The sequence below is a fragment of the Pantoea sp. LS15 genome (assembly GCF_012241585.1).
Lineage (GTDB): Bacteria > Pseudomonadota > Gammaproteobacteria > Enterobacterales > Enterobacteriaceae > Enterobacter.
Map to the genome: position 1 here is coordinate 811 of NZ_JAAVXA010000008.1, position 115,343 is coordinate 116,153.

The window sequence follows — 115,343 nt, forward strand, 5'->3', positions numbered from 1 at the left end:
GGACTTGATGGTGCCGACTACCGGAATCGAACTGGTGACCTACTGATTACAAGTCAGTTGCTCTACCTACTGAGCTAAGTCGGCATCAAGTAGCGCGCATTCTATGGATACCTGCGCAGTCATGCAACTAAAAATTTGCATAAAACGTTCTTTCGCTCACATTTTATGCGAACAGCGTGCTGAACGCTGTAAAAGTAGTCATTCACGGTCAAATATTCAACATATCACGCTGATTTGTACGGTATACACCGTAGCGTGACGGCTTACGCGTAACGCAGCGCTTTCCATCTTTTTTCTTATTATTCCTGTCATCTGGTGTTAACCTCCTGCCCATTGTCCAAAATTAACTGTGTGATGAGCCATGATCCGGCAGTATTGTGCTGGCTCACTGAAGCATGCTTATGAGCAAAAAAGAGCAAACGTTAATGACACCTTATCTTCACTTTAACCGCAGCCAGTGGGCTGCCCTGCGTGATTCCGTCCCTATGACGCTGACGGAAGGTGAAATCGCACGGTTAAAAGGGATAAACGAAGACCTGTCCCTGGAAGAGGTCGCGGAAATTTATCTCCCCCTCTCTCGCTTGCTTAACTTCTATATAAGCTCCAACCTGCGCCGTCAGGCGGTACTGGAGCAGTTCCTCGGGACGAATGGTCAACGCATTCCTTATATCATTAGCATTGCAGGCAGCGTGGCCGTAGGTAAAAGCACTACCGCACGTGTCCTGCAGGCGCTGCTGAGCCGCTGGCCGGAACACCGTAGCGTGGAGTTGATTACCACCGATGGCTTCCTGCATCCGAACGAAGTACTAAAAGAACGCGGGCTGATGAAGAAGAAGGGCTTCCCGCTCTCTTATGATATGCACCGTCTGGTGAAATTTGTCTCTGACCTGAAATCGGGCGTGCCTCACGTGACTGCGCCGGTCTATTCACACCTGATCTACGATCGCATCCCGGACGGAGATAAAACGGTGGTCCAGCCGGATATCCTGATTCTGGAAGGGCTGAACGTTCTGCAAAGTGGAATGGACTATCCTCACGACCCGCATCATGTGTTTGTCTCCGATTTTGTCGATTTCTCTATTTATGTTGATGCGCCGGAAGATTTACTCCAGAACTGGTATATCAACCGCTTCCTGAAGTTCCGTGAGGGTGCATTCACTGATCCGGACTCCTATTTCCATCACTACGCCCAGCTTTCTGAAGAAGAAGCGGTTAATGTGGCAAGAGGGTTGTGGAATGAGATCAACTACGTGAACCTGAAAGAGAACATCCTGCCAACGCGTGAGCGCGCGAGCTTAATCCTCACCAAGAGCGAGAAGCACGCTGTCGACCAAATTCGCTTACGGAAATAATAAAGCAGAGATAAAAAAACCGGCTTAACGCCGGTTTTTTGTTTTAAGCATGTGGCTTTTCGCCATTTTCATCCTGATCGACCGCAAAGCAGGCGACCAGTTGACCACCATAATCCTTCAGTTGCGGCTGCAACTGGGTGCAAGGACCAAAGCGGCGACTACAGCGGGCGTTGAATGCACATCCCGGAGGCGGATTCAGCGGGCTTGGTAACTCACCCGTCAGCTTAATGCGCTCACGACGTTCATCCGGGTTCAGACGCGGCGTCGCGGACAGCAGCGCCTGGGTATATGGGTGACGAGGATTGTTAAAGATCTGATCTTTCGTCCCCTTCTCCACGCAACGCCCCAGATACATCACCATCACTTCATCAGCAATGTGCTCCACCACTGAAAGGTCGTGCGAGATGAACACGTAAGAGAGCCCCAGTTCCTGCTGCAAGTCCATCATCAGGTTCAGCACCTGCGCGCGGACGGAAACATCGAGTGCCGAAACCGGTTCATCGGCAATCACCACATCCGGGTCGAGCATCAGACCACGAGCAATAGCGATACGCTGGCGCTGACCGCCAGAGAACATATGCGGGTAGCGATCGTAATGCTCGGTTTTCAGGCCGACTTTCGCCATCATCGCCAGCGCTTTTTCCCGACGCTGCTCCTTGCTGAGATTACTGTTAATCAGCAGTGGCTCTTCCAGAATCTGTCCTACTTTCTTGCGCGGGTTCAATGAACCGTACGGGTTCTGGAACACAATCTGGATTTTCTGTCGACGCAGTTTCTGTGCCTGCGGATCGTGCTTGAGCAGATCCTGCCCCTGATAGTAAAGCTCACCACCGGTTGGCGTTTCAATCATCGTCAGCAGACGGCCCAGCGTCGATTTACCGCAGCCCGACTCCCCGACTACCGCCAGCGTTTTACCGCGTTCGAGGGTAAAGGAGACGCCATCCAGCGCTTTGACCAGGCGCTCAGGGGCAAACAACCCCTTTTTCACCGGGTAGTGTTTTTTCAGGTCGATAGCCTGCAACAGCGGTTGTTGCGTGGTGGCCTGTTGCGTACTCATAGTGTTGGCCTCCCGGCATCATCGAGTGGGTAGTGGCATTTCGACTGACGACCGTCAGCAAGCTGATTCAGCTCTGGCTCTTCTGACCGGCATTTATCCGTCGCATACGGACAACGCGGATTCAGCAGACAGCCCTGTGGTCGGTCGTATTTACCCGGCACGACGCCCGGCAGTGACGCCAGCCGCGCTTTGTCCTGGGCAAACTCCGGCAGAGCACGTAGCAGAGCCTGAGTATACGGATGACGCGGCGCGCGGAAGATATCGTGCGAACTTCCGGTCTCCACCACCTGACCTGCATACATCACGATGATTTTGTGCGCCGCTTCGGCCACCAGCGCCAGGTCGTGCGTAATCAGCACCAGCGCCATATTCTCTTTCTGCTGCAGTTCCAGCAGTAGCTCGATGATTTGCGCCTGAATGGTTACATCCAGCGCCGTCGTCGGTTCATCCGCAATTAGCAGTTTTGGCCGACAGGCAATCGCCATTGCGATCATCACGCGCTGGCTCATGCCGCCAGAGAGCTGGTGCGGGTATACGTCCAGACGCGATGCCGGGTCAGGAATACCGACCTGGTTCAGCAGATCGATCGCCCGCTGACGACGGGTTTTCTTATTCCCGCCCTGATGCACCTTAATTGCTTCCATAATCTGGAAACCGACGGTGTAGCACGGGTTCAGGCTGGTCATTGGGTCCTGGAAAATCATCGCCACTTCCGCGCCTACCAACTGGCGGCGCTGTTTTTCGGAAATGCGCTTCAGATCCTGGCCGTTGAACTGCAGGTTTTCCGCCATCACGCGGCCCGGATAATCAATCAGCCCCATAATCGCCAGCGAGCTTACTGACTTACCGGAACCTGACTCCCCTACGATGCCAACCACTTCGCCCTGATTTACGCTGTAGCTGATACGGTCCACGGCGCGAAACGGGGTACCTTCGTCGCCGAAGTGCACCGATAATTTATCTACATTTAATAACGCCATCTCGTGCCTCTTACTGCTTCAGTTTGGGATCAAGTGCATCACGCAGACCATCACCCATCAGGTTAAATGCCAGCACCGTCAGCAGGATTGCCAGACCCGGGAAGGTGACAACCCACCAGGCGCTTTGTGCGAACTGCAACACGTCAGAGAGCATAGTGCCCCACTCCGGTGTTGGCGGTTGAGCACCCATGCCCAGGAAGCCAAGAGCGGCCATATCAAGAATGGCGTTAGAGAAACCGAGCGACGCCTGAACGATCAGCGGCGCAAGGCAGTTAGGGAATATATTGACGAACATCTGACGCATCGCACCTGCACCCGCCACGCGAGAAGCGGTAACGTAGTCGCGATGTACCTCCACCAGCACCGCCGCACGCGTTAAACGCACATAGTGAGGAAGCGCCACGAAGGTCAATGCAAGCGCAGCGTTGCCAATCGACGGGCCGAAGATCGCCACCAGCACCAGGGCCAGCAGCAGGCTTGGCAGTGCCAGCATAATATCGACGATACGCATGATGATGTTATCAACGATACCACCGAAGTAACCGGCAACCAGACCCAGTACTATCCCCATGATCAGGGACAGCACCACCACCAGGCAGCCGACCAGCAGCGACAAACGTGCACCGTACATCAGACGCGACAACACATCGCGCCCCACATCATCAGTACCTAACAGGTGCGCCAGGCTACCACCGTCCTGCCACGCAGGAGGTGCCAGCAGGGCATCACGGAACTGATCCGCTGGGTTATACGGCGCCAGGACGTTCGCAAAAACCGCAATCAGGATCATGATAGAGACATAGACCAGCCCCACCACCGCGCCTTTGTTGCGCTTGAAGTAGTGCCAGAATTCCTGCAGCGGCGTCATTGGAACCGGTGCAGCAACTACTTTATTTTCAGAAACCTGTGACATGATGGCCCCTTACTTCTTATGACGAATACGCGGGTTCACCACGCCGTACAGCAAATCGACCAGCAGGTTAACGAGGATAATCATCGTCGCAACCAGCAGCACACCGCCCTGCACGACCGGATAGTCACGGCGTTGCAGCGCGTCAATCAGCCAACGCCCCAGGCCCGGCCAGGAGAAGATGGTTTCGGTCAGGATCGCACCTGCCAGCAGCGTCCCCACCTGCAGACCGATAACGGTCACCACTGGCAGCATGGCGTTACGCAGCGCATGAACGATGATGACACGCATACGCGTCAGGCCTTTGGCACGCGCGGTGCGGATATAATCCTCACCCAGTACTTCCAGCATGGATGAACGGGTCATACGCACAATCACCGCCAGAGGAATAGTACCGAGCACCATTGCAGGCAGGATCATGTGGGCCACGGCATCAAGGAAGTTACCCGGCTCACCCCAGATGGCCGTATCGATCAGCATAAAGCCGGTCAACGGATTAGAGTCATCAAGGAAGACCATATCGCTGACGCGCCCGGAGACCGGCGTCAGGTTAAGCTGCACCGATACCAGCATAATCAGCATCATGCCCCACCAGAAGATAGGCATGGAGTAACCGGTCAGCGCCAGGCCCACGGCAGTATGGTCAAAAATGGAGCCACGTTTAACCGCAGCCAGGACCCCAACAGGAATACCCACCGCAGTGGCGAAAATCATGGCGCAGACACCAAGTTCGAGTGTCGCTTTGAAACGCGGCACGAACTCGTCCCACACCGGAAGACGGCTTTTCAGCGAAATACCCAAATCACCGTGCAACACTCCCCAGATATAGTTGAGGTACTGCTGCCACAGCGGCTTGTTCAGACCAAGCTCAGCCAGCAACTGTGCATGGCGCTCAGGGGAAATACCACGCTCGCCCGCCATAATCATTACCGGGTCACCGGGGATCATATGGACGAAGGCAAAAGTGAGAAGGGTGATACCGATAAACGTGGGGATAACAAGTCCCAGACGTCGGAGGATGAACTGCAACATAACCCGGATTCTCTCTGATGACGCACGACCAATGGCGTGACGTCTGTATTGCTCACAAATGTAAATTCCCTCTCCCACCGGGAGAGGGTTAGGGTGAGGGGATGCACGCACGTCCCTCACCCCTGCCCTCTCCCGGAGGGAGAGGGAGAACACCCTACTTATTATTCAACCGATACGTTTTCGAAGTGGTGTTTGCCCAGTGGATCAACCACGTAGCCCTTCACTTCTTTACGCACTGGCTCATACACGGTGGAGTGAGCAACAATCAGCGCCGGAGCCTGATCGTGCATAACAACCTGAGCTTGCTTGTACAGTTCGATACGTTTGTTGTGATCGTCGGTCGCACGCGCCGGCTGAATCAGGTCTTCAAACGGCTTGTAGCACCAGCGAGAGTAGTTGGAGCCATCTTTTGCCGCCGCACAGCTGAACAGGGTTGCGAAGAAGTTGTCCGGATCCCCGTTGTCACCGGTCCAGCCCATCATCACAGCCTGGTGTTCACCCGCTTTGGCGCGCTTCAGGTACTCGCCCCACTCGTAGGTCACAATCTTGGCCTGAACGCCAATCTTAGCCCAGTCAGCCTGAACCATTTCTGCCATACGGCGTGCGTTCGGGTTGTACGGACGCTGTACTGGCATCGCCCACAGTTCAACGGTAAAGCCTTTATCCTGGCCTGCTTCTTTCAGCAGCGCTTTCGCTTTCTCAGGATCGTAGGAGTAGTCTTTAACGTCGTCGTTATAGCCCCACATGGTTGGTGGGATCAGGTTCTTGGCAGCAACGCCCGCGCCCTGATAAACCGCTTTGATGATCGCTTCTTTGTTTACCGCGTAAGTCAACGCCTGACGCACTTTCACGTCATCAAACGGTTTCTTCTCGGTGTTAAAGGAGAGATAGCCTACGTTCAGACCAGCCTGCTCCAGCAGATTGATATTCTTATCCTGCTTCATGCGAGCGATATCAGCCGGGTTCGGGTATGGCATAACCTGGCATTCGTTTTTCTGCAGTTTTGCATAACGCACAGACGCATCAGGCGTGATGGAGAACACCAGACGGTCGATCTGAGGTTTCGTACCCCAGTAACCCGGGAACGCTTTGTACAGAATGCGAGAATCTTTCTGGTACTGCAGCAGCTGGAATGGACCGGTACCGATTGGGTTCAGGTCGACTTTCTCCGGTGTACCGGCTTTCAGCATGTTGTCCGCATATTCTTTAGACAGAATAGACGCGAAGTCCATCGCCAGGTCAGCCAGGAATGGTGCTTCCGGGCGAGTCAGCACGAACTGCACGGTTTTATCGTCAACTTTTTTCACTTCAGAGATCAAGTCTGGCAGACCCATCCCTTCGAAGTATTCATAGCTGCCGCCAGACACTTTGTGGTACGGGTTCTGAGCGTTTTTCTGACGGTCAAAGGAGAACACAACGTCATCGGCGTTAAAGTCGCGTGTTGGTTTAAATTCTTTGCTGTCCTGCCACTTCACGCCCTGGCGCAGATGGAAGGTATAGGTTTTGCCGTCTTCGCTGACGTCCCACTTCTCAGCCAGACCTGGAATAACTTCCGTGGTACCGGTTTTGAATTCAACCAGACGGTTATAGATCGGTACGGAGCTTGCGTCGTACGTCGTACCAGAGGTAAAGAGCTGTGGGTTAAAGCCTTCCGGCGAGCCTTCAGAACAGTAAACCAGGGTTTTTGCCTGTACGCTTGCTGCCACGGTCATCGCCACCAGGCTCAAACCAAGCTTCAGCATCCCTGACTTCTTCAAGGAAATACTCATTATTCTGCTCCAATGTGATGTTTTGCTTTGTTGTGTTACGCCGCCTGACCTTTATTTATTTTTTACCCGGTCCGGTCGGTGATGCCCTAAGGCGTTAAAGGGATGGAGAATCCTTTCAGAAGAGCGTTTGAGTTGCAGCGCAGATCGTCCCTGAAATGCCCCTCATGCCCTACAATCTGTCAACAGAATGTGAAAACGTCAATACAGGTGGCGGGGATTTACGCTGAGTGTGAGAAACCGCAAACAAAGATTAAAAAAACTATGCATGCCAGTTTTCAGCAGGGAAATTTATGCTACTCACTATCTTGCAGCACAAATATCTTCATATTTTGCAACAACCAGTGATTAACTTTTATTCAGATTGGGTAAATTTTCTTACAAAATGGTGATTATCTGAGCACTAAATTCCACGAACGTTAAAACGCACAGCGAAATATGCTGGGGTTATCCATAAGCAACGCGAAAAAAGATCAATCTATATATAAAAAAATACAATGGATTATGTCACAAAATCGTTAACAGACAGGGAGAAGCAGGGATAAGAGGTGTTTTGGGGAATCTGACTGGTTAAGGCCATAATGCAAAAAGGGCTAACCTTGCGGTTAGCCCTTTTTTAGAATGTGGTCGGCGAGAGAGGATTCGAACCTCCGACCCACTGGTCCCAAACCAGTTGCGCTACCAAGCTGCGCTACTCGCCGAATGCGGAGCGCATCTTACTGCTGAGGTGCGCCCCCGTCAATCCCTTATTTTCAAAAAGCCATTCAACTGGCGATATTCTCGCCAGACGAGCTACTGCGCGGCTTTGGAGGTGCCGTCAGGGAGTTTGCACCAGTTGTTATTTTCGTTAATACCGCCATCTGGTGAGGTGTAACCCAGACAACCTAAAATGGTGTCGTACAGCTCAACATGACGACGCGGCACCTTCATATCAGCCTCTTTCTTCAGTTGAGCAAACATCTTCGCTTTCTCCGGATCTTCCAGGTACTTGTCAGACATCCATACAATCATTGGCACGCGGAACTGCTCCGGCGGAGCCATCTTACGTGGTGTACCGTGCAGGTGCTCGAATTCATTGATGGATTCACCGTGGTCTGCTGCATAGAAGACAATGGCTTTCTTATCACGGACCTGGTCAATCACCGAATCAATAAAGTGATCCACATAGGTCACTGAGTTGTCGAAGGAGTTGATCAACTGCTCTTTAGAGCAGTCTTTATCCACACCGACGCACTCCGGCGTCCATTTGGCAAAGCTACGCGGGTAGCGCTGGGTGTAGTTAAAGTGCGACCCCTTGGTGTGCAAGATGATCATATGTTTACCATCGGGATTTCCGTTCAGAGACAGTTTCATCTCATCAATCAGCAGCATGTCATCGACAGGCTTACCACGGTTACGCGCCTCCGCACCAATCTGCTCGCGATAAGAAATGTTCTGCGCCATGGTGTTGCTGTAGAACCACATCTCGCTCTGCATCGCATAGAGGTCTGACGTAAACCCAAGCTGATGCAGTACCGAGAAGACATTTTGCTCTTTCAGGGTACGTTGTGGGTTATCGCTCGCCCCACCCTCGCGTACAAACATGCAGCGTAAGGAGAGCTTGGTGGCGGTGTCACAGGAATAACCGCGATAGGCAATCAGGTTTTTCTCCTGCGCCATTTTTGGTGTGGTATCGCGGTCATAGCCAAGAATACCCATATGATCCCAACGCGTGGTTTCCCCAATAATAAAGACGACATAGGTATCGTCGATATCTTTTGGCGCGACATAAGTGAATTTCTTCGCCGGGTTAATCAACGATTTATTATCAGAAGACTCATCCACCTGCGCCCACGCGTACAGCCCCAGCGCGGAGATCCAGTTAGACGGTAAATAAGAGTTGGCGACCACACCGCCGTAGCTTGGCAGATCAACGCCAGAGGTACGCTCATCATATTTCTGCTTCACTTCCAGCAGACGAATGGGACCCCAGACCATCAGACCGGCCAACAGAACTAATGCAACGCTTCTGAAACGTTTTCCAGGCGTGCGGATCTGGTGAACCAGCGTATACCGGCAACGGTTGCTCCAGATAAGGAGCAGCGGCAAGGCACTCACGGCCACCAGCCAGAGTACAAAATGCAGCCCAACAACTTCTTTAGAGAGATCGATGTCCGTGGTCATCACCGAGGCGATAATACCGTAGCCGATGACAACGTTCATAAAGGTCATGTAATAGCTGGCCCCTGCCGAGCACAGCACGATAAATGTCGCCAGCACTCGCCAGACACGGCGGCCAAACAGCGTAAGAATACGGAATAAAAAGAAGGTAACCAGTACAGCAGCGACCAATTCGACAACCGCTGCAATTCCTTTCCAGACGGTAAAATCTTGCGCGTATCCGTCGAACCGACGGAAAAACACTGCGCCATTCATAAACAGGCCGATGTACAACGCCAGCAAAAAGCAGAGCTTTTGTTGCGCCATCGATTTAATGTATTTCATGCAATCTACCCGGAAAAAGGGACAGTACCGCTGCCCACCTCAATATAAAAAGTGGACAGATTAGACATACGCTCAGGGGATCGTTCAGTGAAACGTCTACAAGCGTGGTAAGTAGACCACAGGGAAGGGAAAAAGTGGCAGCAGAGTGTGTGATCGGTACAGTTATTTACAAAAAAGCAGACTCAGAATCCGACAAATGCGTCTAAAGACAGTATTGTGCGATAAGAAAAAGGCCGGATGACCGGCCTTTTTATTCGTTATCAGGCATGCGCTTCTTTAAAGACTTCCCGCTGCGGCTGACGAATCGTCGTAGACAGCGCCAGCGAAATGATCAGCAAGGCGAAGATCACGCAGAAGGTCACATAGAACCCACCGAACAGTGAGGCAATCAGCGAACCGCAGATACTGCCGATCCCGAAGCCAAGATAGATAACACCGTAGTTTTTCGCGAGATTGTTCAGACCAAAGAATTCGCTCACCAGTGACGGGAAGACCGTAATGGTGCCACCGAAGTTGAACGCGACGCAGGCAATCGCCGCGAAGAAGGTTGTTTCATTCAGAGGCGCGAACAGGAGCGCCGCCATGCCCACCAGCGAAACAACCTGGCCAATCGTAATCACACGGATACGGGCAATCTTGTCAGACAGAATACCCAGCACCAGACGCCCGGAAAGGTTGGCAATGGAGATCACAGTCACCGCATTCGCAGCCGTTGCCGCATCCAGTTTCACCATTCCCTGAGCGATATCTTTCGCCACACCGATGACATACAAACCACTCATGCAGGCCGTCAGGAACATCACCGCCAGCATCCAGTACTGTGGTTTACGCATAGATTGCGCCAGGGTGAAGTCATTCTCTACCACACCGTTCACGGATTTCACCTCCTGCTGAGGCGCATCTTTCATCAGCGTAGCACCGAAGAGGATCATGACCAGAACGATAACCCCCCAGATCATGAAGGTTTTTTCGAGCCCGACGGAAGCCAGCAGATGAGAATCGATAAATTTAAAACCGAGGCTGCCCAGGCCATAAGAGCCGATGGCAAACGCAGAGATGAGGCCTTTACGTTCCGGGAACCACTTCACGCAGTTCGAGAGGGTCAACAGGTAGCCTGCACCATCTGCCAGCCCCACCAGCACGCCAGCACTCAACCACAGCATCATCAGGTTGTTGGAATGCGCGGTCAGGAAAAAGCCCACGCCCAGCAGAATGCCGGAGGCCATGGTCACACGCTTAACACCAAAACGCTCCTGCAGCTTGCCCGCGACAGAAGACGAGAGCGCCAGGCCGAGACTCAGCAGGCCAAAAGAGAATGCAACCTGGCTGACAGGTGCGCCGAGTTTATCGGAAAGCGCACTGTTAAACAGGCTCCAGGTATAGACCGAACCCAGCGCAAACTGGGTGACGATGGTGCCAAAGAGCGTTAGCCAGCGCGTACGGTTATAAGTTGATGTGTTCATGGCAGTTGTCCTGCAAGAGAAATTAAGGAAGTTCGCTGAGGACAACGATAAACAAAACCTTAAAAGACCTGGGGTAAAACGGCATGAAATGCAGGAGGAATGGAATGAAATGCCTGGAATCAGGAATGAATGACCTTGTGGGGGAATGAAGTGATAGTGTGTTAGTACCTGCTATCGCTACAACCCCTGTGGTTGTTGTATTTGAGATGTTATCGTAACGTTTAAAAAAGTAACAACTCTAAAAATTCGCGTTCACACCCAGGGTGTACATAAATTCCTCACCTGTGGAGGTGCGTTCCCCCTGGGCGAGCGACGCATAGGCCGCTACATGCGTGTTAAACGGAATATCCGTACCGACGGTGACATCCATCCAGTTCCCGTTTTGCGCCGGGGCTGGCGTTTGTGGCATGCCAAACTGAGATTTCCACTGGTTTTCACCAAACTGCTGGTTATAGCTAATCTGCGCCCAGGGACGAAGATCGCCGTACTGGGTATTCACGCGCCAGCCAAGCGTGCTCACGCTGGCATGCCAGAGCGGGTCAGTGACTGACTGTGTCGACGCGCTATCACCAAATTCATTGACCATCATGGGGGCCGTGCCGTCATAACGCCACGCCACCACCGGGCCGGTGGTTATCTGGGCTGAAACGGGAAAATTCCAGCCCACGCTCATTGCCCCCTCTGTCGTACTGCCAGACGGTACATTCAGGGCAAGACCTGGCGCATTTTGTGAAGTCTGAATACGCTCAGCAAGAATATCCTCGTAACGCGGTTGGTGATCCGCGTCCCATGTATAGCGTTCCGCCGTATTATTTTGGGCGTCTGAAACGATATATTCCTGTTGCCAGGCAGACGCTGTATTACAAAAAAACAGGCAGGCTGAAATTCCCACCAGGCCAGAAGCAGCATGGCGACCACTGATTTTTTTTATCATCATCAACGCGACCCCAGAGAGAGCCGAATTCGGCGATATTTGTCGTTATTCAGGAAGAGCTTATAGGGCATATGGCCCTGTATTAACTATTGTCTTTATAGTAAACACGTCAAGCCAGTCTGGATGAAAATTTTGCGAAATCAGTATCATTAAGGGAGATGACAGATGGAACGTTGCGGTTGGGTAAGCCAGGATCAGCTTTATATCGACTATCACGACCAGGAATGGGGCGTGCCGGAGAAGGATGGTAAAAAACTCTTTGAGATGATCTGCCTGGAGGGCCAGCAGGCGGGGTTATCGTGGATTACGGTGCTCAAGAAACGCGAAAACTACCGCAATGCCTTCCACCAGTTTGATCCTGTCGCCGTCGCCGCCATGACCGATGAGGACGTGGAACGACTGGTGCAGGATGCCGGCATCATCCGCCATCGCGGTAAAATTCAGGCCATCATCGGCAATGCACGCGCCTGGCTGGCGATGGAACAAAACGGCGAATCATTCTCAGACTTTGTCTGGTCGTTTGTGAATAACGATCCGCAAATTACCCACGCTGCCACGCTGGCGGAGATCCCGGCATCGACACCTGAATCAGACGCACTCTCTAAGGCCCTGAAAAAACGCGGTTTTAAATTTGTCGGCTCCACCATCTGCTACGCCTTTATGCAGGCCTGTGGCCTGGTCAACGACCACGTTACCGGCTGCTTCTGTCATCCGGGAGGCCGTCATGATCCGCAAATGGCAAAATGAGAATACCGCGCCACTTCTGAGCCTATGGCTTGAAAGCACCACAGAAGCGCATCCGTTTATCGAGGCGAGTTACTGGAAAGAGAACGAGGCGATGGTGCGGGACGTTTACCTGCCTTCGGCTGAAACATGGGTCTGGGAACAGGATGGCGAACCTTGCGGATTTATCAGCGTGATGCAGTCTAAGTTTGTTGGGGCACTGTTTGTCGCGCCGCCATACATCGGGAAAGGCATCGGGCAAGCGCTGCTGAACCATGTTCAACAGCACTTCCCATATTTAAGCCTGGAGGTGTACCAGAAAAATGTCCGGGCGGTGAATTTCTACCATGCTCAGGGCTTTCGCATTGAAGACAGCGCCTGGCAGGATGACACCCAACATCCGACCTGGATCATGAGCTGGCAGGCGGATCAAACGCCGTTAAGGTAAGCTCGGGTCCCTCATACTTTTCGACCCATGCCAGTGCCGTATTCCCTGCACAACCATTCCCCAGCTTCGAGCTGGGGAGATCTTTGGTCAGCACATTAACCGCCCCGTTTTTACAGATACCGCCCTCGGCTGGCTCAAGATCTGGCCATGCCCCCTGGTGAATGCACAGCACACCCGGTTTAATCCCGTCACTGACCACCGCGCCGGCCAGCACCTGCCCCCGTTGGTTCCAGACGCGCACCACGTCACCGTCTGCAATCCCACGAGCTTGGGCATCAAGGGTATTCAACGTGATCGGTTCTCGCCCGGCGACCGCATACTGTTCGCGCAGCGAGGTATAGTTAAGCTGGCTGTGCAGGCGGTGTGCCGGGTGGGCAGACAACACCTGGAGCTGCTCCGGCTGGGCATTACCGTGCCATTCGTCCGGCTCGAGCCACGTAGGGTGCGGTGGGCAGTCGGCATACCCAAAGCTGGCAATGCGCTCACTGTAGATGACAATCTTTCCGCTCTCGGTTTTCAGCGGGTGGTTCTCCGGGTCGCGGCGGAAGTCCCCGAAACGGACAAACTGCGCGTTCTGTTCGCTCTCTGGCATCTCGAATATCTGGTTCGCTTCCCAGAATTCAGTAAACGGTGGGAGTGTCACTCCCTGAGCGGCACCGCGCTGGCTGGCTATCTGGTAGAACGTCTCAAGCCACTGCAGGTCCGTTTTACCTTCGGTAAAACGCTCGCGGCCACCTGCTTCCCACAACTCGCTCAGTTCAGCAAACACCTCGAAATCATCGCGAGCTTCATCACGCGGGGGGACGACACGCTTCATTGGCACCATATGCTGGTTGCTGTAGTCACCGGTCATAGTGAGATCGTTACGCTCAAACGAGGTTGTCGCTGGCAGCACGATGTCGGCATGCTTAGCCGAGCCTGTCCAGAAGCACTCTGAGATCACCACCAGTTCCGGTTTCTGCCAGGCGCGGATCAGGCGATTGGTATCCTGATGGTGCGTGAAGTTCGACCCGCCCGCCCACCAGACAAATTTAATATCCGGGAAGTGACGGTCCAGACCATTGTGCTGATAAAACCCACCCGGGTTTTCCAGGGCTTCAACAATACGCGCCACCGGGATTTTATCCACGGCATCCACGCCGCCCTGCACCGAGCCTTGCAGAGACGCCAGCACCGCCGCTTTACGCGTTGGGTTACCGCCGTTCGCAAAGTGATAGGAGAGACCAAAACCTCCGCCCGGCGTGCCAATTTGCCCAAGCATTGCGGCAAGCGTCACCAGCATCCAGTGTTTTTGCTCGCCAAACTGCTGGCGCTGCATTCCCCAGCCGGACATTAACATCGTGGTATTTTTATGGAATAACGCCGCCAGTTCGCGGATTTTCTCTGCAGGAACGCCGCAAATATTTGCTGCCCACTCTGCCGTTTTCGCTACCCCATCGGATTGGCCCTTCAGGTAGTCGGCGAATTTATCGAAGCCAGTGGTACAACGCGTCAGGAATTCAACATCGTGCCAGCCGTTTTCGACCAGCGTATGGGCGATACCCAGCATCATCGCCACGTCGGTGCCCATATGCGGGGCAATCCACTCAGCGCTGTCGCCGAAGAAATCCATGGTTTCAGAGCGCATCGGGTCAATACAGATGATGCGCTTGCCGCTTTTGCGCAGCACGTCGAAGTACCCAATACCCTGCTCGTCAGAGGCATTCCAGGCAATTTTCAGCGTATTGAGGGGGTTAGCGCTCCACAACACCACCACATCTGTATGCTCCAGCACCAGCGGCCAGCTGGTCTGTTGCTGATAAACTTCGTTTCCCCCCACCACGTACGGCATGATCGCCTGCGCCGCACCGGTGGAATAGTCGCCAAGATGACCGGTATAGCCTCCCGCCAGGCTCATATAACGCTGCAGCAACGTCGAGGCCTTGTGCAGCACACCGTTAGAACGCCAGCCGTAAGACCCGGCGAAAATGGACGACGGTCCCCAGGTATCACGGATGCGCTTATGCTGGGTGTGAATCAACGCCAGCGCCTCATCCCAGCTCACGCGCGCAAACTCATCCTGACCACGCATTCCCTGAGGCTTATCCGGCGAGGCCAGAAAACCTTTACGCACCATCGGCCAGCGCACGCGCGTTTTGCTATGCACCTGATCGCGAACGGCAGTCTGTAACGAGTTGGGATGTTGGGTTGGCAGTGCCCCGCGGGAGGACAGAACATTTTCGCCATCGGTTTCGACCAGCATCGGCCCCCAGTGGGCGGCGGTCAGAATGGTTTTCGTTGAGGTGCTCAAGCGTGCGCTCCTGGTTGCGTGCAGGTTTACCGCCTTCTGGTTGAGGCAGTTTATGGTTTGTCACAAATTTCAGAGTAATACCCGGAATTTTCTCCGTATCTGGACGTCATAATCAACTGCCACGCTCGCCGTGGCAAAGAATAAAAAGGATTAAGGAAATAAGATGAAAAAACACGTACTCGTTATTGCCGCTCTGGTGAGCGGTGCACTGGCTGTTTCTGGCTGCACAACTAACCCTTACACCGGTGAAAGCGAAGCGGGTAAATCCGGCATCGGTGCGGGTATCGGCTCGCTGGTAGGGGCTGGCGTTGGCGCCCTCTCCTCCTCCAAGAAAGACCGTGGTAAAGGCGCACTGATTGGTGCAGCAGCGGGAGCAGCATTGGGCGGTGGTGTCGGTTATTACATGGACGTGCAGGAAGCGAAACTGCGCGACAAAATGAAGGGAACCGGCGTGAGTGTGACGCGTAGTGGCGACAACATCATTCTGAACATGCCGAACAATGTTACCTTCGACAGCAGCAGCGCGACGCTGAAACCTGCGGGTGCGAACACCCTGACAGGTGTGGCAATGGTACTGAAAGAGTATAACAAGACCGCCGTGAACGTGATTGGCTACACCGACAGCACCGGTAGCCAGGATCTGAACATGCGTCTGTCTCAACAGCGTGCCGATTCCGTGGCCAGCTCGCTGATCACTCAGGGCGTTGAAGCGAACCGCATCCGCACCAGCGGAATGGGTCCTGCCAACCCTATCGCCAGCAACAGCACGGCGGAAGGCAAAGCGCAAAACCGCCGCGTTGAGATTACGTTAAGCCCTGTGCAGTAATCGCATTTCCCCCTCTCCCCGTGGGAGAGGGTCGAAGTGAGGGCATGAACCACTTGCCATCGTTGATTTTCCCGCTAAGGTATTCTCACTAAATTCAGGGAAATCAGCGATGAGCAAACCAGCCCGGGCCACCATCAGCGACGTGGCGAAAGCCGCCAAAACCGGTAAAACCAGCATTTCGCGCTATCTCAACGGCGAAAAGCACCTGTTGTCCGATGCGCTGCTGGCTCGTATTGAACAGGCCATTGCCGATCTCGATTACCGCCCCAGTATCATGGCACGCGGGCTCAAACGGGGACGTACCCGTCTTATTGGGCTTATCATCGCCGATATCACCAACCCCTACTCCGTAAACGTGCTGAGCGGTATTGAAGCCGCCTGTCGCGAGAAAGGTTTTACGCCACTGGTCTGTAACACCAACAACGAAGTCGACCAGGAGCTGCATTATCTCGATCTGCTGCGTAGCTACCAGGTGGAAGGGATTGTGGTTAACGCCGTGGGTATGCGTGAAGAAGGTCTAAACCGCCTTCAACAATCGTCCCTGCCTATGGTCCTGATTGACCGTAAAATTCCTGAATTCGCCTGCGATGTCGTCGGACTGGATAACACCCAGGCCGCCACCACCGCTACCGAGCATCTGATCGAACAGGGTTTCGAAGCCATTCTGTTTCTGAGTGAACCACTGGGGATGGTTAACACGCGTCGCGAGCGTCTGAGCGCATTTCGCGCCACTTTGGAACGTTATCCTGGCGTGATTGCCGAAAATGCCGAAACCCCACTACACGAAGCCGATCGACTCGACAATACCCTGCGCCAGTTCCACACCCGGCATCGTGGGATGCGCAAAGCCGTCATTTCCGCCAACGGGGCTCTGACGCTGCAAGTCGCCCGCTCGCTCAAGCGCATTGGCCTGCACTGGGGCAGCGATATCGGTCTGCTGGGGTTCGATGAACTGGAGTGGGCAGAACTGGCGGGCGTCGGCATTACCACCCTCAAACAACCCACCTGGCAGATTGGCTATGCTGCTGTAGAACAAGTGGTTCGTCGTATTGAAGGCATCAGTGATACCGTACGCGAGCAGGTCTTCTCTGGCGAGCTGATCGTTCGCGGCTCCACCGCGCGTTAATTTTCCCTTGTGATACCGATCATAATTTCGACATCCTGATCTTTTCTTTGGAACCGGTTCCATCTAGCGTAATAACATTGATATGTTGCGATGGAGTCCGAAGATGGGCAGGAAAATCATGGTGGTCACCGCCGCGTACGGCGCGGAACAGGTGCGACAGGCAGGCGGACAACGGGCAATGCTTCCCGTGATTGCGGGGGCAGGTGCCGACGGCGTGGAGATCCGCCGCGAGCTGTTCAACAGCGAAGAGTTACTGTCCCTGCCTGCGCTGGGTGAATCTATTGAACTGTTGGGCCTGCTGGCGTGTTACTCCGCCCCCGCCGCCCTGTTTATGCCCGACGGCACCCTAAACCCGGACCTGCCCCGCTATCTCTCCGAGGCCAGCACCCTGAATGCGCTGTGGCTGAAAGTTTCCCTCGGGTATTTCAGCGACACCCAGCCGCTTGAAGCCCTGCGGAACCTGCTGAATAAAAGCGGCATGGCGCTGGTGGTTGAAAACGACCAGACCGACTGCGGCCAGCTTGCGCCAATGCAGCGCTTTAAAGCTGCCTGCCGGGAGATGGCACTTCCCGTGACACTGACCTTCGATATGGGTAACTGGCTATGGGTCGGCGATTCCCCTGAAGAAGCCGCCCGTCATCTGGCCCCTGCCGTGAGCTACATTCACGTTAAAGCCGCCGTACCCCATAAGGATAATTTCCGCGCTGTGGCACCGGATCGTGCCGATGCACGCTGGATGGATCTGCTCTGCCAGCTGCCCGCCGATGCCCCACGGGGTATCGAGTTTCCGCTGGAAGGGACGGATTTAACCGCCGTCACCCGCCATTACGTCAACCTGCTGCGCGAGGAGTAAACCATGCACAAGACGCTGGATGTCATCACGATCGGCGAGGCCATGGCGATGTTTGTCGCTACTGAAACCGGCGAGCTGAGCGCGGTAGAGCACTTTATCAAGCGCGTCGCAGGCGCAGAGCTGAACGTCGCAACCGGTCTGGCACGCCTTGGCCTGAACGTAGGCTGGGTCAGCCGCGTGGGGGATGATAGCTTTGGTCATTTCGTTCTCAATTCGCTGAAAAAAGAAGGGATTGATTCGGCAGGCGTGACGCGCGACGGACGCTTCGCGACCGGTTTTCAGCTTAAATCTAAAGTCGAAAATGGAACCGATCCCATTGTGGAGTATTTCCGCAAAGGGTCGGCGGCAAGCCATCTCTCAGTGGAAGATTACCACGCTGACTATTTTGCCTCTGCACGCCATCTGCACCTGAGTGGTGTGGCAGCAGCACTCTCAGCCAGCTCATACGCATTGCTGGATCATGCTGCATCTACCATGAAGGCACAGGGCAAAACGATCTCTTTCGATCCTAACCTGCGGCCGGTGCTGTGGAAAAGTGAAGCGGAAATGGTGGAGAAACTTAACCATCTGGCATTCCAGGCTGACTGGGTTCTGCCGGGAGTGAAAGAGGGGATGATCCTCACCGGCGAAAGCACGCCAGAAGGCATCGCCGACTTCTACCTGAATAAAGGCGTAAAAGCAGTGGTGTTGAAGACCGGTGCCGATGGCGCATGGTTTAAAACCGCCGAAGGTGAACAAGGCGCGGTCGCTGCGGTAAAAGTTGAAAACGTGGTCGACACCGTCGGCGCGGGCGATGGCTTTGCCGTGGGAGTCATTAGCGCTCTGCTGGAAGGTAAACCACTGCAGCAAGCCGTCGCGCGGGGCAACAGGATAGGCTCGCTGGCTATTCAGGTGCAAGGCGACAGTGAAGGATTACCAACCCGAGCAGAGCTTAACGAATAAACATACCTTCACCCAACAAAACAAACCACCGTGTACCCTACAGACAACGGCGGTAACAACCTCAACAACAGAGGCAAGCCTATGAACAGTTCGACCAATGCAGTAAAACGCTGGTGGTACATCATGCCAATCGTGTTTATCACGTATAGCCTGGCGTACCTTGATCGTGCCAACTTCAGTTTCGCGTCCGCGGCGGGGATCACCGAAGACCTCGGGATCACCAAAGGTATCTCCTCCCTGCTGGGTGCTCTTTTCTTCCTGGGTTATTTCTTCTTCCAGATCCCCGGCGCTATCTATGCCGAACGCCGCAGCGTGCGTAAGCTGATCTTTATCTGCCTGATCCTGTGGGGTGCCTGCGCGTCACTGACCGGCGTGGTGAACAATATTCCAGCCCTGGCCGCTATTCGCTTTATTCTCGGCGTCGTTGAGGCAGCAGTCATGCCGGCGATGCTGATCTACATCAGCAACTGGTTTACCAAATCAGAGCGCTCGCGGGCGAACACGTTCCTGATCCTCGGTAACCCGGTCACGGTACTGTGGATGTCGGTGGTTTCCGGCTACCTGATCCAGTCCTTCGGCTGGCGCGAAATGTTTATCATCGAAGGGGTACCCGCGGTTATCTGGGCCTTCTGTTGGTGGGTGCTGGTGAAAGATAAACCTGCGCAGGCGAAGTGGCTTTCCGAAGACGAAAAAGCGGCGCTGCAGGCGCAGCTGGATAAAGAGCAACAAGGTCTGAAGGCTGTACGTAACTACGGCGAAGCCTTCCGCTCCCGTAACGTGATCCTGCTTTGTGCACAGTATTTTACCTGGAGCATCGGCGTGTACGGCTTTGTGCTGTGGCTGCCGTCGATTATCCGCAGCGGAGGCGAGAACCTCGGCATGGTAGAAGTGGGCTGGCTTTCTTCTGTACCGTATCTGGCGGCGACCATTGCCATGATCGTCGCGTCCTGGGCGTCGGACAAGCTGCAGAACCGCAAGCTGTTTGTCTGGCCACTGCTGCTGATTGCTGCCTTTGCTTTCATTGGCTCCTGGGCTGTAGGTGCGAATCACTTCTGGGCCTCTTACGCCCTGTTGGTCATTGCCGGTGCCGCCATGTACGCCCCGTACGGTCCGTTCTTTGCCATCATCCCGGAAATGCTACCGCGTAATGTGGCGGGTGGCGCAATGGCGCTGATTAACAGTATGGGCGCGCTGGGTTCGTTCTGCGGCTCCTGGTTTGTCGGATACCTGAATGGTGCCACCGGCAGTCCATCAGCATCGTACATCTTTATGGGGGTAGCGCTTTTCGCCTCCGTGTGGCTTACTCTGATTGTTAAGCCTGCTAACAATCAACAACACCCCGTCGGCGCACGCCACGCCTGAATCCTTAAAAATCAACGGAGATTAGCATGAAGCCGTCCGTCATTTTGTATAAAGCCCTGCCGGAAGATCTGCGGAAACGTCTTGAAGAACACTTCACCGTCACGCAGGTGAAGAACCTGAGCCCCGAGACCGTGGCACAGCACGCCGAAGCGTTCGCCAGCGCTGAAGGTCTGCTGGGTTCAAGCGAAAAAGTGGATGTCACCCTGCTGGAAAAAATGCCGAAGCTTCGTGCTACCTCTACCGTTTCAGTGGGTTATGACAACTTCGATGTGGATGCCCTTAACGCCCGCAAGATCCTGCTGATGCACACGCCACATGCCCTGACAGAAACCGTGGCCGACACGCTGATGGCGCTCATACTGAGCACCGCCCGACGCGTGGTGGAAGTGGCTGAGCGCGTCAAAGCGGGCGAATGGACAAAGAGCATTGGTCCGGACTGGTTCGGTGTGGATGTTCACGGCAAAACGCTGGGTATTGTTGGTATGGGGCGTATCGGGCTGGCACTGGCGCAGCGCGCGCATTTTGGTTTTAACATGCCGATTCTGTACAACGCGCGCCGTCATCACACTGAAGCTGAAGAGCGCTTTAACGCACGCTATTGCGAGCTGGGTACTCTGCTACAGGAAGCCGATTACGTTTGCCTGATCCTGCCGCTGTCGGAAGAAACGCATCATCTGATTGGCAAAGATGAATTCGCGAGGATGAAGAAATCAGCCATTTTCATCAACGCGGGTCGTGGCCCGGTGGTGGATGAGAAGGCGCTGATTGAAGCCCTGCAAAACGGCGAGATCCATGCCGCAGGCCTGGATGTATTTGAACAGGAACCGCTGCCGGTGGATTCTCCACTGCTTTCGCTGCCTAACGTAGTTGCCCTGCCCCACATCGGCTCAGCCACCCATGAGACGCGCTACAATATGGCGGCCACGGCGGTAGATAACCTGATCGCCGCACTCAGCGGAAAAGTGGAGTTAAACTGCGTCAACCCGCAGGTACAACAGTAGAAACAAGCACAACTTTATAGTACGACCGAAAGATCGTATTGCGTGGACATACTTCAAATGTTGCTATCTGATGAGCAAGAATTTTTAGATTATATCACTGAGTATTACAGTGACCGTAAATGTCCAGAAAATAAAGAATGTACCTTCCAGGTACATTTCAATCTCTCATCAGAAGATCTTGAGGATATGCTACCTGATATTTTCACTCGGTATAGAATTGAGTGCAGCAACATTGTTAGGAACCGTTACTTTGGACCAGAGCTTTTTGGTTTCGATTCAGGATAAGAAAAAAATTTTTTGACAGGAAATATAAACTGCCAACGTTTTAAATGGTTATTGAATCGGTCAAAGCCAGGCGTTGGCTGTATGACTAAGGGGCTAAACGCCCCTTAGTATTTTTATGCAGACTGGTGTTCATTTTGCTATGCTTGTTTCTTTTCATTCCAGGCATCAGAATGCAATATATTACCATCTTTATAGAGATGAGTGATTTTTTCATAGCTTAAAGCAACATCTTCCATATGCCCCGTACCTGTTACATTGCGTGTATCATGCATAACTGGACTAACACTAACCACTTTTACTCCTTCTAATGTGATTGTGTAATATTCTTCCTCCTGACCACTATAATTGATTCTATAGAATTTAAATTCAGCACTTTGCAGTGTTTGACCGGTAGCAGCGGCTTTAAATAAGTACGGAGAGGAACTATCAAGCTCTTTAGTAAAGTTAAACGGATAATGCTGACGTGTTCCTGTAACTTTTCCTGTTAAATGATCAGTAGGGATTCTTAAACTATGCTGTAGGCTTCTTAGCTCTATACTGCCATCTCGCCCCTGAACATCACAGGAACCCATGATCTGAGATCCTCCATCATCTTTTAAAATTAAATGTACTGGTACAGCCATTTTGATGCTCCTTGCTATTACTCATATAACCATTTCCCGGCTTTAGCCGATTCAGCAAACATTCTTACAGTTAGAGGTTTAGAAATTTGCTTTACTGGTTTATTCGTAAACCATTTTCTAAAGAACCAGGTTCGAAACCACGGATAGTATTTCTGATAATTCATTACTGAAATATCGACATTAAATACAGTATCGTATTTATCTATACAATAAATTAAATCATCATCAGCAGCATAATCTTGTAAGATATCATCTAACTCTAAAGGAATTAGTTTCCCTGTGAATGTACCCACTACAGGTAATTCATTACGGAAAAACTCTAAGACTTCTTGCTCACTTACCATATACGATCTTTCTCATGCGCAATAGTGTTATAATCACGAACAGTTTTATAAACTATCTGACTGATATCACTCGCTACTATAACCCAACCAACGACAGGCAAACCACGTCCTACAAAAGCACCCAGGTTAGTTACATATTTAGGTTTTAGTGTTGTTATACTCGCTTTTGTAAGGGTAGGAAGTCTTACAGGTAATTCAACATTAAGAAGTTGGCGTAGATATTTTGAAGCTATAGAAGTACCTGCTGTAGTTCCATATGGTTTACCCCTGGTTTTTAATAGTGGTAGACCTAGAATGATACAGCTCATAGACACAATATCTTTAATTCCTCCAAACTGGTCATTAACCTTATCTAGTAATATCCAGAAAAATAATTCACCTGCTGATATATTGCATACTCCATGATAAAAATAAGTTCCATTTAGCTCTTCTACTGTATCCATCAGTAACCCTGTTTTTCATGCATGTACTGATCACTAATCGTACAATGCGTGACAAAAAAGAGGAAGCGTGTTTTACAGGAAAGCACTTAAAATCAAAAGAATGGCTGTCGACCATGAACTATAAGGTTGAATCAACAAACTCAGATAGATTACGGGAGGCTGCCACTATGGCTACGATCCCAACCTCAATTCACCCGTTATTTACCGTTCCCTTCAAACACAAAACCGGCCTCACGGAACTGACGGAACCTGTACCGGAATATTTAAGAGAGAACCAGACGAAGGAAGCAATGAACTGCTCAGCTAACGCAAAAAGCAAAAACCCGCCAGAAGGCGGGTTTTTAAATTCTTTGCTACTGGGTTGGAAGCTTACAGGCTTACAACGTTACCAGCTGCTGGGCCTTTAGCGCCGCTTTCGATGGTGAAGGACACTTTCTGACCTTCGTCCAGAGATTTGTAGCCATCGTTCTGGATAGCAGAGAAGTGTACGAACACGTCTTTAGAGCCATCGTCAGGAGTGATGAAGCCGAAACCTTTATCAGCGTTGAACCATTTTACCAGACCAGTCATTTTAGCAGACATAGAAATTACCTTATTAACAAATATATTGTGCCTTCCGGCTTGATGGATTGCGTTACAGATTTTTAAGCGATGAAGGAAGGGTCACTACGAAGGGTATCTATGGATAACAATCTGGACTGCTTTACTAAACTGCTTTAGGTCTGTGTAACAAACCGACGCGAACAGTTATACCGATGTGCCAGAGGAATGACAAGCGTTATTTTAATCAGGAATAAAAAAACCCCGCCTGAGGCGGGGTTTTTCAGTTTATTCTGTGGCGGTGACCGCTGCAGTCCACGCCTGACTAAAGGCCTGATGCTGGGAGGCCAGCGGCCCAATCAGCGTATTGTACTGACTTGCCTGCTGCGAGGTCGGGAACTGAATACCGTTGGCGACAAAGCTCACCTGCGTATCCTGCTGGGAGATGAAGTCACCCACCTGTACCAACTGCTGCGTGAAAATTTGTGCGGCCGGAATCAACGGCTGCAACGCTTCAGAAGGTTTCGTCACCACTTTCTCATACACTTTGTCGAAAACAGGTTTGAGATCGTCGCCCTGCTTCAGCGCTGAACGTGACGCATCAGCCTGCATTTTCGCATTCTGCAGTTGCTGGCTCAGCACGCCGAGTGCACCGTTGGACTGACGCAGCGGTTCGCGCTGGGTCATATAATCCTGTGGCACGCGGATGGCGTTCACGCTATCCACCACCGGACGAATACCGGAATCCATCGCCTGGCTCACCTGCTGTGAATAACCATAAAGAATGGCGTAATCGGACACGAAGGGACCAAACTGTTTTTTCTGATCCGCAGTCAGCGTCGGCAACCGCTCGCCGCTGCGCATCACTGTATTCTGCAGAAAATCGATAAACGCTTTGCGCTGATCGCCTTCTTTATCAAAACACCCACTCAGGCTAACAACCATCAACAACGCCGCAATAGGCGCAAACCAGCGAGAGCAGGACTTTCCTGTCGCCATTTTATTACTCCTTTCACCCAAAAAAGCGCACACCGGCACACGCGTGCCCGACGCTGACAAGGATAGTCCAGGTCAGCCTTGCAAGATACTCTTTTCATACAAAACGGCTATTGCCGATTTATTTCTTACCCTTTACAAAAAATACCTGACGACGCCGACATATGAGTAATCAGGTAATTAGCATAACTATCCATATCGTTGAGACGGGTAAAGCGATCTTTCCGCACGATTAATCACAACCATGACGATCCCTCGTTTGTATTAGGGACTATCCTTAATTGGCTCTCTGATGTTCTTGATCCCGATGTGTGATTTAAGAGGAGTTCTCAATGGAATATAAAGATCCTGAGTTTGAGCTGCTGAGCAGTCTGGAACAGATTATTTTTAAAGATGTACCGCAGACGATTACCCTGCAACAAAAGTCCAATCCCTTTACAGAATATGAGCAATTGCGCAAAGGGACAGGGCTGAAAACCGAAGAATTCGCCAGAGCAATGGGTGTCAGCGTGGCTATGGTTCAGGAGTGGGAGTCAAAACGTGAAAAACCCACACCAACCGAGTTAAAGCTGATGCGCCTGATTCAGGCCAACCCTGCATTCAGCAAACAGATAGCGTAATAACGTTCGAATGCCCCCGCCTGTGCGGGGGCTTGTGTTTAAAGACTTTCACAGCGCCACCCCTCCTCTTCCCACACCAGTTCATGCGTCAACGTTAACCCCCTTAAAAATGCCTCATCGTGTGACACCACCAGCAGAGCTCCGGGGAAACCCACCAGTGCCGATTCAATTGCCTGGACTGATGCCAGATCCAGATGATTGGTCGGTTCATCCAGCAGCAGGAGCTGCGTGGCCTCCGCACGCCACAATACGCAGGCCAGGGCAGCCTTAAGACGCTCACCGCCGCTCAACTCCACCAGCGGGAGCGTGACCTTGTCGGCACCCAGTTGAAGCTGGGCTAAACGGGTTCGTATAACGCCCTCATCCAGCGGTGTATTAGCCAGATTGAGATGCGTCATGACCGACTGTGAAAGATCAAGCTGAGACAGATGCTGGTCGAGATAAGCACAACTTACAGATACCTTGCAGGCACCCGAACGTGGGGCATTTTCACCGAGGATCGTTTTTAACAGTGTCGACTTTCCGCAGCCGTTCGGTCCCTTTAACGCCACGCGCATCGGCCCGGCCATTCGCCAGTTAAGCGGTGGGATATTCACATGCGGCAACACCAAATCCTCCAGAACCAGCACCTGCTTCCCTTCGGGGATCTGGCTTCCAGGCAAGGTAAACATCACCGGATTATCCGCTTCAACCCGTTCGCGAGCCTTGTTTACCGCCGCATTCAGCGCTTCATTTTGATCGCTGTGCTGTTTTTTCCAAGAACCAATACGCTCTTTTGCCGCCATTTTGTATTTGATGCGTTCAAACGAGGCGATATTGAGAGTATCAACGGTCCGCAATGTCTTTGCTGAACGCCGCTGGCTGTCGTCATGCTCTTTTTGCATGCGCGCTCGGGTGCGTTTTCGCTCCGTCGCTGCATGTTCCAGCGCCGCACGAGCCGCCTGCTGTTCGAAATCTCGCTGATGGGTATAGCCCGCGTAGTTCCCGCCGTAGCTGCGCAAACCAGAAGCGCTCAGTTCAAGAATACGTGGCACCTTATCCAGCAGTTCGCGATCGTGGGAGGCCACCAGCACACCACCCTGATAGCAGGCAAGCTGGTCGTAAAACCACCTCCGGCCTTGTCGATCAAGATGGTTGGTGGGCTCGTCCAGCAACAGATAATCTGCTTGTGCCGTAAATGCGCCGCACAGCAGGGCGCGAATGCGCTCACCGCCACTGAATTCGCTGGCCATTTTATCGGGGTCAAACGGTGGCAGTTTCGCATGGATAAACGCCTCGCTCAGGCGTTCTGCTAAATCCCAGTTCCCGTCGAGCATTTCCAGATCTTCAGACTGATAGTCCCCGCTGTCGATACGCGACCGCGCCGCGAAGATTGCCTCGTATCCGAGCAGCTCAGCCAGAGTAGTGTGCGGCAAAATATCCTGCTGCTGAGCCACATAGACGTGTGTTCCTGTGCGTTCGATATGCCCGCTAGCAGGCTCATCAAGCCCTGCAAGCAAGCGCAGCAGACGCGTTTTCCCGCTGCCGTTCCGGCCAACCAGCGCGCAAAGAGACGGTTCCAGAGAAAAATTCAGCGGACCAAAAAGGGTATCGCCCGTCGCAAACTGACAGGTGACCTGATGCAAAATAAAAGAAGGGGACTGCGCAAAATGAGCCATAAGCACTCCTGAATGAAATCAAAACATCCTCTGCCGACGCGGTGGCGTTTAGCAAGGATCGAAATTCATCAGTCGTGTTTGTTCATTTTAGGGGGGCGCTCCAGCGCGAGAAAGTTAACGGGATAAGAATAGCGGTAATGTGTTGACCATTTCAAGGTTAAATTTTGGACTATTTATACTCCCTCTCCCTTTGGGAGAGGGCTAGGGTGAGGGGGAACATACGGCTGTGGAGGTTATTCCGTTCACTTTATGTTCCTTGCTACTCTGTAACGACATAACCGGTGAACGTGCCAGGGTGGCTCAGTCGCCACCACCCTGGCGACCCGGGCTCCCGGCGGTAAATCGTCGCTACGCGGTACCTTCGGCTTATTCCTTCAGGCTTATCGGGGACGGGCGGAGGTAACATCCCTGTAAAGCCCGCCCTCTCGGCGCATCCATGCGCCTCGCCCCGGCCTACAGGAAACGCCTCAGCGATTTACAGCCGGACCATGGCGTCGCTGTAAGACCTCTGCCCGCAGTATGCTTCTCATTGCGGTAATTTTGCGAGCCTCTTTCCAGAAATGGTAATATCCTCAGCAACATAGCTCAAATCTGTTGCCGCCTGTTTTGATGAGCAGTAAGTTCTCTTTGCACCTGCAAAATCAGGTGCCGGGTTTAGCATCCTGGCTTATCTTATCGGCGGCACATTTTGTGCAGCATGCTTTGCTACATCTCAATGGTGGGCTGAGCAGGGGCATCGAAAGATGCGCCGGTATCCGATAAGGCCGGTAATGCTAACTCTGTTCAGTCCACCACCAGCGAAATTAGCATTTCCCGTGGTGGAAGCTTTATCACTTATCGGAGGCTGCCAATATGGCTACTACCCCAACCCACGCTCATTCTTTATTCACTCTGCCCTTCAACCACGCGACCGACTTCACCGAACTGGCGGATAACTGCGAACGTTTTACCGACGCACTGGTAGATTGCGAAGATCCCGCTCCAAAAATGGCGCTTTACGGCAGACTCTATGCCTGTCTGAATCTTCTGCAACCCACGCTTTTGGATCCTGTTCCGGACGCTTTAAAAGCCAGCCTGACCGTGAAGGAACTCCCGTCACGCGTTCCAGCTTTCGAACCCGAATGCGATCAGCTGGGGCGCTACTGTCAGGAGATTACGCAGTTGCTGATGAACAGCTCACTGCCACGACAATCTGAAATCGTGATAGAAGATTTGCTGTGCGAACTGGTCAGCTACTTTGCCGATACACTGAAGGCACCGCGCTGGCTGCAGACGGACGAAGGCACAGTCGTGATCGGCTAAACCTGCCGGTTGACGCTGCGCTTATCCGGCCTACAAAAGCCCCATAAAAAAACCCGCCGAAGCGGGTTTTTAGCATTTGTAACAACGGGCACATTACTGCAGCAGCGAAATATCCGCCACGCGCAGGAACAGCTCACGCAGTTTTTCGAGCATAGAGAGACGGTTGATACGCAGTTCTTTATCTTCTACGTTCACCATCACTTTCTCGAAGAAGGCGTCGATCACGTCACGCAGTTCCGCCAGTTCTACCAGCGCTTCCTGGTAGCGACCTTCAGCGAAGAACGGCTCGAGCTTGTCACGCAGCACCACAACCTGCATTGCCAGAGCGATCTCTTCCGGCTCTTTCAGGGTCGCGGCATTCACGCGCTCGTTCAGCGTTTCATCAGACTTCGCCAGAATGTTGGATACACGCTTGTTGGCCGCCGCCAGGGCTGATGCCGCTTCCAGCGTACGGAAGTGGGAAACCGCCTTCATACGTGCATCGAAATCTGCCGGACGAGTTGGACGACGCGCCAGTACCGCCTGAATGGTATCGACGGTGTAGCCTTCGTCCTGATACCAGGCGCGGAAACGACCGAGCATAAAGTCGATCACATCATCCACGACTTTCGCGTTGGTCAGCTTGTCACCATACAGACGCACCGCTTCTTCAGTCAGGGTCTGCAGATCCAGGTTCAGGTTCTTCTCAACGATGATACGCAGCACGCCCAGCGCAGCACGACGCAGCGCGAACGGGTCTTTATCGCCTTTCGGATGCTGACCAATGCCGAAGATACCCGCCAGGGTGTCCATCTTATCGGCAATCGCGACAGCACAAGCCACCGGATTAGATGGCAGTTCGTCACCCGCAAAGCGCGGCTGATACTGCTCGTTCAGGGCAACCGCCACATCTTCCGCTTCGCCATCGTGACGCGCGTAGTGCATCCCCATCACACCCTGGGTGTCGGTAAATTCGAACACCATGTTGGTCATCAGGTCACACTTGGACAGCAGGCCAGCACGAGTGGCGTGGTTTACGTCCGCACCAATTTCACGTGCGATCCAGCCAGAAAGCTCCGCGATACGGTCAGTTTTGTCACGCAGCGTACCCAACTGTTGCTGGAACAGCACGGTTTGCAGGCGCGGCAGATTGTCTTCCAGACGCTTTTTACGGTCGGTGTTGAAGAAGAACTCCGCATCCGCCAGACGTGGACGAACCACTTTTTCGTTACCAGAGATAATCTGGATCGGATCTTTGGATTCGATATTGGCAACGAAGATGAAGTTTGGCAGCAGTTTGCCGTCGTTGGCATAAACCGGGAAGTACTTCTGGTCACCCTTCATGGTGTACACCAGTGCTTCAGCCGGAACAGCCAGGAATTTTTCTTCAAACTTCGCGGTCAGTACAACCGGCCATTCTACCAGTGAGGTCACTTCTTCCAGCAGACTGTCGCTCAGATCGGCATTACCGCCAATCTTGCGTGCCGCCTCTTCTGCGTCCGCTTTGATTTTTGCTTTACGCTGTTCGTAGTCAGCAATGACTTTACCGCGTTCCAGCAGGATCTCTGGGTACTGATCGGCGTTGTCGATGGTGAATTCAGCCTCGCCCATAAAGCGGTGGCCACGGATCACACGGTCGGACGCTACACCCAGAATGGTGGCAGGAATAACCGTATCGCCCAGCAGCAGGGTCACTGTGTGCACCGGACGCACGAAGTGTACGTCAGACGCGCCCCAGCGCATCAGCTTAGGAATTGGCAGCTTAGCCAGTGAAGTCGCAATCATCTCCGGCAGCAGCGCTTCCGCGCTTTCGCCTTTCACATGTGCGCGATACAGCAGCCACTCGCCTTTATCGGTGGTCAGACGCTCAGCCTGCTCAACGGTGATACCGCAACCACGTGCCCAGCCTTCAGCCGCTTTACTCGGTTTACCTTCGGCGTCAAACGCCTGGGCAATTGCCGGGCCACGTTTTTCGACTTCGCGATCCGGCTGAGACGCCGCCAGATTTGCCACTTTCAGCGCCAGACGACGCGGTGCAGCAAACCATTCAATTTTACCGTGTGCCAGGCCAGCGTTATCCAGCTCGGCGGTCACGTTCGCAGCAAAAGATTCAGCCAGGCTGCGCAGGGCTTTTGGTGGCAGCTCTTCAGTGCCGATTTCCACCAGGAAAGTTTTCTCAGACATGGCCGCCTCTTATTTGTTTCGATTGCACATCGGGAAGCCAAGGGCTTCACGGGACGCATAGTAAGCTTCTGCAACGGCTTTGGTCAGGGTACGAATACGCAGAATGTAGCGCTGACGTTCAGTCACGGAGATGGCTTTGCGGGCGTCCAGCAGGTTGAAGCTGTGGGCGGCCTTCAGAATACGCTCGTAAGCAGGCAGCGGCAGCGGAGTCTCCAGCGCCAGCAGCTGCTGCGCTTCTTTCTCGTACTGCTCGAAGCAGGTGAACAGGAAGTCCACGTCCGCGTATTCGAAGTTATAGGTGGATTGCTCCACTTCGTTCTGATGGAACACGTCGCCGTAGGTGGTTTTACCCAGCGGGCCGTCGCTCCAGACCAGGTCGTAAACGCTGTCTACGCCCTGAATATACATGGCCAGACGTTCCAGACCGTAAGTGATTTCACCGGTGATCGGCTTACATTCCAGACCACCAACCTGCTGGAAGTAAGTGAACTGGGTCACTTCCATTCCGTTCAGCCACACTTCCCAACCCAGACCCCAGGCACCCAGCGTTGGGTTTTCCCAGTTGTCTTCCACGAAACGAATGTCGTGAATGGTTGGATCCATACCCAGCTCTTTCAGTGACCCGAGGTACAGTTCCTGAATATTGTCTGGTGATGGCTTAATCACCACCTGGAACTGATAGTAATGCTGCAGACGGTTCGGGTTCTCACCGTAGCGACCATCGGTCGGACGACGGGAAGGCTGCACATACGCGGTCGCCATTGGCTCTGGCCCCAACGCGCGTAGGCTGGTCATCGGGTGTGAAGTGCCTGCGCCGACTTCCATGTCCAAAGGTTGAACAATGGTACAGCCCTGACGAGCCCAGTAATCCTGTAAGGTCAGGATCAGGCCCTGGAAGGTCTTGGTATCAAACTTTTGCATAGTATTTCGTGCTGGATACGTGTGGTTTTAAATGGAAGGGACCAGTATACCCGCTGGCTGCAAGATATACAGTATGAAACGGGTTTGTTTAGGGAAAATTGGGAAATAAGACGTCCAGCCAGAGCGCTGATGGCGTCTGGCTGTTGATTATACGAGCAGGCTAACGCATGGAGAGGTGTAAAAACTGGCCGTCCGCATCAAATGAGCAGATAAAGCCTTCTTTACGGGATGTATAACCCCTCAGCTCGTAACTTCCCTGAAAGCGCTCAAACCCGGTGACATCAATTTGCTGAACGTCCGAGTTATAGCGCCGGGCCGCCTGTCCCTTACAGAGCTGTTCCATATTCAGCGAACGTTCCGGGCTTATTTTCCCCTGCTGCGCTTTTTGCACGGGGGCTTCCTGTGGCGCACTGCACCCTGCCAGTATGAACAGCAGAAAGAGTGACGCCACACGCTTCATCATCATTTTTATTACCGCCCTGGTCAGTGGCTGTTATTTTTAGTATCAAAGCTTTTATAGATTATGGTCCGGCATTCTGCGAATCTCGCGGTCTCCCGACAAGTCTGATGAATAAAACTCAGAATTTTCCAGACGAAGACTTTTGGACAATGGTAGTCACACTCAATTTACAGGGAAAACGAGGAACTGATGCAGTCAAAAATTAACTGGATTGATAACCTGAGAGGAATCGCGTGTCTGATGGTCGTCATGATCCACACGACGACCTGGTATGTCACGAATGCCCACAGCATCAGCCCCGTTAACTGGGATATTGCCAATATTCTCAACTCTGCGTCACGCGTCAGTGTGCCGCTGTTTTTTATGATTTCCGGCTTTCTCTTTTTTGGCGAGCGCAGCGCGCAACCGAAGCACTTCATCCGCATCGCTGCCTGTCTGGGGTTCTACAGCGCCGTTGCCTTGCTCTATATCACCCTGTTCACTTCCATTAATGCCGGGTTATCGCTGAAATACGTGCTGCAAAAACCGGTGTTCTACCACCTGTGGTTCTTCTTCGCCATAATCGTTATCTATCTGGTCTCTCCGCTCATTCAGGTGAAAAACGTCAGCGGCAAAATGCTTCTGGCTCTGATGGTGGTGATTGGCATTATCGCGAACCCGAATACAGTCTCCCAGAAAATCGACGGATTTGAGTGGTTACCGGTCAACCTCTATATCAGCGGCGATACTTTTTACTACGTGCTGTACGGCATGCTGGGGCGCGCCATCGGGATGATAGACACGCAAAAACGCGGTCTTAACTGGCTATGTGGGGTGTTGTTTGTCACTGGCGTCATCGTTATTTCGCGCGGGACGCTGCATGAGTTGCAGTGGCGTGGAAATTTTGCCGATACCTGGTACCTGTATTGCGGACCAATGGTCTTTATCTGTGCCGTATCGCTGCTCACGCTAGCCAAAAATACCCTGAATACACGTCCCCTGCCTATGCTGAGCGTTATCTCGCGGCATTCTCTGGGGATTTATGGTTTTCACGCGCTGATCATCCACGCGCTACGGACGAGGGGCGTTGAGCTGAAAAGCTGGCCGGTGCTGGATATTATCTGGATTTTTGCCGCCACGCTGGTTGTCAGCCTGCTGCTGTCGATGCTGCTGCAAAAAATAGACACGCGGCGTTTCGTTAGTTAGCCCCTCGCTGACGGGCACGATGGTACTGGCGCGGGGAGGAAAACCCTGCCGCCAGTGAAGCCTGCTCCACACCGCGCCCCTGCAACAACCACTGCTCCGCCACCGCCAGACGCAACTGCTCCAGATAATCGCGAACGCTAATCCCTAAATGCGACTGAAAAAGCCGGGTTAGATGACGTGGACTGACATGCGCCACGGCGGCGATCTCAGGCAAATTCCATGTTTTTTGCGTCTCGGCGGTGAGTGCATCCTGTGCACGATGGATGGCCGGATGAAGATGATTGCGGTAGCGCAACCACGGGGATAACTGGGGGTCATCTCCGGAACGGCGGAACCAGACCACCATCTCACGTGCCACGGCCAGCGCCTTTTCCGGGCCGCACAGGCGGTTAATCATATGCAGTGCCAGATCGATGCCAGAGGTGATCCCTGCGCTGGTCCAGATATTCTCATCCTGCACAAATATCCGGTTTTCTTTAATCGTCGCCGTGGGAGCCGCAGTGCGTAAACGGTTAATAACATCATGATGGGTTGTACACTGACGGTGATTCAGCAGGCCTGATTTTGCTGCCAGCAACGCCCCTGAACAGACGCACATCACGGTAATATCCTGGCGTTGGATCTGCGGCTGCAGGCGCATCAACCAGTGCTGGATCTGCTGCGCCTGTGGCGTTGAGAATTGACAGCGGGAGTCGCTCACTCCCGGCAGGACCAGCAGGCTGCCTGGAGGCAGGCTTTCCGGCAAGGGCTGAATGCCACTCATCGTCAGACCTATCGACGTCGGCACCTCCGGTTGCGGGCCAATGTAATGCAGGTGAAACGCGTCGCCTGCCAGCACAAAGCTCTCCGCCGGTCCCGTCATATCTAATGACAGCACCCCGGGCAACATCACGAACCAGACGTCGATGTGCATTACAATGACTCCAGCGTCTCCGCTACTGTTTTAATCTTGGCAAAACGCCCGGACAGCACCGTCTCAGTACGATGACGAATTTCCGCTGCGCTAAGGGTAATTCCCTTGTAGGTCATTGGAAATGTAAGCGTTGCCTCGCTAACAATGGTCACAGCATAACCCAGATCGGATGCCACGCGTGCAGTGGTTTCACAGCATTGTTCAGTGCGAATGCCGCAGATAATAAGCTGGTTGATATCACGCTCGCGCAACCAGCGGTCAAGCCCGGTATCCGTGAAAGCATTATGGACATGTTTCTGGAAAACCACATCAGGTTGATGACGTAAAAAGGCCATCGGTTTGACATAGCCGCTCTGTAGGGTGAAAGGGCCATCTTCATCGACATGAAAGATATCAACGACCGAAATATTGCGTGCCTGGCAGCCTTCAATCAGCCCCAGCATCGCCTGCTGAAAGGCAGGAATGTCGTCCTCCTGCCAGTAATTACGATGATGGAATGACTGCTGCGTATCAATGTTGAGTAAGGCAATGCGTGACATGAGAGATCTCCTCGCCAGTGGGTGTATTACCATACTGGCAAGGAAAGTAAGGCACGCACAGACCAAAAAAGGACATCCTCGTGCCTCTGTCGGACAAGCGTATTTACGACATCAGTGGTAGCAACTGCTGATAGATTTTGCGGAACACGTCGCGCCTTTCCGCGTACCGCGCATGGCGCACCGCATCAGGCAGATGCGCCTGTTCAAGCGTAAGCTGTGGTAACAGTTGCGAAAGCGGTTGTTCCGGATGAATGGCTATCTGCGCCAGACGCGCGGCACCAAGCGCGGGGCCGACATCACCACCGGTGCGAAAATCCAGCTGCAATCCACTGATATCCGCCAGCATCTGTCGCCAGTAAGGGCTTCGCGCACCGCCGCCAATCAGGGTGACGCTCGTCGGTTTCAGGCCGCAGTCATGCACCACGTCCATTCCGTCAGCCAGCGCATAACCCACGCCTTCCAGAACCGCACGGGCCAGTTCTGCCGGGCCATGCTGATGGGTTAAACCAAAGAACACCCCTTTCGCTTCCGGGTTGTTGTGCGGCGTACGCTCGCCGGAAAGATACGGTAAAAACCAGACGGTACCCGCAGCGTCATCCGCCTGCTGAGCTGCAGAAATAAGCGCCGGAACGTCAGCCATGCCGGTCAGCTTCGCCGCCCAGTCCAGGCAGGATGCTGCACTGAGCATGACCGACATCAAATGCCATTTCCCCGGAAGGGCATGACAGAAACTGTGTACCGCACTTTCAGGATTGCTGCGATATCCGTCGCTGACGGCAAAATAGACGCCGGAGGTTCCCAGCGACAGCATCGCCTGCCCCGCTTCAACCATGCCGACACCGACAGCGCCAGCCGCGTTATCGCCGCCACCAGCCACCACCGGTACGGCAGGCATATTCCAGCGTTCAGCAACGGTGGGCAGCAGTGTGCCTGTCACCTCACAACCTTCATACAGCGCAGGCATATGTTCACGGGTCAGATGGCAGGCATCCAGCATCGTCTCGCTCCAGTCGCGTTTCGCCACGTCGAGCCACATGGTGCCGGCGGCATCCGACATATCGCTGGCGAAATCGCCCGTCATGCGAAAACGCAGATAGTCTTTCGGCAGCAGGACTTTCGCCACCTGACGGAAAATCTCAGGTTCATGACGCTGTACCCACAGTAATTTGGGCGCAGTAAAACCAGGCATCATCAGGTTGCCGGTAATCTCACGAGAGTCAGGAACACTCGCCTCAAGAAGCGCACACTCTTCTGCACAGCGGCCATCGTTCCAGAGGATCGCAGGACGAAGCACACGATGCTGGCTATCGAGCAGCGTAGCGCCGTGCATTTGTCCGGCAATCCCGAGTGCTTTCACGTCACGAAGACTGTGTTGCTCACCTAAGGCTTTGATTGCGCGATCCGTCGCCTGCCACCACTGCTCCGGATCCTGTTCCGACCACAGCGGATGCGGACGTGAAACCTGCAGCGTTTCCGTCTGCGTTGCTAACACGTCGCCCTGCTCGCTTAACAGGATGGCTTTCACACCCGATGTGCCAAGATCGATCCCGATGTACATATAGTGGATTCCTTAAGTGAAAATGCCCGGTGGCGCTGTGCTTACCGGGCCTGGATGCTGTTATTTATCGAACAGGTAGTGATTGACCAGATTTTCCAGCAACTCCTGGTGTCCACTCTGGTGCTGCGGTGCCAGTTGATGTTGTTCAGCGTACTTCGCGATTTCCGCAAGTGATAACTGACCTTTCAAAATTTGCTGGCCCAGTTCACTGTTCCAGCCGCTGTAACGCTTCGCCACGCGTTTATCCAGCTCACCGTCTTCAATCATACGAGCGGCCACTTTCAGCGCCAGCGCCATCGTGTCCATCGCGCCAATGTGGCCATAGAACAGATCGTATTTATCGGTACTCTGACGACGCACTTTGGCGTCAAAGTTCAGCCCCCCCGTGGTGAAACCACCCGCTTTGATGATTTCATACATCACCAGCGCATTCTCTTCCACGCTGTTCGGGAACTGGTCTGTATCCCAGCCCAGCTGTGCATCGCCCCGGTTAGCATCGACAGAACCGAAGATACCCAGCGCAATAGCAGAGGCAATCTCGTGATGGAAAGAGTGACCCGCCAGGGTGGCATGGTTGGCTTCAATGTTAACTTTAATCTCTTTTTCCAGGCCGAACTGCTTCAGGAAGCCGTACACGGTCGCCACATCGTAGTCATACTGGTGCTTCGTCGGTTCCTGCGGTTTTGGTTCAATCAGCAGCGTGCCGCGGAAACCTATTTTGTGCTTATGCTCGACAACCATCTGCATAAAGCGGCCAATCTGCTCGCGTTCCTGGCGCAGATCGGTGTTGAGCAGGGTTTCATAACCTTCACGACCGCCCCACAGAACATAGTTCTCACCACCCAACTGATGCGTGGCGTTCATTGCCGTCACAACCTGCGTAGCCGCCCAGCTAAACACTTCCGGATCCGGATTGGTTGCCGCGCCCGCACCGTAGCGTGGATTGGTGAAGCAGTTTGCGGTGCCCCACAGTAGCTTCACACCGCTTTGCTGCTGTTTCGCCGCCAGCACATCCACCATCTGCGCAAAATTGTTCAGGTACTCTTTCAGCGACGCGCCTTCCGGCGACACGTCCACGTCATGGAAGCAGTAGTACGGCGCATTTAGCTTGTGGAAGAATTCAAATGCCACATCGGCTTTGCGCTTCGCCAGCTCGATGGCCTCACCAGGCTGCTGCCACGGGCGGTCAAAGGAACCCACACCGAACATATCGGCGCCATTCCAGCAGAAGGTATGCCAGTAACAGGCGGCAAAGCGCAGATGATCTTCCATGCGCTTACCCAGTACCAGCTCATCCGGGTTGTAGTGACGAAATGCTAAAGGATTGGTCGTTTTTGGGCCTTCGTAACGAACACGATCGAGTTGGTCGAAATAAGCTTGCATATTGAGCTCCATAATCAGGGGTATGCGGTGAGTCATAGATACAGGAGTAATAGTGAATAGACATTTTGGGTTGCTCAATTACGTTATTTCACACTGCTATTGAGAGAATGCACAACTGTGCACTGGCTCGCAAAATAATGCGCAAGCAAACTATTTTTCGGTGCGCATTCCAGAATCAAATGCAATTAAGACGTTACGTATTTTAAAATCCGATCGCGGTCATAAATTCAGAAATAAACCAAATATCATAATGAGAAGATAAAAATCTGTAATTGCCAGCCCGCCTTTCCCCGTTAAGAATTTGCTGCGTCTCAGTAGTGAATGTTTCTTTTATCTCAGCAACACATACCCCTACAAAAAGGCCTAATAATTATGAAGATAAAGAACCTGACCCTTACTCTATGCACAACGCTCCTCCTGGCCAGTTTTACCGGACATGCGAAGGAGGTGAAAATCGGTATGGCGATTGACGATCTGCGTCTGGAGCGCTGGCAAAAAGATCGCGATATTTTTGTTAAAAAAGCAGAATCACTCGGTGCAAGCGTGTTTGTTCAGTCGGCTAACGGCAATGAAGAAACGCAAATGTCGCAAATTGAGAATATGATCAACCGTGGCGTTGATGTCCTGGTCATTATCCCCTATAACGGCCAGGTATTAAGTAACGTGGTGAAAGAAGCTAAACAAGAAGGCATAAAAGTCCTGGCTTATGACCGTATGATTAATAATGCGGACATTGATTATTATATTTCTTTCGACAATGAAAAAGTCGGTGAATTACAAGCGCAAAGCCTGATCGACAAGGTACCTCAGGGCAATTATTTCCTGATGGGCGGTTCTCCGGTGGATAACAACGCGAAACTGTTCCGCGAAGGGCAAATGAAAGTCCTTAAGCCGTACATCGACAATGGGAAAATCAAAGTAGTTGGCGATCAATGGGCCGACGGCTGGCTGCCAGAAAACGCGCTGAAAATTATGGAAAACGCACTGACCGCCAACAATAACAAAATTGATGCGGTTGTGGCCTCCAACGATGCCACCGCAGGCGGTGCTATCCAGGCACTGAGCGCCCAGGGGCTGGCCGGTAAAGTCGCGATATCGGGCCAGGATGCCGATCTGGCCGGTGTAAAACGCATTATCGCAGGCACCCAAACGATGACGGTCTACAAACCCATTACCCAGCTTGCCAATACGGCTGCGGAAATCGCCGTAGAACTGGGTAATGGTAAGCAGCCTAAAGCAGACGCGACGCTGAATAACGGGCTGAAAGATGTTCCGGCTCGCCTGCTCACCCCCATTGAAGTCAATAAAGAGAACATTGACGCCACTGTCATTAAAGACGGTTTCCACAAGAAGAGCGAACTGTAATCCGGCGCGGCCCCTGCTCTGCAGGGGCGCATTACGTTGTACTGTTCTTCCCTCGGGTTACGTGGAGCAGTTATGTCTTATTTACTTGAAATGAAAAGCATCACTAAGCGCTTCGGTACGGTGAAAGCCGTCGACAACGTGAGTCTCCGGCTGAACCCCGGCGAAGTAGTTTCGCTGTGTGGTGAAAACGGTTCGGGCAAATCAACATTGATGAAAGTGTTGTGCGGAATCTACCCGTACGGCAGCTACGAAGGTGAAATTGTCTTTGCCGGTGAAGTCATCCAGGCGACACACATTCGCGATACCGAACGTAAAGGCATCGCCATCATCCACCAGGAGCTGGCACTGGTGAAGCATCTCACCGTGCTGGAGAACATTTTCCTTGGGGCTGAGATTTCCCGCCACGGCGTGCTGGACTACGACACCATGACGCTGCGCTGTGAAAAGCTGCTGGCGCAGGTGAGCCTCAGCATTTCACCAAATACTCGCGTGGGCGATCTTGGCCTGGGGCAGCAGCAGTTGGTCGAAATAGCGAAAGCACTGAATAAACAGGTCAGGCTGCTGATCCTTGATGAACCAACGGCGTCGCTCACCGAACAGGAAACGGCGGTACTGCTCGATATCATCCGCGATCTGCAAAACCACGGTATCGCCTGCATCTACATTTCGCACAAGCTGAATGAGGTCAAAGCCATTTCTGACACCATCTGCGTGATCCGCGACGGGCAACACATCGGCACGCACGAAGCGGCTGGCATGAGTGAAGATGACATCATCACCATGATGGTGGGACGCGAGCTGACGGCGCTCTATCCGAGTGAGCCTCACACAAGAGGTGATGAAGTGTTACGGGTGGAAAACCTGACCGCATGGCACCCCGTAAACCGCCACATCAAGCGGGTGAATAACATCTCGTTTTCACTTCATAGCGGCGAAATCCTCGGTATTGCGGGTCTCGTCGGTGCCGGGCGCACCGAAGCCGTCCAGTGTCTGTTTGGCGTGTGGCCAGGACGTTGGGAGGGCACTATTTATATCGACGGTCAGCCGGTGAAAATCGACAACTGCCAACAGGCCATTGCCCGTGGCATTGCCATGGTGCCGGAAGACCGCAAAAAAGACGGTATCGTACCGGTCATGGCAGTGGGTAAAAACATCACCCTTGCAGCTCTTGATCAGTTCTCCGGTGCCCTGAGCAGCCTGGATGATGCCGCTGAGCAGCAGTGTATTCTCCAGTCGCTCGCCCGACTGAAGGTAAAAACATCCTCTCCGGAACTGGCCATTGGTCGTCTGAGCGGGGGAAACCAGCAGAAAGCAATTCTGGCGCGCTGCCTGCTTCTCAATCCACGCATATTAATCCTTGATGAGCCAACGCGCGGGATTGATATCGGTGCCAAATATGAAATCTACAAACTGATTAATCAGCTTGTACAGCAAGGGATTGCCGTCATTGTCATCTCGTCTGAATTACCCGAAGTGCTCGGTCTGAGTGACCGCGTGCTGGTGATGCACGAGGGAAAACTGAAAGCCAACCTGATTAACCAGAACCTGACGCAGGAGCAGGTGATGGAAGCCGCTTTAAGGAGCGAACGTCATGTCGAAAAGCAATCCGTCTGATATCAAAGTCGCGGTTCCGACGCCCGGATCATTTGCGGGGCTAAAAGCGCTGAATCTGCAAGTTTTCGTGATGATCGCGGCGATTATCGTCATCATGTTGTTCTTCACGTGGATGACGGATGGGTCGTACTTAAGTGCGCGTAACGTCTCTAACCTGCTGCGTCAGACGGCCATCACTGGCATTCTGGCTGTGGGCATGGTGTTCGTGATTATCTCAGCGGAGATCGATCTGTCAGTAGGTTCGATGATGGGGTTGCTCGGAGGCGTGGCGGCAATTTTTGACGTCTGGCTTGGCTGGCCGCTGCCATTGACCGTTGCGGTGACGCTGGTGCTGGGACTTGTGCTCGGTGCCTGGAACGGCTGGTGGGTTGCCTACCGTAAAGTCCCGTCGTTCATTGTCACTCTGGCAGGGATGTTGGCCTTCCGTGGGGTCTTAATCGGTATTACCAACGGCACCACCGTCTCCCCCACCAGCGCGGCGATGTCGCAGATTGGTCAGAGTTACCTCTCCGATAGCGTGGGCTTTACGATTGGCGTGGTAGGTTTGCTGGCGTTTGTCGCGTGGCAGTGGCGTGGCCGCATGCGCCGTCAGGCGCTGGGGCTGGCTTCTCCTGCATCAACGTCCGTGGTGGGGCGTCAGGCCCTTACGGCGGTTATTGTGCTGGGTGCAATCTGGCTTCTGAATGACTATCGCGGTGTCCCGACACCTGTATTGCTGCTGGCACTGTTACTGCTGGGTGGCATGTTTATGGCCACGCGTACCGCGTTTGGCCGCCGTATTTATGCCATCGGCGGCAATCTTGAAGCAGCCCGCCTCTCCGGGATCAATGTCGAGCGAACCAAACTCGCGGTCTTCGCCATTAACGGTCTGATGGTTGCTATCGCCGGGTTGATTCTCAGCTCACGTCTGGGGGCTGGTTCTCCCTCCGCCGGTAACATCGCAGAACTGGATGCTATCGCCGCCTGCGTCATTGGTGGTACTAGCCTCGCAGGTGGTATCGGTAGCGTGGCGGGGGCCGTGATGGGCGCATTTATTATGGCTTCGCTGGATAACGGGATGAGTATGATGGACGTCCCGACGTTTTGGCAGTATATCGTCAAGGGAGCCATTCTTTTACTCGCCGTCTGGATGGACTCGGCAACCAAACGACGGGCCTGATAACAGTATTATGACTTAATTGGGAAGAGAGCCATGTTCGAAAAGCGTCACCGCATTACGTTGTTATTCAATGCCAACAAAGCCTACGACCGTCAGGTTGTTGAAGGGGTTGGTGAATATTTGCAGGCGTCGCAATCCGAATGGGATATCTTTATTGAGGAAGATTTTCGTACCCGTCTGGAGAACATCAAAGACTGGCTGGGCGATGGCGTTATCGCGGACTATGACGATCCCGTCATTGAGCAACTGCTGACAGACGTCGACGTCCCGATAGTGGGCGTCGGCGGCTCTTACCATTCCCCCGAACACTATCCGCCGGTTCACTATATTGCCACCGATAACCATGCCCTGGTCGAGGCTGCGTTTCTCCATTTAAAAGAGAAAGGTGTCCATCGCTTCGCGTTTTATGGCTTACCCGCCACCAGCGGCAAGCGCTGGGCCGCTGAACGTGAACACGCGTTTTGCCAGTTGGTCGCGCAGGAGAAGTATCGTGGCGTAGTGTATCAGGGGCTGGAAACCGCCCCTGAAAACTGGCAGCACGCGCAAAACCGTCTGGCTGACTGGCTGCAAACGCTGCCACCGCAAACCGGGATTATTGCCGTCACGGACGCCCGCGCACGCCACGTTTTGCAGGTCTGCGAACATTTGCACATCCCGGTGCCGGAAAAACTGTGCGTGATTGGCATTGATAACGAAGAACTTACCCGCTATCTGTCTCGCGTGGCGCTCTCCTCGGTTGCACAAGGGACGCGTCAGATGGGCTATCAGGCAGCGAAGTTACTGCATCGCCTGCTGGATAAAGAATCCCTGTCGCTTCAGCGGTTGCTCGTGCCTCCTGTCCGCGTCGTAGAACGCCGCTCAACCGACTATCGCTCCTTAAGCGACCCGGCCGTCATTCAGGCCATGCACTATATTCGCAACCACGCCTGCAAAGGGATTAAGGTCGATCAGGTGCTGGACTCCGTGGGTATTTCGCGTTCGAATCTGGAGAAGCGCTTCAAAGAAGAAGTGGGTGAAACCATTCATGCTGTCATCCATGCGGAGAAGCTGGAGAAAGCACGCAGCCTGCTCATCTCCACATCACTGTCGATCAACGAAATCTCGCAGATGTGCGGCTACCCGTCGCTGCAATATTTCTATTCAGTGTTTCGCAAAGAGTATGACACCACGCCAAAAGAGTACCGGGATCGCTACAGTGAGGTGCTGATATAGAAAAGAAAACGCCTTCCAGTGGAAGGCGTTTTTTTGAGATTACATATGGGCGGCGATTAAGCGCTGGTTATCCTGGTACATGGCGAACAGATAGTTGTTATAGCTCTGTCCCTTCGTCGAATAACCTTTCAGCTTGTGGATCATCGTCGTGGCCGTCACTTCCTGATCCGCTTTACGCAGCTGTGCGCGTGATTTACGGAACGATGAGTAGGCCGGATGCGTGTTCAGATTCACCACGTAGGCACTCACGGAATCCTTCACGGATTCAAACTGCGAATAGCCTTTCACCTTACCAGGTGCATTGTTACAACGACCTTTCACACATTTCATGCCGAAAAGGTTGTTGTTGCTACGCGCCAGCTTTGACGTGCCCCAGCCGCTTTCGGCTGCCGCCATGGTCGCAACCATGCTATTCGGGATGATATCCACGCGCTCCAGCAGAGAATTCCACGGCACACGACGCGTGTTACCGTTCCAGCTCAGCTTGTAGCGCTTCGTGATATCTTTCAGACGCGCGCGTTCAGACGGCGACCAGCGGCTATCGTACTGTTTGGAAATCAGCCAGTTACGATCCGCAGTAATCGCGGCATTTTGACTCGTGATGTAAGGCATTACCGTCCGGAGAAACGCTTTTTTCCTTGGTGTTCCGGAAGGGTATTTTCGCAAATCAGGAAGTGAACTACTCTTTGCACTATTGCGAGAATACTCTTGTTTACTGCTAACCTTACTACTTGTCGTCTTTATAACGTGGGCTTTCTTACTCGTTGTATCCGTGTGCGTCTTCGCAAGCACCTCACCCGAAAATGCCGTGGTGAGTAACATGAGTATCGCAGCCCCATATCGTCGAATGGGAGTCGATATCATTAGGTCTCCTGGTCGGATGTAATCATCCTAACACCTTATTTTTTTCACAAATTTGAGAGCGGAATCTCAAATCATATCAAAAATAGACTTCAAGAGCACGTATAGAAATAGTCCAATTCCGAAACTATGTCATCTAAAACTTGCTCACAAAAACACCATTCCCGAAAAAATGTGTGCGGTATCGCAGATAACTGCTTAATTTTGCGCGAGATCACTCATCCTCTCGCGTCCTCCTGGCAGAAAGCGATAAGGGATGAGTTTTTACCCACAACCTGATGGCACACTGGTCAAAAATGCCGCGACAGGAAAATGGAATGAAACGCACCGCAATAGCCTTTCTGATGTTACCCGCACTGGCACATGCAGGCTGGTCATCACCGGGGTTTACTGCATTTAACACCGAAGGCACCGGGATTTTCACCAGCCAGACAAAGCTCGCGAAGGGTACGCGTCCTCTTACACTAAGTTTTGACAAGACGTGCTGGCAGCCAACCGATGCGATAAAACTCAACGAGATGCTGTCGCTCAAACCCTGTGACGGCACGCCGCCGCAGTGGCGTCTTTTCCGCGACGGTGAATACCAGATGCGGATTGATACTCGATCCGGCACGCCCACCCTGCTGCTAACCATCCAGAGTGCCACAGAACAGCCAGTTACCAATGTTATCCGCCAGTGCCCGAAGTGGGACGGTAAACCGCTGACACTCGAGGTCAGCCATACCTTCCCGGAAGGTTCCGTCGTGCGCGACTACTACAGTAAACAGACAGCGACGGTACAAAATGGAAAAATCACTCTGCAACCGGCCGCTAACAGCAACGGTCTGCTGCTGCTTGAGCGCGCCGAAACCGACAAACCTGCGCCGTTTAGCTGGCAAAATGCCACCGTCTATTTCGTGCTCACTGACCGTTTTGTGAATGGTGACCCGAGCAACGACAACAGCTATGGCCGTCACAAAGACGGCATGCAGGAGATTGGTACTTTCCACGGTGGAGATCTCAAGGGGCTCGCCAGCAAGCTCGATTATTTACAGCAACTGGGTGTGAATGCGCTCTGGATAAGTTCCCCGCTTGAGCAGATCCACGGTTGGGTCGGCGGTGGCACCAAAGGTGATTTCCCTCATTATGCCTATCACGGCTATTACACTCAGGACTGGACGAAGCTCGACGCCAACATGGGTACCGAAGATGATTTACGTCATCTGGTCGATGAAGCGCATAAACGTGGCATTCGTATCCTGTTCGATATCGTCATGAACCACACGGGCTACGCGACGCTTGCGGACATGCAGGAGTATCAGTTTGGTGCCTTGTATCTGCAGGGTGATGAGCTGAAAAAGACGCTGGGAGAACGCTGGACGGACTGGAAGCCGGGCGCAGGCCAAAGCTGGCACAGCTTTAACGACTACATCAACTTTAGCGACAAAGCCGCGTGGGAAAAATGGTGGGGGAAAAAGTGGATCCGCACTGATATCGGTGATTACGACAACCCCGGCTTCGATGATTTAACCATGTCACTGGCGTTCTTACCCGACCTGAAAACGGAATCCACCACACCTTCCGGGTTGCCTAATTTCTATCAACACAAGCCTGATACCCATGCGAAAGCCATACCCGGGTATACCCCGCGTAATTATCTGACCCACTGGCTCAGCCAATGGGTGCGTGACTACGGCATTGATGGTTTCCGGGTTGATACAGCCAAACACGTTGAGCTGGCGGCCTGGCAACAGCTGAAAGACCAGGCCAGCCAGGCGCTGGCTGCCTGGAAAGGTGCTCACCCGGATAAAAAGCTCGACAATGCACCATTCTGGATGACCGGGGAATCCTGGGGCCACGGCGTCATGCAGAGCGATTATTACCGCCATGGTTTCGATGCGATGATTAACTTTGATTATCAGGAGCAAGCGGCAAAAGCAGTGAACTGTCTGGCAGATATCGACCTCACCTGGCAGCAGATGGCGGAAAAATTGCAAAGTTTCAACGTCCTGAGCTATCTCTCTTCGCATGACACGCGCCTGTTCCGCGAAGGAGGTCAACGCGCAGCTGAACTGCTCTTGTTAGCGCCGGGTAGCGTACAAATCTATTATGGGGATGAATCTGAACGTCCATTCGGGCCGACAGGCTCCGACCCGCTGCAGGGCACCCGGTCAGATATGAACTGGCAGGACGTCACGGGCAAGCAGGCTTTAACCGTCACCCACTGGCAAACGCTGGGTCAGTTCCGCGCGCGCCATCCGGCGATTGGTGAAGGCAAACAAACCACGCTGTCGCTGAAAGAGGGATATGGCTTCGTGCGCGAGCATAATGGCGATAAGGTGATGGTAGTATGGGCAGGTAATTAATAACGGTTCACTCCTGTTCCCTCTCCCGTTGGGAGAGGGTTAGGGTGAGGGGAAAATCAACAGAACTATTCACTACACAAATCAATTCCCGCCACATAAAACAACAAATCCGACCACACCACCCGATTTGCACCAGCACGGTGCTAGCGTTATGGTTACCCACTTTCAAAATAAGCTCGACAGATCACCTGCTATGACGTTTTCACTTTTCGGCGACAAATTCACCCGCCATTCAGGCATTACTCGCCTGATGGAGGATCTCAACGACGGGCTGCGCACACCGGGCGCAATCATGCTCGGCGGCGGAAACCCGGCTCAAATACCGGAGATGAATACCTATTTCCAGACGCTGCTCGCTCAGATGCTGGAAAGCGGCAAAGCAACCGATGCGCTTTGCAACTACGACGGCCCGCAGGGTAAAACCGAACTGCTGGCACTCCTCGCCGAAATGCTGCGTGAAGAGCTAGGCTGGGATATCGAACCACAGAATATTGCACTGACAAACGGCAGCCAGAGCGCGTTTTTCTACTTGTTTAACCTGTTCGCAGGACGTCGCGCCGACGGCACCACCAAAAAGGTGTTGTTCCCGCTGGCACCGGAGTATATCGGCTACGCCGATTCCGGCCTGGAAGAGGATCTGTTCGTCTCCGCGCGCCCGAATATCGAGCTGCTGCCGGAAGGCCAGTTCAAATATCACGTCGATTTTGAACACCTGCATATTGGTGAAGAGACGGGCATGATCTGCGTATCACGTCCGACGAACCCGACGGGCAACGTGATCACCGATGACGAACTGATGAAACTGGATGCGCTGGCGAATCAACACGGCATTCCGCTGGTGATCGATAACGCCTACGGCGTACCGTTCCCGGGCATTATCTTCAGCGAAGCACGTCCGCTGTGGAACCCGAACATTGTCCTGTGCATGAGCCTCTCTAAGCTGGGCCTGCCGGGTAGCCGCTGCGGCATTATCATCGCGAATGAAAAAATCATCACCGCCATTACCAACATGAACGGCATTATCAGCCTTTCACCGGGCGGTATCGGCCCGGCGATGATGTGCGAAATGATTAAGCGCAACGACCTGCTGCGTCTGTCCAATGAGGTGATTAAGCCGTTCTATTACCAGCGTGTTCAGGAGACAATTGCGACACTTCGCCGCTATTTACCGGAAGAACGCTGCCTGATCCACAAACCTGAAGGGGCGATTTTCCTGTGGCTGTGGTTTAAGGATCTGCCCATCACCACCGAACTGCTCTATCAACGCCTGAAGAAGCGCGGCGTGTTAATGGTACCGGGCGATTACTTCTTCCCAGGCCTGGATAAACCGTGGCCGCATACACACCAGTGCATGCGCATGAACTATGTGCCCGATCCGGAAAAAATCGAAGCGGGTGTCAAAATTCTGGCCGAAGAAATCGAAAAAGCCTGGCGCGAAGAGGGTTAAGGTTTTACGCCAGATGATGCTGTCGTTCCGTACGTAATCTGGCGGGATCAACACAGCGCAACGCGTGGGTTGGACAGGCCTCCACACAGGCAGGTCCGCCTTCGCGATGCATGCACAAATCACACTTCAGCGCGTGCGCCTTATTTCCCTCCAGCCGAACCTGCATCGCCCCAAACGGGCACGCCAGCATACAGCTTTTGCATCCAATACAGCGCGTCTGCTCCACGAGCCAGGCTCCCGCAGTGCGGCGAATGGCATGGGTTGGGCAGACATTGGCGCAGGGTGCATCTTCGCACTGGTGGCAGCCAACAGCCGTGGTATATGACCCTCCTTTAACCACACGAATGCGTGGCGTAAAGGCATGTGCGGATACGGAATCCTGATGCGACACCGCGCAAGCTGCTTCACAGGTACGACACCCAATGCATTTTGCCGAATCCGCCATGATAAATTGGTTCATCTGTTACGCCTCGCGTACGTTAAAACCCAGTTCTTTTGAAATAGCCTCTGCCGTTTCACGCAGTGGTTTAAGCAAGTTTTTCTCGCCCACCTGCTTCATGCGTGATGTCGATAGCGATATGGAGATCGCATACGGCACGCGACCATGAATATCAAACACCGGCACGGCGATACAGGAGACACCCAGCTCGTTCTCTTCTTTGTCCATCGCCATGCTGCGATCGCGAATTTCCGCCAGCTCATCATACATGGCACTCAATTCTGTGATGGTGTTGCGGGTCAAAGGTTGGATCTGTTCCTGATGGCTTTCCCAGTAGCTCGCCACATAGTCCTGGTGACCAAACGCCATGTAGATCTTGCCCATCGCTGAGCAGTAGAGCGGCATATGCTGACCGATATAAGCACGCGTGCGCAGCATACCGGTTGTCGGCTCGAGTTTATAAATCAGGATCGCGTGGTCGTCTTCCCGGCTGGAAAAGTTCACCGTCTCACCGGTAGCAATATTCAGCGCTTCAAGGTGTGGCGCCGCCACGTGGATGATATTAAGCGACGACAGCGCCTTTTGCCCGACGGCGATAAATTTGGTGGTCAGACGGTAACTGCCCGCCGCAGGCGCCGGGGTAACGTACCCGCAAGACTGTAACCCCTGAAGTAACCGGTGCACGGTGCTCTTATTCAAACCTGCCAGTTCCGATAAATGCGCAAGCGGGCACCCGTTCGGATAGTTGCTGAGGATCTCAATCAGCATCAGGCCGCGAAACAAGCTCTGGCTACCTGCTGGCCTCTCTTTTTCTTGCGTCATTTCGCTCTCTTTCATGCTCATTAAATGGCTCCTTTTTATCGCGCTCCTGATGGTAGCGCAAAGTGTGGTTTAGTTCACGATCTCAACAGAAAAAACACAACCAATTGATTTTAATGATTTTTGAAAAACATAAATGTCGTTGATCTGACAAATTTTGATCGTTATATTTGAAATCAGATTTCGCATAGTGAAATTTAACGATAAAAAAGCACTCGCACTGACCCCTAAAATGAACAGGAGAACAGGGATGAAAGTGACCTTTGAAGAGTTGAAAGCGGCGTTTAATCGGGTCCTGCTCGATCGCGGCGTAAAAGCTGACGCCGCAGATGCCTGTGCGGAGATGTTTGCCCGCACCACAGAATCCGGCGTCTATTCACACGGCGTGAACCGTTTCCCGCGTTTTATTCAGCAACTTGAAGCTGGTGACATCATTCCTGACGCTCTGCCAAAACGAGTAACGTCATTAGGCGCCATTGAGCAATGGGATGCTCAGCGCTCCATCGGCAACCTGACAGCGAAGAAAATGATGGATCGCGCCACGGAGCTGGCATCCGATCACGGTATCGGCCTGGTGGCTCTGCGTAACGCTAACCACTGGATGCGCGGCGGTAGCTACGGCTGGCAGGCGGCGGAGAAGGGTTATATTGGAATTTGCTGGACCAACTCCATTGCCGTGATGCCCGCGTGGGGATCAAAAGAATGCTGCATCGGCACCAACCCGCTAATCGTTGCGATTCCCTCCAACCCAATCACCATGGTCGACATGTCAATGTCGATGTTCTCCTACGGCATGCTGGAAGTGAATCGCCTGGCCGGGCGCGAATTGCCGGTTGATGGCGGGTTTGACGACGAGGGTAATCTCACCCGTGAACCCGGCGTCATTGAGAAAAACCGCCGCATTTTGCCAATGGGCTACTGGAAAGGATCAGGTCTGTCTATCGTACTGGATATGATCGCTACCCTGCTTTCCAATGGTTCTTCCGTAGCGGAAGTGACGCAGGACAACAGCGACGAGTATGGTGTATCGCAGATCTTTATCGCCATCGAGGTCGACCGCCTGATCGACGGCCCGACCCGTGATGCCAAACTGCAGCGTATCATGGACTTCATCACCAACGCTGAGCGGTCCGATGAAAACGTCGCCATTCGTCTGCCGGGACATGAATTCACCCGCCTGCAGGAAGAGAACCGCCGTAATGGCATCACGGTCGATGACAGCGTGTGGGCGAAAATCCAGGCCCTGTAAGGAGTGGACGATGATATTCGGACATATTTCACAGCCAAATCCGTGCCGTCTCCCACAGGCGATTGAAAAGGCGCTCGATTTTCTGCGCACCACGGACTTCACGGCACTGGAGCCGGGCGTTGTTGAAATTGAGGGACGCAACATCTTTGCCCAGGTGATCGATCTCACCACCAAAGCGTGGCATGAGAATCGCCCGGAAGTACACCGTCGTTATCTGGATATACAGTTTCTGGCATGGGGTGAAGAGAAAATCGGTATCGCTATAGATACCGGCACCAACAAAATAAGCGAATCATTACTGGAACAGCGGGATATTGTTTTTTATCACGCCAGCGAAAATGAATCCTTTATCGAAATGATACCTGGCAGTTATGCCATATTTTTCCCGCAGGATGTCCACCGTCCTGCCTGTATTAAGAACAAAGAATCCACAATTCGTAAAATTGTGGTGAAAGTGGCAATCAGTGAATTGAATTAATTTTCTGATAAATACAGGAATGCGAAATGACCAACACCGGTTTTATTATTGGTGCGTACCCCTGCGCACCTTCGTTTCACCAGAAAGGGGAACAAGAAGAACAAACCTTCTGGCGGGAACTTTCCGACACACCCAACATCCGTGGGCTGGAACAACCTTGCCTTGAAAACCTGCATCCGTTTGGTGATGAATGGCTGTTCCGTCATACGCCAGGGGACTGGCAAATCGTGGTGACGGCAGTGATGGAAACCATGCGCCGCCGTGGTACCAACGGCGCGTTCGGTCTGGCCTCCGCCGACGAGCAACAGCGTAAGGCCTGCGTCGAATTCTATCGCCATCTACACCAGAAAATTGACGCCGTGAATGCCCGTTATCCCGGGAAAGTGATCGCCCTGGAGATGCAGGCAGCACCGCAGGCGGGTAATGCCTCTGTCGAACAAGCCACTGAGGCATTCTCTCGCTCCATTCGTGAAATAGCAGGTTGGAACTGGTCATGCGATCTGGTTCTTGAGCACTGCGATGCCATGACCGGCCCCGCACCGCGTAAGGGTTTTTTACCCCTGAAACAGGTACTGGAGGTGGTAAAAGAAACGGATATCAGCGTGTGCATTAACTGGGCGCGCTCGGCCATCGAAGGTCGTAACACTGCCCTTCCGCTTGAGCATGTTCAAACCGCACTCAACGCCGAAAAACTCAGCGCGCTGATGTTCTCCGGGACAACAGCAACCGGTGAATACGGTGACTGGCAGGATCTCCATGCACCGTTTTCTTCGTTCTGCGCCGACAGTTTAATGACCACTGAACACGCAAAAACACTCTTTACTGCGGCGAGCGCCGCAACATTGAAATTCTCCGGTATTAAATTACTGGAAATAAATGTTAATGCTGACGTCAGCCATCGCATTGCCATTTTGCGCGACGGCATTAGCGCCATGAATAAAGCGACACAATAAAAATAAAAATCTTATTCCGGTTACATTTACTGAGATATTAAATATGAACACGACCTCTCATGCTCTACATGCTGATATTCCGCGCCAGCGCTGGTTAAGAATCATTCCCCCTATTCTTATCGCCTGCATTATTTCTTATATGGACCGAGTGAATATTGCGTTTGCGATGCCAGGTGGTATGGATGAAGAATTAGGTATATCCGCCACAATGGCTGGCCTGGCGGGCGGTATCTTCTTTATCGGCTATCTGTTCCTGCAAGTTCCCGGCGGCAAGATTGCTGTTCATGGCAGTGGTAAGAAGTTTATCGGCTGGTCTTTGGTCGCCTGGGCGGTGATTTCAGTCCTGACCGGCCTTGTTACCCACCAGTATCAGCTGTTGGTGTTGCGCTTCTTACTGGGTGTGGCGGAAGGCGGGATGCTACCCGTTGTGCTGACGATGATCAGTAACTGGTTCCCGGATGCCGAACGTGGCCGTGCCAACGCGATTGTGATTATGTTTGTGCCCATCGCCGGGATCATCACAGCACCGTTGTCGGGTTGGATCATCACCGCGCTCGACTGGCGCTGGCTGTTCATCATTGAAGGGCTGATGTCCATTGTTGTTCTGGTGCTCTGGGCCTTCACCGTGTATGACCGTCCACAAGAAGCCCGCTGGATATCGGAAGCCGAGAAAAACTACCTGGTGAAAACGCTCGCGGCGGAACAGCAGGCGATTGCCGGTAAAGAGGTGAAAAACGCCTCACTGAGCGCAGTACTGTCCGACAAAACCATGTGGCAGTTGATCGCCCTGAACTTCTTCTACCAGACCGGAATTTACGGTTACACCCTCTGGCTGCCAACCATCCTGAAAGAGCTGACACACACCAGCATCGGCCAGGTAGGGATGCTCGCCATTCTGCCTTACATCGGCGCCATTGCGGGCATGTTCTTGTTCTCGTCTCTCTCTGACCGTACCGGCAAGCGCAAGTTGTTTGTCTCTCTCCCCTTGATTGGCTTTGCACTCTGCATGTTCCTTTCCGTCGCGCTAAAGGCGAACACCTGGCTGGCCTATGCCGCGCTGGTAGGTTGCGGGTTCTTCCTGCAGTCCGCTGCGGGCGTGTTCTGGACTATTCCGGCGCGTCTGTTTAGCGCCGAAATGGCGGGCGGTGCACGCGGTGTCATTAACGCGCTGGGTAACCTCGGTGGCTTCTGCGGCCCGTATGCGGTGGGTGTACTGATCACGCTGTACAGCAAAGACGCAGGGGTTTACTGCCTGGCGGTGTCTCTGGCACTGGCCTCGCTGCTGGCTCTGCTGTTACCGGCGAAATGCGATGCCGGAGCTGAGCCGAATCCCTCGGTGAATTCACATAAACGTGCGGCCTGATGCCCTCACCCTAGCCCTCTCCCACGGGGAGAGGGAGCAACACAAGAGAATCAAAGATGAGTGAAAAAGAGCCCTTCTGGCTGGGTATCGATTGTGGCGGTACTTATCTTAAAGCTGGTTTGTACACCCGTCAGGGAAAAGAGGTCTGTATTGAGCGCCGTTCGGTTGCCACTCTCAGCCCACGCCCTGGCTATGCTGAACGGGATATGCACCAGCTCTGGCAGCACTGCCACACAACCGTCGCACTACTGCTCAAAAACGCCAGAGTCGATGGCGAGCAGATCAAAGGTGTCGGTATTTCGGCCCAGGGCAAAGGGCTGTTTCTGCTTGATAAACAGGATCAACCGCTGGGCAACGCCATGCTCTCCTCTGACCGTCGGGCACTGGAGATTGTACAGCGCTGGCAGCAGGACGGCATTCCCGAGAAACTCTACCCGCACACGCGCCAGACGCTGTGGACCGGGCATCCGGCTTCGCTCCTGCGCTGGGTTAAAGAGAACGAACCGCAGCGTTATCAGCAAATTGGCTGCGTGATGATGGCGCACGACTACCTGCGCTGGTGTTTGACGGGGAAAAAAGGCTGCGAAGAGAGCAATATCTCGGAGTCCAATCTCTACAACATGAGCACCGGTCAGTACGATCCACTGCTGACACGCTGGCTCGGAATCAGCGAAATAGAAGGCGCACTGCCGCCGATTGTCGGCTCAGCAGAAATTTGCGGGGAAATCACCGCTCAGGCAGCCGCACTTACCGGTCTCGCGGCGGGCACGCCCGTCGTTGGTGGACTGTTTGATGTGGTTTCCACCGCGATCTGCGCCGGGCTGCAGGACGAAAATACGCTTAACGCCGTGATGGGTACCTGGGCCGTGACCAGCGGGATTGCCAATGCGCTTCGTGACAACGAGCCGTTCCCCTATGTGTATGGCCGTTACGTCCACCCGCAGCAGTACATCGTTCATGAAGCCAGCCCGACTTCATCCGGCAATCTTGAGTGGCTCACTGCCCAATGGGGCGATATGTCATTCGATGAAATCAACCATGCCGTCGCCAGCCTGCCGAAAGCGGAAAGCGATCTGTTCTTCCTGCCGTTCCTCTACGGCAGCAACGCCGGGCTGGAGATGACCAGCGGTTTTTACGGCATGCAGGCGCTACATACCCGCGCGCATCTTCTGCAGGCCGTTTACGAGGGCGTGGTGTTCAGCCACATGACCCACCTCAACCGCATGCTTGAGCGCTTTACCCAGGTGCAGGCGCTGCGCGTCACGGGTGGCCCGACCCATTCGGACGTGTGGATGCAAATGCTCGCCGACGTCAGCGGCCTGGCGATTGAGCTGCCGCAGGTGGAAGAGACCGGCTGCTCCGGCGCGGCGCTGGCGGCGCTGGTAGGCACCGGCGTCTACCCCGATTTCCACGCTGCGCAGCTCACCCTCAAACACGACATCAGGGTGATTGAACCCGACATGCACGCCCATGCGGCCTACCAGCGCAAATATCACCGTTACCAGTTACTGATTTCAGCACTTCAGGGCTATCACGCCCGTATTAAGGAGTACGACCTATGAGCCGACCATTACTGCAGCTGGCGCTCGACCATACCTCACTTCAGGCCGCCCAGCGCGATGTGGCTTTGCTTGCGGATCACGTTGATATCGTCGAGGCGGGCACCATTCTGTGTCTTACTGAGGGTTTACCGGCCGTACGTACCCTTCGCGAGCAGTGCCCGGACAAAATCATCGTGGCGGACTGGAAAGTCGCCGATGCCGGAGAAACGCTGGCTGAGCAGGCATTTGGCGCGGGCGCAAACTGGATGACCATCATCTGCGCCGCCCCGCTGGCAACCGTTGAGCGAGGCCACGAGGTCGCACTGCGCTGCGGGGGAGAAATCCAGATGGAGCTGTTTGGCAACTGGACGCTGGACGATGCCCGCGCATGGCATCACATCGGGGTGAAACAGGCTATCTATCACCGCGGGCGCGACGCGCAGGCGAGTGGTCAGCAGTGGGGCGAAGCGGATCTCGCGAAAATGAAAGCGCTCTCTGACATCGGGTTGCAGCTTTCGATTACCGGCGGGATCACTCCTGCCGACCTGCCGCTGTTTAAGCAGATCAACGTCAAAGCCTTTATTGCCGGGCGAGCACTGGCAGGGGCAGAACACCCATCACAGGTGGCACAGGCATTTCATTCACAAATCCGCGACATCTGGGGAGAGTAACCATGCGTCAGCATCCGTTAGGTATTTACGAAAAAGCGCTGTCGAAAGATCTCACCTGGCCGGAACGTCTGGTGCTGGCGAAAAGCTGCGGGTTTGATTTTGTCGAAATGTCGGTTGATGAAACTGACGAACGTCTGTCACGTCTTGAGTGGAGCACCACGCAGCGTGCATCGCTGGTTGAAGCCATGCTGGAAACCGGCGTAGCGATTCCATCCATGTGCTTATCTGCCCACCGTCGTTTCCCGTTTGGCAGCCGCGATGAAGCCGTGCGCGAGCGCGCGCGCGAAATCATGACCAAAGCCATCAGGCTGGCGCGTGATTTAGGTATCCGCACCATTCAGCTTGCAGGTTATGACGTCTATTACGAAGAACATGATGAAGGCACTCAACAACGCTTCGCAGAAGGGCTGGCGTGGGCGGTGGAACAAGCCGCTGCAGCACAGGTGATGCTGGCAGTGGAGATCATGGACACCGACTTTATGAATTCCATCAGCAAATGGAAAAAGTGGGACGACATGCTCGCTTCGCCGTGGTTTAGCGTTTACCCGGATGTCGGCAACCTGAGCGCGTGGGGCAACGATGTCACCGCCGAGCTGACGCTGGGCATTGACCGTATTGCCGCAATCCACCTGAAAGATACCCAACCTGTCACTGAACACAGCCCGGGACAGTTCCGCGATGTGCCGTTTGGCGAAGGCTGCGTTGATTTTGTTGGCGTCTTTAACACGCTTAACCAACTGAACTATCGCGGCGCGTTTCTGATTGAAATGTGGACTGAAAAAGCAAAAGAGCCCGTACTGGAAATCATCCAGGCGCGTCGCTGGATTGAAGCCCGTATGCAGGAAGGAGGCATGACATGTTAGAACAACTCAAAGCTGAAGTGCTGGCAGCAAACCTGGCGCTTCCCGCCCACCAGCTGGTGACATTTACCTGGGGTAATGTGAGCGCGGTCGATCGCGAAAGCGGGCTGATGGTGATCAAACCCTCCGGCGTAGAGTATGACGTGATGACCGCAAACGATATGGTGGTAGTTGATATTGCCACGGGTGCGGTAGTCGAAGGCAGCAAAAAACCGTCATCCGACACGCCAACGCATCTTGCGTTGTATCGTCGTTACCCTGAGATTGGCGGCATCGTCCATACGCATTCCCGCCACGCCACAATCTGGTCGCAGGCGGGTTTGGATTTACCTGCCTGGGGCACCACGCATGCCGACTACTTTTATGGTGCGATCCCCTGCACACGGCTGATGACCAAAGCTGAAATAGCCGGGGAATACGAATATCAGACGGGTGAAGTGATCATCAAAACATTCGAGGAGCGCGACTTAAACCCGATGCAAATTCCGGCAGTGCTGGTCCATTCTCACGGTCCGTTTGCCTGGGGAAAAAATGCGGCTGATGCAGTACACAACGCGGTGGTGCTGGAAGAGTGCGCCTGTATGGGCCTGTTTTCACGCCAGCTGGCACCGCAGCTCCCGGTGATGCAACAGGAGTTGCTGGATAAGCACTATCTGCGCAAGCACGGGGCGAATGCCTATTACGGGCAGTAATCACCCAATAACGACAGTCGATGATATCTATTCCTTTGCAGATATCCTGAAAGCAACAGCAGCTCTGTATAATTAATTTTTACCGGGGCAGCACGCGACGTGCTGCCTCAGCCAGAAATGCGCTTCGGTTGCTAAACTGAGGATGTTCACTGACAAAGGAATCAATCTTTACCAGTAAACGACGGGGCATGGTGATGTTGATACGCTCTGCCCTGCCATCAAACTGTTTCATATCAATGTCCACCAGCAGCCATTGCCCACCAATGAAGTCATCAGGACGACTTTCCAGATGTGTTTCAACATTACCCGGAAGAGGCAATGCTTCCTCCACTTCAAACAACGCTTCGAAGTGTGCTGTGAGAGCATCACGAGCATCCTGAAAAGCCTCATCCAGGGAAACACCTGCAAAAAAACAACCTGGAACGTCAGGGAAAAAACCGCTGGCACTTCCGTCTGAGTCAGAATGAATGTAAGCCGGATAAAACATAACTACTCCTGATATCAGTGTTTAATCCCCGCCTGCCGCCAGATCTGCGCGAGAGTGCCCGGTTTAATATCCTTCTTAGGATGTGGGACAGTAACCAGCCCTTTCTGTTCGGGATGGCGAAACTGATGATGGCTTCCTTTCGTTCTGACACATTTCCAGCCATGGCCGATCAGAACAGTAATCACATCCGCACTTTTCACATCCCAATCCTTCCATGATTATACACATGACACACACCATCGCTACCGGGTCGAATCACATTAGCGTATTGAGAAATATCAGTGCAGCCGCTTTTGTCGGAACAGGAAGAAGCATCGGGAAAAGAAAAGAGGATTACAGTCGATTGCAGATAAAAATGCAGGGGCTATCGTAAGCCGGGTAAGGCGAAGCCGCCACCCGGCTTTATCGCATCAGAAACGCCAGGTCAGGCCGGTCATCAGCGCAAAGCTGTCGTCACGGTCGATCATTGGGCTGTTCTTCACGTCATCAGGTAACACGGTATAAACCGCGCTGGCGTTAAGGAACAGTTTCTGGGTTAACTGATATTTAGCCGCCAGACCAACGTATGGCGTCCAGCTGTCACCCGCGGTGTATTCGTCCAGACCTGAACGACGAGACTCACTGCCGGATACCCCGTAGTAGTAGTCGTTATAGCTCTCATCGCTATAGAAAATACCGACAGATGGCGTCAGTGTCAGGCGTTCCATACGGATTGGACGGAAGTAGGATACCTCACCGATCACGCCGCCGCTTTCATCCGTGGCATCACCAGAGACCGCCACTTTCAGCGAACCCCAGCTTTCATGGCGGTAGTATGCACCACCGAGGAAGGCAGAGGCTTTTCGCTCATCAAGCTTTTTCATCTGATGGTCGTCGTTGTCATCAGGATCAAAGTGGAGCGGCATCCAGGATGCAGTCAGGCTGAATTCATTTTTTTCATCTTTCCACAGGATCCACCCTCCTGTGGTCTGGCGCACGTAGAAACGATCGCCTTCGTAGCTAATTAACGGTACTGCGGTAGTATTTTCGTTATATCCTTTGTAAGGAGACTCATTAAATACAGCCCCCGCTCCAAGTGAAAAGTCACCGGCCATTGCAGATGATGTTGCAAATAACGTGGCAGCGATGAGTAAATTGTATTTAATAGTCATTACATGTAATCCATTTAAACGCCAAACAAGCGAGGCGAATAATAATGGTTACAAATTTGTCAATGCAACGCTGCACTTTATATAATATTATATATAAAAGCATATAGATTGGTGTGCATGATGAGTAAATTACAACTAAAGCCACGCGAATTAAAAATTATATCCGTCATCGCAGCAACCCACAGCATTGGTGATGCCGCCGCCCTGCTGGGTATGGCGCAGGCCAACGTCAGTAAATATCTGTCTGATTTTGAAACACGGGTTGGACTCAAGGTTTTTGAGCGCACCACTCGCCAACTGGCCCTAACCCAGTTTGGTGAAGCATTACTCCCTTACATTAACGCTTCGCTGGACAAAAACAGCCAACTTGTTAATTTTATTGCCGATTATAAGCATGAAAAACGTGGGAAAGTCACAATCTATGCCCCAACGGGCATTGTGACCTACCTCGCGCGACACGTGATCCACAAGATAGAGGACATCGGTGATATCCGCATCTCCCTGAAAACGTACAACCTGGATCGTAATGAATATTCAGAAGGTGTTTCCTTTCCGGATGACTGCGATATTTTAATTACCTATGCGCAACCAAAAGACGAAAGTCTGGTTGCGAGTGTTTTAACAAAATATTCGGTTACAGCATTTGCAACCAAAGAGTATTTAAATAAACACCCCTTAACGGGACCTGAAGATTTAATTAACCACTCCTGTATTCTTATAGACTCCATGCTGGTTGATGATGCAAACATCTGGCGTTTCCGCGTGCATGGTAGCGATGAGGTCCATGATTACAGAGTGACCGGAAACTATATTTGCGACAATACCCAGACGGCTCTGGAACTGGCGAGAAATAATCTTGGAATTGTTTTTGCTCCCAAAGAGAGTCTGAAAAAAGAATTAACGCAGGGCATGTTAGTCCCTTGCTTCCCGCATCAGGAGGAGTGGTGGCTCGACCTGACGACGATATTCCGCAAGCGTGAATATCAGCCCTGGCGTGTGCAATACGTCCTGGATGGCGTACTAAACTGCCTGCGCCAGCAAATTGCTCAGGCCGCCCATGGACGACCTGAGCTGAGTGATTAGAACAGTCCCAGAGGTTTATCGGAATAACTGACCAGTAGACATTTTGTCTGCTGGTAATGCTCCAGCATCATCTTATGCGTTTCACGCCCGATGCCAGATTGCTTATAACCACCAAATGCCGCATGCGCCGGATAGGCATGGTAGCAGTTAGTCCATACGCGCCCGGCCTGAATGCCTCTTCCCATTTTATAAGCCAGATTTCCATTGCGGCTCCAGACACCCGCCCCCAGGCCATACGGTGTGTCATTCGCAATTTCCAGTGCCTCCTCCATCGTTTTGAAGGTCGTCACTGCCAGAACCGGTCCGAAAATTTCCTCCTGGAAGACTCGCATATTGTTCTTACCGAACAGGATCGTCGGCTCAAGATAATACCCTTCCTGCAGATCCCCACCGAGCACTTTACGGCGGCCACCAGTCAGAATATCTGCCCCTTCTTTCTTGCCGATATCAATATAGTTGAGGATCGTTTCCAGTTGCCCATGAGAGACCTGCGCGCCCATCTGGGTGACACTATCAAGCGGGTTACCGCTGCGGATAGACTCCACACGACGGATCGCGCGCTCCATAAAGCGCTCGTAAATAGATTCCTGAACCAGCGCCCGGCTCGGGCAAGTGCACACTTCCCCCTGATTGAAGGCAAACAGAGCAAACCCTTCCAGGGCTTTATCGAAGAAGGCATCTTCTTCATCCATCACGTCCGCAAAGAAGATATTCGGGGATTTCCCCCCCAGTTCCAGCGTTACCGGAATGATGTTCTGCGTGGCGTACTGCATGATCTGCTGACCCACTTCCGTCGACCCGGTAAATGCCACTTTGGCGATACGTTTTGAGGTTGCCAGATATTCACCAATTTCACCTCCGGCACCGTTCACCACGTTGACCACCCCCGGTGGCAACAGATCGCCAATCACCTCCATCAATAACAGGACCGACAGCGGGGTCAGGCGCGCTGGTTTTAGCACAATACAGTTCCCGGCAGCCAGCGCAGGTGCCATTTTCCAGCTCGCCATCAGCAGCGGGAAGTTCCACGGAATGATTTGCCCCACCACGCCCAAAGGTTCGTGGAAGTGATACGCCACGGTATCGCTGTCGACCTCACTAATTCCGCCCTCCTGAGCACGAATACAGGAAGCAAAATAGCGGAAGTGGTCAATGGCCAGCGGCACATCTGCCGCCATTGTTTCCCGGATAGGCTTGCCGTTATCCCAGGTTTCTGCCGTCGCCAGCAGCTCCAGATTTTGCTCCATCCGGTCGGCGATTTTGAACAAGAGGGCCGCCCGGTCCTGGACGGAAGTATGGCCCCATTTATCTTTCGCTTTATGCGCCGCATCCAGCGCCAGATCGATATCACGCTTACCGGAGCTGGCTATTTCACACAGCGGTTGGCCGGTAACGGGAGTCAGGTTGGAATAGTATTCGCCGTCGACGGGAGCCACCCAGGCGCCGCCAATAAAGTTGTCATAACGGGGTTTCAGCTTGAGGGGAAAACCATACTCGCCAGGCTGGATACGCGATGAGGGAGGATTGTTTGTCATGACCGTCTCCTTGCTGTTGGTGTACAACAAGGGTAGTCCCGGCTGACGATTTTCTCGCCAGCCGGTGACGGGTTTACGACAAGGGTCACATCGCGGCGCGATAAATTTCCATTATCTCTTCATGGGTCGCCTGAACCGGGTTAGTGAACCCACAGGCATCCTTCAGCGCATTGATTGCCAGGACCGGAATATCTTCCTCTTTGACGTTCAGTTCGCGAAGGCCCGCCGGGATATTGACCTTGCGGGCAAGCGCACGGATCTCAACGATGCAGGCCTGCGCCCCCTGCATGTCGGTCATCCCACTCACATCCACGCCCATGGCTTTTGCACAGTCGCGCAGACGCCCCGCCGCCGCCTTGCTGTTAAACACCTGAACGTGCGGAAGCAGTACAGCATTACAGACGCCATGCGGCAGATCGTAGAAACCACCCAACTGATGTGCCATCGCGTGTACATAGCCTAGTGAAGCATTGTTAAACGCCATGCCAGCGAGGAATTGTGCATAGGCCATCGCTTCACGCGCCTGTGCGTTACTGCCATCTTCAACGGCATGTACCAGGTTTTCACTAATCATCGTCACCGCTTTCAGCGCACAGGCATCAGTAATAGGTGTGGCCGCCACAGACACATACGCTTCAATCGCATGCGTCAGGGCATCCATACCGGTTGCCGCTGTCAGTGAGGGTGGCATTCCTGACATGAGCGAGGAATCGTTAACGGACAGTACTGGCGTAACGTGCTTATCCACTATCGCCATTTTAATATGACGCGTCTCATCAGTAATAATACAGAAACGCGTCATTTCCGACGCCGTACCCGCGGTAGTATTAATCGCAATCATCGGCAATTGTGGTTTTGCAGAGCGATCGACACCTTCATAATCACGAATATCACCGCCGTTCACTGCCACCAGCGCAATACCTTTTGCACAATCGTGAGGCGAACCGCCACCCAGTGAAATAATACAGTCACACTGATTTGCTTTTAATATTTCCAGACCTGCCGCCACATTTGCTGTCGTCGGATTAGGGTGCGTGCCGTCATACACAACGCTGGAAATATCACGTTCTTTCAGAGCATGTTGAATACTGGCGACCATACCCAGCTTGCTCAGCATGGTATCGGTGACAATCAGCGCGCGGCGCCAGCCGTAGTCGCGCATGGTATCCATTGCGGTGTCTAATGAATCAGAACCAATAATATTCACGGAAGGAATATAAAATACGGATGCAGCCATGATATTTCCTCAAAGAGATAAAAATTGTCGGCAGCATAAGGTAAAGATTACGCAAAAAACATGATCAAAAATATGATTTTGCGAAGACCTTCGCAGGTTGAATAAATTTAATCCTACGAAGGTGTGAATTAATATTTAAATCTCTTTCTATCTATTCTATTTTTGTATTAATTCCTGCTTTATGTTTGCGGAAATAATAGTGAATCGCGTAATAAATGATCATTCCCACGACGACGGGTAAACCCGATACGATTGAAATATTCCAGGATCTGGATCGCCAGCTTGCGGCCAACATTCAACCGGTCGCGGAAATCGGCTGCACAGGTAGAGCCTCGTTCCTGATCCAGCTCGCGGATCAAGTTAGCAAACGCAACAATGCGATCGTTACGGTAATAACGATCTTTCACGATCGCGACGATAAGCCCCTGCTGAGCCGCATGGCGCAATACCTGGCGCATCACTTGCTCGTCAGTGTTCGTTTGGCGGGCCAGGTCGCGAACCCACCATGGCTCATCGCCAAACAGTGATGCCACTTTTTGCCATACTGCCTCTTGCTCAGCGGTAAACCCGGCTTTGTGATCCGGCAGATGCAGCCAACCGTGGTGACTTTTAATCACCCCCGTTTCGCGCATATTTTCAATCAACAGCAGCACCAGCGCATCGTCTTCCATCGGCAGCGCCATGCGTCGCAGACGCTCGCGGCCGGGGCCCGGTTCATCCTGATGCTGTTCATGGTAAGTCGCAAGCGTGTTCAATATTTTACGCTGCCAGTGTGCCGCCACCGGAGCGTTCAGCAGACTGTTGCCAGCCTGAATAAATCCCGGCTCCTGGGTCAGCTGACGTAAACCTTCTTCACTCAACTGGCGAGCCCATGCAAAATCAGCAAGATTCACCGCACCACGTTCAAGATGAACCAGCAGCGCTGTTTTATCATCCGTCGTCTGCGCCAGCGCAGCCAGCCAATGCAGATACTCAGGTTTACGCTTGCCACGTCGCGGTGAGTGGAGTGTCACCACCCGCGCCCCGGCCAGCGTTTCCCGCGCTGAAATATCACGCAGAACCAGACGGTCATTATCTGCAAGCCAGAGTGGCGAATCGAAAACCAGCTCGGCAAGGTCGTTTTCCAGCAGCGAGATGCGTCCGGTAATATGGCTGGCCGCGTGGTGAATATGCAGCGGTTGCCATTGAGTCAGCGGCAAGTGCGTCTGCAGAGAGACGATCACGCGCTCAGACGGTTCTGGAGGGGTGCCAGCCAGCAGCCAGTCACCACGGTTAAGCTGGTCTTTTTCCGCATCACCGACAATATTAAGTGCGATTCGCTGCCCGGCATGAGCATGCTCTACGGGCTGGTTTTGCGCATGTAAACCACGCACACGCATCGGTTTGTTAACGCCCGTCAACCATAAACTGTCACCCACTCTCACTTCGCCGCTTAGCGCCGTACCCGTGACGACCAAACCCGCACCTTTAACAGTAAACGCCCGATCAATCGCCAGACGGAAACGATGATGGCTGGCGTGATCGCGCGATGACAATTGCTGCAAATGGCGGCGAAGATCGTCGATACCGCGACCTTCAGTCGCTACAGTGACAAAAAGCGGCGCATCAGCAAAACCATATTCACGTAAGGTCGCCTGTACCGTTTCGCGCACTTCACTGATGCGCGCCTCATCTACGCGATCGGCTTTGGTCAGCGCAACGGTTAGCTGCGGGTTGCCCGTCAACTGGAGGATCGCCAGATGCTCGCGCGTTTGCGCCATTACACCGTCATCACAGGCCACCACCAGTAGGGCATGATCGATACCCCCCACGCCCGCCAGCATGTTTGAAAGAAACTTTTCATGCCCCGGAACATCAATAAAACCCAGTACACGACCATCAGGCTGAGGCCAGTAGGCATAGCCCAGATCGATGGTCATGCCGCGCTTTTTCTCTTCCGGAAGTCGATCGGCATTTACACCTGTAATCGCCTGTAATAACGTGGTTTTTCCGTGGTCAACGTGACCGGCGGTGGCAATAATCATTTCAACAACATCTCCAGAAATCGCTCTTCATCTTCAAGACAGCGTAGATCCAGCCACATTCTGCCGTCGTAAATCCGCCCGATAACCGGCGTCGGCAACGCGCGCCAGCGCAACGACAGGGTTTCAAGGTGGCTACCGCGCCCGTCACGCGGGGTGAACGTGAGCGCTTCGCTCGGTAGTCTGTCCACTGGCAATGAACCGCTGCCAATCTGCGACTGGCAAGGTTCAATGCGAACGTCAAAATCAGGGTAATGCGGGGCAACGCGGGGTAACAGCAATTCACCCTGAGCACGAATTGAAGCAGCATCCCGGGTTAGCAGACGCAGCGTAGGCAGGCGGTCAGCCAGTTTCTCCGGATGCAGATAGAGCCGCAATGTCGCTTCCAGTGCCGCGAGCGTCATTTTATCCGCGCGCAGGGCTCGCTTGAGCGGATGCTGCTGCAACTGTGCAATCAGCTCGCGCTTACCCACAATGATCCCCGCCTGCGGTCCCCCCAGCAGTTTGTCGCCAGAAAAGCTCACCAGGCTGACACCCGCCGCAATCATCTCTTGTGGCATCGGCTCTTTTGGCAAACCGTACTGGCTGAGATCGACCAGGGAACCACTACCGAGATCGGCAATTACCGGTATATTCAGCTCGCGTCCAATCGCCGCCAGTTCAGCTTCTTCAACGGTTTTGGTGAAACCTTCAATATTGTAATTGCTGGTATGAACCTTCATCAGCAGGGCGGTATTTTCATTCACCGCCGCGCGATAATCTTTCGCATGAGTGCGGTTAGTGGTGCCCACTTCATGCAGCGAACAGCCTGCCTGACGCATCACGTCCGGAATGCGAAACGCACCGCCAATCTCCACCAGCTCGCCACGGGAAACCACCACCTCTTTGCCGCTGGCGGTGGCCGCCAGCATTAACAGCACCGCCGCGGCGTTGTTATTCACAATGCAGGCATCTTCCGCACCGGTCAGCTGGCAGAGAAGGTCCGCCAGTGCGCGATCACGATGTCCGCGCCCTGCACCGTCCAGATCGTACTCCAGCGTCACAGGCATTCGCATGGCCTGCACGACCGCAGCAACCGCCTCTTCCGCCTGTTGCGCGCGCCCCAGGTTGGTGTGCAGTACCGTACCCGTCAGGTTAATCACCGGACGAAGTGCGCTTTGCGTTTTCTCATCCAGACGCTTTTCAACTTCCTGTTCCCACGCCGCGCACCATTCAGGCAATGTGTTTTCTGCCTGAATGTGGTGTCGGGCTTCGTCCTGAAGCAGACGTAACATGTCAACCGTCGCGGTATGGCCGAAACGCTCAACTGCAGCATGAATACGAGGTTCGCGAAGAAGACGGTCGGTAGCAGGAATCTGGCTGTACAGCGAATGATGAGTAGTCATGAAAGCGCCTGGCGAGTAAATATCATCCCCCCTCCCGACGGGAGAGGGAGTTAACATGTGGAGGGATTGTACCGCCTCCGGCAGCGAAGTGTTATAACCCGCATCAAGCCTTTGGCGGTTCGGTGCGGGCAAAACTCTCACGGCTAAAAAGCGTTTCGGCTAGTTTTACCAGCAACGGGCGGTCGACGCACCAGCCAGGGGAAACATGACGGAAGTTGAGATAACCGATGGCACAGGCGATCGCAATCGTCGCCAGATCCACTCTGTCGGGCTGGATTTTTCCCTCCCGGATGAGCTGCTCACACATATCCAGGCTGCGGCTGATTTTTTCACGCTGGCGTAGCAGTTCTGTTTCCGACTGTTGGGCGGCGGGTCTTGCCTGCTCGCGTACGGAAGTTAACGCCGCATCCATAATGCCATCGGCCAGGGCTTCAATTTGCTTCACAGCCAGCGCCGCTTTCGGGTCAGCCGGTAGCATTGCCGGGGCGACGCCCAGCAGCTCGATGTACTCCGCAATAATCGGGGAATCAAACCAGTATTCACCCTCGTTCGTCACCAGTGCCGGGACTTTACCTAGCGGGTTGTACTGCGCGACGCCGTTTTCGGCGTTGTAAGGCTGTTCATTGACGAATTCAAATTCAATCCCTTTCTCCAGCAGGAGAATCGAGATTTTTCGCACGAAGGGACTGGTGTAGCTACCGATGAGTTTCATTGCCTGATCCTTGATGCCGGAAAAAAATCAGTATGGATCAAGCAACGAAAAAAGGGCAGGTATGCATGTCGCATTCCTGCCCTGAAAGGATTAGTGATCGAGGTAGAGATAGTGCATCCAGCTGGTCATACGCAGCAGCACTTTACGCATCACCGAAACATGAGCGAAATGGTCCGAATAAACCGCCACCTGGGCATAAATACCGTCTGGCAGTGCATCTACATCAGCATTCGGGTCAAGCTCGATAGTCCCCAGCACGCCATCCGTACCCGGCGTTACCGTCAGAGACTGCAACGCACCCTGAGCCTGATATGATCCTCCCGGCACCACCGGCAGAATGCTGGTGAGCTTACCTGAGAAGACCTGCCCCGGCAGGGCATTGAACACCACTTCGGCCTCATCACCCGGTTTCAGACGCAGCAATGAGTTCTGACGGAACTGCGCCACAATCTGACGTTTCTGTTCCGGGATAAAGACCATAACCGGACGCAGAGGCAGCGCCGCGGCATAGGTCCCCGGACGAATCAGCACCTGGGTGATATAGCCATTGCTTGGCGCACGCACCACTGTCTGTTCCAGGTTGTATTTGGCTTCGGCAAGCTGAGCACGCAGAGAGGCAACCTGAGATTGCTCACCGTTAACCATGCTGTCTAACTGAGTCTGGATTTGTGTCTGTTCGGCTACAGAGCCTTTAACCAGCGCATCTTGTGCCAGATAGTTCTGACGCGCATTGTCGATATCGCTTTCAGAGAACGGGTTAACCTTTGCCTGGCTGCCTTTCAGGTAGCGCTGATAATCTTTATACAGACGATCGCGTTCCGCAGACACCCGCGTGGTATTGGCGACCGCTTCCGACAGTTGTGCCTTAAGGTTGTCGATATTGTGCGTCGCAGTCACCAGGTCAGCCTGGAGTCTGTCTACACGCGCCTGATAGCGACCTGGATCAAGTTTAAATAACACTTCACCCTTTTTAATGAGCTGATTATTTTTATCAGTCACTTCACTGACCACCCCGGTAACCTGCGGCGTAATCGGAATAGAAATAACCGCCTTTTGAGCCGTAAAGGTATACGGGTGGTTATAGTTCATTAGCAGGATTAGTCCCGCAACAATAAATATCCCGCCTAATGTCGCGGTGGCGAGCGTCCACTGGTTAACGGGAATACGGAATATTTTAAAGATAGCCCAGGCAAATGCCACATAGGTCAGAATAATCAACAGATCCATGATTAGTGCTCCAGCGTGTTCTTATCAGCAGTGGGTTTTACCGCTGCCAGCTTTTGTTCAAGCTCCGCCACGCGTTTGGTCAGTTCATCCATACCGGGAACCTCATCAGGCTTCACGATGTGGTTCTGCATCCCCCAGCCGCGATCTTCACGGTACAGCGTGGCCCAGATCCACAGGAACGGCCAAATGGCATGGAGCGTAAACAGGCTGATCCATCCTGCCGTATGAATCGCATCGGCATGGGGATGGTTACGCTTTTTGGCCATATTATACGGGATGTCATGAATGGCGATGACGCCGTAAAAAAGGACCAGGAAAACAAAAATCAATACGCCCAGCGCAAAATAGTTGAGAAACATATTCTCCTCACTTAAAAAACGTCAACTCATTAAATTAATAAAACAATACGCAGCCTAATTAGTTTTTTATAAAAACAGTAATCACTTGCTATTTTCAGCAGCCGGGGAGTATGGATTTTTATAATATCTCCATGCAAGTTTATAAACGTGTCAAAATATAACCTGAATAATAATAGACTTAACCTTACAATATGAGCGTAATCCACGTTTTAACTTTTCGCCATACCACATATGAAAAGTGGTTTTTTAGCTTTCTGTGTCGCCTCATGCCATCCTGACGCTAAATCACAAGACAGAATTTGTTGAGGATCACAGCCGGAGAAATCTGCATAAAAATATTTTGTGAATGACATCACAATACAGAGACAAACCCGCCACAATCAAATGTGACAAAACTCACAAAAAAGGGTGCTTTCTGCTCCATTTTTCGTCATCGTATTTTTTTTGTCCGCTTATTTTGTGATTTAGATCACTTCATTGATATCCACACCCCCTACCTTTACGTGACACGCATCACACAAATTTTCGTCATCTGGACAGTTGAACGATTCAGTGCCAGATTTCACAGCATGAACAGGGCCCGGCTACCTCTGCCGCCTCACATTAACAATAAACCTCGGGCCGCAAGCCTAAGCGTAAACAGAAGAAGGGGTGTTTTATGTCATCCGATTTCAAGATCAAAGTACAAAGCTTTGGTCGTTTCCTCAGCAACATGGTGATGCCAAATATCGGCGCGTTTATCGCGTGGGGTATCATCACCGCATTATTCATTCCGACAGGGTGGTTGCCTAACGAAACGCTGGCGAAACTTGTTGGCCCAATGATTACTTATCTGCTGCCGCTGCTCATCGGTTTCACCGGTGGTCGTCTGGTGGGCGGTGACCGTGGCGGTGTAGTGGGTGCAATCACCACCATGGGTGTGATTGTCGGTGCAGATATGCCAATGTTCCTTGGCGCAATGATTGCGGGTCCTCTGGGTGGTTGGGCAATCAAACACTTTGATTCCTGGGTAGACGGTAAGATTCGCTCTGGCTTCGAAATGCTGGTGAACAACTTCTCCGCAGGCATCATTGGTATGATCCTGGCGATTCTGGCGTTTCTCGGCATTGGCCCTGCGGTTGAAGTGCTGTCCAAAATTCTGGCAGCAGGCGTTAACTTCATGGTTGCGCACGACATGCTGCCGCTGGCGTCTATCTTTGTTGAACCGGCGAAAATCCTGTTCCTTAACAACGCCATCAACCACGGTATCTTCTCACCGCTGGGTATTCAGCAGTCTCATGACCTCGGCAAATCCATCTTCTTCCTGATTGAAGCGAACCCGGGCCCAGGTATGGGTGTTCTGCTGGCGTACATGTTCTTTGGTCGCGGTAGCGCGAAGCAGTCTGCTGGCGGTGCGGCTATCATTCACTTCCTGGGTGGTATCCACGAAATTTACTTCCCGTACGTGCTGATGAATCCGCGTCTGATCCTGGCCGTTATCCTCGGCGGTATGACCGGTGTGTTCACCCTGAGCGTGCTGGGCGGTGGTCTGGTTTCTCCGGCGTCTCCGGGTTCTATCCTGGCGGTACTGGCGATGACGCCAAAAGGGGCTTACTTCGCAAACATCGCGGCTATCTGTGCAGCAATGGCGGTCTCCTTCGTGGTCTCTTCTATCCTGCTGAAAACCAGCAAAGTGAAAGAAGATGATGATATCGAAGCGGCTACCCGTCGTATGCACGACATGAAAGCGGAATCCAAAGGCGCTACACCGCTGGCGGCTGGTGATGTCTCTAACGACCTGAGCCACGTGCGTAAAATCATCGTTGCCTGTGACGCCGGTATGGGTTCCAGCGCAATGGGTGCAGGTGTGCTGCGTAAGAAAGTGCAGGATGCGGGTCTGACTAACATCTCTGTGACCAACAGTGCCATCAACAGCCTGCCACCAGATGTGGACCTGGTTATCACGCACCGCGATCTGACCGAACGCGCCATGCGTCAGGTTCCACAGGCACAGCATATTTCGCTGACCAACTTCCTCGACAGCGGCCTGTACACCAACCTGACTGAGCGTCTGGTTGCCGCACAGCGTCACGAAGACAACGAAGTGAAAGTGCGTTCCAGCCTGCAGGACAGTTTCGACGAGAGCAACGCCCACCTGTTCAAACTGGGTGCGGAGAACATCTTCCTCGGTCGTACTGCGACCAACAAAGAAGAGGCGATTCGCTTTGCCGGTGAGCAACTGGTGAAAGGTGGCTACGTTCAACCTGAATACGTTGATGCGATGCTGGAACGTGAAAAACTGACGCCAACCTACCTGGGTGAATCCATCGCGGTTCCGCACGGTACGGTTGAAGCGAAAGATCGCGTGCTGAAAACCGGCGTCGTATTCTGTCAGTATCCGCAGGGTGTGCGCTTCGGTGAAGAAGAAGACGACATCGCCCGTCTGGTGATTGGTATCGCCGCTCGCAACAACGAGCACATTCAGGTGATTACCAGTCTGACTAACGCCCTGGATGATGAGTCTGTCATTGAGCGTCTGGCCAGCACCAGCAGCGTGGAAGAAGTACTGGCACTGCTGAACAAGTAAGCGCATTTCCCCCCTCTCCCCACTGGGGAGAGGGCTAGGGTGAGGGGAAAGTTATGCGGTTCCTCACCCCAGCCCTCTCGGGTAAAAACATTGATGAAGGTTAATACTATGAAAGCATTACATTTTGGCGCAGGTAATATCGGTCGTGGCTTTATCGGCAAACTGCTGGCAGACGCGGGCATTACGCTGACATTCGCCGATGTGAACCAGGTGGTGCTAGACGCCCTGAATGCCCGTCATAGCTATCAGGTTCACGTAGTGGGAGAAAACGAGCAGGTTGAAACGGTTTCAGGTGTGAATGCCGTAAGCAGCATTGGCGACGACGTTATCGACCTTATTGCCAGCGTTGACCTGGTTACCACTGCTGTGGGTCCGGTCGTGCTTGAGCGTATCGCTCCTGCGGTGGCGAAAGGCCTCGCAAAACGTAAAGCGCAGGGTATTGATACCCCGCTGAACATCATCGCCTGTGAAAACATGGTGCGCGGCACCACGCAATTGAAAGGCCATGTGCTCACCGCTGTTGCCGACGAAGATAAAGCCTGGGTTGAAGCGCACGTGGGGTTTGTTGATTCCGCCGTTGACCGTATCGTCCCGCCGTCAGAATCCGCTACCCACGATCCGCTGGAAGTAACTGTAGAAACCTTCAGCGAGTGGATCGTCGATAAAACACAGTTTAAAGGTGCGCTGCCAACCATTCCGGGAATGGAATTAACTGATAACCTGATGGCATTTGTCGAACGCAAACTCTTCACGCTGAACACCGGGCATGCTATAACCGCGTACCTCGGAAAATTGGCCGGTCATCAGACCATCCGTGACGCGATTCTCGATGAGAACATCCGCGCTGTGGTAAAAGGGGCAATGGAAGAGAGCGGCGCGGTGCTGATCAAACGCTACGGTTTTGATGCTGATAAACATGCAGCATACATCCAGAAAATCCTCGGTCGTTTTGAAAACCCGTATCTGAAAGATGACGTTGAGCGCGTTGGCCGTCAGCCCCTGCGCAAACTGAGCGCGGGCGATCGCCTGATTAAACCGCTGCTGGGCACGCTGGAATACAGCCTGCCGCACACCAACCTGGTGAAAGGGATTGCCGCCGCAATGCACTACCGCAGCGAGCAGGATCCGCAGGCGCAGGAACTGGCTCAACTGATTGACGATAAAGGCGCGCAGGCTGCGCTGGCGCAGATTTCAGGTCTGGATGCCAACAGCGACGTGGTTGTGGAGGCGGTTAACGCATACAACGCAACCAAATGATGCAGAGTGTGGCGCAGGTAACCCTGCGCCCTGATTACAGATTGTCAGATATGCAGGCAATAATGGAACAAACCCAGGCCTTTGAAAATCGTGTGCTTGAGCGTCTGAATGCTGGCAAAACCGTACGAAGCTTCCTGATTGCCGCCGTCGAGTTGTTAACCGAGGCGGTGAATATCCTGGTGCTTCAGGTGTTTCGCAAAGACGACTACGCGGTAAAATATGCTGTAGAACCGTTACTGGACGGAGACGGCCCGCTGGGCGATCTCTCAGTGCGTCTGAAGCTGATTTATGGTCTTGGTGTGCTAAGCAGACCAGAGTATGAAGACGCTGAGCTGTTGATGGCGCTGCGCGAAGAGTTAAATCATGACGGTAATGAGTACACCTTTACCGATGATGAGATCCTTGGACCTTTCGGCGAGTTGCATTGCGTCACTGCCCTTCCCCCTGCACCTCAGTTTGATAACAGTGATCCTGAACTATACGCGATGCAAAAGCTGCGTTATCAACAGGTTGTTCGCTCCACAATGGTTCTCTCCCTGACTGAGCTGATTTCCCGAATCAGCTTAAAAAAAGCGTTTCAGAAGTAAGCCTGCTCACATTGGTGTATCCTTCCCTGTAAATTCCCCGTTTTCAGAGTTATTTGTCATGAAAGAAGTCGAAAAGAACGAAATTAAACGCCTGAGCGACCGTCTGGATCTGATCCGTCACCAGATGGCTGGCCTGTCACTGGTCGATTCCGCCGAGAAGTACGCTGAGCTGGAAAAAGAAGTCGCCACGCTGGAAACCGAAATCGAGCGCCTGCGCGAAGTCAAAGGCCAGAAGCTGAGCAAAGAAGCGCAGAAGCTGATGAACATGCCGCACCGCCGTGCGATCACCAAAAAAGAGCAGGCCGACATGGGCAAGCTTAAGAAAAGTGTTCGTGGTCTGGTGGTTGTGCACCCAATGACCGAGCTGGGCCGTGAAATGGGCCTGAAAGAGATGACAGGTTTTTGTAAGACCGCGTTCTGATCATTCCCCCTCTCCCGTTGGGAGAGGACTGGGGTGAGGGCAACAGACCTTACCCCACTCAAATTGGCCCAACCAATCCCCCTTTTCTTTCTTCCCCGCTTCACAAATCCATTATTTCTGCTCACAAAACCATTGCCAGCTCATAACATCTGGTTAACCATTTGTTGTCATTACCCCTACAACACAACATTGGCAGGACCACTTTTACACAGACTGTGATGCAGAGATGAGCGGAGACTCACCCGCAGCACAGGCTGTCTGGTCCCCAGGAGACCTGCATGAGCCTCTGGCAACAAAACTACGACCCGGCCGGAAATATCTGGCTGTCGAGCCTGATCGCATCGCTTCCGATCCTGTTCTTCTTCTTTGCGCTGATTAAGCTCAAGTTGAAGGGCTACCTTGCCGCAACCATCACCGTTGCCATTGCGCTGATGGTGGCATTGTTGTTCTACAAAATGCCTGTCGACCGTGCGCTGGCCTCTGTGGTCTACGGTTTCTTCTATGGCCTGTGGCCGATTGCGTGGATCATCATCGCCGCGGTCTTTGTCTATAAAATCTCGGTGAAAACCGGACAGTTCGACATCATCCGTTCGTCGATTCTCTCCATTACCCCTGACCAGCGCCTGCAGATGCTGATTGTCGGCTTCTCCTTTGGGGCGTTCCTGGAAGGGGCAGCAGGTTTTGGCGCACCGGTGGCAATCACCGCCGCGCTGCTGGTCGGTCTGGGCTTTAACCCGCTGTATGCTGCGGGCCTGTGCCTGATTGTGAACACCGCGCCGGTTGCGTTTGGCGCGATGGGCATTCCGATTCTGGTGGCCGGACAGGTGACCGGGCTGGATAGCTTTGAGATTGGCCAGATGGTTGGCCGCCAGTTACCGTTCCTGACCATTATCGTGCTGTTCTGGATCATGGCGATTATGGACGGCTGGCGTGGAGTGAAGGAGACCTGGCCTGCGGTGATGGTGGCGGGTGGTTCGTTCGCCATCGCCCAGTATCTCAGCTCCAACTTCCTCGGCCCTGAACTGCCGGACATTATCTCTTCGCTGGTTTCGCTGGTTTGTCTGACGCTGTTCCTGAAACGCTGGCAGCCGGTACGTATTTTCCGTTTTGCCGATATGGGTGCCTCGCAGGTTGATCAAACCCTGGCGCGTACAGGCTATACGGCAGGACAGGTGATCCGCGCCTGGTCGCCGTTCCTGTTCCTGACTGCAACGGTCACGCTGTGGAGCATCCCACCTTTCAAAGCCCTGTTTGCCCCGGGTGGCGCGCTGTACGACATGGTGATTAACATCTCCGTACCGTTCCTCGACAAGATGGTCGCCCGTATGCCGCCAGTGGTCCACGCCGCAACGCCGTATGCCGCGGTGTACAAATTCGACTGGTTCTCCGCGACCGGTACGGCGATTCTGTTTGCCGCTATCCTTTCTGTTGTCTGGCTGCGCATGAAGCCTGTCGCTGCAGTACAGACCTTTGCGGCGACCATTAAAGAATTGATGCTGCCGATTTACTCCATCGGCATGGTGCTGGCGTTCGCGTTTATCTCAAACTATTCCGGTTTGTCATCAACGCTGGCTCTGGCGCTGGCGCATACCAGCCACGCATTTACCTTCTTCTCGCCGTTCCTCGGCTGGTTAGGGGTGTTCCTGACCGGTTCAGATACCTCGTCTAACGCCCTGTTTGCTGCTCTGCAGGCGACGGCGGCCCAACAGATTGGCGTGTCAGACGTCCTTCTGGTGGCGGCTAACACCACTGGTGGCGTGACCGGGAAAATGATCTCCCCACAATCCATCGCCATTGCCTGTGCGGCGGTGGGACTGGTCGGTAAAGAGTCGGACCTGTTCCGCTTTACCGTGAAACACAGCTTGATATTCACCTGCATGGTCGGGGTGATCACCACCCTGCAGGCCTATGTCTTAACCTGGATGATTCCATGATAGTGATGCCCAGACGCCTGTCCGACGAGATCGCCTCTCGCGTGCGGGCGCTGATTGAAGAACAACAGCTGGAAGCGGGCATGAAATTGCCCGCCGAACGCCAGCTCGCCGCCCAGCTAGGTGTATCACGTAATTCGCTGCGTGAAGCACTGGCGACACTGGTCAGCGAAGGGGTACTGGTGAGCCGCCGTGGTGGTGGCACGTTTGTCCGCTGGCAGCATGATGACTGGTCTGAGCAAAACATCGTTCAGCCGCTGAAAACGCTGATGGAGAACGATCCGGACTACAGCTTCGACATCCTTGAAGCGCGTCACGCCATCGAAACCAGTACCGCCTGGCATGCAGCCATGCGGGCAACCGAAGCCGACAAAGAGAAGCTAAAAGCCTGTTTTGAGGCCACGCAAAGCAGCAACCCGGATATCGCCTCCCAGGCGGACGTGCGTTTTCACCTGGCGATTGCCGAGGCATCACACAACGTAGTTCTGCTGCAGACCATGCGCGGTTTCTTCGACCTGCTGCAATCCTCCGTGAAGCAGAGCCGCCAGCGTATGTATCTGGTCCCGCCAGTGTTTGCCCAGCTAACCGAACAACATGAGGCGGTGCTCAACGCCATTCTGGCCGGTGATGCCGAGGCCGCGCGAAAAGCGATGATGGCGCATCTGGGCTTCGTACACACCACCATTAAACGATTCGATGAAGATCAGGCCCGACAGGCGCGCATTACCCGTCTGCCTGGCGACAGTGATATTTCCAGGGAGAACAAAGCATGATTATTTCAGCAGCCAGTGACTATCGCGCCGCGGCGCAGCGCATTTTGCCACCATTCCTGTTTCACTATATCGACGGCGGGGCCTATGCCGAGCACACCCTGCGTCGTAACGTGGAAGACTTGTCGGAAGTGGCTCTGCGCCAGCGCGTGCTGAAGAATATGTCTGACCTGAGCCTTGAGACGAAATTGTTCAATGAAACGCTCTCAATGCCTGTCGCGCTCGCCCCCGTTGGCCTGTGCGGCATGTACGCTCGTCGTGGCGAAGTACAGGCGGCCGCAGCGGCAGATGCCAAAGGTATTCCGTTTACGCTATCCACCGTTTCCGTCTGCCCGATAGAAGAAGTCGCCCCAACCATTAAGCGCCCGATGTGGTTCCAGCTGTACGTTCTGCGCGATCGCGGGTTTATGCGTAACGCGCTGGAGCGCGCCAAAGCGGCGGGTTGCTCAACGCTGGTCTTTACCGTTGATATGCCAACCCCCGGCGCACGCTACCGTGATGCTCACTCAGGCATGAGCGGCCCGAATGCCGCCCTGCGCCGTTACTGGCAGGCGGTGACGCATCCGCAATGGGCCTGGGATGTCGGTCTGAACGGACGTCCACACGATCTGGGAAACATCTCGGCTTACCTGGGTAAACCTACCGGACTGGAAGATTACATCGGCTGGCTGGCGAATAACTTCGACCCGTCCATCTCCTGGAAAGACCTGGAGTGGATCCGCGAATTCTGGGACGGCCCGATGGTGATCAAAGGGATCCTCGACCCGGAAGATGCCCGTGACGCGGTACGCTTTGGCGCAGACGGGATTGTGGTTTCTAACCACGGCGGACGCCAGCTTGACGGTGTGCTCTCTTCCGCACGAGCCCTGCCTGCGATTGCCGATGCAGTGAAAGGCGACATCGCTATCCTGGCCGACAGCGGTATCCGCAGCGGGCTGGACGTGGTGCGTATGATCGCGCTGGGCGCTGACAGCGTACTGCTGGGGCGTGCGTATCTGTATGCCCTGGCGACGGCTGGCCAGGCCGGCGTGGCAAACCTGCTTAACCTGATCGAAAAAGAGATGAAGGTGGCGATGACGCTGACCGGCGCGAAAACGATCGGTGAAATCAGCAGAGATTCTCTGGTGCAGGAGTTTAATAAATTATCGGCGACGCTGGCTCCCCTTGCTCAGGGAAACGCAGCCTGAGTCTTCCCCCGTTAACACCTCTTTTTCACGCGCCCGATTCCCCCTCGGGCGCTTTTTTATACCGAAAATAACATCCAGATAACATATTAGATAAGAAAATTTGACATCAACCTGCTCCGCGCAATTGTATAGACAAGCAAATACAAGAACACAAAAACAACATCTAATCAGAGGGGAGCGTATGACGTATTCAGGTAAGGTGGACATTCAGCAGGTGATCGATGAGAGTCCCTTTTCAGGGTTTCACTGGCTTCTTATCGTGCTGGGTTTTCTGGTTCTGGCGATCGATGGTTTTGATACAGCGGCGATGGGTTACATCGCTCCTACGTTATCGGCAGAATGGGGGATACACAAACAGGATCTGGGGCCGGTGCTAAGCGCAGCGCTACTGGGGCTTTCGTTGGGTGCGCTGATCGCTGGTCCGGTATCGGACCGGATGGGACGCAAGCGTGTGTTGGTCTTTTCGTGCCTGTTCTTCGGTCTTGCAAGCCTGGGAACGGCCTGGGCGCAAAGCCTGAACACCCTTACGCTGTGGCGCTTTCTTACAGGCCTGGGGCTCGGTGCTGCAATGCCTAACGCCATTACGCTGATCTCCGAGTTTGCCCCTCAGCGGTGCCGCGCAATGGCGATTAACACCATGTACTGTGGCTTCCCTCTGGGTGCGGCAGGCGGTGGTGCGATCTCTTCATGGCTTATCCCCCACCACGGCTGGAGAAGCGTGCTGCTGACCGGCGCAATTGCTCCACTGATTTTAACGCTGCTTCTGGCACTGCTTTTACCTGAGTCTGTGAAGTTTTTGGTACAACGCGGGAAAGACGTCATGCAGGTCCGCCGCATCGCCAGCCGGTTTGCACGCAGCACGCTGGATAGCGTCACGGGCTTTTTCCTGGCGGAAGAAAAGGTGGTCGCTAAAAAAGGGAGCGTGGCGCAACTGTTTGCTATGCCCTGGCTGCCCGGCACCCTGATGCTGTGGGTGACCTACTTTATGGGGCTGGTCATTTACTACGTCCTGCTGAGCTGGATGCCAACGCTGATGCAGGGGATGGGTTATGCTCTGGCGGAATCCGCCTGGCTCACCTCGCTGTTCACCTTCGGTGGTACCGCAGGCATTCTGCTCGCGGGCTGGATGATGGACCGCTGGGAAGCGCACAAGGTGGTCGCAGGGGGATTTGTCCTGACAATGGGACTGATCCTGCTACTCGGCCTTGAGCATAACCATATCGCCCTGTTTGGCGGGTTGATTTTCCTGATGGGGATCGCGATGAACGGCGCGCAATCGGGCATGCAAACCCTGGCCGCTACCTTTTACCCTACCGAGTGCCGCGCGACGGGCATCGCCTGGATGCAGGGGATCGGCCGCTTTGGCGGGGTGGCGGGAACCATGACCAGCGCCCAGCTTCTTTCCATGCAGTGGCAGGCAGACAGTATTTTAATGATCCTCAGCGTGCCTGCCCTGGTGGCCGCTGCGGCAACCGTCTACAAAATGCTGTATAGCCGCTCGCAGGAACCCGGCGTCGCGTAGTTCCTCTCTTTTCTGCTATTCTGCCCCCGCAATTAAGGGGGCATCATGCTTAACATCGTTTTATTCGAACCAGAAATCCCGCCGAATACCGGCAATATCATCCGCTTGTGCGCAAACACCGGTTTTCGACTGCATATCATTGAGCCAATGGGCTTTACGTGGGACGACAAACGTCTGCGGCGTGCGGGGCTCGATTATCATGAATTTACTGCCGTGGTGCGCCATCATGATTACGCCGCGTTTCTGGAAGCCGAAAAGCCGCAGCGCATGTTCGCCCTGACTACCAAAGGCACGCCAGCGCATAGCGCCGTGAGCTATCAGGCAGGTGACTATCTGATGTTTGGCCCGGAAACCCGTGGTCTGCCCGCAACAATCCTGGATGCCCTGCCCGCTGAGCAGAAAATCCGGATTCCAATGATGCCCGACAGCCGCAGCATGAACCTGTCGAATGCGGTATCAGTGGTTGTGTATGAAGCATGGCGCCAGTTGGGATACCCGGGCGCCATTCTCAGAAGTTAAATACCGTCGCCATACTCAAAGGTATGGTGGATACCATTGAAGTGCTGATCCATATCCATTGACGGTTTATCGCTGTCTGGCTTGCCGACAATACGTGCCGGTACGCCAGCGGCGGTGGTGTGTGGCGGAACAGGTTGAAGTACGACTGAACCCGCACCAATCTTCGCCCCGCGCCCCACTTCGATATTCCCGAGGATCTTGGCGCCTGCGCCAATCATCACCCCTTCACGGATCTTCGGATGACGATCGCCGCTGGTTTTTCCCGTACCACCCAGCGTGACCGATTGCAGAATAGACACGTCATCTTCAATCACTGCCGTTTCCCCGACAACAATGCCGGTGGCGTGGTCGAGCATGATCCCGCGGCCAATTTTCGCCGCCGGGTGGATGTCGACCTGAAAGGTTACGGACACCTGGTTTTGCAGGAAGATAGCCAGCGCACGGCGGCCTTCTTTCCACAGCCAGTGGCCAATACGGTAGGCCTGAAGCGCATGGAAACCTTTCAGGTACAGCAGCGGCGTAGAGTATTTATCGACTGCCGGGTCACGCGTGCGCACGGCCTGGATATCACAGGCGGCAGAGGCGATCATTTCCGGGTCTGCGGCGTAGGCCTCTTCCACCACTTCGCGTATGGCGATGGCAGGCATAATTGAGGAAGCCAGTTTGTTGGCAAGCATATAGCTCAGGGCGCTGCCGAGGTTTTCGTGCTTGAGTAGCGTCGCGTGGTAGAAACTGGCCAGCATAGGCTCACAGTCGGCCAACGCCCGGGCTTCGGCTTTAATATTGTTCCAGACGATATCCAGTTCTTCACACGGCATTGCTTACTCCAGACGTAATAGTACGATCGGCCAGTCTTTGCTGGCCGTATCGTTGAGGTGACAACAGTTCCCTGCGACTAGTTGCTGCTGCGCTCGTCCTTGCGCGCACGACCTAATAAGGTCAATGCTGCCTCGCGCGCATTTTTTCCGCAATACAATACCTGATAAATTTCCTCGGTTATTGGCATTTCAACGCCAAACCGATGCGCCAGTTCGCGAACTTCTTTGGTATTGCGGTAGCCTTCAACCACCTGACCAATCTTCTCCTGCGCGCCTTTTACATCGCTGCCCTGTCCGAGCATCATGCCAAAGCGGCGGTTACGCGACTGGTTGTCGGTACAGGTCAGCACCAGGTCACCCAGGCCAGCCATCCCCATAAAGGTCGCCGGATCGGCACCCAGTGCCGCTCCCAGACGGGACATTTCTGTCAAACCACGGGTGATCAACGCCGTACGTGCGTTGGCGCCAAAACCAATGCCGTCGGACATCCCGGCACCAATCGCAATCACGTTCTTCACCGCACCACCCAGTTGCACACCGATAAAATCGGGGTTGCTGTAGACGCGGAAGCTCTTGCCACAGTGCAGCAGGTGCTGAAGATCGTCAGAAAAAGCCTGATCGGTTGAAGCCAGCGAAATCGCCGTTGGCAGGCCAGCGGCCAGCTCTTTGGCAAAGGTCGGCCCGGAAATGACGGCCAGCGGGATGGTATCGCCCAACGCTTCGCGGGCGACATCCTGCAGCAGACGTCCGGTTTCAGCTTCCAGTCCTTTCGTCGCCCATACAATACGTGCATCCGGACGCATCAGCGGCTTGATCTGGCGCAGCACTTCGCCAAATACATGGCTTGGTACCACAATCAGAATGTTGCGGCTGGCTGCCAGCGCGGTCGCAAGATCGCTTTCCAGGTGTAGGGTGTCAGGGAACGGAACGTCAGGGAGAAACGCCACGTTGCAGCGGTCGTGTTGCAACGTCGCGATATGTTTTGGATCGTGGCCCCACAGAACCACATCGTGACCATTTCTTGCCAGTGTGATGGCAAGAGCGGTGCCGTATGAGCCGGCACCGATCACAGTCATTGACGCATTAACAGTGCTCATCAGGCATCCTGATGTTGTTCAGCACCTTCGCCAGCTTGCTGCTGCAGATAGTTCATGAACAGCGCATCAAAGTTTACTGGCGCAAGGTTCAGTTGCGGGAATGTACCGCGAGAAACCAGGCTGGTGATGCATTCACGCGCATACGGGAACAGGATGTTCGGGCAGTATGCACCCAGGCAATGCGCCATCTGGTTGCCTTCAATGCCGCCGATGGAGAAGATGCCGCCCTGCTGAACTTCACACAGGAAAGCCGTTTCTTCGCCCAGAGAAGCGGTAACAGTCACACGCAGTACGACTTCATACACATCATCCGCCAGTTGGGTGGATGCGGTATCCAGATCAAGTTTAACCTCTGGCTGCCAATCTTTCTGGAAAACGTGTGGCGCATTTGGCGCTTCGAAAGAGACATCCTTGGTGTAGATGCGCTGGATCTGGAAAGTCATTTCGGTGTTGTTTTGTTCTGACATGGAAAAACCCTTTTTAATTGTCCTAAAGTCTCTTAGCGCAGCAGGGGATCGAGTCCACCACGTGCGTCGAGCGCATACAAGTCATCACAGCCGCCAATGTGCTGCGCATCAATAAAAATCTGCGGAACCGTCGTGCGACCACTACGTTGAATCATCTCTTCGCGTTTAGTCGCGTCACCGTCGATAGGCATTTCCTGGAACGTGACGCCTTTGCTGTTAAGCAGTGCTTTCGCACGATGGCAGAACGGACAGGTTGCTTTGGTGTAGATCTCAATATTGGCCATCACTGAACTCCTTATTTACCGCGAACCAAAGGAAGGTTTTCCCCGCTCCAGCCGGAAATGCCTTCTTTCAGTACCGTTACGTTTTCGAAACCTGCTTTGTGCAGTGCGTTAGCCGATTCCTGCGCCTGCATGCCAGTACCATCCACGACGATAATTGGCTGGGCTTTATGCTTATCCAGCTCACCAACGTTATTCGCTTTAATTTCAGCAGGCAGCAGGTTGATAGAACCTGCGATGTGGCCTTTGCGGAAATCGTCACGCTGACGGAGATCGACAACCACAGCGTCTTCTTTGTTGATCAGGCGCGTGGCTTCACCACGGGTGATCACCTTAATTTTAGACGTCAGCCCTTTAAAGGTGGTGAACAGCACAGCGGCCAGCAGACCAATCCACGCGATGCTCAGAACCGGGTGGCGGCTAACAAATTGCATAATTTCTTGCATGGGGGGTAACAACTCCCGACTAAGTGATTAAAAAAACCAGGACAGGAGTATACCTGTGCGTTGTGGCAAATACAGCCAGCGACATTAAGCTAATCCATTTTCTGCGGCATGCCACGAAAAAAAAGCCTCAAAATGATCAGAGAAGCGCCTTGCCCCTACGCATTCTTTGATCTTCTGCGGCTATTTGATCGATTCAGCTGTAGTAAAATTACGCAAATTTTTTGTCTCTTGAGCATGAGGTTGTCGCAATGTCGGTTTCTAAAAAACCTATGGTACTGGTGATTCTGGATGGCTATGGCTACCGTGAAGATCAACAGGATAACGCCATTTTCAACGCCAAAACCCCGGTCATGGATGCACTGTGGGCAAAACGTCCCCATACCCTGATTGATGCATCCGGCCTGGAAGTCGGTCTGCCGGATCGCCAGATGGGTAACTCCGAAGTGGGTCACGTTAACCTGGGCGCGGGCCGTATCGTGTATCAGGATCTGACCCGCCTGGACGTTGAAATCAAAGAACGCACCTTCTTCTCCAACCCTGTTCTGTCTGGCGCGGTAGATAAAGCCGTGGCCGCAGGTAAAGCCGTTCACATCATGGGCCTGCTTTCTGCTGGCGGCGTTCACAGCCACGAAGATCACATCATGGCGATGGTTGAACTGGCCGCTGAGCGCGGTGCGGAAAAAATCTATCTGCATGCTTTCCTGGATGGTCGCGATACGCCACCACGCAGCGCGGAAGGTTCGCTGAAAGCCTTCGAAGACAAATTTGCCGCATTAGGCAAAGGCCGCGTGGCATCCATTATTGGTCGTTACTACGCGATGGACCGCGACAATCGCTGGGATCGCGTTGAACAGGCCTATGACCTGATGACCCTGGCGAAAGGTGAATTCCAGTTCGCCACCGCTGTTGAGGGTCTGGAAGCTGCTTACGCGCGTGATGAAAACGACGAATTCGTGAAAGCGACCGTCATTCGTGCTGAAGGCCAGGCTGATGCCGCCATGGAAGATGGCGACGCGCTGATCTTCATGAACTTCCGTGCTGACCGTGCGCGTGAAATCACCCGTGCGTTCGTTAACAGCGATTTCGACGGTTTTGCCCGTAAGAAAGTGGTAAACCTCGATTTCATCCAGCTGACTGAATACGCGGCAGACATCAAAGCCCCATGCGCATATCCACCAGCCTCGCTGGCCAATACTTTTGGTGAGTGGATGGCGAAGAACGACAAAACGCAGCTGCGTATCTCCGAAACTGAAAAATACGCACACGTGACCTTCTTCTTCAACGGCGGTGTGGAAGAGCCATTCAAAGGCGAAGACCGTATTCTGATCAACTCGCCGAAAGTCGCCACCTACGATCTGCAGCCAGAAATGAGCTCTGCGGAACTGACCGAGAAACTGGTTGCGGCTATCGAGAGCGGCAAGTACGACACCATCATCTGTAACTACCCGAATGGCGACATGGTTGGCCATACCGGGGTCATGGAAGCGGCGGTAAAAGCTGTTGAAGCGCTGGATCATTGTGTTGATCAGGTCGCGAAAGCTGTTGAATCTGTTGGCGGTCAGCTCCTGATCACCGCTGACCACGGTAACGCTGAACAGATGCGTGACCCGGCAACCGGCCAGGCACACACTGCCCATACCAACCTGCCTGTTCCACTGATTTATGTCGGTGATAAAGCTCTGAAAGCAGTGGAAGGCGGCAAGCTTTCTGACATCGCGACAACCATGTTGTCGCTGATGGGTATGCCGATCCCTGAAGAGATGACTGGTAAGCCGCTGTTCATCGTGGAATAATCGCTCCCCATGAGGGGAAAGGCGATTTTTTCAATCACATGGGTCGTGAAGCCGCTTAGGTTATCAGTCAGACCTCTGCTTTACGCCAGCGCACTCAGCGCTGGCGTATTGCTGTGCGCCGCATCCGCCCACGCGGATGACCGGGACCAACTCAAATCTATTCAGGCCGATATCGCCGCTAAAGAGCGTGCGGTACGTCAGCAACAACAGCAACGCGCGTCGCTGCTTGCTCAGCTTAAGCAGCAGGAAGAAGCGATCTCCGCTGCCGCACGTAAACTCCGTGAAACACAAAACACCCTCGCCCAGTTGAATAAACAGATCGACGAGATGAACGCGTCGATTGCCAAACTGGAACGTCAGCGTGATGCGCAGGAACGTAACCTTGCGGCGCAGCTTGATGCCGCATTCCGCCAGGGTGAGCACACCGGCCTTCAGCTGATCCTCAGCGGTGAAGAGAGCCAGCGTGGTCAGCGCCTGCAGGCTTACTTTGGCTATCTGAACCAGGCGCGTCAGGAGACTATCGCGCAACTGAAACAGACGCGCGAAGAGGTCACCACACAAAAAGCCGAGCTGGAAGAGAAACAGAGCCAGCAGCAGACGCTGCTCTACGATCAGCAGGCCCAGCAGGCAAAACTCGAGCAGGCACGTAACGAGCGTAAGAAAACCCTTTCCGGCCTGGAATCCTCCATTCAGGAAGGACAGAGCCAGCTGAGCGAAATGCGTGCCAACGAATCAAAACTGCGCAACAGCATCGCCCGTGCAGAAGCCGCAGCGAAAGCACGTGCCGACAAAGAGGCCCGTGAGGCTCAGGCCGTTCGCGACAAACAGCAGGAAGCGTCCCGCAAAGGGACAACCTACAAACCAAGCGAAAGCGAACGTTCCCTGATGTCGCGAACCGGTGGTTTAGGCTCTCCTCGCGGTCAGGCATTCTGGCCCGTACGCGGTTCAATTCTGCATCGTTATGGCGAACAACTGCAGGGTGAGCTACGTTGGAAAGGGATAGTTATCGGTGCGTCTGAAGGTAGTGAAGTGAAAGCCATCGCCGATGGCCGCGTGATCCTGGCTGACTGGCTGCAGGGTTACGGGCTGGTGGTAGTGGTCGAACACGGTAAAGGTGATATGAGTCTTTACGGCTACAACCAGAGCGCGCTGGTCAGCGTCGGCACTCAGGTGCGCGCCGGCCAACCCATCGCCCTTGTGGGCAGTAGTGGCGGTCAGGGCCGCCCGTCACTCTATTTCGAAATTCGTCGCCAGGGTCAGGCGGTCAATCCACAGCCGTGGTTGGGAAGATAAGTTTTGCTTCAATTTCGTCGAATTGTTCTCTCCGTCGCCAGCGTACTGGCGCTGGTCGCACCGGTATACGCCGGTAAACTCGCCATAGTGATTGATGACTTCGGTTATCGTCCGCAAACTGAAAACCAGGTGCTGGCCATGCCGTCAGCCATCTCTGTTGCCGTCCTCCCCAATGCACCGCACGCGCGCGAAATGGCAACCAAGGCCCATAACAGCGGACATCAGGTTCTCATCCACCTGCCGATGGCACCGCTCAGCAAGCAGCCACTGGAAAAAGATACCCTGCGCCCGGATATGAGCAGCGATGAGATCGAGCGCATCATCCGCGACGCATACAACAAAGTGCCGTATGCCGTAGGGCTGAACAACCACATGGGCAGCGCGATGACATCGAGCCTGTATGGGATGCTCAAGGTGATGCAGGCGCTGGAGCGCTACAATCTCTACTTCCTCGATAGCATGACGATTGGCAACAGCCAGGCGATGCGCGCCGCTCAGGGAACGGGTGTGAAGGTGATTAAGCGCAAGGTATTCCTGGATGATACGCAAAATGAAGCGGACATTCGCGTACAGTTCAATCGTGCCGTGCAGTTGGCCAGACGTAATGGCTCAGCTATTGCTATCGGTCACCCACATCCGTCTACCGTCCGTGTCCTGCAACAGATGCTGCCGACATTACCGTCTGACATCACGCTGGTGCGTCCGAGTGACCTGCTGAATGAACCGCAGGTGGACACCTCTACACCGAATTCTGGGCAACCCGCCCCAACAGCTCCGCGTAATCCGTTCCGCGGCGTGAAGCGCTGTGTACCGAAGCAACCGCCTGAACCGGTTTATGCGACCCGGTTCTTCTCTGTCATTGGTGAAAGCGTGAGCCAGAGTACGCTGGTGCAATATTTCCAACATCAGTGGCAGGGTTGGGGTAAGAAATCCTGACATCCTGATACTTATTTCGCAATCTGAGAGTCCGTCTGCTCTTTCGCTACGGGCTCTTTTTTCTCCTGATGCTGGTACCAGGATTTGAAGTACTTCAAAAAGCTGTAAGCGGTGGCATAGAGTCCTGTCACCACGCCGACTTTACCCTGACGCCAGGCGCCGCTAAACAGATACCATTTGAAGAAAGCCCCGATCGCGCTGATGATGCCGCGCCCGATAGAGGGACGGGCAGGCTGATATTTCACCAGACGGGTGGTGTAACTGTTCAGCTTGTTGAACACTTCATGCAGGTTGTAAAACGTGTCGTGACGCACCCGCCCCGGCATTTTTACTGCAATAATCTTGCCCTCAACTTTGTCATCCACCGGACGCTGGTTAAAGCGAGCCTTAGTACGATTAAACAGCCGTACCGGGAAATCGGGAGAGGAGACCGGGTAAATGGTACGCACCTCTTCACCCAGAACATGCCAGTATCGGGCGATACGCCAGGCGTGATCGGCGGAAGGTTCATCCCCCGCTTTCAGCGCCAAAATAAAGTCGACCGTTTCCGCGTCCAGGATCTCATCACTGTCCATACACAACACCCAGTCATTACTAGCCAGATCAATGGCATAATTCATCTGCGCGCCGTGCATTGCATAGAGGTGATGGTGGATTGAAAGCCCATACTCGCGACATATTTCCAGTGTGGTGTCTGTGCTGCCGGAGTCCACAACAACAATTTCATCTGCCACCGTTAACAGTGGAGGAATAACCTCGCGCAGTAAACGAGCAGAATTACAGGTCAATAAACAAACGGTGAGCTTGAACATAGGCACTGTAAACTTAAACGGATAATCAACAAACTTTATAAGTGTGCGGGTAAAAAAGCGAAGGAAAAATCGAAATAATCTGATTGCGGATGTAAGAAACGTGAAGAGGTCGTAAAAAAAGCGCCCGGAGGCGCTTTCTCTGTTAATCCCAGCTCAGGATAACTTTCCCGGACTGGCCTGAACGCATTGCGTCAAAGCCCTGCTGGAATTCATCAATGGAGAAACGATGAGTGATAATTGGCGACAGATCCAAGCCAGACTGGATCAGTGCAGCCATCTTGTACCAGGTCTCAAACATTTCACGGCCATAGATGCCTTTGATGAACAGGCCTTTGAAGATTACCTTGTTCCAGTCGATAGACATGTCTGACGGTGGAATACCCAGCATGGCGATACGACCGCCGTGGTTCATGGTATCCAGCATGGTACGAAACGCCGGTGGCGCACCGGACATCTCCAGGCCTACGTCGAAGCCTTCGGTCATGCCCAGCTCTTCCATTACGTCGCTCAGGCTCTCTTTAGAAACATCCACCGCGCGGGTCACGCCCATTTTGCGTGCCAGTGACAGACGGTACTCATTCACGTCGGTAATCACGACATTACGCGCACCAACGTGCTTCGCCACCGCTGCCGCCATAATCCCGATTGGGCCTGCGCCGGACACCAGCACATCTTCACCGACCAGGTCGAAGGAGAGCGCCGTGTGTACCGCATTGCCGAACGGGTCGAAGATAGAGGCCAGATCGTCAGAAATGTTGTCCGGGATTTTGAACGCGTTAAATGCCGGGATCACCAGGTATTCCGCGAAGCAGCCCGGACGGTTTACGCCCACGCCAATGGTATTACGGCACAGGTGCGTACGCCCACCGCGGCAGTTACGGCAGTGACCGCAGGTAATATGACCTTCACCGGAGACGCGGTCGCCAATTTTGAAACCTTTTACTTCCTGGCCGATACCGACCACTTCGCCAACATATTCGTGGCCAACCACCATCGGTACCGGAATGGTTTTCTGCGACCACTGGTCCCAGTTGTAGATGTGAACGTCAGTACCGCAGATAGCCGTTTTACGAATTTTGATCAGCAGATCGTTATGACCGACTTCCGGCTCCGGCACGTCGGTCATCCAAATCCCTTCTTCCGCTTTCAGTTTGGATAACGCTTTCATCACACGTCCTCAGGCAATTACGCCCAGCTGTTTTCCGATGCGGGTAAAGGCTTCCACCGCACGTTCAATTTGTTCAGGCGTATGCGCCGCAGACATCTGGGTGCGGATACGCGCCTGACCTTTTGGCACCACCGGGAAGAAGAACCCGGTGACGTAAATCCCTTCTTTTTGCAGTTCACGGGCAAAGTTTTGCGCGATGACCGCATCGCCCAGCATGACCGGGATGATCGCGTGGTCAGCACCGGCCAGGGTAAAGCCTGCGGCACTCATTTTTTCACGGAACAGACGGGCGTTAGACCACAGACGGTCGCGCAGCGCAGCGCCTGATTCCACCATCTCCAGCACTTTGATGGAGGCAGAAACAATGGCTGGTGCCAGGGAGTTGGAGAACAGATACGGACGGGAGCGCTGACGCAGCCACTCAACCACCTCTTTGCGCGCAGCGGTATAGCCGCCAGATGCGCCGCCCAGAGCTTTACCGAGCGTACCGGTGATGATGTCCACGCGACCCATCACGTCGCAGTATTCGTGAGAACCACGGCCATTTTCGCCGACAAAACCGACCGCGTGAGAATCATCAACCATCACCAGCGCATCGTATTTATCCGCCAGATCGCACACGCCTTTCAGGTTGGCAATCACGCCGTCCATGGAGAACACGCCGTCGGTGGCGATCAGCACGTGGCGAGCCCCTGCTTCACGCGCCTCTTTCAGGCGCGCTTCCAGCTCAACCATGTCGTTGTTGGCATAACGGAAACGCTTCGCTTTGCACAGACGAACGCCGTCGATGATGGATGCGTGGTTCAGGGCGTCGGAGATAATCGCATCTTCTGCGCCGAGCAGGGTCTCAAACAGACCGCCGTTGGCGTCAAAGCAGGAGGAGTACAGAATGGCGTCTTCCATTCCGAGGAAGCTCGCCAGCTTTTTCTCAAGCTGCTTGTGGCTATCCTGTGTGCCGCAGATAAAGCGCACGGAGGCCATACCGAAACCGTGGGTGTCCATGCCGTTTTTCGCAGCGGCAATCAGCTCAGGGTGATTCGCAAGACCTAAGTAGTTATTCGCACAAAAGTTGATCACATGGCTGCCATCGGCAACGGTGATGTCCGCCTGCTGAGCAGACGTGATAATACGCTCTTCCTTGAACAACCCTTCTGCACGTGCAGTTTCGAGGTCGCTATTTAACTGTTTGTAAAAATCACCACGCATTGCAATTCTCCAGACTCGGCAAATTTCGGGACATATTACCCAAACCTATAGTTCATGACGAGATGACACATTATCTCTTCTCGTTTTTGCAGCATAAATCACGTGTACCCTTGCGCTATGTCGGTGAATGGCTGAAGGGCAGCCATACTAATGATATGATAGGCACATTAGCGTCCGGGATTGTCCCCGGGCCCCACACTTCAAAGGTACAGTTATGATCATCGTTACCGGCGGCGCAGGCTTTATCGGCAGCAATATTGTTAAGGCTCTCAACGACAAAGGCATCACCGACATCCTGGTGGTTGACAACCTGAAAGATGGCACCAAGTTCGTCAACCTGGTGGATCTGAACATCGCTGACTATATGGATAAAGAAGACTTCCTTATCCAGATTATGGCAGGTGAAGAGTTCGGCGAAATCGAAGCTATCTTCCACGAAGGTGCATGCTCTTCCACCACCGAGTGGGACGGCAAGTACATGATGGACAACAACTATCAGTACTCTAAAGAGATCCTGCATTACTGCCTGGAGCGTGAAATTCCGTTCCTGTATGCCTCTTCTGCAGCAACCTACGGTGGTCGCACGTCAGACTTCATCGAATCCCGCGAATATGAGCAGCCGCTGAACGTCTACGGTTACTCTAAGTTCTTGTTCGACGAATACGTTCGTCAGGTTCTGCCTGAAGCGAACTCCCAGATTGTGGGCTTCCGCTACTTCAACGTCTACGGGCCGCGCGAAGGGCACAAAGGCAGCATGGCGAGCGTGGCGTTCCACCTGAACACCCAGTTGAATAATGGCGAAAGTCCAAAACTGTTTGAAGGCAGCGACGGCTTCAAGCGTGACTTCGTTTATGTTGGCGATGTTGCTGCGGTGAACCTGTGGTTCCTCGAAAACGGCGTGTCCGGCATCTTTAACCTGGGTACGGGCCGTGCGGAATCCTTCCAGGCTGTTGCAGACGCGACCCTGGCGTATCACAAAAAAGGCAGCATTGAGTACATTCCGTTCCCGGAAAAACTGAAAGGCCGCTATCAGGCGTTCACTCAGGCTGATCTGACTAACCTGCGCGCAGCAGGCTACGACAAGCCGTTCAAGACCGTTGCCGAAGGCGTAACGGAATATATGGTCTGGCTGAACCGCGACGCGTAAGAAACAAGCATGAAGATACTGGTGATCGGCCCGTCATGGGTGGGCGACATGATGATGTCGCAAAGTCTCTATCGCACGCTCAAGGCGCGCTATCCCCAGGCGATAATCGACGTGATGGCACCTGCATGGTGCCGTCCGTTGTTATCGCGTATGCCGGAAGTTAACGAGGCGATCCCGATGCCGCTCGGCCACGGGGCGCTGGAAATCGGCGAACGCCGCAAGCTCGGCCATAGCCTGCGCGACAAGCGCTACGATCGCGCTTACGTGCTGCCCAACTCCTTCAAATCTGCCCTGGTGCCCTTCTTTGCTGGTGTGCCTCATCGCACCGGCTGGCGCGGTGAAATGCGTTACGGTCTGCTGAACGACGCCCGGGTGCTGGATAAAGAGGCCTGGCCACTGATGGTGGAGCGCTATGTGGCACTGGCCTACGACAAAGGCGTGATGCGCAGTGCGAAAGACCTGCCGCAACCACTGCTGTGGCCACAGTTACAGGTTAATGACGGTGAAAAATCCCAGACCTGCAACGCCTTTGGCATCTCGTCTGAACGTCCGATGATCGGCTTCTGTCCTGGCGCAGAATTCGGTCCGGCAAAACGCTGGCCGCACTATCACTACGCAGAACTGGCAAAACAGCTGATTGACGAAGGCTATCAAATTGTCCTGTTCGGTTCGGCAAAAGATCACGAAGCAGGTAACGAAATCCTCGCCGCGCTCAGCACTGAACAACAGGCCTGGTGTCGTAATCTGGCCGGAGAAACTCAGCTTGAACAGGCTGTTATCCTGATTGCCGCCTGTAAAGCCGTGGTCACTAACGATTCCGGTCTGATGCACGTCGCCGCAGCGCTCAATCGCCCATTGGTTGCCCTGTATGGCCCAAGCAGCCCGGACTTCACACCGCCACTCTCGAATAAAGCGCGCGTTATTCGTCTGATTACCGGCTATCACAAAGTGCGTAAAGGCGATGCAGCGGAAGGCTATCACCAGAGCCTGATCGACATCACGCCACAACGCGTGCTGGAAGAGCTTAACGAACTGCTGTTGAGCGAAGAAGGATAACGGATGCGGGTATTGATCGTTAAAACCTCTTCGATGGGCGATGTTCTGCATACGCTGCCGTCCCTTACGGACGCCATGCAGGCCATTCCCGGCATTCGTTTTGACTGGGTGGTGGAAGAAGGCTTCGCGCAGATCCCCACCTGGCATGAAGCGGTCGACCGCGTGATCCCGGTAGCGATCCGCCGCTGGCGCAAAGCCTGGTTTTCCGCGCCGATCAAAGCCGAACGCAAGGTATTTCGCGAGGCTGTGCAGGCTCAGCATTATGACGCGATCATTGATGCACAAGGGCTGGTCAAAAGCGCCGCGCTGGTAACACGACTGGCACACGGTGTAAAGCACGGCATGGACTGGCACAGCGCCCGTGAACCGCTGGCGAGCCTGTTCTATAACCGTCGCCACGCTATCGCAAAGCAGCAGCACGCGGTGGAACGCACCCGTGAACTGTTTGCCAAAAGCCTGGGCTATACAAAACCTGAAATGCAGGGCGATTACGCCATTTCACAGCACTTTCTTCACAATTCACGGCAAATTAACGCGCCTTATCTGATTTTCCTCCATGCCACTACCCGGGATGACAAACACTGGCCGGAAACCCACTGGCGTGAGCTGATTGGTTTACTGGGCAACGCAGGTTTGCGCATCAAACTGCCGTGGGGGGCACCGCATGAAGAAGCACGCGCCAGACGCCTGGCGGAAGGGTTTGATTACGTGGACGTCTTGCCACGCATGAAGCTCGATGGCGTGGCACAAGAGCTGGCGGGGGCTACGGCAGTGGTATCGGTTGATACTGGCCTGAGCCACCTGACGGCCGCGCTGGATAGACCTAATATTACGCTTTATGGCCCAACGGACCCGGGCCTTATCGGCGGCTACGGAAAAAATCAATATATCTGCCGCCCGGAACATTCATCGCAGCTGAGCGACCTCAGTGCCGCTGCGGTATTTGCGCAATTAGAGCCTTTGCTGGCAGCAGAGAGAGCCTATGTCTGATTTTTTCTCGGCGGAGCGCCCACCAAAGCGCGTGCTGATCATTAAACTGCGTCACCACGGTGACGTGCTGCTTACCTCACCGGTCTTTACCGTGCTGAAAAAGAACTGGCCGAACGTTGAAGTCGACGCGCTGGTCTACGACGACACGCAGGCGATGCTGACCAGCCATCCTCATATCGATCAGGTACATACCATTGGTCGCAACTGGCGCAAAAAGGGCTGGTTCGAGCAATTCCGTCTGTATCGCGCCCTGGTCAATACGCTGAAAGGGCGTCAGTACGATGTGCTGATTAACCTGACCGAACACTGGCATGGCGCGCGTCTGGCGCGTCGACTGAAGCCGCGCGTCTCCGTCGGCTTTAAGCCGGATAAACGCAGTGGCCTGGCACGTCGTCGCTGGGTGAAATCCTTCACCACGCTCTACCCGGCGATTCAGGATAACAGCCGTCATATGGTGGAAGTGAACCTGGACGCTCTGCGCCGGATCGGGATCCACCCGCAGTCTGCTGAAGACAAACATACTCTGTTTGTACCGGGCGATGCGGCGGAAACCTCCGTCGCTGAGAAACTGGCCGGGTTTGGTCTGAAGAGTAAATCCTACATTCTGGTGCACCCGACGTCGCGCTGGATGTTTAAGGCCTGGGATATCAAAAAGCTGGCGGCGACAATCGATAACCTGGCAGCTCGCGGTCTGCCAATCATTCTCTCAGCAGCCCCGTCGAAAGAAGAAACCGCGTATATGGATGAACTGCGCGCTGCGCTTACCCAGCCGGTGTTTGATTTAAGCGGACAGCTGAACCTGAAAGAGCTCGGCGCACTGATGAAGCACGCGCGTATTTACTTCGGCGTTGACTCCATGCCGATGCACCTCGCGAGTGCCGTGGGTACCCCGACCGTGGCTATCTTTGGCCCAACCGGGGCAATCAAGTGGGCGCCGTGGGGGGTAAATTACCGCGTGATCACCGCCGGATTTACCTGTCAGCCTTGCGGTAAGGCGGGCTGCGGTGACGGAGGCGTTTCCGACTGCATCACCGCCATTACCCCGCAACAGGTGCTGAGCGCGATTGATACCCTGCTGCTGGAATATCCTGCATGAAGCTGGCGATCGTCCGACAGACCTACAACCCCAACGGCGGCGCGGAGCGTTTCGTTTCCCGCGCCTTAAACGTGCTGGCCCAGGACACCACCCTGGATGTCACGTTGATTGCTCGCCAGTGGGAAGATGCGTCAGGCTGGAAAACGCTGACGGTAAATCCGCCGTTTCGTAACCGTATCGCCCGTGAATCCGGGTTTGCGGTGGAAGCGGCCTCGCATTTTGCTCAGTTCGATATTGTGCAAAGTCATGAGCGTATTCCCGGGGCAACTATTTTCCGCGCAGGCGACGGCGTACACGCCACCTGGCTTGAGCAGTATGGCCGCATTCTGTCGCCACTGGCGCGCTGGGCGCAGTCATTCAGCCGTTACCATCGCTATATTTTGCAGGCGGAAGCGCAGATGTTTACCCATCCGCAACTGCGCAAGGTGATCTGTAACTCAAAGATGGTGCGCGATGACATTGCCCGCCGCTTCGCGCTGACGGATGACAAGCTAACGGTTATCTATAACGGTGTCGACACCGCCCAGTTTAGCCCTGACGTACGCACACTTTCGCAACGTGATGTGCTGGGGATCCCACACACCGCACCGGTGCTGGCCTATGTCGGGTCCGGTTTCAGCCGTAAAGGTGTTGCGACCGCGCTGCGTGCCATCGTGCCTCATCCTGACGTTTGGCTACTGATCGCCGGACGAGATAAACACGCGCGCAAATTCGAAAAGCTGGCACAGACGCTGGGGGTTTCTTCGCGAGTGAAGTTCCTGGGACCGGTTGCTAACGTGCGTGAAGTGTATGGCACGGCGGACGCACTGATCCTGCCGACGCTCTACGATCCATTCCCGAATGTCTGCGTGGAAGCGCTGGCTTGCGGTCTGCCGCTGCTCACCAGCCACGGCTGCGGCGCGGCAGAGTGGATAACTGAAGGACAGAACGGCTGGGTGCGCGATGCGCTCGACAGTGAAGGCTACCAGCAGGCTATCGCCCACTGGCTGAAAGGCCGTGACCAGGGTGTTGATTATTCAGCGGCTGCGCGCGCTACAGCTGAACCCTACACCCTGGACAGAATGGCAAAAGAGCTACAGGCGCTTTATCGCGATCTGCTGCGCTGAGCCGCTTCAGAGAAGACTTTCTCCATCGCGTCCAGCATACAATCGCGAGTAAAGTGGGTGCTCAGGTAATCATAACCCTGTTGCGCCAGCTTCTCGCGAAGGGCCGCGTCGTCATACAGCTTCACAATGGCATCGTGCAGTGCGTTCTCATCACGCTGTGCGACCAGGATCCCGGTCTGACCATCAATCACCGCATCACCCGTTCCGCCGGCATCGGTCGCGATGGTGGCAATGCGAGATGCCAGCGATTGCAGGACACCCTGGGGTACACCTTCCATATCGTGTGAAGGACTCAGCGCAATATCAAACGCCGGGAACCAACTCTCCGGGTCACTCTGATGTCCCGCCATCACTACACGCTGCTGTAATCCCAACGCGACAATTTCCTGTTCCAGCGTCGCTTTATGCGGACCTTCACCGACAATCGCCAGCTTAATCTGCAGATTGTCGATTTTCGCCAGGGCACGCAGCAGCACGCTATGACCTTTGTTCGGACGCAGATGCGACACCACACCCAGCCAGAAATCATCCTGCGACAAACCACAATGCGCACGGGCTTCGTGCTTATCTCCCGGACGGAAACGCTGCGTATCGACACCGCTTGGCACCGACGTACTCTGTGACATCGGAACACCAATATTCGCCACCTGATGGCGCAGCGCTTCACCGGTTGTCACGATATGTGCGCAGGCCGTTCGAAACAGCCAGCGCGTCGTCCAATTATTACGCGGTACGCCTGAAGCATGGCGGGTACGCACCAGCGGCACAGGATTAGAGAGCGTCAGATTCGCCAGCGCCACCAGCCAGGTATCGGCAGAGTTATGGCTATTGATGACATCAATAGACTGGCGGTTATCCTTCAGCCAGCGACGAAGTAACTGCAGGTTTTTAAGGTTCTTACGCTTCAACGGCATCGTGACAACCGTCAATCCAGCATCACGCGCCAGCGTATGCAGCGGTGCAGTTTCCGGACAAAGAAGGGTCACCTGATGGCCACGCTGAATCATCCCGAGCGATTCGTTAATAATGCGCAGAGGCTGTCCGCCTTTGCCGCCGTCTGCTTCAGTGTGAACAATATGCATACATTTCCTGTCGTTGAGCTGGAACCTGTCCAATCCGCCGATTATATACGTGGATATTACGCTAATGCACAGGCGGATTAATCTTGCTTACAAACATTGCCCTTCTGTAGTTATGGCTTCTGTGGTAATTTTCTCAGGCTTTTATTCCACTCGATATCAGTGGAATTTGCACATAGCATTGTTAACTAACCGGTATTAACGCCGAAATCCTTAACCAGTACCAAAATTATGACAAATACTCGTAACATCCTGACAGGTCTTTTAGTTCTGTCTGTACTGGCTTTATGTTTTATCTGGCCAATCCCAAACGATCAGCTACCTTTTCATCGTAATGGTCTGATTTATCCTAATATTGTGGTAGCACTCGGTCTTTTCTTTAGCTCTTCAGCGGTGAGAAAAGCGCTGGACTTAAACAAAATTAAGTTCGTGCTTATTGTGCTGTGGGCATTAACTTTCTTTATCCTGATTAATGGCTTTTTTGTCGCGCCAGATATTAAAGAAATGGTGTCGACCTGGGATGGTCAGTGGTTACGTCCGGTACTGCTGTTCTGCGCGGGTCTGGTGCTATTACCGGTGATACAGGATCGCTTCCCGTCCCTTTCCGCCACCCGATTCTTCACGCTAATTGTTCTCTTTTTCTGGGGCGTCGTCTGCATCCATTTGATTGATACTGCCTGGCTTTACTGGCGAGACGGCGTGATCCATTGGGGCGAAACGCGGATTGTCTACAACCGCACACGCATGAGCTTCCAGGTCAATATGATCACTGGCTTCTTGCTCGCTGAACTTTTAGCACGCGGACTGCTGCATCAGCGCTTCTTGCGACTGAACACGCCAATACTGGCGTTTATGCTACTGTGCAACCTGGTGTGTACCGCTTTGGTGGACACCCGCTGGGGTACAATTGGTCTTGTCGGTAGCCTCATTTCCTCCTTTATTCTGCTCAGTCTGCATAGTATGCGTCGTAGCCGCCTGTTATTAACGAGTGGGATACTTGTCAGTATCATTGCAGCATCGTTTTTCCTCGGTTATACATCCTGGAAAACAGATCCTCGCTGGCAAAGCCTCGAAGCGGATGCAACCACAGGCTGGAATGTCTCATTCGACAACTTCTGTTATATCAGACCAAACGGTAAAGTCCCTTTGAATGAATTTGGCCGTCCAATGGACAAATCCAACGGTTGTCGTGCCAGTTTCTTCCATCAGGGCTGGAAGTTAGTAGGTGAACATCCAGCAGGAATGGGCCCACGCAAAGAGGCATTCCGTTATGTGTTACGTCGCGATACTCAAGACAATCGCATTAACATTCCGCACAGTCACTATGGCCTGATTGAGTTTGGTATACAGAATGGCATAGCGGGTATTGCAGGCTGGCTGATTCTGCTGGCAGGCTGTTGGTATATCGGCTGGCGCGAGTTCCGCCATGGCAACACGATGGTAGGGATGTTCCTGCTGCTGTTTACGGTTGGTTTCTTCTCCCGAACCATGGTCGACCACAACCTGAAAGATCACTACCTGGAGCAATATATGTTGTTAACTGGGTTGCTTGTGGGAATGTGTGCGTTACGCCCCGCTAAACAGAAAGAAACAAATCCCTGATTGCGTATACAGTGCGCCAAAGGTAATAAGCATTGGCGCATCGTTATCCATCAGAACTCTTTGGCCTGTGGGCTGTCGAAATGCCATCGCACGTTACTGTAAAGCACGTTAGCCGCATCTCACCGCGTTAAATTACGGAGTAAGCATGTCTGGAACGCCTCAATTAAGCCTCGTTGTCGCCGTCTATAATGGCGAAAGTTTCCTGAGTGCTTTTTTTGACAGCATTAAGAAACAGAATCTGCAAAGCCTGGAGCTCATTATTGTGAATGATGGATCCACTGATGGTTCTGCTGAGGTTATCGCCCGCTACGCCAGTGAATTTAGTGATTTTAAGGTTATCGACCAGGCGAATGGCGGGGTTTCTGCGGCCCGCAATACCGGCCTTGCCGTGGCGACGGGCGAATATGTTGCGTTTCCGGATATTGATGACGTTATCTATGAGGGGATGTATCCGCGCTTGCTGGAAATAGCACTTGCAGGGCAACTTGATGTCGCAACCTGCAATGGCACCTATATTTACGATGACGGGCGTCCGTCAAAGAAGATTTTCCCTTCAGATAAACTTCCGTCAACCGAGGTGCTGGACGGCCCGACCTGGTTACAGATGGCACTCGAATCACGCAAATTCCTGCACGTGACCTGGCTGAATATCTACCGACATGCCTTTATCAAAGAGCAGGGTTTTAGCTTCGAACACGGACTGCGCCATCAGGATATCCCCTGGACAACGGAAGTGCTGCTGACCGCCAAACGCGTACAGTATATTGATGAGGTCTATTACGACTACCTTATTCACTCCGCCTCTGTTTCCCATACTCCCGGCACAGACGACACGCGCATGCGTTCCTCGCGCCACTATATGAAGATTCTGGAGATGCTGGACGCCATCAACAGGCGCTATCCAGAACAGGTACAACGCGTCCCGGCCTGCCACTGGCAAATAGCCAAAGAGGGCTTAGGGATCCTGCACAGCATTAGCAACATTGACGATATGGCCAAAAAACGGGAGATCACTCGTGAGCTCTTCGAGCGCGGTATCTGGACCCTGATCTGGCGAAATGCACGCGGCTTCCGCCAACGGTGGCGTCTGGGACGTCGCTACTTCCGTCTTAAAAAAATTCTCGGTTAACGGAAATTATGAGCAAATTTAAACTACACGCGGTTTCCCGCGCGGATTTCATCGCTAAAAACTACGCGGACTTTCAGACTTTGCTGGATAACCGCGTCAATCCGGACGACATTCCGGAGCGTTTTTACTGTGGCGGTCGCGGCGGCTGGACATTCCAGACCACGCTGGCCCTGAAACACTACTACGGTGATGATATCGAGTGTTCATTTGGCTCTGAATGCAGACCTGATGCCATTAACCTGATGCATAATGATGACTTTGGTTCTCGCGTCAAACCCTGGCGCGGAGTGACCGTTGTCGCGCGTGCAGACCGTCCACCGGTTATCGGGGCCGACGTTGTCGTTGATCAAAACCCAGAAGTAGGTAACCACAGCAACCGTACTTTCGTTCCCTACTGGCCGCAGCCGGGTGTAAAGCCTCGCGTACGCACCGACGAAGTCATCAAAACTGTTGCATTCTTTGGCCGCGTGGACAGCTTCCCCGACGAATACCGCGAAGGTAATTTCAGGCAACGTCTTGCTGAACAAGGCATCGAACTCCGCATTTCGTTCGATAACTGGACGAACTACCAGGATGTAGACGTGTGCATCAGCTTCCGTAAATCACACGATCACAAACTGGCCCGTAAGCCTGCCAGCAAGCTGATTAATAACTGGCTGGGTAAAACAGTGATGGTTTGCGACGATGAACCTTCCTACCGCGCTATCCGTGAAAGCGAACTGGACTATCTGATCGCCAAAAACCCGGACGAAGCCTTTGAAGCCATCATGCGGCTGAAAAACTCACCTGAACTGTATCGCCAGATGCGGGAACAGGGTGAAAAACGTTTACAGGTTTACTCACGTGAAGCGGTTGCCGCTCGCTGGTACAGCCTGTTTGAGGATATCTGGCGTAAAGGATTGCATAATCGCCCTACGGTGGTTCGCGCACTGCGCTTTGGTTTTGGTAAAGCCATTCGTCCGCTGACTAAAAAGTTCTGATCGGAATAGAGTTCTTCCATGTTCAAAACATCTTCACCATTTTCACTTGCCTCGCGTCGCAACCTGCTGCGTACACTGGGATTGATGCTGGCATTTTTGCTGCTGTTTTCGCTGTCTGAAATCATCATCCTGATGAAGGATCACGTTTATCAGCCAAAAGCCGGAGATATTTCGCTTTATCTGATTATCTCCCTGCTCGCTGCAGTCAGTGCGCGTTTCTTCCTGACCCGCCTGCTGCTGGCGGTGACGTTTATTGTTCAGATTTCGGAAGCGGTTTATTACCAGTTTTACGGTCAGTTTTATGGCCCGAGTGAAGTCTGGCTGGCATTCGTTGAAACCAAAGACATTGCCAGCGGCATCACTGACAGCCTGGGTTCGCTTGGCATCTACTTCGCCATTATGGTTGTGGCTGTGGTGTTTGCGCTGGTCTTTACCCGCCGTCTGGCACCTCAGTGGCACAAATGGCTGGCGATTCCTTGCCTGCTAGCCATTGTGGTGATGTTTGTTGGCCAGTTCTATAAGGCGGTCGACGGGCAGATGTACAAATTCAACCCGGACCTTCGCCACTCGCTGCTGCGTAACGGCCTGTCCGCAATGAGCTTCAGCGCGATTCGTTTAATCCCGGAAGCCATGTCCGGTGAAAACCAGAATCTGACCCACTACGATCCTTATCAGGTCAAACCGATTGAGGGGACGAAAGTGGGTAAATATTCCATCATTCTGGCCATTGGCGAGAGCCTTAACCCACACCACGTTAGTGCACTGGGCTACGAACGTGATACCACACCTGAACTAAAAGCTCTGTTGCAGCAGTATCATGGAACGGGTCGTCTGATTGTCTCCAACGCGGTATCGACACGTGTTGCCATCCCAATGCTGGTAAACAACCTTCGTGAGCCAGATAACTACGGGGCCTACAAATCCAAATCCACCAATATCTTCGCTAACGCGAAGAAACAGGGTTATCAGACTGCGTTTATCTCCGCACAGGGATTGGAAGGGTTGAGCAACTGGATTGGTATCCACGATATCGATCTGTGGGAAGATACCCAGATCCGCCCTGCGCCGGACGTCGGTGCTGACGTTGTTCTGACCCCCTCCGTTGAGAAAGCAACGCTGGACTGGAACAAACCGTTTCTGATGGTTCTCAACAGCCGCGCTCCTCATATTCCGTACGAGCGTAACATCCCGCAGGGTTTTGCTAAATTCTCTACGCCGCGTCTGAGCGATGACATTGCTCAAAAGAAAAATGAATATGACGATGCCGTCCGTCTGTACGACAAAGAGCTGGCATCCGCCATCCGTACAGCAATGGCAAAATCCAAGCTGCCGGTCCTGGTATTTATCACTTCTGACCACGGTGAACGCGTGGGCGATAACGGTCTGTTTGGTCACTCCGTGGTGGAAATGCCTATTGCACAGGTGCCATTCCTGTACTTCAGTAATGATCCGTCTTACGCCATGAAAGACATCAGCCCGCAAATACCATTGAATCATTACCAGGTGGCAACACTGATCAACAAAATGCTGGGCTATGCGGTCAGCAATCCTAACCAGAAAGATGACAGCTTCTTCATTACTGGCGGCGACATCCGTGGTCTGTCGGAGCGAGTCACCTACCATCTGAACGAGCTTCCTGACGCGGAGCGTTAATCAGCAGGACGATAAACGGGCAAGCAATTGCCCGTTTTTTTATCTGCAAATGAACGTAACGCAGGCAAATGGACACCTAAAAACACCAAAGAGATAGCTTTAGACGGACCAAATGCTTAGAATTTGCCCGCCGAAACTAAAAAAACGGATAATCGCTTGGAATTGTTGTATACCGCCCTGCTCTACATCATTCAGCCACTGGTGTGGCTGAGACTGTTGCTTCGTAGCCGTAAAGCACCTGCGTATCGTAAACGCTGGGCTGAGCGCTATGGCTTCTGCCGCAATAAAGTCGCGCCGGACGGTATTTTGCTGCATTCCGTTTCTGTCGGCGAAACGCTGGCGGCTATTCCGCTGGTACGCGCCCTGCGCCATCGTTATCCCTCTTTGCCGATCACCGTCACCACCATGACCCCAACCGGTTCTGAGCGTGTGATGTCCGCATTTGGCAAAGACGTGCATCACGTCTATCTGCCCTACGACCTGCCCTGCGCCATGAACCGTTTCCTCGAAACTGTTCGCCCAAAGCTTGTGATCGTGATGGAAACCGAGCTGTGGCCAAACATGATTTCCGCCCTGCATGCCCGTAAAATTCCGCTGGTGATTGCCAATGCGCGCCTGTCAGAGCGCTCGGCGAAAGGGTACGGCAAGCTGGGCAAATTTATGCGCCGCCTGCTCAGCCAGATCACGCTGATTGCCGCGCAAAATGAAGAAGACGCCGCACGCTTTGTCTCTCTTGGTCTCAAACGCAACCAGCTTGCGGTAACCGGTAGTCTGAAATTCGATATTTCGGTCACACCTGAACTCGCTGCCCGTGCGGTGACGCTGCGCCGCCAGTGGGCACCGCGTCGTCAGGTCTGGATTGCGACCAGTACTCACGACGGCGAAGAAGCGATCATCCTGCAAGCACACCGTAAACTGCTGGAAAAATTCCCGGATTTACTGCTCATTCTGGTGCCTCGTCATCCGGAACGTTTCAAAGACGCCCGCGAGATGGTGCAGAAAGGCGGTTTCAGTTTCACCCTGCGTAGCAGCGGTGAGATCCCTTCAAGCAGCACCCAGGTGGTGATTGGCGATACGATGGGCGAACTGATGCTGCTGTACGGCATTGCCGACCTCGCCTTTGTTGGCGGTAGTCTGGTCGAGCGCGGTGGTCATAACCCGCTGGAACCGGCGGCACATGCGATTCCGGTGCTGATGGGGCCGCATACATTTAATTTCAAAGATATCTGCGCTAAATTGCAGCAAGCCGATGGTTTAATTACCGTGACCGATGCGGACTCGGTGGTCAAAGAGGTCTCGACCTTACTGACCGACGAAGATTACCGTCTGTGGTACGGTCGCCATGCCGTCGAAGTGCTGCATCAGAACCAGGGCGCACTCACCCGTCTGTTGCAACTTCTTCAACCTTATCTGCCTCAGCGGAGCCACTAATGTCTCAGCGTCTGTCGGTCGTGATGATCGCCAAAAACGCCGCCGACCTGCTTCCCGATTGCCTGGCCTCAGTCGCCTGGGCCGACGAAATTGTCCTCCTAGATTCAGGCAGTGAGGACAACACGGCAGACATAGCCCGTGCTGCAGGTGTTAAGGTGTACATCAATACGGACTGGCAGGGCTATGGCATCCAGCGCCAGCGTGCGCAGGAGTATGCCACCGGCGATTATGTCCTGATGCTCGATACCGACGAGCGCATCACGCCAGAACTTCAGCAGGCGATTCAGAGCGTGCTCTCTGCGCCGCAGCCAGGTGCGGTGTACAGCATCGCACGTCGTAACTACTTTCTCGGCCGGTTTATGCGCCACAGCGGCTGGTACCCTGACCGTGTGATGCGCCTGTACGAGCGCCAGCGTTATCAATACAACGATAACCTGGTGCATGAATCCCTGGCGTGCGATAACGCGACTGTCGTTCCTCTGACGGGCGATCTCTTGCACCTGACCTGCCGCGACTTCTCCAGCTTCCAGCGCAAACAACTCAACTATGCCACTGCATGGGCGCAGGAGCGTCATCAGCGCGGCAAGAAGGCCACGTTGACCGGTATCTTGACCCACACGCTGGGCGCGTTCCTGAAAACGCTCCTGCTACGTGGTGGTGTGCTGGATGGTAAACAGGGCTGGTTACTGGCGGTGGTGAATGCCCAGTATACTTTCAACAAATACACCGAGCTGTGGGCGCTTAGCCGCGGCTACTCAGAGAAAACGTGAGCCATGAGCACAAGAGCGATTTATCCGGGTACCTTTGATCCGATCACTAACGGTCATCTTGATATCATCACCCGTGCGGCGAGTATGTTCGACAAGGTGATTCTGGCGATAGCAGCCAGCCCCAGCAAGAAACCAATGTTTGATCTCAACGAACGTGTGGCGCTCGCCAGCGATGCGGTCTCTCATCTGTCGAACGTTGAGGTGGTGGGCTTCAGTGACCTGATGGCTAATTTCGCCCGCGCCCAGCAGGCTAATATCCTGATCCGCGGCTTACGCGCAGTAGCAGATTTTGAGTACGAGATGCAGCTGGCGCACATGAACCGCCACCTGATGCCGGAGCTGGAAAGCGTGTTTCTGATGCCTTCCAAAGAGTGGTCATTTATCTCTTCCACGCTGGTGAAAGAAGTTGCACGTCATCACGGTGATGTGACCCATTTCCTGCCGGTTAACGTCCATCAGGCGTTGATGGAAAAGTTAAAATAGCCCTATTTCTGGCACTGACGGCAATAAAACGTAGCGCGCTGAGCGTGCTTCGTTGCGATAATCGGCGTTCCGCACACGCGACATGGCTCACCTTTACGGCCATACACCTGTAGTTCCTGAGCAAAATACCCCGGCTTACCGTCACTCTGCAGGAAATCCTTCAGCGTTGTTCCACCCTGCTCAATGGAACGCAGCAATACCGCTTTAATCACCCTCACCAGCAGCTCACACTCTTGCGCCGACAGTGAAGAGGCCAACCGATCAGGATGGATCCCGGCAGCAAACAGTGATTCACTGGCATAGATATTCCCCACGCCAACCACCAGTTTGTTATCCATCAGCCAGGGTTTAATCGGGGTCTTCTTCTTCGCACACTTCTCTTTCAGGTATTCCGCATTAAACGCCTCTGAGAGGGGTTCTGGCCCCAGATGTGCCAGCACACTGTGACCTTCAAGCTCTTTAGCCCACAACCATGCGCCAAAGCGTCTTGGGTCAGTGTAACGCAGCACTTTGCCGTTGCTCATTACCAGATCGACGTGGTCGTGCTTTTCCGCTGGCAGTTCTTCAGTGAGGATACGCAGGCTCCCGGACATTCCCAGATGGATAATGATCCAACCGTCGGGCAGCTCCAGCAGCAAATACTTAGCGCGGCGCTGGACGCTGAGGATCGGTTTGTCGCTTAACGCATGGATCTCATCGGAAACCGGCCAGCGGAGACGCCCATTACGGACAACCGCATGAAGAATAGTCGCACCGACCAGATGCGGCTCAATACCGCGGCGGCTGGTCTCTACCTCTGGTAATTCTGGCATGGTTCCTCCGTTGAGATACAGAATGCAAAAAACCCCGCAGTTGCGGGGTTTTTCAATACAAGGAGACTAAAATTATTTGATTTTAGCTTCTTTGTACAGTACGTGCTGGCGTACAACTGGATCGAATTTTTTCAGTTCCAGTTTTTCCGGCTTAGTACGTTTGTTCTTCGTGGTGGTGTAGAAGTGACCTGTACCAGCAGAAGAAACCAGCTTGATTTTCTCGCGAATACCTTTAGCCATGATTTATTTCCTCTTTAAGTACTTAGTACTTTTCGCCACGGGCACGCAGTTCAGACAGAACTGTATCGATGCCTTTCTTATCAATTACACGCATACCTTTAGCAGATACACGCAGGGTGACAAAACGCTTCTCGCTCTCAACCCAGAAACGGTGAGAGTGCAGGTTCGGCAGGAAACGGCGTTTAGTCGCGTTCAGTGCGTGGGAACGGTTGTTACCGGTCACCGGACGCTTGCCAGTAACTTGGCAGACTCGGGACATGTCTATTCTCCAAAAATCAAATTAGCTCGAGCTTCGTATGGGGTATCGGCGCCTCGTCAGGCTTTACAGCCCGGTCATCGCATAGTTCTAAGTGAACTCTCGATTGCCAGGCCCAAATGCCAAACCCGAGATTCTCAAAGGTGGCGTAGTATACGCTGACTCGGCGGTGTGCTCAAGTCCCGAACAGACAAAGATCCCGATGGATCGCGAGAAATGGCCTAAATCCAGCCATGTTCTGCAAAAGAAATGTACTCTCCGCGGCCAATTATCAGATGGTCCAGCACACGAATGTCCATGAATTGGCAGCATTTGATAATGCGTTCGGTGATTTCTTTGTCAGCTTTGCTCGGTTGTGCACAGCCAGAGGGGTGATTATGCGCGAGGATCACGCCGGCTGCATTCACTTTTATCGCTTCCCGCACAATTTCACGCGGATGTACCTCTACGTGGCTCAATGTGCCCGAAAAGAGGCGGCTATGTTTCAGCACTCGATTTCGGTTGTCGAGAAAGATCACCATAAAGATCTCGCGTTCGACATCTGTTAGCTGGCTTTGCAGGAATTCGCGCGTCATCGCAGGCGTAAGGATCAGGTCTTCCTTCTCCATACGGACATTGTAAAAACGGCGGGCAAGTTCGGCAATGCCCCTCAATTGGGTGTATTTCGCCACGCCGATCCCCTCGACATGCTTAAACTGGGCCAGATCGGCAGTCAACAAGTCATACAGTGAACCAAAATGTCCTATCAGCTCTTTTGCCAGCGTAAACACCGTTTTTCCGGACGTCCCGGTACGTAAAAAGAGCGCCAGGAGTTCATCATCTTTTAACAGGGTCACACCATAGCGCAGCAGTTTTTCGCGCGGCAGCAGCTCATCCTCTTCTTCCATGCTCTTTCTCCCTTTTTCCCCTCATGCTGCCACAAGCCAACCAGGCGCTCGACGGCGACGTTGCAATCTTGCGTAACGCCTCGCAAAGTGTCCGAAGGACAAAATCACCCCGTATTAGGGATTGTGATAAAATGCCCGCTCTCTGGTGAACCCCAACAGGAAAGAATCATGATGAGCCTGGCCGGTAAAAAAATCGTTCTTGGCGTGAGCGGCGGTATTGCTGCTTATAAAGCGCCGGAGCTGGTGCGTCGTCTGCGTGATCGCGGGGCCGATGTGCGGGTCGCGATCACTGAAGGCGGTAAAGCCTTTATCACTCCATTGAGTCTGCAGGCCGTTTCAGGATACCCGGTATCTGACAGCCTGCTTGATCCGGCCGCCGAAGCCGCGATGGGACATATTGAGCTTGGGAAATGGGCTGACCTGGTTATTCTTGCCCCTGCCACAGCGGATTTAATCGCTCGTGTGGCGGCCGGAATGGCAAATGACCTGGTCTCAACCATTTGCCTGGCCACGCCTGCCCCCGTCGCTGTCGTACCCGCGATGAACCAGCAGATGTATCGCAATGCCGCCACCCAGCACAATCTGGAGACGCTGGCCGCTCGTGGCCTGTTAATTTGGGGGCCGGATAGCGGCAGTCAGGCCTGTGGCGATATCGGCCCAGGGCGTATGCTCGACCCACTGACTATCGTTGATATGGCTGCAGCCCATTTTTCCCCTGTCAACGATCTGCAACATCTCAATATCATGATTACCGCGGGCCCAACGCGTGAACCGCTGGATCCGGTGCGTTACATCACTAACCACAGCTCCGGTAAAATGGGCTTTGCGATTGCGGCAGCGGCGGCTAAGCGCGGTGCGAACGTTACGCTGGTGAGCGGCCCGGTCTCATTACCTACACCGCCGTTTGTTCAGCGCATTGATGTGACTACCGCGCTGGAAATGGAAGCCGCAGTACAAGCACATGCGCAAAACCAACAGATTTTTATCGGCTGTGCGGCCGTCGCAGATTATCGCGCCGAGACCATCGCCGAGGCTAAAATCAAAAAGCAAGGTGATGAATTAACAATAAAAATGGTGAAAAACCCGGATATCGTTGCCGGTGTCGCCGCACTAAAAAGCCATCGACCTTACGTTGTTGGGTTTGCCGCAGAAACAAATAATGTGGAAGAATATGCCCGGCAAAAACGTACCCGCAAAAACCTCGATTTGATTTGCGCGAACGACGTATCGCTGGCCACGCAAGGATTTAACAGCGACAGCAACGCACTGCACCTTTTCTGGCAGGATGGAGATAAAGTCTTACCGCTTGAGCGCAAGGAACTCCTGGGCCAACAATTACTGGACGAGATCGTTACCCGTTATGATGAAAAAAATCGACGTTAAGATTCTGGACCCGCGTGTTGGCGAGCAATTTCCGCTGCCAACCTATGCCACCTCCGGCTCTGCCGGACTTGACCTGCGAGCCTGTCTCGATGACGCCGTAGAACTGGCTCCGGGTGCCACTACTCTGATCCCGACGGGTCTGGCGATCCACATTGCTGACCCATCACTCGCCGCAGTGATCCTGCCACGTTCTGGCTTGGGCCATAAGCATGGCGTTGTGCTGGGTAACCTGGTCGGCCTGATCGACTCCGACTACCAGGGTCAGCTGATGGTTTCCGTCTGGAACCGTGGTCAGGACGGCTTCACTATTGAACCTGGTGAGCGTATCGCGCAGATGGTCTTCGTACCTGTGGTACAGGCAGAATTTAACCTGGTGGCAGACTTTGACGCCACCGACCGTGGCGAAGGCGGCTTCGGCCATTCCGGGCGTAAATAATCGCCCAATAAATACGCGTCCCACAGCGCCATAATGCAATAACAAACCGCAAACCTCAGTTTGCGGTCGCTGTGTGGATGCCAGCCTGGCAAGTGCTTATTTTCAGGGGTATTTTGTAACATGGCAGAAAAACAAACCGCGAAAAGGAATCGTCGCGAAGAAATACTTCAATCTCTGGCTCTGATGCTTGAATCCAGCGATGGCAGTCAACGCATCACCACCGCGAAACTGGCCGCTTCTGTAGGCGTGTCTGAGGCGGCGCTGTATCGTCATTTTCCCAGCAAAACCCGAATGTTCGACAGTCTGATCGAGTTTATCGAAGACAGCCTGATCACACGCATCAACCTGATTCTGAAAGACGAAAAAGACACCACCGCGCGTCTGCGTCTGATTGTGCTGTTAATCCTGGGCTTTGGTGAACGCAATCCGGGCTTAACCCGTATCCTGACCGGTCATGCCCTGATGTTTGAGCAGGACAGACTGCAGGGCCGCATTAACCAGCTTTTCGAGCGTATTGAAGCGCAACTGCGCCAGGTTCTGCGCGAGAAGAAAATGCGTGAAGGGGAAGGTTACAACACGGATGAGACGCTGCTGGCAAGCCAGATTCTGGCGTTTTGTGAAGGGATGCTCTCCCGCTTTGTACGTAGCGAATTCAAATACCGTCCAACGGACGATTTTGACGCCCGTTGGCCGTTAGTGGCTGCCCAGTTGCAGTAACGCCGTAGGCCCGGTAAGCGTAGCGCTTCCGGGCAATAACATTACACGCCAAACTCTTCGCGATATGCGCGTACCGCTGCCAGATGGTCCGCCATTTCAGGCTTCTCTTCCAGATACGCAATCAACTCTTTCAGGGTGATAATTGACGTCACTTTACAGTTGTAATCGCGCTCCACCTCCTGAATTGCAGAGATATCACCGCGACCACGTTCCTGACGATCCAGAGAAATCAGCACGCCTGCAAGCGTCGCACCATTGGCCTGGATAATTTCCATAGATTCACGAATTGCTGTACCTGCGGTGATTACATCGTCGACCAGCATCACGCGGCCCTGCAGCGCGCTGCCGACCAGATTCCCACCTTCACCGTGGGTTTTGGCCTCTTTGCGGTTAAAACAGTATGGCACGTCACGGTCATGATGTTCTGCCAGTGCCACCGCGGTGGTGGTCGCAATCGGAATGCCTTTGTAGGCCGGGCCAAACAGCAGGTCAAAATCAATCCCGGAATCCACCAGCGCTTCGGCATAGAAACGGCCTAACAATGCCAGATCGCGCCCGGTATTAAACAGCCCGGCGTTGAAGAAATAGGGACTCTTACGCCCGGATTTCAGCGTAAATTCGCCAAACTTAAGTACCTGCTTGTTAAGCGCAAACTCAATAAACTGGCGCTGATACGATTTCATGGATTCGCTCCTTTGTCTTTTCTGTCTTACAGGCAAAAAAAAGGCGACTCATCAGTCGCCTTTAAAATCAATTTTCTAACGCCGCCTTCTGCGTCGTTACGATAGATTCGATTCCCCCTCGGGCCAGAGCCAGCAAGGTAAGAAGTTCTTCATGGGTGAATGGTTCACCTTCTGCAGTGCCCTGCACTTCAATGATGCGACCGTCTTCGGTCATCACCACGTTCATGTCCGTCTCGGCAGCGGAGTCTTCCACGTATTCCAGATCGCAAAGCGCTTCACCGTTAACGATGCCCACGGAAACGGCTGCAACCATCCCTTTCATTGGGTTGGTTTTCAGCTTACCGGCTGCAACCAGTTTATTCAGGGCATCGGCTAGCGCCACACACGCGCCAGTAATCGACGCCGTACGCGTACCGCCATCTGCCTGAATCACGTCGCAGTCAAGAGTAATGGTGTATTCACCGAGGGTTTTCAGGTCAACGGCAGCGCGCAGCGCACGCGCGATCAGACGCTGAATCTCCATGGTACGGCCACCCTGTTTACCCTTTGCCGCTTCGCGGGCATTACGGGTATGGGTCGCACGCGGCAGCATGCCGTATTCAGCCGTGATCCAGCCCTGACCCTGACCTTTCAGAAAGCGCGGAACACCTTCTTCAATAGATGCAGTACACAGTACTTTGGTGTCACCAAACTCAACCAGCACGGAGCCTTCAGCGTGTTTTGTATAGTTACGGGTCAGGGTGACGGGACGCACCTGATTGGCGCTACGACCTGCTGGACGCATGATGAATTCTCCGGCTTGAAACGAATGTGGCTGCGCATTATACGGATAAAGGACGCTTATTCCTATCCTGAGAAGCCCCCGAAAGCTATAATCCCCCCATCTCTCCTTTAAAAACGGGAATATCTATGATCCGCAGTATGACCGCCTACGCCCGGCGTGAAATCAAGGGTAGCTGGGGTAGCGCTACCTGGGAAATGCGCTCGGTAAACCAGCGCTATCTGGAAACCTATTTCCGTATGCCGGAGCAGTTCCGCAGCCTTGAGCCAGTCGTACGTGAGCGTATTCGTACGCGTCTGACGCGCGGTAAAGTGGAATGTAACCTGCGTTTTGAGCCTGATGCCAGCGCGCAGGGCGAACTGATCCTCAACGAAAAACTGGCAAAACAGCTCGTTAATGCAGCGAACTGGGTCAAAATGCAGAGCGACGAAGGCGAAATCAACCCGGTTGATATTCTGCGCTGGCCAGGCGTCATGGCCGCCGGTGAGCAGGATCTGGATGCGATTGCCGCTGAAATTCTCAGTGCCCTCGACAGCACTCTGGATGACTTTATCGTTGCCCGCGAAACCGAAGGTCAGGCACTGAAGGCGATGATTGAGCAGCGTCTTGAAGGCGTTAGCACTGAAGTGGCGAAAGTGCGCACCCATATGCCAGAAGTGCTGCAATGGCAGCGCGAGCGCCTGGTCGCCAAACTGGAAGAAGCCGAAGTTCAGCTTGAAAATAACCGTCTGGAACAAGAGCTGGTGCTGATGGCACAGCGTGTTGACGTAGCCGAAGAGCTGGATCGTCTTGAAGCGCACGTCAAAGAGACCTACAACATCCTGAAGAAGAAAGAAGCTGTAGGGCGCCGTCTCGACTTTATGATGCAGGAGTTCAACCGCGAGTCGAACACCCTGGCATCTAAGTCAATCAATGCCGAGGTAACCAACTCAGCGATTGAACTTAAGGTTCTGATTGAGCAAATGCGCGAGCAGATCCAGAATATCGAGTAACGAATTTAAAGATATGCTTTCTAATTAATGGCCCCATGCAGGGGCCATTTTTTTAGTTGAATATTCCAGCTACATAAAGAGCTACATATCGCATTAGAACATAAGAATTCACACATTAATTTTGATATACTCCCAGTAGTTTTAAGTAGAACTAATGTTAACGACCAGGAAAAGTGAATGGCAAACATCAACTTAACATTAGAGGAAAGCAAAAGCCTCGTTGTTGACCGTGACTTCCGCCAGGATATCAACCTGCTGCGTGGAATTGCCATTCTCTCCGTAGTGCTTTACCATTTCGCGCCCACTTTACTTCCTGGTGGATTTATTGGTGTAGACGTCTTTTTTGTTATCTCTGGCTTCCTGATGACAAAAATTATTGCTACAAGTCTCGAAAAGCGCTCATTCAATCTAATACAATTTTATGCTGCACGTTCTAAACGTATAATTCCAGCATTACTGATATTGTGCCTTGTATTATCATTGGTTACCTTATTTTGGCTTCCAACCAACGAATATAGAAAACTAGGTAATTATATTGGCTATACTGTTCTTTTTATTTCCAATATAAAACTAAAAAAAGAGTCTGGAGATTATTTTGCTACCGACTCGCATGAAAACTGGTTCTTACATACCTGGTCACTCTCAGTTGAATGGCAGTTTTACCTGGTATTACCCTTCATTATTATGGCGTTATACCCGTTCAGAAAAAAAGTGAACACTGGGTTATGTCTATTATTGCTTACGCTAGGTGCTTTCTGGTTCAGTATGAATACATCGGTTAGTGCGGCTACCCGGTTTTATCTGATGCCATATCGTGCCTGGGAGATGCTTTGCGGCAGCCTCATCTGGTATAGTGCAAATCGTTATGTGCTCTCCCGAACGATGCGCACAATAATGGCCCTGCTGGGATATGGCCTCATCACAGGTTCTATTTTCTTTATCAGTGCTGAACATGACTGGCCAGGCGGAATCACCATACTGCCCATCATAGGTACAATGCTGGTTATTTACAGCAATAATGCTTCATTGATTAGCCTTGCTGACCGCAACCTGCGCTGGATTGGCTTAAGTTCCTATTCAATTTATTTGTGGCACTGGCCAATTGCCGTATATCTAACTTATTCCGAACATCAACACAACGGGCTCTGGGTGGTCAGCGCCATTGCCCTCTCTTTTTTACTGGGATGGGTTTCATGGGTACTCATCGAACAACCAGCCAAAAACTTTTTGAACCAACGTGCGGTTGCTTCATTCTGGATAATACTGTTTACCTGTGTCGGGGGGGCATGGGGATATAGCCATCTGGTCAAGAACGAGATTATTGTCAGCCACCCTAATGCGCAGGTCGACCGGATAGCAGCTGAAGCGAACAATAAAAACTATTCTGCTAACCCAAAAACACATATGAGTTATTACGGTACCGGGGAACCTGCTGTCATCATTATCGGCGACAGCCACGCCGAAGCAACAGCAACAGCACTCGCAGAAGCAGCTAAAGAGCGCGGTTCAGTTGTGGGGATAACCTATTCAGGCTGCCCCACTCTCGCAAATGCCAATCTGCTGGGTAGCAATCACTGTGGAAAATTTAACCGATCTCTGAGTAAAAAATTGCAAGCATACCCGGCGAATGTCCCGGTAGTGATTGTGAACCGCCTGACTCACTATGCTGAAAATAAGCTGGTAACATTCGAAACTGGCCCACAGGACAACAAAGACTATTTGCAGCATTACCAGGCATCCATCGTTGAGATGGCCTGTACGCTTAATCGCGATCACCCAGTGGTTCTGGTCAACCCTGTTCCGGAAATGGAGGTGAATGTTCCCCGCACACTTTCCCATCGCTTAATGACGTCTAAAAAAACGCAAGATATTTCCATCCCTCTGGTAGAGTATCAAAAGCGAAATAGTGCAATTCTGCAAGCGCAATCTCAGGCAGCAAAAAACTGTGGCGTCAGGGTTCTGGATCCCACACCTTACCTGTGCAAAGCTGGACATTGCATAGGCAGTAAGAACCTGGAACCCCAGTATTTCGACGATAACCATCTCAGCGAGACGGGAAATAAAGCGCTTGTGCCAATGTTTAAGCAGATTTTTGCTGACGATGCGCATTCGACATGAGTAAAACTAATGCGAAATATTAACGAATAACACCATAAAATCCGCAATTTCGATATTTATGGATTATATAAAATAAGTCTTACCTACTCAGACAAGAAAAACTAAATCGTGATCGGCGACACAAAACGCTACCCTGTTGCCCTTAATGCTGGGGGGAATAGATGCTGCTACATATCCTTTATCTCATCGGGATCACTGCCGAAGCCATGACAGGCGCACTCGCCGCCGGACGTCGCCGGATGGACACCTTCGGCGTGATCATTATCGCCACTGCGACTGCGTTGGGCGGCGGTTCTGTACGCGATATCCTGCTTGGTCATTATCCACTCGGTTGGGTTAAACACCCTGAGTACGTGATTATCGTGGCGACGGCTGCAGTATTAACTACCATTGTTGCCCCCGTTATGCCTCATCTACGCCGCTTGTTCCTGGTGCTTGATGCGCTGGGGCTGATCGTCTTTTCGATCATCGGTGCACAAATCGCGCTCGATATGGGTGAAGGGCCAGTGATCGCCACCATTGCCGCGGTGGTCACGGGTGTATTCGGAGGTGTGCTGCGCGATATGTTCTGCAAACGTATTCCTCTGGTCTTTCAAAAAGAGCTGTATGCAGGCATATCCTTTGCTGCAGCAGTGCTCTATATCGCCCTGCAGCATTATGTTTCTAATCATGATGTGGTGGTCATCTCCACACTGCTGTTCGGCTTTACAGCGCGAATGCTGGCGCTGCGGCTGAAACTTGGGCTGCCTGTTTTTCACTACAAACACAGCGCTCATTGATGTCAAAATCCCTTGATGTGCTGCTCCGCTAGCCACTTTGCCAGCACATCAACCTGAAGCGCGTGCATCCAGTTAACGATTTGCCGCGCTTTCTCCTCTCCCGTCCCCGGCAAGGACTGCCAGTCCTTTTCGTTACGCGCACTCATCTTCTGCCAGGACATGTCCCCCATAGCCTTCAGCGAAGTCTGTGTCAGCGGCACACCCAACGCCATAAGCCAGCGAATAAAAGGTTGCTCACGTACCAGATTAAAGCGATGCCAGAGCGCTAACCCACGTGCTGCGGAAAACCCCGGCGTAGACTGCAGCTGCGCCTGAGTTAACAACAGCCATGAGAAGAGATGTTCAAAATGATGTGCCTGCCAGAGTGCCCGCCAACCTGACTCTCCCAGCCCTTCAATGTTAAATACCTGCTTTGAACTGAGCCACGTCAACCGGGCAAAGAACTGTTCCATACACTCCGGCGAGGCATAAAAACAGCTCATTGAATGATAACGCGAGGGCGGAGGAACTGGTTTTTGTCGGTCCGCCCCTCGCCAGACGACCTTATCAAAGCGCGGGATACCCTGGCCGGCCAGGCTTACCTGTATCTGATCGCCCGGGGCGATATCCAGCCTCTGCCAACGACCGACCGAGCCCAGGTTCACTCGCTGCACCTGTTTATCATCCAGTTGCACGGGTTCCAGGGCAGCCACGACGGAAATTTTGCCCGTTCGCCCTACGGTAAAACGAATATCACTGACCTCTGTTACTTGTGTTGCAGGAGAATATTTCCATGCGACGACCCAGCTCCCTTCCCCAGGCAACCAATTTTCACCCTGGGGAGAATCTGCGGATCGCACCACAATGCCATCCGTGGCAAAGGGTAATGCCATGTTTTGCCAGGTTGAACGCTGTTTCTCGACGGCTTCTACAGTCTCAACTGGCAAGGTATAGCGTGCCGTAAGAGGAAACCCTGCACTGGAAAGTTCAGACAACATGCTTTGCATATCTTTGGGTCCATCCGGCCAGGCCCAGATAAATATTCCTGTCTGTTTCAGAATCGCGTTGTCCTTTTGCCGTATCATCGCACCCGCCACTTTTGCGCGCGCATTCACTCCCCCCATCTGTTGTTGAATGTGGTTTTCGCGCAACCAAAAAAGCTCCCCTTGCAGAACACTGTTTGCCAGCGCACCCGACACGTCTTTAGGGACTGACGGGATTAAACGCACTTGTGCAGTCCAGTCCTCACCTTTAAGGCCATTACCACGACTGATGGCCTGAGTTAACTTTCCGTCACGATAGACCAGCGTCACCGCCACACCGTCGACTTTTGGCTGCATCCAGAGATTGTGCCGGGCATGCATCCACATGCGAAGCGCCTCTTTACTGGCCACTTTATGAACCCCCGTATGGGCGACAGGATGTTTGATATTTCCCGTCAGGGCAGGAATGGTGGCGTCCAGTGATTCACTGCCAAAACAGTGCTGCCACTGTTTTAACCGGCCGCTAAGCTGGTCGTACACCTCGTCATTGACCTCACTAACGCCCTGTTTCCAGTAGGTATCATCCCAGCGTTTGATTTGCGCACTTAAGGACGCAATTTCTTTCTCTGCTTTTGCCTGCGACCACACCGGGCACACCGCAACCCCATAGCCACACCACAACAGCATTAACCCGCTTATCCATCGCCACATCGCTACCCCTCCTTTGCCTTGCAGGAGGTATACCCGGATGCCTGAAACAACGCTAACGTCAACGTTTCACAATGCGGGACGCTATCCGGTATTTCTTTTGGTTGCTGAAAACCACAGATAAAACCTGAAAATGGCACGCAAAATTCAATATTCGAGGGGAAAAAGTGTGACAAAGGCTACGTCACAGAGCGGTGACGTGTATAATAAGCCCGTATGTAGGACTTCTTCGCTAACACATAC

At 53.3% G+C, this 115,343-nt stretch carries 109 protein-coding genes, 2 tRNA genes and 1 pseudogene; 59 read left to right on the top strand and 53 right to left on the bottom strand.

Annotated features, from left to right (window positions below):
* Positions 1 to 8 precede the first annotated feature (8 nt).
* Positions 9 to 84: transfer RNA gene (locus tag HED65_RS13150), tRNA-Thr, on the bottom strand.
* 317 nt (positions 85 to 401) lie between these two features.
* Between HED65_RS13150 and coaA the strand changes: the two genes are divergently transcribed.
* Positions 402 to 1,352: a type I pantothenate kinase gene (coaA, locus tag HED65_RS13155; RefSeq protein ID WP_114978900.1), complete on the top strand. Its 951-nt coding sequence runs from the start codon at positions 402 to 404 to the stop codon at positions 1,350 to 1,352.
* A 43-nt stretch (positions 1,353 to 1,395) separates the two neighbouring features.
* Here the strand turns inward: coaA and dppF are convergent, their stop codons facing one another.
* The 9 genes from dppF to HED65_RS13200 all read right to left on the bottom strand — a co-directional run bounded on the left by dppF (position 1,396) and on the right by HED65_RS13200 (position 11,981).
* Positions 1,396 to 2,409 (bottom strand): dipeptide ABC transporter ATP-binding subunit DppF, encoded by a 1,014-nt coding sequence (gene dppF / locus HED65_RS13160; protein ID WP_114978901.1) that lies wholly within the window; start codon positions 2,407 to 2,409, stop codon positions 1,396 to 1,398.
* The gene (gene dppD / locus HED65_RS13165; RefSeq protein ID WP_114978902.1) at positions 2,406 to 3,389 is read right to left on the bottom strand and encodes a dipeptide ABC transporter ATP-binding protein; all 984 of its coding nucleotides are present in this window, start codon (positions 3,387 to 3,389) and stop codon (positions 2,406 to 2,408) included. Before dppD ends, dppF begins: the two co-directional genes overlap by 4 nt.
* A 10-nt stretch (positions 3,390 to 3,399) precedes the next feature.
* Entirely contained in the window at positions 3,400 to 4,302 is a 903-nt protein-coding gene (dppC, locus tag HED65_RS13170) for a dipeptide ABC transporter permease DppC (RefSeq protein ID WP_114978903.1), read from the bottom strand.
* A 9-nt stretch (positions 4,303 to 4,311) separates the two neighbouring features.
* On the bottom strand, positions 4,312 to 5,331 hold the full coding sequence (gene dppB / locus HED65_RS13175; protein WP_114978904.1) for a dipeptide ABC transporter permease DppB: 1,020 nt from the start codon (positions 5,329 to 5,331) through the stop codon (positions 4,312 to 4,314).
* A gap of 161 nt (positions 5,332 to 5,492) precedes the next feature.
* Positions 5,493 to 7,100, bottom strand: a complete 1,608-nt coding sequence (gene dppA, locus HED65_RS13180) for a dipeptide ABC transporter periplasmic-binding protein DppA (protein ID WP_114978905.1) — start codon at positions 7,098 to 7,100, stop codon at positions 5,493 to 5,495.
* A gap of 621 nt (positions 7,101 to 7,721) precedes the next feature.
* Positions 7,722 to 7,798, bottom strand: a tRNA-Pro gene (locus tag HED65_RS13185).
* Between the two features lie 91 nt (positions 7,799 to 7,889).
* Positions 7,890 to 9,581 carry a kdo(2)-lipid A phosphoethanolamine 7''-transferase gene (gene eptB, locus HED65_RS13190; RefSeq protein ID WP_114978907.1) on the bottom strand — a complete coding sequence of 564 codons (1,692 nt, stop codon included), beginning with the start codon at positions 9,579 to 9,581 and terminating at the stop codon, positions 7,890 to 7,892.
* 260 nt (positions 9,582 to 9,841) lie between these two features.
* Positions 9,842 to 11,044 carry an L-lactate MFS transporter gene (locus HED65_RS13195; RefSeq protein WP_114978908.1) on the bottom strand — a complete coding sequence of 401 codons (1,203 nt, stop codon included), beginning with the start codon at positions 11,042 to 11,044 and terminating at the stop codon, positions 9,842 to 9,844.
* Between the two features lie 238 nt (positions 11,045 to 11,282).
* Positions 11,283 to 11,981: an autotransporter domain-containing protein gene (locus HED65_RS13200; protein ID WP_114978909.1), complete on the bottom strand. Its 699-nt coding sequence runs from the start codon at positions 11,979 to 11,981 to the stop codon at positions 11,283 to 11,285.
* A gap of 162 nt (positions 11,982 to 12,143) precedes the next feature.
* Between HED65_RS13200 and tag the strand changes: the two genes are divergently transcribed.
* Together tag and HED65_RS13210 are read left to right on the top strand one after the other, a co-directional pair.
* Positions 12,144 to 12,725, top strand: a complete 582-nt coding sequence (gene tag, locus HED65_RS13205) for a DNA-3-methyladenine glycosylase I (protein ID WP_114978910.1) — start codon at positions 12,144 to 12,146, stop codon at positions 12,723 to 12,725.
* Positions 12,703 to 13,149, top strand: coding sequence for an N-acetyltransferase (locus HED65_RS13210; protein WP_114978911.1), 447 nt, complete (start codon positions 12,703 to 12,705; stop codon positions 13,147 to 13,149). The genes tag and HED65_RS13210 overlap by 23 nt, the downstream gene beginning before the upstream one ends.
* Here the strand turns inward: HED65_RS13210 and HED65_RS13215 are convergent.
* Positions 13,112 to 15,391, bottom strand: coding sequence for a molybdopterin guanine dinucleotide-containing S/N-oxide reductase (locus HED65_RS13215; protein ID WP_262983621.1), 2,280 nt, complete (start codon positions 15,389 to 15,391; stop codon positions 13,112 to 13,114). The two genes, HED65_RS13210 and HED65_RS13215, sit on opposite strands and share 38 nt — an antisense overlap.
* Before the next feature lie 211 nt (positions 15,392 to 15,602).
* Between HED65_RS13215 and HED65_RS13220 the strand changes: the two genes are divergently transcribed.
* The 6 genes from HED65_RS13220 (at position 15,603) to ghrB (ending at position 21,549) form a co-directional block, all read left to right on the top strand.
* On the top strand, positions 15,603 to 16,265 hold the full coding sequence (locus tag HED65_RS13220) for an OmpA family lipoprotein (protein WP_114978913.1): 663 nt from the start codon (positions 15,603 to 15,605) through the stop codon (positions 16,263 to 16,265).
* Positions 16,266 to 16,374: 109 nt separating this feature from the next.
* The gene (locus tag HED65_RS13225) at positions 16,375 to 17,391 is read left to right on the top strand and encodes a LacI family DNA-binding transcriptional regulator (RefSeq protein ID WP_114978914.1); all 1,017 of its coding nucleotides are present in this window, start codon (positions 16,375 to 16,377) and stop codon (positions 17,389 to 17,391) included.
* A gap of 103 nt (positions 17,392 to 17,494) precedes the next feature.
* Positions 17,495 to 18,244: a sugar phosphate isomerase/epimerase family protein gene (locus HED65_RS13230; RefSeq protein ID WP_114978915.1), complete on the top strand. Its 750-nt coding sequence runs from the start codon at positions 17,495 to 17,497 to the stop codon at positions 18,242 to 18,244.
* A 3-nt stretch (positions 18,245 to 18,247) separates the two neighbouring features.
* Entirely contained in the window at positions 18,248 to 19,186 is a 939-nt protein-coding gene (locus HED65_RS13235) for a sugar kinase (RefSeq protein ID WP_114978916.1), read from the top strand.
* An 81-nt stretch (positions 19,187 to 19,267) separates the two neighbouring features.
* Entirely contained in the window at positions 19,268 to 20,548 is a 1,281-nt protein-coding gene (locus tag HED65_RS13240) for an MFS transporter (protein WP_028018263.1), read from the top strand.
* A gap of 26 nt (positions 20,549 to 20,574) precedes the next feature.
* A complete protein-coding gene (gene ghrB, locus HED65_RS13245; RefSeq protein WP_114978917.1) occupies positions 20,575 to 21,549 on the top strand; it encodes a glyoxylate/hydroxypyruvate reductase GhrB in 975 nt (324 codons plus the stop codon).
* A gap of 422 nt (positions 21,550 to 21,971) precedes the next feature.
* Here the strand turns inward: ghrB and tssD are convergent, their stop codons facing one another.
* The 3 genes from tssD to HED65_RS13265 are packed head-to-tail and all read right to left on the bottom strand — an operon-like array spanning position 21,972 to position 23,244.
* Positions 21,972 to 22,457, bottom strand: a complete 486-nt coding sequence (tssD, locus tag HED65_RS13255; RefSeq protein WP_114978918.1) for a type VI secretion system tube protein TssD — start codon at positions 22,455 to 22,457, stop codon at positions 21,972 to 21,974.
* Positions 22,458 to 22,474: 17 nt separating this feature from the next.
* On the bottom strand, positions 22,475 to 22,801 hold the full coding sequence (locus tag HED65_RS13260) for a DUF1493 family protein (RefSeq protein WP_114978919.1): 327 nt from the start codon (positions 22,799 to 22,801) through the stop codon (positions 22,475 to 22,477).
* The gene (locus tag HED65_RS13265; protein WP_114978920.1) at positions 22,795 to 23,244 is read right to left on the bottom strand and encodes an STM2901 family protein; all 450 of its coding nucleotides are present in this window, start codon (positions 23,242 to 23,244) and stop codon (positions 22,795 to 22,797) included. Before HED65_RS13265 ends, HED65_RS13260 begins: the two co-directional genes overlap by 7 nt.
* Before the next feature lie 17 nt (positions 23,245 to 23,261).
* On the opposite strand from HED65_RS13265, the gene HED65_RS13270 reads away from it, so the two are divergent.
* Complete coding sequence (locus tag HED65_RS13270) at positions 23,262 to 23,651, top strand: hypothetical protein (RefSeq protein ID WP_168112398.1); 390 nt, start codon at positions 23,262 to 23,264, stop codon at positions 23,649 to 23,651.
* Here HED65_RS13270 and cspE read toward each other — a convergent pair.
* Positions 23,614 to 23,826, bottom strand: coding sequence for a transcription antiterminator/RNA stability regulator CspE (gene cspE, locus HED65_RS13275; RefSeq protein ID WP_003860775.1), 213 nt, complete (start codon positions 23,824 to 23,826; stop codon positions 23,614 to 23,616). The genes HED65_RS13270 and cspE overlap by 38 nt on opposite strands.
* Before the next feature lie 246 nt (positions 23,827 to 24,072).
* Positions 24,073 to 24,783, bottom strand: coding sequence for a DUF3053 domain-containing protein (locus tag HED65_RS13280; RefSeq protein WP_114978921.1), 711 nt, complete (start codon positions 24,781 to 24,783; stop codon positions 24,073 to 24,075).
* A 329-nt stretch (positions 24,784 to 25,112) separates the two neighbouring features.
* Between HED65_RS13280 and HED65_RS13285 the strand changes: the two genes are divergently transcribed.
* Positions 25,113 to 25,400: an HTH-type transcriptional regulator gene (locus HED65_RS13285; RefSeq protein ID WP_114978922.1), complete on the top strand. Its 288-nt coding sequence runs from the start codon at positions 25,113 to 25,115 to the stop codon at positions 25,398 to 25,400.
* Between the two features lie 38 nt (positions 25,401 to 25,438).
* Here the strand turns inward: HED65_RS13285 and HED65_RS13290 are convergent, their stop codons facing one another.
* Positions 25,439 to 27,058 carry an ABC-F family ATP-binding cassette domain-containing protein gene (locus HED65_RS13290; RefSeq protein WP_114978923.1) on the bottom strand — a complete coding sequence of 540 codons (1,620 nt, stop codon included), beginning with the start codon at positions 27,056 to 27,058 and terminating at the stop codon, positions 25,439 to 25,441.
* 739 nt (positions 27,059 to 27,797) lie between these two features.
* Here HED65_RS13290 and HED65_RS22925 point away from each other — a divergent pair.
* A pseudogene (locus tag HED65_RS22925) lies at positions 27,798 to 28,022 on the top strand (hypothetical protein); the annotation flags it as partial.
* Positions 27,983 to 28,360, top strand: a complete 378-nt coding sequence (locus HED65_RS13300; protein WP_353653600.1) for a hypothetical protein — start codon at positions 27,983 to 27,985, stop codon at positions 28,358 to 28,360. The pseudogene HED65_RS22925 and the gene HED65_RS13300, both read left to right, overlap by 40 nt.
* A gap of 93 nt (positions 28,361 to 28,453) precedes the next feature.
* On the opposite strand, the gene glyS is transcribed toward HED65_RS13300, so the two are convergent.
* From glyS to HED65_RS13315, 3 genes are all read right to left on the bottom strand, one after another.
* Positions 28,454 to 30,523: a glycine--tRNA ligase subunit beta gene (gene glyS, locus HED65_RS13305; RefSeq protein WP_114978925.1), complete on the bottom strand. Its 2,070-nt coding sequence runs from the start codon at positions 30,521 to 30,523 to the stop codon at positions 28,454 to 28,456.
* A gap of 9 nt (positions 30,524 to 30,532) precedes the next feature.
* Positions 30,533 to 31,444 carry a glycine--tRNA ligase subunit alpha gene (gene glyQ / locus HED65_RS13310; RefSeq protein WP_003860141.1) on the bottom strand — a complete coding sequence of 304 codons (912 nt, stop codon included), beginning with the start codon at positions 31,442 to 31,444 and terminating at the stop codon, positions 30,533 to 30,535.
* 160 nt (positions 31,445 to 31,604) lie between these two features.
* Positions 31,605 to 31,910: a YsaB family lipoprotein gene (locus tag HED65_RS13315; RefSeq protein WP_114978926.1), complete on the bottom strand. Its 306-nt coding sequence runs from the start codon at positions 31,908 to 31,910 to the stop codon at positions 31,605 to 31,607.
* A 183-nt stretch (positions 31,911 to 32,093) separates the two neighbouring features.
* On the opposite strand from HED65_RS13315, the gene HED65_RS13320 reads away from it, so the two are divergent.
* A complete protein-coding gene (locus tag HED65_RS13320; protein WP_114978927.1) occupies positions 32,094 to 33,089 on the top strand; it encodes an acyltransferase in 996 nt (331 codons plus the stop codon).
* Here the strand turns inward: HED65_RS13320 and HED65_RS13325 are convergent.
* From HED65_RS13325 to xylA, 4 genes are all read right to left on the bottom strand, one after another.
* On the bottom strand, positions 33,082 to 34,002 hold the full coding sequence (locus HED65_RS13325) for a GlxA family transcriptional regulator (protein ID WP_114978928.1): 921 nt from the start codon (positions 34,000 to 34,002) through the stop codon (positions 33,082 to 33,084). The two genes, HED65_RS13320 and HED65_RS13325, sit on opposite strands and share 8 nt — an antisense overlap.
* A complete protein-coding gene (locus HED65_RS13330; protein ID WP_114978929.1) occupies positions 34,002 to 34,541 on the bottom strand; it encodes an isochorismatase family protein in 540 nt (179 codons plus the stop codon). The genes HED65_RS13325 and HED65_RS13330 overlap by 1 nt, the downstream gene beginning before the upstream one ends.
* A gap of 103 nt (positions 34,542 to 34,644) precedes the next feature.
* Positions 34,645 to 36,099, bottom strand: a complete 1,455-nt coding sequence (xylB, locus tag HED65_RS13335; RefSeq protein ID WP_114978930.1) for a xylulokinase — start codon at positions 36,097 to 36,099, stop codon at positions 34,645 to 34,647.
* A gap of 60 nt (positions 36,100 to 36,159) precedes the next feature.
* Entirely contained in the window at positions 36,160 to 37,482 is a 1,323-nt protein-coding gene (xylA, locus tag HED65_RS13340; RefSeq protein WP_114978931.1) for a xylose isomerase, read from the bottom strand.
* 372 nt (positions 37,483 to 37,854) lie between these two features.
* On the opposite strand from xylA, the gene xylF reads away from it, so the two are divergent.
* The 4 genes from xylF to xylR all read left to right on the top strand — a co-directional run bounded on the left by xylF (position 37,855) and on the right by xylR (position 42,832).
* The gene (xylF, locus tag HED65_RS13345; RefSeq protein ID WP_114979056.1) at positions 37,855 to 38,847 is read left to right on the top strand and encodes a D-xylose ABC transporter substrate-binding protein; all 993 of its coding nucleotides are present in this window, start codon (positions 37,855 to 37,857) and stop codon (positions 38,845 to 38,847) included.
* A gap of 72 nt (positions 38,848 to 38,919) precedes the next feature.
* Positions 38,920 to 40,461 carry a xylose ABC transporter ATP-binding protein gene (locus tag HED65_RS13350; protein ID WP_114978932.1) on the top strand — a complete coding sequence of 514 codons (1,542 nt, stop codon included), beginning with the start codon at positions 38,920 to 38,922 and terminating at the stop codon, positions 40,459 to 40,461.
* The gene (gene xylH / locus HED65_RS13355) at positions 40,439 to 41,620 is read left to right on the top strand and encodes a xylose ABC transporter permease XylH (RefSeq protein WP_114978933.1); all 1,182 of its coding nucleotides are present in this window, start codon (positions 40,439 to 40,441) and stop codon (positions 41,618 to 41,620) included. Before HED65_RS13350 ends, xylH begins: the two co-directional genes overlap by 23 nt.
* Before the next feature lie 33 nt (positions 41,621 to 41,653).
* Complete coding sequence (xylR, locus tag HED65_RS13360) at positions 41,654 to 42,832, top strand: D-xylose utilization transcriptional activator XylR (protein WP_114978934.1); 1,179 nt, start codon at positions 41,654 to 41,656, stop codon at positions 42,830 to 42,832.
* A 39-nt stretch (positions 42,833 to 42,871) separates the two neighbouring features.
* On the opposite strand, the gene HED65_RS13365 is transcribed toward xylR, so the two are convergent.
* A complete protein-coding gene (locus HED65_RS13365) occupies positions 42,872 to 43,696 on the bottom strand; it encodes a protein bax (protein ID WP_032666887.1) in 825 nt (274 codons plus the stop codon).
* A 314-nt stretch (positions 43,697 to 44,010) separates the two neighbouring features.
* Here HED65_RS13365 and HED65_RS13370 point away from each other — a divergent pair, with 314 nt between their 5' ends.
* Together HED65_RS13370 and avtA are read left to right on the top strand one after the other, a co-directional pair.
* Positions 44,011 to 46,038, top strand: coding sequence for an alpha-amylase (locus HED65_RS13370; RefSeq protein ID WP_114978935.1), 2,028 nt, complete (start codon positions 44,011 to 44,013; stop codon positions 46,036 to 46,038).
* A gap of 193 nt (positions 46,039 to 46,231) precedes the next feature.
* A complete protein-coding gene (gene avtA / locus HED65_RS13375; protein ID WP_114978936.1) occupies positions 46,232 to 47,485 on the top strand; it encodes a valine--pyruvate transaminase in 1,254 nt (417 codons plus the stop codon).
* Between the two features lie 4 nt (positions 47,486 to 47,489).
* Here the strand turns inward: avtA and HED65_RS13380 are convergent, their stop codons facing one another.
* Positions 47,490 to 47,945, bottom strand: coding sequence for a 4Fe-4S dicluster domain-containing protein (locus HED65_RS13380; RefSeq protein WP_114978937.1), 456 nt, complete (start codon positions 47,943 to 47,945; stop codon positions 47,490 to 47,492).
* 3 nt (positions 47,946 to 47,948) lie between these two features.
* Positions 47,949 to 48,767, bottom strand: coding sequence for an IclR family transcriptional regulator YiaJ (gene yiaJ / locus HED65_RS13385; protein ID WP_021242452.1), 819 nt, complete (start codon positions 48,765 to 48,767; stop codon positions 47,949 to 47,951).
* Between the two features lie 226 nt (positions 48,768 to 48,993).
* Here yiaJ and yiaK point away from each other — a divergent pair, with 226 nt between their 5' ends.
* Genes yiaK through araD form a run of 8 tightly spaced genes read left to right on the top strand, consistent with a single transcriptional unit; the run spans position 48,994 to position 56,550 of the window.
* Positions 48,994 to 49,992 (top strand): 3-dehydro-L-gulonate 2-dehydrogenase, encoded by a 999-nt coding sequence (gene yiaK, locus HED65_RS13390; protein WP_114978938.1) that lies wholly within the window; start codon positions 48,994 to 48,996, stop codon positions 49,990 to 49,992.
* A gap of 10 nt (positions 49,993 to 50,002) precedes the next feature.
* A complete protein-coding gene (locus tag HED65_RS13395) occupies positions 50,003 to 50,470 on the top strand; it encodes a YhcH/YjgK/YiaL family protein (RefSeq protein WP_114978939.1) in 468 nt (155 codons plus the stop codon).
* A 26-nt stretch (positions 50,471 to 50,496) separates the two neighbouring features.
* Positions 50,497 to 51,423, top strand: a complete 927-nt coding sequence (locus tag HED65_RS13400; protein ID WP_114978940.1) for a DUF4862 family protein — start codon at positions 50,497 to 50,499, stop codon at positions 51,421 to 51,423.
* A 43-nt stretch (positions 51,424 to 51,466) separates the two neighbouring features.
* The gene (locus HED65_RS13405; RefSeq protein WP_114978941.1) at positions 51,467 to 52,786 is read left to right on the top strand and encodes an MFS transporter; all 1,320 of its coding nucleotides are present in this window, start codon (positions 51,467 to 51,469) and stop codon (positions 52,784 to 52,786) included.
* 56 nt (positions 52,787 to 52,842) lie between these two features.
* On the top strand, positions 52,843 to 54,348 hold the full coding sequence (locus HED65_RS13410) for an FGGY-family carbohydrate kinase (RefSeq protein ID WP_114978942.1): 1,506 nt from the start codon (positions 52,843 to 52,845) through the stop codon (positions 54,346 to 54,348).
* Positions 54,345 to 54,998: a 3-keto-L-gulonate-6-phosphate decarboxylase UlaD gene (ulaD, locus tag HED65_RS13415; protein ID WP_114978943.1), complete on the top strand. Its 654-nt coding sequence runs from the start codon at positions 54,345 to 54,347 to the stop codon at positions 54,996 to 54,998. The genes HED65_RS13410 and ulaD overlap by 4 nt, the downstream gene beginning before the upstream one ends.
* A gap of 2 nt (positions 54,999 to 55,000) precedes the next feature.
* A complete protein-coding gene (locus tag HED65_RS13420; protein ID WP_114978944.1) occupies positions 55,001 to 55,861 on the top strand; it encodes an L-ribulose-5-phosphate 3-epimerase in 861 nt (286 codons plus the stop codon).
* The gene (gene araD, locus HED65_RS13425) at positions 55,855 to 56,550 is read left to right on the top strand and encodes an L-ribulose-5-phosphate 4-epimerase (protein ID WP_114978945.1); all 696 of its coding nucleotides are present in this window, start codon (positions 55,855 to 55,857) and stop codon (positions 56,548 to 56,550) included. Before HED65_RS13420 ends, araD begins: the two co-directional genes overlap by 7 nt.
* Before the next feature lie 79 nt (positions 56,551 to 56,629).
* Here araD and HED65_RS13430 read toward each other — a convergent pair whose 3' ends face one another.
* From HED65_RS13430 to HED65_RS13440, 3 genes are all read right to left on the bottom strand, one after another.
* Positions 56,630 to 57,037: a type II toxin-antitoxin system HicB family antitoxin gene (locus tag HED65_RS13430; protein WP_114978946.1), complete on the bottom strand. Its 408-nt coding sequence runs from the start codon at positions 57,035 to 57,037 to the stop codon at positions 56,630 to 56,632.
* 14 nt (positions 57,038 to 57,051) lie between these two features.
* The gene (locus tag HED65_RS13435) at positions 57,052 to 57,237 is read right to left on the bottom strand and encodes a type II toxin-antitoxin system HicA family toxin (protein ID WP_041911637.1); all 186 of its coding nucleotides are present in this window, start codon (positions 57,235 to 57,237) and stop codon (positions 57,052 to 57,054) included.
* Between the two features lie 210 nt (positions 57,238 to 57,447).
* The gene (locus HED65_RS13440; protein ID WP_049006241.1) at positions 57,448 to 58,188 is read right to left on the bottom strand and encodes a MipA/OmpV family protein; all 741 of its coding nucleotides are present in this window, start codon (positions 58,186 to 58,188) and stop codon (positions 57,448 to 57,450) included.
* A gap of 117 nt (positions 58,189 to 58,305) precedes the next feature.
* Here HED65_RS13440 and HED65_RS13445 point away from each other — a divergent pair, with 117 nt between their 5' ends.
* The gene (locus HED65_RS13445; RefSeq protein WP_114978947.1) at positions 58,306 to 59,271 is read left to right on the top strand and encodes a LysR family transcriptional regulator; all 966 of its coding nucleotides are present in this window, start codon (positions 58,306 to 58,308) and stop codon (positions 59,269 to 59,271) included.
* On the opposite strand, the gene aldB is transcribed toward HED65_RS13445, so the two are convergent.
* The 7 genes from aldB to HED65_RS13480 all read right to left on the bottom strand — a co-directional run bounded on the left by aldB (position 59,268) and on the right by HED65_RS13480 (position 67,747).
* On the bottom strand, positions 59,268 to 60,806 hold the full coding sequence (aldB, locus tag HED65_RS13450) for an aldehyde dehydrogenase AldB (protein WP_114978948.1): 1,539 nt from the start codon (positions 60,804 to 60,806) through the stop codon (positions 59,268 to 59,270). The genes HED65_RS13445 and aldB overlap by 4 nt on opposite strands.
* 85 nt (positions 60,807 to 60,891) lie before the next feature.
* Positions 60,892 to 62,043 carry an L-threonine dehydrogenase gene (gene yiaY / locus HED65_RS13455; RefSeq protein ID WP_114978949.1) on the bottom strand — a complete coding sequence of 384 codons (1,152 nt, stop codon included), beginning with the start codon at positions 62,041 to 62,043 and terminating at the stop codon, positions 60,892 to 60,894.
* 179 nt (positions 62,044 to 62,222) lie between these two features.
* Entirely contained in the window at positions 62,223 to 64,067 is a 1,845-nt protein-coding gene (selB, locus tag HED65_RS13460; RefSeq protein ID WP_114978950.1) for a selenocysteine-specific translation elongation factor, read from the bottom strand.
* Positions 64,064 to 65,449 (bottom strand): L-seryl-tRNA(Sec) selenium transferase, encoded by a 1,386-nt coding sequence (gene selA / locus HED65_RS13465; protein ID WP_114978951.1) that lies wholly within the window; start codon positions 65,447 to 65,449, stop codon positions 64,064 to 64,066. The genes selB and selA overlap by 4 nt, the downstream gene beginning before the upstream one ends.
* Positions 65,450 to 65,552: 103 nt before the next feature.
* Positions 65,553 to 66,161 carry a glutathione S-transferase gene (locus HED65_RS13470; RefSeq protein ID WP_114978952.1) on the bottom strand — a complete coding sequence of 203 codons (609 nt, stop codon included), beginning with the start codon at positions 66,159 to 66,161 and terminating at the stop codon, positions 65,553 to 65,555.
* Positions 66,162 to 66,251: 90 nt separating this feature from the next.
* A complete protein-coding gene (locus HED65_RS13475; RefSeq protein WP_114978953.1) occupies positions 66,252 to 67,388 on the bottom strand; it encodes an HlyD family secretion protein in 1,137 nt (378 codons plus the stop codon).
* A 2-nt stretch (positions 67,389 to 67,390) separates the two neighbouring features.
* Entirely contained in the window at positions 67,391 to 67,747 is a 357-nt protein-coding gene (locus tag HED65_RS13480; RefSeq protein ID WP_114978954.1) for a DUF3302 domain-containing protein, read from the bottom strand.
* A gap of 658 nt (positions 67,748 to 68,405) precedes the next feature.
* Between HED65_RS13480 and HED65_RS13485 the strand changes: the two genes are divergently transcribed.
* The 9 genes from HED65_RS13485 (at position 68,406) to trmL (ending at position 78,507) form a co-directional block, all read left to right on the top strand.
* Positions 68,406 to 70,313: a PTS mannitol transporter subunit IICBA gene (locus tag HED65_RS13485; RefSeq protein WP_114978955.1), complete on the top strand. Its 1,908-nt coding sequence runs from the start codon at positions 68,406 to 68,408 to the stop codon at positions 70,311 to 70,313.
* A 108-nt stretch (positions 70,314 to 70,421) separates the two neighbouring features.
* Positions 70,422 to 71,570 carry a mannitol-1-phosphate 5-dehydrogenase gene (gene mtlD, locus HED65_RS13490; protein ID WP_114978956.1) on the top strand — a complete coding sequence of 383 codons (1,149 nt, stop codon included), beginning with the start codon at positions 70,422 to 70,424 and terminating at the stop codon, positions 71,568 to 71,570.
* Complete coding sequence (gene mtlR, locus HED65_RS13495; protein ID WP_028018221.1) at positions 71,567 to 72,157, top strand: mannitol operon repressor MtlR; 591 nt, start codon at positions 71,567 to 71,569, stop codon at positions 72,155 to 72,157. Before mtlD ends, mtlR begins: the two co-directional genes overlap by 4 nt.
* A 58-nt stretch (positions 72,158 to 72,215) precedes the next feature.
* Positions 72,216 to 72,578, top strand: coding sequence for a YibL family ribosome-associated protein (locus tag HED65_RS13500; protein ID WP_024906604.1), 363 nt, complete (start codon positions 72,216 to 72,218; stop codon positions 72,576 to 72,578).
* 278 nt (positions 72,579 to 72,856) lie between these two features.
* A complete protein-coding gene (lldP, locus tag HED65_RS13505; protein ID WP_114978957.1) occupies positions 72,857 to 74,512 on the top strand; it encodes an L-lactate permease in 1,656 nt (551 codons plus the stop codon).
* Positions 74,509 to 75,282, top strand: coding sequence for a transcriptional regulator LldR (lldR, locus tag HED65_RS13510; protein WP_114978958.1), 774 nt, complete (start codon positions 74,509 to 74,511; stop codon positions 75,280 to 75,282). Before lldP ends, lldR begins: the two co-directional genes overlap by 4 nt.
* Positions 75,279 to 76,466, top strand: coding sequence for an FMN-dependent L-lactate dehydrogenase LldD (gene lldD / locus HED65_RS13515; protein WP_114978959.1), 1,188 nt, complete (start codon positions 75,279 to 75,281; stop codon positions 76,464 to 76,466). The genes lldR and lldD overlap by 4 nt, the downstream gene beginning before the upstream one ends.
* A gap of 181 nt (positions 76,467 to 76,647) precedes the next feature.
* Entirely contained in the window at positions 76,648 to 77,988 is a 1,341-nt protein-coding gene (locus HED65_RS13520) for an MFS transporter (RefSeq protein WP_114978960.1), read from the top strand.
* 45 nt (positions 77,989 to 78,033) lie between these two features.
* On the top strand, positions 78,034 to 78,507 hold the full coding sequence (trmL, locus tag HED65_RS13525) for a tRNA (uridine(34)/cytosine(34)/5-carboxymethylaminomethyluridine(34)-2'-O)-methyltransferase TrmL (RefSeq protein WP_033147028.1): 474 nt from the start codon (positions 78,034 to 78,036) through the stop codon (positions 78,505 to 78,507).
* Here the strand turns inward: trmL and cysE are convergent.
* From cysE to HED65_RS13550, 5 genes are all read right to left on the bottom strand, one after another.
* Complete coding sequence (gene cysE / locus HED65_RS13530) at positions 78,504 to 79,325, bottom strand: serine O-acetyltransferase (RefSeq protein WP_013094922.1); 822 nt, start codon at positions 79,323 to 79,325, stop codon at positions 78,504 to 78,506. The two genes, trmL and cysE, sit on opposite strands and share 4 nt — an antisense overlap.
* A gap of 77 nt (positions 79,326 to 79,402) precedes the next feature.
* A complete protein-coding gene (gene gpsA / locus HED65_RS13535) occupies positions 79,403 to 80,422 on the bottom strand; it encodes an NAD(P)H-dependent glycerol-3-phosphate dehydrogenase (protein ID WP_114978961.1) in 1,020 nt (339 codons plus the stop codon).
* The gene (gene secB / locus HED65_RS13540) at positions 80,422 to 80,889 is read right to left on the bottom strand and encodes a protein-export chaperone SecB (protein WP_003860835.1); all 468 of its coding nucleotides are present in this window, start codon (positions 80,887 to 80,889) and stop codon (positions 80,422 to 80,424) included. The genes gpsA and secB overlap by 1 nt, the downstream gene beginning before the upstream one ends.
* 32 nt (positions 80,890 to 80,921) lie before the next feature.
* Positions 80,922 to 81,173, bottom strand: coding sequence for a glutaredoxin 3 (grxC, locus tag HED65_RS13545; RefSeq protein ID WP_114978962.1), 252 nt, complete (start codon positions 81,171 to 81,173; stop codon positions 80,922 to 80,924).
* Between the two features lie 11 nt (positions 81,174 to 81,184).
* Positions 81,185 to 81,616 (bottom strand): rhodanese-like domain-containing protein, encoded by a 432-nt coding sequence (locus tag HED65_RS13550; protein WP_114978963.1) that lies wholly within the window; start codon positions 81,614 to 81,616, stop codon positions 81,185 to 81,187.
* Positions 81,617 to 81,864: 248 nt separating this feature from the next.
* On the opposite strand from HED65_RS13550, the gene gpmM reads away from it, so the two are divergent.
* Genes gpmM through HED65_RS13565 form a run of 3 tightly spaced genes read left to right on the top strand, consistent with a single transcriptional unit; the run spans position 81,865 to position 85,638 of the window.
* On the top strand, positions 81,865 to 83,409 hold the full coding sequence (gene gpmM, locus HED65_RS13555; protein WP_114978964.1) for a 2,3-bisphosphoglycerate-independent phosphoglycerate mutase: 1,545 nt from the start codon (positions 81,865 to 81,867) through the stop codon (positions 83,407 to 83,409).
* Between the two features lie 33 nt (positions 83,410 to 83,442).
* Positions 83,443 to 84,702 carry a murein hydrolase activator EnvC gene (envC, locus tag HED65_RS13560; protein ID WP_262983622.1) on the top strand — a complete coding sequence of 420 codons (1,260 nt, stop codon included), beginning with the start codon at positions 83,443 to 83,445 and terminating at the stop codon, positions 84,700 to 84,702.
* Between the two features lie 3 nt (positions 84,703 to 84,705).
* Entirely contained in the window at positions 84,706 to 85,638 is a 933-nt protein-coding gene (locus HED65_RS13565; protein ID WP_114978966.1) for a divergent polysaccharide deacetylase family protein, read from the top strand.
* Between the two features lie 11 nt (positions 85,639 to 85,649).
* Here HED65_RS13565 and HED65_RS13570 read toward each other — a convergent pair whose 3' ends face one another.
* The 3 genes from HED65_RS13570 to kbl form a co-directional block, all read right to left on the bottom strand.
* Positions 85,650 to 86,450 (bottom strand): glycosyltransferase family 2 protein, encoded by an 801-nt coding sequence (locus HED65_RS13570; RefSeq protein WP_114978967.1) that lies wholly within the window; start codon positions 86,448 to 86,450, stop codon positions 85,650 to 85,652.
* 142 nt (positions 86,451 to 86,592) lie between these two features.
* Entirely contained in the window at positions 86,593 to 87,618 is a 1,026-nt protein-coding gene (gene tdh / locus HED65_RS13575) for an L-threonine 3-dehydrogenase (protein ID WP_028017870.1), read from the bottom strand.
* A gap of 9 nt (positions 87,619 to 87,627) precedes the next feature.
* Positions 87,628 to 88,824 (bottom strand): glycine C-acetyltransferase, encoded by a 1,197-nt coding sequence (gene kbl / locus HED65_RS13580; protein ID WP_114978968.1) that lies wholly within the window; start codon positions 88,822 to 88,824, stop codon positions 87,628 to 87,630.
* A gap of 214 nt (positions 88,825 to 89,038) precedes the next feature.
* On the opposite strand from kbl, the gene rfaD reads away from it, so the two are divergent.
* Genes rfaD through HED65_RS13605 form a run of 5 tightly spaced genes read left to right on the top strand, consistent with a single transcriptional unit; the run spans position 89,039 to position 94,219 of the window.
* Positions 89,039 to 89,971 carry an ADP-glyceromanno-heptose 6-epimerase gene (gene rfaD / locus HED65_RS13585; RefSeq protein WP_114978969.1) on the top strand — a complete coding sequence of 311 codons (933 nt, stop codon included), beginning with the start codon at positions 89,039 to 89,041 and terminating at the stop codon, positions 89,969 to 89,971.
* Between the two features lie 9 nt (positions 89,972 to 89,980).
* Positions 89,981 to 91,027 (top strand): ADP-heptose--LPS heptosyltransferase RfaF, encoded by a 1,047-nt coding sequence (rfaF, locus tag HED65_RS13590; protein ID WP_114978970.1) that lies wholly within the window; start codon positions 89,981 to 89,983, stop codon positions 91,025 to 91,027.
* Between the two features lie 3 nt (positions 91,028 to 91,030).
* The gene (gene rfaC / locus HED65_RS13595; RefSeq protein WP_114978971.1) at positions 91,031 to 92,017 is read left to right on the top strand and encodes a lipopolysaccharide heptosyltransferase RfaC; all 987 of its coding nucleotides are present in this window, start codon (positions 91,031 to 91,033) and stop codon (positions 92,015 to 92,017) included.
* Positions 92,010 to 93,113: a putative lipopolysaccharide heptosyltransferase III gene (rfaQ, locus tag HED65_RS13600; RefSeq protein WP_114978972.1), complete on the top strand. Its 1,104-nt coding sequence runs from the start codon at positions 92,010 to 92,012 to the stop codon at positions 93,111 to 93,113. Before rfaC ends, rfaQ begins: the two co-directional genes overlap by 8 nt.
* The gene (locus HED65_RS13605; protein WP_114978973.1) at positions 93,110 to 94,219 is read left to right on the top strand and encodes a glycosyltransferase family 4 protein; all 1,110 of its coding nucleotides are present in this window, start codon (positions 93,110 to 93,112) and stop codon (positions 94,217 to 94,219) included. Before rfaQ ends, HED65_RS13605 begins: the two co-directional genes overlap by 4 nt.
* Here HED65_RS13605 and HED65_RS13610 read toward each other — a convergent pair.
* Positions 94,198 to 95,301, bottom strand: coding sequence for a glycosyltransferase family 4 protein (locus tag HED65_RS13610; RefSeq protein WP_114978974.1), 1,104 nt, complete (start codon positions 95,299 to 95,301; stop codon positions 94,198 to 94,200). The two genes, HED65_RS13605 and HED65_RS13610, sit on opposite strands and share 22 nt — an antisense overlap.
* Before the next feature lie 228 nt (positions 95,302 to 95,529).
* Here HED65_RS13610 and HED65_RS13615 point away from each other — a divergent pair, with 228 nt between their 5' ends.
* The 7 genes from HED65_RS13615 (at position 95,530) to coaD (ending at position 103,346) form a co-directional block, all read left to right on the top strand.
* The gene (locus tag HED65_RS13615) at positions 95,530 to 96,900 is read left to right on the top strand and encodes an O-antigen ligase family protein (RefSeq protein ID WP_114978975.1); all 1,371 of its coding nucleotides are present in this window, start codon (positions 95,530 to 95,532) and stop codon (positions 96,898 to 96,900) included.
* A gap of 145 nt (positions 96,901 to 97,045) precedes the next feature.
* Complete coding sequence (locus HED65_RS13620) at positions 97,046 to 98,029, top strand: glycosyltransferase (protein WP_114978976.1); 984 nt, start codon at positions 97,046 to 97,048, stop codon at positions 98,027 to 98,029.
* Between the two features lie 8 nt (positions 98,030 to 98,037).
* The gene (locus tag HED65_RS13625; protein ID WP_114978977.1) at positions 98,038 to 99,009 is read left to right on the top strand and encodes a glycosyltransferase family protein; all 972 of its coding nucleotides are present in this window, start codon (positions 98,038 to 98,040) and stop codon (positions 99,007 to 99,009) included.
* An 18-nt stretch (positions 99,010 to 99,027) separates the two neighbouring features.
* Entirely contained in the window at positions 99,028 to 100,662 is a 1,635-nt protein-coding gene (locus HED65_RS13630) for a sulfatase-like hydrolase/transferase (RefSeq protein ID WP_114978978.1), read from the top strand.
* A gap of 156 nt (positions 100,663 to 100,818) precedes the next feature.
* Positions 100,819 to 102,093: a lipid IV(A) 3-deoxy-D-manno-octulosonic acid transferase gene (gene waaA / locus HED65_RS13635; RefSeq protein ID WP_028017861.1), complete on the top strand. Its 1,275-nt coding sequence runs from the start codon at positions 100,819 to 100,821 to the stop codon at positions 102,091 to 102,093.
* On the top strand, positions 102,093 to 102,863 hold the full coding sequence (locus HED65_RS13640) for a glycosyltransferase family 2 protein (RefSeq protein ID WP_114978979.1): 771 nt from the start codon (positions 102,093 to 102,095) through the stop codon (positions 102,861 to 102,863). Before waaA ends, HED65_RS13640 begins: the two co-directional genes overlap by 1 nt.
* Positions 102,864 to 102,866: 3 nt before the next feature.
* The gene (gene coaD / locus HED65_RS13645; RefSeq protein ID WP_114978980.1) at positions 102,867 to 103,346 is read left to right on the top strand and encodes a pantetheine-phosphate adenylyltransferase; all 480 of its coding nucleotides are present in this window, start codon (positions 102,867 to 102,869) and stop codon (positions 103,344 to 103,346) included.
* A gap of 2 nt (positions 103,347 to 103,348) precedes the next feature.
* On the opposite strand, the gene mutM is transcribed toward coaD, so the two are convergent.
* The 4 genes from mutM to radC form a co-directional block, all read right to left on the bottom strand.
* Positions 103,349 to 104,158, bottom strand: a complete 810-nt coding sequence (gene mutM, locus HED65_RS13650; protein WP_114978981.1) for a bifunctional DNA-formamidopyrimidine glycosylase/DNA-(apurinic or apyrimidinic site) lyase — start codon at positions 104,156 to 104,158, stop codon at positions 103,349 to 103,351.
* Positions 104,159 to 104,230: 72 nt separating this feature from the next.
* On the bottom strand, positions 104,231 to 104,398 hold the full coding sequence (rpmG, locus tag HED65_RS13655; protein ID WP_003024094.1) for a 50S ribosomal protein L33: 168 nt from the start codon (positions 104,396 to 104,398) through the stop codon (positions 104,231 to 104,233).
* 22 nt (positions 104,399 to 104,420) lie between these two features.
* Complete coding sequence (gene rpmB, locus HED65_RS13660; protein WP_002436699.1) at positions 104,421 to 104,657, bottom strand: 50S ribosomal protein L28; 237 nt, start codon at positions 104,655 to 104,657, stop codon at positions 104,421 to 104,423.
* 218 nt (positions 104,658 to 104,875) lie between these two features.
* Positions 104,876 to 105,541: a RadC family protein gene (gene radC / locus HED65_RS13665; RefSeq protein ID WP_114978982.1), complete on the bottom strand. Its 666-nt coding sequence runs from the start codon at positions 105,539 to 105,541 to the stop codon at positions 104,876 to 104,878.
* Positions 105,542 to 105,712: 171 nt separating this feature from the next.
* Here radC and coaBC point away from each other — a divergent pair, with 171 nt between their 5' ends.
* From coaBC to slmA, 3 genes are all read left to right on the top strand, one after another.
* Positions 105,713 to 106,924 (top strand): bifunctional phosphopantothenoylcysteine decarboxylase/phosphopantothenate--cysteine ligase CoaBC, encoded by a 1,212-nt coding sequence (gene coaBC / locus HED65_RS13670; protein WP_114979057.1) that lies wholly within the window; start codon positions 105,713 to 105,715, stop codon positions 106,922 to 106,924.
* Positions 106,902 to 107,360, top strand: a complete 459-nt coding sequence (gene dut / locus HED65_RS13675) for a dUTP diphosphatase (RefSeq protein WP_168112399.1) — start codon at positions 106,902 to 106,904, stop codon at positions 107,358 to 107,360. Before coaBC ends, dut begins: the two co-directional genes overlap by 23 nt.
* 120 nt (positions 107,361 to 107,480) lie before the next feature.
* Positions 107,481 to 108,077 (top strand): nucleoid occlusion factor SlmA, encoded by a 597-nt coding sequence (gene slmA / locus HED65_RS13680; protein WP_028017855.1) that lies wholly within the window; start codon positions 107,481 to 107,483, stop codon positions 108,075 to 108,077.
* A 41-nt stretch (positions 108,078 to 108,118) separates the two neighbouring features.
* Here slmA and pyrE read toward each other — a convergent pair whose 3' ends face one another.
* Entirely contained in the window at positions 108,119 to 108,760 is a 642-nt protein-coding gene (gene pyrE / locus HED65_RS13685) for an orotate phosphoribosyltransferase (RefSeq protein ID WP_114978984.1), read from the bottom strand.
* A 67-nt stretch (positions 108,761 to 108,827) separates the two neighbouring features.
* Positions 108,828 to 109,544, bottom strand: coding sequence for a ribonuclease PH (gene rph / locus HED65_RS13690; protein ID WP_028017853.1), 717 nt, complete (start codon positions 109,542 to 109,544; stop codon positions 108,828 to 108,830).
* A gap of 125 nt (positions 109,545 to 109,669) precedes the next feature.
* On the opposite strand from rph, the gene HED65_RS13695 reads away from it, so the two are divergent.
* The 3 genes from HED65_RS13695 (at position 109,670) to HED65_RS13705 (ending at position 113,430) form a co-directional block, all read left to right on the top strand.
* On the top strand, positions 109,670 to 110,533 hold the full coding sequence (locus HED65_RS13695; RefSeq protein ID WP_028017852.1) for a YicC/YloC family endoribonuclease: 864 nt from the start codon (positions 109,670 to 109,672) through the stop codon (positions 110,531 to 110,533).
* A gap of 177 nt (positions 110,534 to 110,710) precedes the next feature.
* Complete coding sequence (locus HED65_RS13700) at positions 110,711 to 112,651, top strand: acyltransferase family protein (RefSeq protein WP_114978985.1); 1,941 nt, start codon at positions 110,711 to 110,713, stop codon at positions 112,649 to 112,651.
* A gap of 161 nt (positions 112,652 to 112,812) precedes the next feature.
* The gene (locus tag HED65_RS13705) at positions 112,813 to 113,430 is read left to right on the top strand and encodes a trimeric intracellular cation channel family protein (protein WP_023334014.1); all 618 of its coding nucleotides are present in this window, start codon (positions 112,813 to 112,815) and stop codon (positions 113,428 to 113,430) included.
* Positions 113,431 to 113,432: 2 nt separating this feature from the next.
* Here the strand turns inward: HED65_RS13705 and ligB are convergent, their stop codons facing one another.
* Positions 113,433 to 115,103: an NAD-dependent DNA ligase LigB gene (ligB, locus tag HED65_RS13710; protein WP_114978986.1), complete on the bottom strand. Its 1,671-nt coding sequence runs from the start codon at positions 115,101 to 115,103 to the stop codon at positions 113,433 to 113,435.
* Positions 115,104 to 115,343: the final 240 nt, after the last annotated feature.

Coding starts and splice junctions, on each gene's coding strand:
- coaA (WP_114978900.1), top strand. CDS start 402: ATGAGCAAAAAAGAGCAAACGTTAATGACACCTTATCTTCACTTTAAC.
- dppF (WP_114978901.1), bottom strand. CDS start 2,409: ATGAGTACGCAACAGGCCACCACGCAACAACCGCTGTTGCAGGCTATC.
- dppD (WP_114978902.1), bottom strand. CDS start 3,389: ATGGCGTTATTAAATGTAGATAAATTATCGGTGCACTTCGGCGACGAA.
- dppC (WP_114978903.1), bottom strand. CDS start 4,302: ATGTCACAGGTTTCTGAAAATAAAGTAGTTGCTGCACCGGTTCCAATG.
- dppB (WP_114978904.1), bottom strand. CDS start 5,331: ATGTTGCAGTTCATCCTCCGACGTCTGGGACTTGTTATCCCCACGTTT.
- dppA (WP_114978905.1), bottom strand. CDS start 7,100: ATGAGTATTTCCTTGAAGAAGTCAGGGATGCTGAAGCTTGGTTTGAGC.
- eptB (WP_114978907.1), bottom strand. CDS start 9,581: ATGAAATACATTAAATCGATGGCGCAACAAAAGCTCTGCTTTTTGCTG.
- HED65_RS13195 (WP_114978908.1), bottom strand. CDS start 11,044: ATGAACACATCAACTTATAACCGTACGCGCTGGCTAACGCTCTTTGGC.
- HED65_RS13200 (WP_114978909.1), bottom strand. CDS start 11,981: ATGATGATAAAAAAAATCAGTGGTCGCCATGCTGCTTCTGGCCTGGTG.
- tag (WP_114978910.1), top strand. CDS start 12,144: ATGGAACGTTGCGGTTGGGTAAGCCAGGATCAGCTTTATATCGACTAT.
- HED65_RS13210 (WP_114978911.1), top strand. CDS start 12,703: ATGATCCGCAAATGGCAAAATGAGAATACCGCGCCACTTCTGAGCCTA.
- HED65_RS13215 (WP_262983621.1), bottom strand. CDS start 15,391: ATGCTGGTCGAAACCGATGGCGAAAATGTTCTGTCCTCCCGCGGGGCA.
- HED65_RS13220 (WP_114978913.1), top strand. CDS start 15,603: ATGAAAAAACACGTACTCGTTATTGCCGCTCTGGTGAGCGGTGCACTG.
- HED65_RS13225 (WP_114978914.1), top strand. CDS start 16,375: ATGAGCAAACCAGCCCGGGCCACCATCAGCGACGTGGCGAAAGCCGCC.
- HED65_RS13230 (WP_114978915.1), top strand. CDS start 17,495: ATGGGCAGGAAAATCATGGTGGTCACCGCCGCGTACGGCGCGGAACAG.
- HED65_RS13235 (WP_114978916.1), top strand. CDS start 18,248: ATGCACAAGACGCTGGATGTCATCACGATCGGCGAGGCCATGGCGATG.
- HED65_RS13240 (WP_028018263.1), top strand. CDS start 19,268: ATGAACAGTTCGACCAATGCAGTAAAACGCTGGTGGTACATCATGCCA.
- ghrB (WP_114978917.1), top strand. CDS start 20,575: ATGAAGCCGTCCGTCATTTTGTATAAAGCCCTGCCGGAAGATCTGCGG.
- tssD (WP_114978918.1), bottom strand. CDS start 22,457: ATGGCTGTACCAGTACATTTAATTTTAAAAGATGATGGAGGATCTCAG.
- HED65_RS13260 (WP_114978919.1), bottom strand. CDS start 22,801: ATGGTAAGTGAGCAAGAAGTCTTAGAGTTTTTCCGTAATGAATTACCT.
- HED65_RS13265 (WP_114978920.1), bottom strand. CDS start 23,244: ATGGATACAGTAGAAGAGCTAAATGGAACTTATTTTTATCATGGAGTA.
- HED65_RS13270 (WP_168112398.1), top strand. CDS start 23,262: ATGCATGTACTGATCACTAATCGTACAATGCGTGACAAAAAAGAGGAA.
- cspE (WP_003860775.1), bottom strand. CDS start 23,826: ATGTCTGCTAAAATGACTGGTCTGGTAAAATGGTTCAACGCTGATAAA.
- HED65_RS13280 (WP_114978921.1), bottom strand. CDS start 24,783: ATGGCGACAGGAAAGTCCTGCTCTCGCTGGTTTGCGCCTATTGCGGCG.
- HED65_RS13285 (WP_114978922.1), top strand. CDS start 25,113: ATGGAATATAAAGATCCTGAGTTTGAGCTGCTGAGCAGTCTGGAACAG.
- HED65_RS13290 (WP_114978923.1), bottom strand. CDS start 27,058: ATGGCTCATTTTGCGCAGTCCCCTTCTTTTATTTTGCATCAGGTCACC.
- glyS (WP_114978925.1), bottom strand. CDS start 30,523: ATGTCTGAGAAAACTTTCCTGGTGGAAATCGGCACTGAAGAGCTGCCA.
- glyQ (WP_003860141.1), bottom strand. CDS start 31,444: ATGCAAAAGTTTGATACCAAGACCTTCCAGGGCCTGATCCTGACCTTA.
- HED65_RS13315 (WP_114978926.1), bottom strand. CDS start 31,910: ATGATGATGAAGCGTGTGGCGTCACTCTTTCTGCTGTTCATACTGGCA.
- HED65_RS13320 (WP_114978927.1), top strand. CDS start 32,094: ATGCAGTCAAAAATTAACTGGATTGATAACCTGAGAGGAATCGCGTGT.
- HED65_RS13325 (WP_114978928.1), bottom strand. CDS start 34,002: ATGCACATCGACGTCTGGTTCGTGATGTTGCCCGGGGTGCTGTCATTA.
- HED65_RS13330 (WP_114978929.1), bottom strand. CDS start 34,541: ATGTCACGCATTGCCTTACTCAACATTGATACGCAGCAGTCATTCCAT.
- xylB (WP_114978930.1), bottom strand. CDS start 36,099: ATGTACATCGGGATCGATCTTGGCACATCGGGTGTGAAAGCCATCCTG.
- xylA (WP_114978931.1), bottom strand. CDS start 37,482: ATGCAAGCTTATTTCGACCAACTCGATCGTGTTCGTTACGAAGGCCCA.
- xylF (WP_114979056.1), top strand. CDS start 37,855: ATGAAGATAAAGAACCTGACCCTTACTCTATGCACAACGCTCCTCCTG.
- HED65_RS13350 (WP_114978932.1), top strand. CDS start 38,920: ATGTCTTATTTACTTGAAATGAAAAGCATCACTAAGCGCTTCGGTACG.
- xylH (WP_114978933.1), top strand. CDS start 40,439: ATGTCGAAAAGCAATCCGTCTGATATCAAAGTCGCGGTTCCGACGCCC.
- xylR (WP_114978934.1), top strand. CDS start 41,654: ATGTTCGAAAAGCGTCACCGCATTACGTTGTTATTCAATGCCAACAAA.
- HED65_RS13365 (WP_032666887.1), bottom strand. CDS start 43,696: ATGATATCGACTCCCATTCGACGATATGGGGCTGCGATACTCATGTTA.
- HED65_RS13370 (WP_114978935.1), top strand. CDS start 44,011: ATGAAACGCACCGCAATAGCCTTTCTGATGTTACCCGCACTGGCACAT.
- avtA (WP_114978936.1), top strand. CDS start 46,232: ATGACGTTTTCACTTTTCGGCGACAAATTCACCCGCCATTCAGGCATT.
- HED65_RS13380 (WP_114978937.1), bottom strand. CDS start 47,945: ATGAACCAATTTATCATGGCGGATTCGGCAAAATGCATTGGGTGTCGT.
- yiaJ (WP_021242452.1), bottom strand. CDS start 48,767: ATGAGCATGAAAGAGAGCGAAATGACGCAAGAAAAAGAGAGGCCAGCA.
- yiaK (WP_114978938.1), top strand. CDS start 48,994: ATGAAAGTGACCTTTGAAGAGTTGAAAGCGGCGTTTAATCGGGTCCTG.
- HED65_RS13395 (WP_114978939.1), top strand. CDS start 50,003: ATGATATTCGGACATATTTCACAGCCAAATCCGTGCCGTCTCCCACAG.
- HED65_RS13400 (WP_114978940.1), top strand. CDS start 50,497: ATGACCAACACCGGTTTTATTATTGGTGCGTACCCCTGCGCACCTTCG.
- HED65_RS13405 (WP_114978941.1), top strand. CDS start 51,467: ATGAACACGACCTCTCATGCTCTACATGCTGATATTCCGCGCCAGCGC.
- HED65_RS13410 (WP_114978942.1), top strand. CDS start 52,843: ATGAGTGAAAAAGAGCCCTTCTGGCTGGGTATCGATTGTGGCGGTACT.
- ulaD (WP_114978943.1), top strand. CDS start 54,345: ATGAGCCGACCATTACTGCAGCTGGCGCTCGACCATACCTCACTTCAG.
- HED65_RS13420 (WP_114978944.1), top strand. CDS start 55,001: ATGCGTCAGCATCCGTTAGGTATTTACGAAAAAGCGCTGTCGAAAGAT.
- araD (WP_114978945.1), top strand. CDS start 55,855: ATGTTAGAACAACTCAAAGCTGAAGTGCTGGCAGCAAACCTGGCGCTT.
- HED65_RS13430 (WP_114978946.1), bottom strand. CDS start 57,037: ATGTTTTATCCGGCTTACATTCATTCTGACTCAGACGGAAGTGCCAGC.
- HED65_RS13440 (WP_049006241.1), bottom strand. CDS start 58,188: ATGACTATTAAATACAATTTACTCATCGCTGCCACGTTATTTGCAACA.
- HED65_RS13445 (WP_114978947.1), top strand. CDS start 58,306: ATGATGAGTAAATTACAACTAAAGCCACGCGAATTAAAAATTATATCC.
- aldB (WP_114978948.1), bottom strand. CDS start 60,806: ATGACAAACAATCCTCCCTCATCGCGTATCCAGCCTGGCGAGTATGGT.
- yiaY (WP_114978949.1), bottom strand. CDS start 62,043: ATGGCTGCATCCGTATTTTATATTCCTTCCGTGAATATTATTGGTTCT.
- selB (WP_114978950.1), bottom strand. CDS start 64,067: ATGATTATTGCCACCGCCGGTCACGTTGACCACGGAAAAACCACGTTA.
- selA (WP_114978951.1), bottom strand. CDS start 65,449: ATGACTACTCATCATTCGCTGTACAGCCAGATTCCTGCTACCGACCGT.
- HED65_RS13470 (WP_114978952.1), bottom strand. CDS start 66,161: ATGAAACTCATCGGTAGCTACACCAGTCCCTTCGTGCGAAAAATCTCG.
- HED65_RS13475 (WP_114978953.1), bottom strand. CDS start 67,388: ATGGATCTGTTGATTATTCTGACCTATGTGGCATTTGCCTGGGCTATC.
- HED65_RS13480 (WP_114978954.1), bottom strand. CDS start 67,747: ATGTTTCTCAACTATTTTGCGCTGGGCGTATTGATTTTTGTTTTCCTG.
- HED65_RS13485 (WP_114978955.1), top strand. CDS start 68,406: ATGTCATCCGATTTCAAGATCAAAGTACAAAGCTTTGGTCGTTTCCTC.
- mtlD (WP_114978956.1), top strand. CDS start 70,422: ATGAAAGCATTACATTTTGGCGCAGGTAATATCGGTCGTGGCTTTATC.
- mtlR (WP_028018221.1), top strand. CDS start 71,567: ATGATGCAGAGTGTGGCGCAGGTAACCCTGCGCCCTGATTACAGATTG.
- HED65_RS13500 (WP_024906604.1), top strand. CDS start 72,216: ATGAAAGAAGTCGAAAAGAACGAAATTAAACGCCTGAGCGACCGTCTG.
- lldP (WP_114978957.1), top strand. CDS start 72,857: ATGAGCCTCTGGCAACAAAACTACGACCCGGCCGGAAATATCTGGCTG.
- lldR (WP_114978958.1), top strand. CDS start 74,509: ATGATAGTGATGCCCAGACGCCTGTCCGACGAGATCGCCTCTCGCGTG.
- lldD (WP_114978959.1), top strand. CDS start 75,279: ATGATTATTTCAGCAGCCAGTGACTATCGCGCCGCGGCGCAGCGCATT.
- HED65_RS13520 (WP_114978960.1), top strand. CDS start 76,648: ATGACGTATTCAGGTAAGGTGGACATTCAGCAGGTGATCGATGAGAGT.
- trmL (WP_033147028.1), top strand. CDS start 78,034: ATGCTTAACATCGTTTTATTCGAACCAGAAATCCCGCCGAATACCGGC.
- cysE (WP_013094922.1), bottom strand. CDS start 79,325: ATGCCGTGTGAAGAACTGGATATCGTCTGGAACAATATTAAAGCCGAA.
- gpsA (WP_114978961.1), bottom strand. CDS start 80,422: ATGAGCACTGTTAATGCGTCAATGACTGTGATCGGTGCCGGCTCATAC.
- secB (WP_003860835.1), bottom strand. CDS start 80,889: ATGTCAGAACAAAACAACACCGAAATGACTTTCCAGATCCAGCGCATC.
- grxC (WP_114978962.1), bottom strand. CDS start 81,173: ATGGCCAATATTGAGATCTACACCAAAGCAACCTGTCCGTTCTGCCAT.
- HED65_RS13550 (WP_114978963.1), bottom strand. CDS start 81,616: ATGCAAGAAATTATGCAATTTGTTAGCCGCCACCCGGTTCTGAGCATC.
- gpmM (WP_114978964.1), top strand. CDS start 81,865: ATGTCGGTTTCTAAAAAACCTATGGTACTGGTGATTCTGGATGGCTAT.
- HED65_RS13570 (WP_114978967.1), bottom strand. CDS start 86,450: ATGTTCAAGCTCACCGTTTGTTTATTGACCTGTAATTCTGCTCGTTTA.
- tdh (WP_028017870.1), bottom strand. CDS start 87,618: ATGAAAGCGTTATCCAAACTGAAAGCGGAAGAAGGGATTTGGATGACC.
- kbl (WP_114978968.1), bottom strand. CDS start 88,824: ATGCGTGGTGATTTTTACAAACAGTTAAATAGCGACCTCGAAACTGCA.
- rfaD (WP_114978969.1), top strand. CDS start 89,039: ATGATCATCGTTACCGGCGGCGCAGGCTTTATCGGCAGCAATATTGTT.
- rfaF (WP_114978970.1), top strand. CDS start 89,981: ATGAAGATACTGGTGATCGGCCCGTCATGGGTGGGCGACATGATGATG.
- rfaC (WP_114978971.1), top strand. CDS start 91,031: ATGCGGGTATTGATCGTTAAAACCTCTTCGATGGGCGATGTTCTGCAT.
- rfaQ (WP_114978972.1), top strand. CDS start 92,010: ATGTCTGATTTTTTCTCGGCGGAGCGCCCACCAAAGCGCGTGCTGATC.
- HED65_RS13605 (WP_114978973.1), top strand. CDS start 93,110: ATGAAGCTGGCGATCGTCCGACAGACCTACAACCCCAACGGCGGCGCG.
- HED65_RS13610 (WP_114978974.1), bottom strand. CDS start 95,301: ATGCATATTGTTCACACTGAAGCAGACGGCGGCAAAGGCGGACAGCCT.
- HED65_RS13615 (WP_114978975.1), top strand. CDS start 95,530: ATGACAAATACTCGTAACATCCTGACAGGTCTTTTAGTTCTGTCTGTA.
- HED65_RS13620 (WP_114978976.1), top strand. CDS start 97,046: ATGTCTGGAACGCCTCAATTAAGCCTCGTTGTCGCCGTCTATAATGGC.
- HED65_RS13625 (WP_114978977.1), top strand. CDS start 98,038: ATGAGCAAATTTAAACTACACGCGGTTTCCCGCGCGGATTTCATCGCT.
- HED65_RS13630 (WP_114978978.1), top strand. CDS start 99,028: ATGTTCAAAACATCTTCACCATTTTCACTTGCCTCGCGTCGCAACCTG.
- HED65_RS13640 (WP_114978979.1), top strand. CDS start 102,093: ATGTCTCAGCGTCTGTCGGTCGTGATGATCGCCAAAAACGCCGCCGAC.
- coaD (WP_114978980.1), top strand. CDS start 102,867: ATGAGCACAAGAGCGATTTATCCGGGTACCTTTGATCCGATCACTAAC.
- mutM (WP_114978981.1), bottom strand. CDS start 104,158: ATGCCAGAATTACCAGAGGTAGAGACCAGCCGCCGCGGTATTGAGCCG.
- rpmG (WP_003024094.1), bottom strand. CDS start 104,398: ATGGCTAAAGGTATTCGCGAGAAAATCAAGCTGGTTTCTTCTGCTGGT.
- rpmB (WP_002436699.1), bottom strand. CDS start 104,657: ATGTCCCGAGTCTGCCAAGTTACTGGCAAGCGTCCGGTGACCGGTAAC.
- radC (WP_114978982.1), bottom strand. CDS start 105,541: ATGGAAGAAGAGGATGAGCTGCTGCCGCGCGAAAAACTGCTGCGCTAT.
- coaBC (WP_114979057.1), top strand. CDS start 105,713: ATGAGCCTGGCCGGTAAAAAAATCGTTCTTGGCGTGAGCGGCGGTATT.
- dut (WP_168112399.1), top strand. CDS start 106,902: ATGATGAAAAAAATCGACGTTAAGATTCTGGACCCGCGTGTTGGCGAG.
- slmA (WP_028017855.1), top strand. CDS start 107,481: ATGGCAGAAAAACAAACCGCGAAAAGGAATCGTCGCGAAGAAATACTT.
- pyrE (WP_114978984.1), bottom strand. CDS start 108,760: ATGAAATCGTATCAGCGCCAGTTTATTGAGTTTGCGCTTAACAAGCAG.
- rph (WP_028017853.1), bottom strand. CDS start 109,544: ATGCGTCCAGCAGGTCGTAGCGCCAATCAGGTGCGTCCCGTCACCCTG.
- HED65_RS13695 (WP_028017852.1), top strand. CDS start 109,670: ATGATCCGCAGTATGACCGCCTACGCCCGGCGTGAAATCAAGGGTAGC.
- HED65_RS13700 (WP_114978985.1), top strand. CDS start 110,711: ATGGCAAACATCAACTTAACATTAGAGGAAAGCAAAAGCCTCGTTGTT.
- HED65_RS13705 (WP_023334014.1), top strand. CDS start 112,813: ATGCTGCTACATATCCTTTATCTCATCGGGATCACTGCCGAAGCCATG.
- ligB (WP_114978986.1), bottom strand. CDS start 115,103: ATGTGGCGATGGATAAGCGGGTTAATGCTGTTGTGGTGTGGCTATGGG.